This is a genomic window from Edaphobacter sp. FHG110511_03, from assembly GCF_059115365.1.
Genome location: NZ_JBZYWL010000002.1, coordinates 692,058 through 807,400 on the forward strand (window position 1 = coordinate 692,058; position 115,343 = coordinate 807,400).

General features: G+C 56.6%; 81 protein-coding genes and 1 pseudogene (2 of these 82 cut by a window edge). 29 read left to right on the forward strand and 53 right to left on the reverse strand.

All coding sequences use genetic code 11. The annotated features are described in order from the left end of the window. A protein-coding gene (locus AC5S26_RS12180) for an NmrA family NAD(P)-binding protein (protein WP_494185160.1) crosses the window boundary here: on the reverse strand, positions 1-394 show its beginning. The gene continues 479 nt to the left of window position 1, outside the view; 394 of the gene's 873 nt are visible here — the first part of the coding sequence; it begins with the start codon at positions 392-394; its stop codon lies off the left edge, out of view. Positions 395-605: 211 nt separating this feature from the next. On the opposite strand from AC5S26_RS12180, the gene AC5S26_RS12185 reads away from it, so the two are divergent. Beyond that, the gene (locus tag AC5S26_RS12185; RefSeq protein ID WP_494185161.1) at positions 606-1,241 is read left to right on the forward strand and encodes a TetR/AcrR family transcriptional regulator; all 636 of its coding nucleotides are present in this window, start codon (positions 606-608) and stop codon (positions 1,239-1,241) included. 181 nt (positions 1,242-1,422) lie between these two features. Here the strand turns inward: AC5S26_RS12185 and AC5S26_RS12190 are convergent, their stop codons facing one another. Next, the gene (locus tag AC5S26_RS12190) at positions 1,423-2,190 is read right to left on the reverse strand and encodes an SDR family NAD(P)-dependent oxidoreductase (RefSeq protein ID WP_494185162.1); all 768 of its coding nucleotides are present in this window, start codon (positions 2,188-2,190) and stop codon (positions 1,423-1,425) included. Between the two features lie 273 nt (positions 2,191-2,463). Between AC5S26_RS12190 and pdxT the strand changes: the two genes are divergently transcribed. Next, positions 2,464-3,084, forward strand: a complete 621-nt coding sequence (gene pdxT, locus AC5S26_RS12195; RefSeq protein ID WP_494185163.1) for a pyridoxal 5'-phosphate synthase glutaminase subunit PdxT — start codon at positions 2,464-2,466, stop codon at positions 3,082-3,084. Here pdxT and AC5S26_RS12200 read toward each other — a convergent pair. Both AC5S26_RS12200 and AC5S26_RS12205 read right to left on the reverse strand, forming a co-directional pair. Further along, positions 3,081-3,434 (reverse strand): hypothetical protein, encoded by a 354-nt coding sequence (locus AC5S26_RS12200; RefSeq protein ID WP_494185164.1) that lies wholly within the window; start codon positions 3,432-3,434, stop codon positions 3,081-3,083. The two genes, pdxT and AC5S26_RS12200, sit on opposite strands and share 4 nt — an antisense overlap. After that, positions 3,416-3,976: an RNA polymerase sigma factor gene (locus AC5S26_RS12205; RefSeq protein ID WP_494185416.1), complete on the reverse strand. Its 561-nt coding sequence runs from the start codon at positions 3,974-3,976 to the stop codon at positions 3,416-3,418. The genes AC5S26_RS12200 and AC5S26_RS12205 overlap by 19 nt, the downstream gene beginning before the upstream one ends. Before the next feature lie 99 nt (positions 3,977-4,075). Between AC5S26_RS12205 and AC5S26_RS12210 the strand changes: the two genes are divergently transcribed. Beyond that, a complete protein-coding gene (locus AC5S26_RS12210; protein WP_494185165.1) occupies positions 4,076-4,522 on the forward strand; it encodes a DUF6249 domain-containing protein in 447 nt (148 codons plus the stop codon). 108 nt (positions 4,523-4,630) lie between these two features. On the opposite strand, the gene AC5S26_RS12215 is transcribed toward AC5S26_RS12210, so the two are convergent. Next, positions 4,631-5,362 carry an SDR family NAD(P)-dependent oxidoreductase gene (locus tag AC5S26_RS12215; RefSeq protein ID WP_494185166.1) on the reverse strand — a complete coding sequence of 244 codons (732 nt, stop codon included), beginning with the start codon at positions 5,360-5,362 and terminating at the stop codon, positions 4,631-4,633. A gap of 4 nt (positions 5,363-5,366) precedes the next feature. Continuing rightward, entirely contained in the window at positions 5,367-5,966 is a 600-nt protein-coding gene (locus tag AC5S26_RS12220) for a hypothetical protein (protein WP_494185167.1), read from the reverse strand. Between the two features lie 408 nt (positions 5,967-6,374). On the opposite strand from AC5S26_RS12220, the gene AC5S26_RS12225 reads away from it, so the two are divergent. The 4 genes and pseudogenes from AC5S26_RS12225 to AC5S26_RS12240 all read left to right on the forward strand — a co-directional run bounded on the left by AC5S26_RS12225 (position 6,375) and on the right by AC5S26_RS12240 (position 13,610). Beyond that, entirely contained in the window at positions 6,375-6,668 is a 294-nt protein-coding gene (locus tag AC5S26_RS12225; protein ID WP_494185168.1) for a co-chaperone GroES, read from the forward strand. 196 nt (positions 6,669-6,864) lie between these two features. Next, the gene (gene groL, locus AC5S26_RS12230; protein WP_494185169.1) at positions 6,865-8,535 is read left to right on the forward strand and encodes a chaperonin GroEL; all 1,671 of its coding nucleotides are present in this window, start codon (positions 6,865-6,867) and stop codon (positions 8,533-8,535) included. Positions 8,536-8,832: 297 nt separating this feature from the next. Further along, positions 8,833-12,413 (forward strand): annotated as a pseudogene (locus tag AC5S26_RS12235) (carboxypeptidase-like regulatory domain-containing protein). Positions 12,414-12,515: 102 nt separating this feature from the next. Continuing rightward, positions 12,516-13,610 carry a Gfo/Idh/MocA family protein gene (locus AC5S26_RS12240; protein ID WP_494185170.1) on the forward strand — a complete coding sequence of 365 codons (1,095 nt, stop codon included), beginning with the start codon at positions 12,516-12,518 and terminating at the stop codon, positions 13,608-13,610. Here AC5S26_RS12240 and AC5S26_RS12245 read toward each other — a convergent pair. Then, entirely contained in the window at positions 13,597-14,496 is a 900-nt protein-coding gene (locus tag AC5S26_RS12245) for a vWA domain-containing protein (RefSeq protein ID WP_494185171.1), read from the reverse strand. The genes AC5S26_RS12240 and AC5S26_RS12245 overlap by 14 nt on opposite strands. A 385-nt stretch (positions 14,497-14,881) precedes the next feature. On the opposite strand from AC5S26_RS12245, the gene AC5S26_RS12250 reads away from it, so the two are divergent. Further along, positions 14,882-15,370, forward strand: a complete 489-nt coding sequence (locus AC5S26_RS12250) for a hypothetical protein (RefSeq protein WP_494185172.1) — start codon at positions 14,882-14,884, stop codon at positions 15,368-15,370. Here AC5S26_RS12250 and AC5S26_RS12255 read toward each other — a convergent pair. The 8 genes from AC5S26_RS12255 to coxB are packed head-to-tail and all read right to left on the reverse strand — an operon-like array spanning position 15,354 to position 23,317. Then, positions 15,354-16,178, reverse strand: a complete 825-nt coding sequence (locus tag AC5S26_RS12255) for a cytochrome c oxidase assembly protein (protein ID WP_494185173.1) — start codon at positions 16,176-16,178, stop codon at positions 15,354-15,356. The two genes, AC5S26_RS12250 and AC5S26_RS12255, sit on opposite strands and share 17 nt — an antisense overlap. Before the next feature lie 3 nt (positions 16,179-16,181). Next, a complete protein-coding gene (locus AC5S26_RS12260; RefSeq protein WP_494185174.1) occupies positions 16,182-17,708 on the reverse strand; it encodes a cytochrome b N-terminal domain-containing protein in 1,527 nt (508 codons plus the stop codon). Continuing rightward, complete coding sequence (locus AC5S26_RS12265) at positions 17,696-18,328, reverse strand: QcrA and Rieske domain-containing protein (protein ID WP_494185175.1); 633 nt, start codon at positions 18,326-18,328, stop codon at positions 17,696-17,698. The genes AC5S26_RS12260 and AC5S26_RS12265 overlap by 13 nt, the downstream gene beginning before the upstream one ends. A gap of 26 nt (positions 18,329-18,354) precedes the next feature. Beyond that, positions 18,355-19,083: a c-type cytochrome gene (locus AC5S26_RS12270; protein ID WP_494185176.1), complete on the reverse strand. Its 729-nt coding sequence runs from the start codon at positions 19,081-19,083 to the stop codon at positions 18,355-18,357. After that, complete coding sequence (locus AC5S26_RS12275; RefSeq protein ID WP_494185177.1) at positions 19,080-19,952, reverse strand: hypothetical protein; 873 nt, start codon at positions 19,950-19,952, stop codon at positions 19,080-19,082. Before AC5S26_RS12275 ends, AC5S26_RS12270 begins: the two co-directional genes overlap by 4 nt. 30 nt (positions 19,953-19,982) lie before the next feature. After that, on the reverse strand, positions 19,983-20,579 hold the full coding sequence (locus AC5S26_RS12280; RefSeq protein ID WP_494185178.1) for a cytochrome c oxidase subunit 3: 597 nt from the start codon (positions 20,577-20,579) through the stop codon (positions 19,983-19,985). A 13-nt stretch (positions 20,580-20,592) separates the two neighbouring features. Next, complete coding sequence (ctaD, locus tag AC5S26_RS12285) at positions 20,593-22,281, reverse strand: cytochrome c oxidase subunit I (protein ID WP_494185179.1); 1,689 nt, start codon at positions 22,279-22,281, stop codon at positions 20,593-20,595. Between the two features lie 19 nt (positions 22,282-22,300). Continuing rightward, complete coding sequence (gene coxB / locus AC5S26_RS12290; protein ID WP_494185180.1) at positions 22,301-23,317, reverse strand: cytochrome c oxidase subunit II; 1,017 nt, start codon at positions 23,315-23,317, stop codon at positions 22,301-22,303. A 308-nt stretch (positions 23,318-23,625) separates the two neighbouring features. On the opposite strand from coxB, the gene AC5S26_RS12295 reads away from it, so the two are divergent. The 8 genes from AC5S26_RS12295 to AC5S26_RS12330 all read left to right on the forward strand — a co-directional run bounded on the left by AC5S26_RS12295 (position 23,626) and on the right by AC5S26_RS12330 (position 33,447). Beyond that, on the forward strand, positions 23,626-25,461 hold the full coding sequence (locus AC5S26_RS12295) for an alpha-amylase family glycosyl hydrolase (protein ID WP_494185181.1): 1,836 nt from the start codon (positions 23,626-23,628) through the stop codon (positions 25,459-25,461). 623 nt (positions 25,462-26,084) lie between these two features. Next, on the forward strand, positions 26,085-26,438 hold the full coding sequence (locus AC5S26_RS12300) for a helix-turn-helix domain-containing protein (RefSeq protein ID WP_494185182.1): 354 nt from the start codon (positions 26,085-26,087) through the stop codon (positions 26,436-26,438). Positions 26,439-26,600: 162 nt separating this feature from the next. Then, entirely contained in the window at positions 26,601-27,113 is a 513-nt protein-coding gene (locus tag AC5S26_RS12305) for a PaaI family thioesterase (RefSeq protein WP_494185183.1), read from the forward strand. Between the two features lie 125 nt (positions 27,114-27,238). Further along, complete coding sequence (locus tag AC5S26_RS12310; protein WP_494185184.1) at positions 27,239-27,664, forward strand: styrene oxide isomerase; 426 nt, start codon at positions 27,239-27,241, stop codon at positions 27,662-27,664. 650 nt (positions 27,665-28,314) lie between these two features. Next, the gene (locus AC5S26_RS12315; protein WP_494185185.1) at positions 28,315-29,688 is read left to right on the forward strand and encodes a TolC family protein; all 1,374 of its coding nucleotides are present in this window, start codon (positions 28,315-28,317) and stop codon (positions 29,686-29,688) included. Positions 29,689-29,764: 76 nt separating this feature from the next. Further along, positions 29,765-29,986 (forward strand): YtcA family lipoprotein, encoded by a 222-nt coding sequence (locus AC5S26_RS12320; RefSeq protein WP_494185417.1) that lies wholly within the window; start codon positions 29,765-29,767, stop codon positions 29,984-29,986. Positions 29,987-30,003: 17 nt separating this feature from the next. Then, on the forward strand, positions 30,004-31,230 hold the full coding sequence (locus AC5S26_RS12325) for an HlyD family secretion protein (RefSeq protein WP_494185186.1): 1,227 nt from the start codon (positions 30,004-30,006) through the stop codon (positions 31,228-31,230). Further along, on the forward strand, positions 31,231-33,447 hold the full coding sequence (locus AC5S26_RS12330) for a hypothetical protein (protein WP_494185187.1): 2,217 nt from the start codon (positions 31,231-31,233) through the stop codon (positions 33,445-33,447). A 218-nt stretch (positions 33,448-33,665) separates the two neighbouring features. Here the strand turns inward: AC5S26_RS12330 and AC5S26_RS12335 are convergent, their stop codons facing one another. Continuing rightward, complete coding sequence (locus AC5S26_RS12335; RefSeq protein WP_494185188.1) at positions 33,666-34,808, reverse strand: hypothetical protein; 1,143 nt, start codon at positions 34,806-34,808, stop codon at positions 33,666-33,668. 587 nt (positions 34,809-35,395) lie between these two features. Here AC5S26_RS12335 and AC5S26_RS12340 point away from each other — a divergent pair. After that, positions 35,396-36,337 (forward strand): SphA family protein, encoded by a 942-nt coding sequence (locus tag AC5S26_RS12340; RefSeq protein WP_494185189.1) that lies wholly within the window; start codon positions 35,396-35,398, stop codon positions 36,335-36,337. A 93-nt stretch (positions 36,338-36,430) separates the two neighbouring features. Further along, on the forward strand, positions 36,431-38,800 hold the full coding sequence (locus tag AC5S26_RS12345) for a hypothetical protein (protein WP_494185190.1): 2,370 nt from the start codon (positions 36,431-36,433) through the stop codon (positions 38,798-38,800). 124 nt (positions 38,801-38,924) lie between these two features. On the opposite strand, the gene AC5S26_RS12350 is transcribed toward AC5S26_RS12345, so the two are convergent. The 4 genes from AC5S26_RS12350 to AC5S26_RS12365 form a co-directional block, all read right to left on the reverse strand. Then, the gene (locus AC5S26_RS12350) at positions 38,925-40,394 is read right to left on the reverse strand and encodes an LssY C-terminal domain-containing protein (RefSeq protein ID WP_494185191.1); all 1,470 of its coding nucleotides are present in this window, start codon (positions 40,392-40,394) and stop codon (positions 38,925-38,927) included. Between the two features lie 341 nt (positions 40,395-40,735). Further along, a complete protein-coding gene (locus AC5S26_RS12355) occupies positions 40,736-42,805 on the reverse strand; it encodes a CehA/McbA family metallohydrolase domain-containing protein (protein WP_494185192.1) in 2,070 nt (689 codons plus the stop codon). A 669-nt stretch (positions 42,806-43,474) separates the two neighbouring features. Beyond that, positions 43,475-46,726, reverse strand: coding sequence for a TonB-dependent receptor (locus AC5S26_RS12360; protein ID WP_494185193.1), 3,252 nt, complete (start codon positions 46,724-46,726; stop codon positions 43,475-43,477). Between the two features lie 138 nt (positions 46,727-46,864). Further along, a complete protein-coding gene (locus AC5S26_RS12365) occupies positions 46,865-48,406 on the reverse strand; it encodes an alkaline phosphatase D family protein (protein ID WP_494185194.1) in 1,542 nt (513 codons plus the stop codon). A 110-nt stretch (positions 48,407-48,516) separates the two neighbouring features. Here AC5S26_RS12365 and AC5S26_RS12370 point away from each other — a divergent pair, with 110 nt between their 5' ends. Then, positions 48,517-49,029, forward strand: coding sequence for a histidine phosphatase family protein (locus AC5S26_RS12370; protein ID WP_494185195.1), 513 nt, complete (start codon positions 48,517-48,519; stop codon positions 49,027-49,029). Between the two features lie 256 nt (positions 49,030-49,285). Here the strand turns inward: AC5S26_RS12370 and AC5S26_RS12375 are convergent, their stop codons facing one another. The 9 genes from AC5S26_RS12375 to AC5S26_RS12415 form a co-directional block, all read right to left on the reverse strand. Next, positions 49,286-50,305 carry an HAD family hydrolase gene (locus AC5S26_RS12375; protein ID WP_494185196.1) on the reverse strand — a complete coding sequence of 340 codons (1,020 nt, stop codon included), beginning with the start codon at positions 50,303-50,305 and terminating at the stop codon, positions 49,286-49,288. 108 nt (positions 50,306-50,413) lie between these two features. Beyond that, positions 50,414-53,002: a fused MFS/spermidine synthase gene (locus AC5S26_RS12380; RefSeq protein WP_494185197.1), complete on the reverse strand. Its 2,589-nt coding sequence runs from the start codon at positions 53,000-53,002 to the stop codon at positions 50,414-50,416. Positions 53,003-53,059: 57 nt separating this feature from the next. Continuing rightward, a complete protein-coding gene (locus AC5S26_RS12385; RefSeq protein ID WP_494185198.1) occupies positions 53,060-53,884 on the reverse strand; it encodes a hypothetical protein in 825 nt (274 codons plus the stop codon). Between the two features lie 100 nt (positions 53,885-53,984). Continuing rightward, complete coding sequence (locus AC5S26_RS12390) at positions 53,985-55,595, reverse strand: arylsulfatase (RefSeq protein ID WP_494185199.1); 1,611 nt, start codon at positions 55,593-55,595, stop codon at positions 53,985-53,987. A 589-nt stretch (positions 55,596-56,184) separates the two neighbouring features. Next, positions 56,185-57,750 (reverse strand): DUF8769 domain-containing protein, encoded by a 1,566-nt coding sequence (locus AC5S26_RS12395; RefSeq protein WP_494185200.1) that lies wholly within the window; start codon positions 57,748-57,750, stop codon positions 56,185-56,187. Positions 57,751-57,787: 37 nt separating this feature from the next. After that, a complete protein-coding gene (locus AC5S26_RS12400) occupies positions 57,788-61,042 on the reverse strand; it encodes a TonB-dependent receptor (RefSeq protein WP_494185201.1) in 3,255 nt (1,084 codons plus the stop codon). 341 nt (positions 61,043-61,383) lie between these two features. Further along, positions 61,384-61,782: a nuclear transport factor 2 family protein gene (locus AC5S26_RS12405; protein WP_494185202.1), complete on the reverse strand. Its 399-nt coding sequence runs from the start codon at positions 61,780-61,782 to the stop codon at positions 61,384-61,386. Between the two features lie 81 nt (positions 61,783-61,863). Next, complete coding sequence (locus tag AC5S26_RS12410; RefSeq protein WP_494185203.1) at positions 61,864-63,534, reverse strand: CorA family divalent cation transporter; 1,671 nt, start codon at positions 63,532-63,534, stop codon at positions 61,864-61,866. 164 nt (positions 63,535-63,698) lie between these two features. Beyond that, positions 63,699-65,057, reverse strand: a complete 1,359-nt coding sequence (locus AC5S26_RS12415; RefSeq protein ID WP_494185204.1) for a hypothetical protein — start codon at positions 65,055-65,057, stop codon at positions 63,699-63,701. 442 nt (positions 65,058-65,499) lie between these two features. Here AC5S26_RS12415 and AC5S26_RS12420 point away from each other — a divergent pair, with 442 nt between their 5' ends. After that, positions 65,500-68,691, forward strand: a complete 3,192-nt coding sequence (locus AC5S26_RS12420; protein WP_494185205.1) for a carboxypeptidase-like regulatory domain-containing protein — start codon at positions 65,500-65,502, stop codon at positions 68,689-68,691. Between the two features lie 106 nt (positions 68,692-68,797). Here the strand turns inward: AC5S26_RS12420 and AC5S26_RS12425 are convergent, their stop codons facing one another. Continuing rightward, positions 68,798-69,268, reverse strand: coding sequence for a hypothetical protein (locus AC5S26_RS12425; RefSeq protein WP_494185206.1), 471 nt, complete (start codon positions 69,266-69,268; stop codon positions 68,798-68,800). 357 nt (positions 69,269-69,625) lie between these two features. Between AC5S26_RS12425 and AC5S26_RS12430 the strand changes: the two genes are divergently transcribed. After that, positions 69,626-71,980: a winged helix-turn-helix domain-containing protein gene (locus AC5S26_RS12430; protein WP_494185207.1), complete on the forward strand. Its 2,355-nt coding sequence runs from the start codon at positions 69,626-69,628 to the stop codon at positions 71,978-71,980. Between the two features lie 104 nt (positions 71,981-72,084). Here the strand turns inward: AC5S26_RS12430 and AC5S26_RS12435 are convergent, their stop codons facing one another. From AC5S26_RS12435 to AC5S26_RS12470, 8 genes are all read right to left on the reverse strand, one after another. Beyond that, positions 72,085-75,924, reverse strand: a complete 3,840-nt coding sequence (locus tag AC5S26_RS12435; protein WP_494185208.1) for a hypothetical protein — start codon at positions 75,922-75,924, stop codon at positions 72,085-72,087. After that, positions 75,921-77,960: a vWA domain-containing protein gene (locus AC5S26_RS12440; protein WP_494185209.1), complete on the reverse strand. Its 2,040-nt coding sequence runs from the start codon at positions 77,958-77,960 to the stop codon at positions 75,921-75,923. The genes AC5S26_RS12435 and AC5S26_RS12440 overlap by 4 nt, the downstream gene beginning before the upstream one ends. Beyond that, positions 77,960-78,847, reverse strand: a complete 888-nt coding sequence (locus tag AC5S26_RS12445; protein ID WP_494185210.1) for a DUF58 domain-containing protein — start codon at positions 78,845-78,847, stop codon at positions 77,960-77,962. The genes AC5S26_RS12440 and AC5S26_RS12445 overlap by 1 nt, the downstream gene beginning before the upstream one ends. After that, the gene (locus AC5S26_RS12450; protein ID WP_494185211.1) at positions 78,847-79,875 is read right to left on the reverse strand and encodes an AAA family ATPase; all 1,029 of its coding nucleotides are present in this window, start codon (positions 79,873-79,875) and stop codon (positions 78,847-78,849) included. Before AC5S26_RS12450 ends, AC5S26_RS12445 begins: the two co-directional genes overlap by 1 nt. A gap of 20 nt (positions 79,876-79,895) precedes the next feature. Continuing rightward, entirely contained in the window at positions 79,896-82,094 is a 2,199-nt protein-coding gene (locus AC5S26_RS12455) for a tetratricopeptide repeat protein (protein WP_494185212.1), read from the reverse strand. Next, on the reverse strand, positions 82,091-83,035 hold the full coding sequence (locus tag AC5S26_RS12460; protein ID WP_494185213.1) for a hypothetical protein: 945 nt from the start codon (positions 83,033-83,035) through the stop codon (positions 82,091-82,093). The genes AC5S26_RS12455 and AC5S26_RS12460 overlap by 4 nt, the downstream gene beginning before the upstream one ends. Continuing rightward, the gene (locus AC5S26_RS12465) at positions 83,032-85,317 is read right to left on the reverse strand and encodes a glutamine amidotransferase (protein ID WP_494185214.1); all 2,286 of its coding nucleotides are present in this window, start codon (positions 85,315-85,317) and stop codon (positions 83,032-83,034) included. Before AC5S26_RS12465 ends, AC5S26_RS12460 begins: the two co-directional genes overlap by 4 nt. A 70-nt stretch (positions 85,318-85,387) precedes the next feature. Further along, a complete protein-coding gene (locus AC5S26_RS12470) occupies positions 85,388-86,191 on the reverse strand; it encodes a DUF4159 domain-containing protein (protein ID WP_494185215.1) in 804 nt (267 codons plus the stop codon). 170 nt (positions 86,192-86,361) lie between these two features. Here AC5S26_RS12470 and AC5S26_RS12475 point away from each other — a divergent pair, with 170 nt between their 5' ends. Further along, on the forward strand, positions 86,362-87,804 hold the full coding sequence (locus AC5S26_RS12475; protein WP_494185216.1) for a multicopper oxidase family protein: 1,443 nt from the start codon (positions 86,362-86,364) through the stop codon (positions 87,802-87,804). A 47-nt stretch (positions 87,805-87,851) separates the two neighbouring features. Here AC5S26_RS12475 and AC5S26_RS12480 read toward each other — a convergent pair whose 3' ends face one another. Next, positions 87,852-89,660: a glycoside hydrolase family 15 protein gene (locus AC5S26_RS12480; protein ID WP_494185217.1), complete on the reverse strand. Its 1,809-nt coding sequence runs from the start codon at positions 89,658-89,660 to the stop codon at positions 87,852-87,854. Between the two features lie 235 nt (positions 89,661-89,895). Here AC5S26_RS12480 and AC5S26_RS12485 point away from each other — a divergent pair, with 235 nt between their 5' ends. Beyond that, positions 89,896-90,087, forward strand: coding sequence for a hypothetical protein (locus AC5S26_RS12485; protein ID WP_494185218.1), 192 nt, complete (start codon positions 89,896-89,898; stop codon positions 90,085-90,087). 24 nt (positions 90,088-90,111) lie between these two features. Then, positions 90,112-90,846, forward strand: a complete 735-nt coding sequence (locus AC5S26_RS12490) for a carbohydrate-binding family 9-like protein (RefSeq protein ID WP_494185219.1) — start codon at positions 90,112-90,114, stop codon at positions 90,844-90,846. Positions 90,847-90,969: 123 nt separating this feature from the next. Here the strand turns inward: AC5S26_RS12490 and AC5S26_RS12495 are convergent, their stop codons facing one another. Continuing rightward, positions 90,970-92,703 (reverse strand): carboxypeptidase-like regulatory domain-containing protein, encoded by a 1,734-nt coding sequence (locus tag AC5S26_RS12495; protein WP_494185220.1) that lies wholly within the window; start codon positions 92,701-92,703, stop codon positions 90,970-90,972. Between the two features lie 161 nt (positions 92,704-92,864). Beyond that, positions 92,865-94,592 carry a GWxTD domain-containing protein gene (locus AC5S26_RS12500; RefSeq protein WP_494185221.1) on the reverse strand — a complete coding sequence of 576 codons (1,728 nt, stop codon included), beginning with the start codon at positions 94,590-94,592 and terminating at the stop codon, positions 92,865-92,867. Between the two features lie 282 nt (positions 94,593-94,874). Between AC5S26_RS12500 and AC5S26_RS12505 the strand changes: the two genes are divergently transcribed. The 3 genes from AC5S26_RS12505 to AC5S26_RS12515 all read left to right on the forward strand — a co-directional run bounded on the left by AC5S26_RS12505 (position 94,875) and on the right by AC5S26_RS12515 (position 99,929). Next, positions 94,875-96,275 carry an efflux RND transporter periplasmic adaptor subunit gene (locus tag AC5S26_RS12505; RefSeq protein ID WP_494185222.1) on the forward strand — a complete coding sequence of 467 codons (1,401 nt, stop codon included), beginning with the start codon at positions 94,875-94,877 and terminating at the stop codon, positions 96,273-96,275. A gap of 126 nt (positions 96,276-96,401) precedes the next feature. Next, positions 96,402-97,154 carry an ABC transporter ATP-binding protein gene (locus AC5S26_RS12510; RefSeq protein ID WP_494185223.1) on the forward strand — a complete coding sequence of 251 codons (753 nt, stop codon included), beginning with the start codon at positions 96,402-96,404 and terminating at the stop codon, positions 97,152-97,154. A 93-nt stretch (positions 97,155-97,247) separates the two neighbouring features. Next, entirely contained in the window at positions 97,248-99,929 is a 2,682-nt protein-coding gene (locus AC5S26_RS12515; RefSeq protein ID WP_494185224.1) for a hypothetical protein, read from the forward strand. Between the two features lie 505 nt (positions 99,930-100,434). On the opposite strand, the gene AC5S26_RS12520 is transcribed toward AC5S26_RS12515, so the two are convergent. From AC5S26_RS12520 to AC5S26_RS12550, 7 genes are all read right to left on the reverse strand, one after another. Beyond that, positions 100,435-102,039 carry an amino acid permease gene (locus AC5S26_RS12520; RefSeq protein WP_494185225.1) on the reverse strand — a complete coding sequence of 535 codons (1,605 nt, stop codon included), beginning with the start codon at positions 102,037-102,039 and terminating at the stop codon, positions 100,435-100,437. Between the two features lie 23 nt (positions 102,040-102,062). Beyond that, complete coding sequence (locus AC5S26_RS12525) at positions 102,063-103,574, reverse strand: APC family permease (RefSeq protein ID WP_494185418.1); 1,512 nt, start codon at positions 103,572-103,574, stop codon at positions 102,063-102,065. 126 nt (positions 103,575-103,700) lie between these two features. Continuing rightward, a complete protein-coding gene (locus AC5S26_RS12530) occupies positions 103,701-104,612 on the reverse strand; it encodes a glycosyltransferase family 2 protein (RefSeq protein WP_494185226.1) in 912 nt (303 codons plus the stop codon). Between the two features lie 61 nt (positions 104,613-104,673). Beyond that, positions 104,674-105,309, reverse strand: a complete 636-nt coding sequence (gene thiE / locus AC5S26_RS12535) for a thiamine phosphate synthase (protein WP_494185227.1) — start codon at positions 105,307-105,309, stop codon at positions 104,674-104,676. Positions 105,310-105,314: 5 nt separating this feature from the next. Beyond that, positions 105,315-106,676 (reverse strand): acetyl-CoA carboxylase biotin carboxylase subunit, encoded by a 1,362-nt coding sequence (accC, locus tag AC5S26_RS12540; protein WP_494185228.1) that lies wholly within the window; start codon positions 106,674-106,676, stop codon positions 105,315-105,317. A gap of 79 nt (positions 106,677-106,755) precedes the next feature. Beyond that, complete coding sequence (gene accB, locus AC5S26_RS12545; RefSeq protein ID WP_494185229.1) at positions 106,756-107,268, reverse strand: acetyl-CoA carboxylase biotin carboxyl carrier protein; 513 nt, start codon at positions 107,266-107,268, stop codon at positions 106,756-106,758. A 33-nt stretch (positions 107,269-107,301) separates the two neighbouring features. After that, on the reverse strand, positions 107,302-108,387 hold the full coding sequence (locus AC5S26_RS12550; RefSeq protein ID WP_494185230.1) for a M24 family metallopeptidase: 1,086 nt from the start codon (positions 108,385-108,387) through the stop codon (positions 107,302-107,304). Between the two features lie 127 nt (positions 108,388-108,514). On the opposite strand from AC5S26_RS12550, the gene AC5S26_RS12555 reads away from it, so the two are divergent. Next, positions 108,515-109,336, forward strand: coding sequence for a metallophosphoesterase (locus tag AC5S26_RS12555; protein WP_494185231.1), 822 nt, complete (start codon positions 108,515-108,517; stop codon positions 109,334-109,336). An 8-nt stretch (positions 109,337-109,344) separates the two neighbouring features. Here AC5S26_RS12555 and AC5S26_RS12560 read toward each other — a convergent pair whose 3' ends face one another. The 5 genes from AC5S26_RS12560 to AC5S26_RS12580 all read right to left on the reverse strand — a co-directional run bounded on the left by AC5S26_RS12560 (position 109,345) and on the right by AC5S26_RS12580 (position 113,308). Then, complete coding sequence (locus tag AC5S26_RS12560; protein WP_494185232.1) at positions 109,345-109,899, reverse strand: DNA-3-methyladenine glycosylase I; 555 nt, start codon at positions 109,897-109,899, stop codon at positions 109,345-109,347. Between the two features lie 53 nt (positions 109,900-109,952). Further along, entirely contained in the window at positions 109,953-110,204 is a 252-nt protein-coding gene (locus AC5S26_RS12565; protein ID WP_494185233.1) for a helix-turn-helix domain-containing protein, read from the reverse strand. A gap of 144 nt (positions 110,205-110,348) precedes the next feature. Further along, positions 110,349-111,392, reverse strand: coding sequence for a 6-phosphofructokinase (locus AC5S26_RS12570; protein WP_494185234.1), 1,044 nt, complete (start codon positions 111,390-111,392; stop codon positions 110,349-110,351). Between the two features lie 41 nt (positions 111,393-111,433). Next, positions 111,434-112,468, reverse strand: a complete 1,035-nt coding sequence (locus tag AC5S26_RS12575) for an MBL fold metallo-hydrolase (RefSeq protein ID WP_494185235.1) — start codon at positions 112,466-112,468, stop codon at positions 111,434-111,436. Between the two features lie 15 nt (positions 112,469-112,483). Beyond that, entirely contained in the window at positions 112,484-113,308 is an 825-nt protein-coding gene (locus AC5S26_RS12580) for an HAD family acid phosphatase (RefSeq protein WP_494185236.1), read from the reverse strand. A 235-nt stretch (positions 113,309-113,543) separates the two neighbouring features. On the opposite strand from AC5S26_RS12580, the gene aceE reads away from it, so the two are divergent. Further along, positions 113,544-115,343, forward strand: partial view of a pyruvate dehydrogenase (acetyl-transferring), homodimeric type gene (gene aceE / locus AC5S26_RS12585; RefSeq protein ID WP_494185237.1) — the 5' portion only. 885 nt of this gene lie beyond the right edge of the window; the window shows 1,800 of its 2,685 coding nt (coding positions 1-1,800); the start codon lies at positions 113,544-113,546; its stop codon lies beyond the right edge, outside the window.

The window sequence follows — 115,343 nt, forward strand, 5'->3', positions numbered from 1 at the left end:
TGAGGAGACCCTGCTCCAAGAGTGATAAGGCCGTGATCATTCCCACCCCGCTTGTTCTATTCGCGCCCATCGACGAGAGCGCAACCACCCGCGAAGGCACTACCTTGGTCAACGCCTCGACATAGTTTGCAGTCACGCCCTTTGCTTCTCTGTAATCAGGCGAGGGTGCCCATACAGACGGCAACATAACAAATGCGCCATCAATACCTTTGAGCGCGGCCGCTATGGCTGTCGCATCGTTCCAGTCTCCATCCATCAACTCAACGCCTTGATCTGCCCATTTCGCCGCTTTCTCGCGATCGCGTACAAGTGCTCGTACCTGCTTGCCCTGCTTCAGCAGATGCCGTGCCGTGGCGCCGCCAACTTTACCCGTAATACCCATGACTAAATACATGCTCGTTTTCTCCTTTTGCCTCGTATTTTGCCGTCCATCCAATGAACGACCTGACGATTAGAGGCCCATAATAACCGTTGGTTACAAATTAATCATTGGTTATTAACCAATGGTGATAAATAAACGATTGGTCGCAAAAGGCTGTCAAAAAGGCTAAACTATTGAAGTGACCTCCACATCACCAAGTCGTCGGGTAGAGCGCAAAGAGAAGTTGCGGGGCGAAATCCTTGCGGCTGCAAGCCAAATGTTTGCCGAGCGCGGCTACGAAGCTGTGACGCTTCGCGAGATCGCAAAAGCGATCGGCTATACACACGCCATGATCTATCAACATTTTCCCGACAAATGGCATATTCTTGCTGAGCTGAGCAGCGCGACGGTCGGGCTGCTGATTCAGGACTTCGACGCGATTGCCGCTAAACATTCTGCCCCGAAAGAGCGCCTCTTTGCGACTTCACGCGGCTTGATTCAGTTCTGCACTGCTCATCCACAGCAGTTTCGGAACGTCTTCTTCGGACCGGAGAACCGCAATGGCATCCGCGCCGGACAATATATCGACGACATTGGCAGGCCGTTGTTCCAACGTTTCGTACAGCTCTTTTTCAATGTTGCCAAGGATGAAGGCTTGCCAAGCAGAAATGACATCGTGGTAGCCCACACCTGGTGGTACACGATCTTCGGCCTCGCCACGCTCATGGTCATCCAGGGGGTTGTGCCTGACTTGCCTGACCAGACCCTCGTGGTCGAACAAACGATCGCAACGCTTTGGGCGGGCGTCCAGGCTGTTCCGCGATTGCCAAAGAGCGCAATTCCTAAGCGATCCGGCCGGTCCCGCGCCTCAAAGCAATAAAGTTCTCGCTTTATGCGAAATCGCCAATGCGCTCATCAAGGCCGGATTAATAATGGGAAGTCGGCATATGGGAAGTGACCTGCCGGGTGGCCCATTCATGACGCAGTCTCATCGCGGCGTGAGTGGGAAACATTCGAGCGAAGCTCGAACCCCTCTCCACGAACTTTCTCTCAAAAATTGCTTACACCCATCCCCCATCGATCACATAGCTTTGATTCGTAATCGCCGAGCTATCCTCCGAAGCCAGAAATAAGATGAGCCGCGCCACCTCTTCCGGCTCGATCAGCCTCTTCAGAGCCTGGCGCTTCAGGATCTCTGCCTTGTACTCCTCCGTAAGCCACAGCCGCTTCTGCCGCTCTGTGACGATCGCCCCCGGCATCACGCAGTTCACACGAATATTGTCTGGGCCCAGCTCATGGGCCAGCGTCCGCGTCATTCCCACAATGGCGGCCTTCGCTGTCACGTACACCGGCACATTCGTCGATGGGATCACCCAGCTGATCGATCCCATGTTGATGATCGCCCCCCGCCTCGCCTTCCGCATCACCGGAACGAACGCCTGCGTCATAAAGAACTGATGCTTCAGGTTTACGGCAATCGTAGCGTCCCAGCTCTCCGACGTGACCTCATCGATACTGTGTCGCGCGTCGTTTCCGGCATTATTCACCAGCACATCGACCGTCCCGAACTGCGCCACAATGGACGATGCCACCCCCTGCAACTCTTCGATCTTTGTCAGGTCGCATCGGTAGTAGACCGGGGCTCTCAGGCCTGTCCCTTCGATATTCCCGATCAGCCTCTTCGCCGCCTCATCCTGAAGATCGAGAAACACGACCCTGGCCCCCTGACCCGCAAATCCCTCAACGATCGCCCCACCAATGCCGCTTGCCCCGCCCGTAACCACCACCACTTGATTCTCAAGACTCGGATAAACCGCCATCCCGCTCATATCGTCCACCGACCTCCTCTATGCCGCGCCTCATAAGGTCGCGAAGACCGACCAAAAATCTCTGTCAAGCTCACATTCGTCTAACTCTAAGCAAAAGAATCGCTTTTAGTTGCCGATTCCATTCGGCAAATTCTCTATACTTTAAACAAGACCTCCAAAGAAACCAGCTGGAACTTCAGCCCGACACAGTCGGCAACGATGGAGATCAATCGGCAAGCACCAAGCTAAGTCTAACTTTTTGAAGACTTTGCACAAATAAGTATGGGGGGGGGCGTGACGGAAAGCAGCAGAAAGACGGGCATCGATCCAAAGGCCCTGACCATCGGCGTTCTGGCGCTCCAGGGAGCCTACGAAGCGCACGCTCAGACTCTCCGTCACCTGGGCGCGACCCCAAAACTCGTCCGCCTGCCCTCGGATCTCAACGGAATCGACGGCCTCATCATGCCCGGCGGAGAATCCACCACGATGCTCAAGTTTCTCGAGCAGCGCGGCTTCTTCGACGTACTGAGGGACTTCGTCCACACCACTCCCACCTTCGGTACCTGCGCGGGAGTGATTCTTCTGGCAAAGGACGTCACTCATCCTGCCCAGAAGTCCCTCGGAGCTCTCGACGTCACGGTGGAGCGCAACGCCTATGGACGCCAGATTGACTCGTCGATTCTTCACGCCGAATCCAAACTACCCGGCGAGCCCCTCGAGATGGTCTTCATCCGCGCCCCGCGCATTATCCGCACCGGCGAAGGGGTCGAAACGCTGGCTCGGCGCGACGATCATCCCGTCCTGGTTCGCGAAGGCCACCTGCTCGCCGCCACCTTCCACCCGGAGCTCGGCCACGACACCCGTGTTCATCAGCTCTTCCTCGATATGGTGATTCGGACCAAAAAGAGCAGCTAGTTCGACTGCCTGCTTTGCGTCCCCATCCACACCGCAATGGCAAGAAACTGGATGCATAGAGTCCATTCGATCGCCTGCCCGAGAGGAGAGCCCCCAAAGCCGCGCGCCGCCAGTACAACCAGAGCGACAAACAGAACCACCAAACTCGCTGCCATCAACAGGCGGCCATAGTGACTCGTCCTTATCGCCACTGGCTGCCGAACCGGAACCTTCGCCGCCACCCGCGCCGCAAAATCCTGCGGAATCGTCGCGGAGATCTCTGGACTGCGTTCCAGCTCTCGCAGGATCCGCTCGTCGAGCTCACGCGCCTCCTGCGCGAATGCTTCAAGCTTCATCTCGTCACCGAACATGCGGTTCCCCTCTCCCCTGCGGTCTGCTGCTGCAAACGCTCGCGAAGTTTCTTCCTCCCGCGATGCAGATGCGTCCTGATGGTTCCGATCGGCATTCCCAACGCCACCGCGATCTGCTCATAGCTTCGCTCCTCCTGATGGTAGAGCACAAGCACGGTTCGCTCGACGTTGCTCAACTCCTGCAGTTGCTCCTCGACACGGAGACGGAACTCCCGCTCCTCCATCTGTTGCTCGGCGTTGCGCTCCGGATGCTCCAACCGATCTTCCCATCCACTCAGCTCCTCGGAGATCGAGATCAGCGGACGATCCGTGCGGCGTCTGCGCTTCCACTCGTTCTGTGCCACGTTCACGGCAATGCGATAGATGTAAGTCGAGACCAGCGACTCACCCCGGAAGCTCGGCAGAGCCCGGTAAAGCCGGAGAAAGACCTCCTGCGCCAAATCCTCCAGGTGCTCCCGGCTCCCCGTCAGTCGGTACAGCGTGCGGAAGACCATCGCCTGATGCTCCCGCACCACCTGCTCGAAGCTGAGATCGGCACTCACCGGCAACGTTAGACCTCGGTGCTCTGCGAAAGTTTCAATACGAAGAATGAAACTTAATCATCGCTCCTTTGTCTAACGCTGGCAGAAAGGAAGAACCTCATGGAAGCTTTCAATAGCCCTTTTATCGTTCCCATCGGAGCCTTTGCCGTTGCTATCGTCGCCATCGCCGGCGGCATCTGGTCCGATATCCACAATAAGCGCATCCGCGCCGATCAGCGCATGGCCATGCTAGCCCGCGGGATGTCCAGCGAAGAGATTGAAAAGATTCTTGGCAAGGCCAACGATGTTGACCGTGCGCCAAAGGACCCCCTCCGTAGCCTGAGCAACGCCCGGCGCGCCGGCATCGTCCTTGTCTCTTCCGGCATTGGGCTGATGCTCTTTTTCGTCAGCCTCTGCTATATTGTGCGCGAACGCGACGTCCTCGCCGGAGCTGCCGCCGGCTTCATCCCTCTCGCCATCGGCATCGGCTTCTTCGTCGACTATCACCTGCAGAAGCGCGAGCTATCGCGCTTCGGCATGGAGATCGAACCCGAACAACTCCGTTAGAGCAGTTTTCCTGCCGCTTTGTAACGGAAGTAGAGAAACAATTCGTTTTCGTGGATAGAAAACGGCGCGAACATTTTTGCCTCACCCTGCATTTTCAGGAAAACTGTTCTAGCTCAATCCCAGCCCGCCGTCGACCGTCAGGAGCTGCCCTGTAATAAACGTCGGCGCTGTTGCAAAGAACACGACCGCAGCCGCGACATCCGCAGCCGATCCGTTCCGCAGCATAGGCGTCTTCTGGGCGAAGTGCTCATAAGCCTCTTCGATCTCTCCCTGAACAATCATTCCCGGCGCCACGCAGTTCACGCTGACCTCCGGAGCCCACGCCTTCGCCATCGTCTTCGACAGCATGTGCAGCGCTGCCTTCGAGGTGCAATAGTGCCCATGCGTCGCCCAGGGATGTTGCCCTCCCAGGGAGCCGATGTTCACAATCCTTCCCTGCACGGCGCGGAGATGAGGAAGCGCGGCCCGCGCGACTAAAAACGGTGCTCGCGTGTTGGTGGCGAACATCCTGTCCCACTGTTCCAAAGAAATCTCTTCCAACGCAACCGACTCGAACATCCCTGCATTGTTCACGACAAGGTCGAGCCGCCCAAACTGATCGACAGCCTCGGCGACTGCATTGTCGATGTCTTCGGGATTACGAAGGTCGCATCGGACAGCAAGGGCATCGACGTCCTGGGCGGCCAGATCCCGCACCGTCTGCTCAGCCTCTGCGTGCGAATCCAGATAGGTAATCGCAACGTCTGCGCCCTGCTCAGCCAGAGCGAGGGCAATCCCGCGACCGATACGCTTCGCAGCACCGGTAACAAGCGCAGTCTTTCCTGCGAGAGGCTTCATCATCAGGTTACTGCTGCGGTGCCGACTGCGAAGGCGGGGTCGACGAAGGCGTAGTCGACTCGATCTCTGCCGGAGGCTGTGAGGCCTGGGGCGCGGACTTCGAATCGGGCTTCTGCTCGGCAGGCTTCGGCCGGATGGGCTCCTGCACGCCCCATTTTCTGCTGGAGGCATCCCCTTTATTGTCCTTGTAAGAGGAGACCTGTTCACGCGGCCGCAGCATCTCGATAGCAATGTCCTTACTTGGCTCGTCGACCTGATACTCCTCGGCGAAGGTTGCGTAGCCATTCGCAATGACCTGAACACGCACCAGGGATCCGGTAGGGATGATGTCGATCGTGGCCTTGCCCTCAGGGTCGGTCTTTACCTCGAGATTGCCGATATCCTTGCCATCCTTGTAAGGATTGAAAATGACTGCGGCATTCATGATGGGTTTACCGTTGAATTTTTTTGTGACCTGTACGCTGATTTTCGAGGTCTCGGGTGGCGGCTTGTACTTGCGACCGCGTTTTACGGGAGAATCCTGCGCAAGCAGACTGGAAGCAGTAAGCACGGCCATGGCACAGAGAAGAACAGTACGGAACAGAAGATTATGACGCGACGACACCATGCCAGATATTTTACGCCTTCGAAGTGGAGATGGGCACAAGGTCAGAATCTGCGATGCATTCTCCGATCTGCCTGGTGCCGCGGAGCAGGATCACCCTGCCCCCTGAAAGTCCCCAGCTTCCTCTGAATTAGCGGAAGCTGAATCCGCGCTTGCGTGCCTTTCACTCAGATTTCATCTTCCCTGGGTTGACATTCTGTAGAGCCCTGCCCTATCGTTAGCAATCGGAAGCATTGAGTGCTAACCGACTGCAAGGCCCCCTCCTGAATCGCTTTGGGGAGGCGCCGTTTAGCAATTCCAAAAGCTTGCATCGGACCAGGGGCGGAATTGGCCTCGAAGATCTCGGTGCGCGTTTCAACCCGGACAGAGGTTCTCTGCCGGAATACAAAATGCAACAAGGAGACGTTAGCAATGGCGAAGACATTTACACCGCTGCACGATCGCATTCTGGTCCGCCGCGTGGAAGAGAACGAAACCGTTCGTGGTGGCATCATCATTCCCGATAGCGCCAAGGAAAAGCCGCAGCAGGGCGCGGTAATCTCGGTCGGCAAAGGCAAGTCGAACGACGAAGGCAAGGTCTTCCCGCTCGACGTCAAGGCTGGCGATCAGATCCTCTTCGGCAAGTACTCCGGCACCGAGATCAAGCTCGACGGCGAAGAGCTGCTGATCATGCGCGAAGAAGAAGTCCTCGGCATCCTCAAGTAGTCCTTCGCGGACGGCGAAAGGCGGCTTCGCCGCGTTCATCGTCTGGGATGAGGGATTACCTCAATGAAGTGAAGCTGAGCTTCGGTATTAAGCACACGGTTTCAGCCGTGTGAGTCAGCAGATTCCCCAACGGGGCTTTAGCTCCTGAGGTCAAAATTCAACGCTGCCGCTTGAGTGCGGCGCGAGGAGAAAAGAAATGGCAAAGCAGATCCTGCATGGAGAAGATTCGCGTCAGGCGATCCTGCGTGGCGTCAACACGCTCGCGGACGCAGTCAAGGTAACGCTCGGTCCCAAGGGCCGCAACGTCGTTATCGAGAAGAAGTTCGGTTCGCCCACCATCACCAAGGACGGCGTCACTGTCGCTAAAGAGATTGAACTCGGCAACGCGCTTGAGAACATGGGCGCGCAGATGGTCCGCGAGGTTGCCTCCAAGACCTCCGACGTCGCCGGTGACGGAACCACCACCGCGACCGTTCTGGCTCAGGCCATCTACCGTGAGGGCGTCAAGACTGTCGCCGCCGGTGCAAACCCGATGGCGCTGAAGCGTGGCATCGATAAGGCTGTTGAGGCCATCATCGGGAAGCGCGATGAGAACGGCGCCGTCATCGGCGGATCGCTCTCGAAGCTCTCCAAGCCTGTCTCGGGCGACATGATCGCCCAGGTCGGAACCATCTCGGCCAACAGCGACGCGCAGATCGGCACCATCATCGCGGAAGCGATGAAGAAGGTCGGTAAGGACGGCGTCATCACCGTCGAAGAGTCGCGCACGATGGAGACCCAGCTGGACGTGGTCGAGGGCATGCAGTTCGACCGTGGCTACCTGTCGCCCTACTTCGTGACTGATGCGGAGCGCATGGAAGTTGCCCTTGAGAACCCCTATATCCTCATCTACGAAAAGAAGATCTCCTCGATGAAGGACCTGCTGCCGCTGCTCGAGCAGATCGCCCGCACCGCCAAGCCCCTCATCATCATCGCTGAGGACGTGGACGGCGAAGCTCTGGCGACCCTGGTCGTCAACAAGCTGCGTGGCACGCTGAACGTCGCTGCCGTCAAGGCTCCCGGCTTCGGCGACCGCCGCAAGGCGATGCTGCAAGACATCGCAATCCTCACCGGCGGCAAGGCGATCACCGAAGACCTCGGCATCAAGCTCGAGGGCGTCAAGATCGAAGACCTAGGCACTGCGAAGCGCGTCACCATCGACAAGGACAACACCACCCTCGTAGATGGCGGTGGTAAGGGCTCCGAGATCGAGGGTCGCGTGAAGGAGATTCGCGCTCAGATCGACAAGACCACCTCCGACTACGATCGCGAGAAGCTGCAGGAGCGCCTCGCCAAGCTGGTTGGCGGCGTTGCCGTCATCAAGGTCGGAGCTGCGACCGAGACCGAGATGAAGGAGAAGAAGGCTCGCGTTGAGGATGCAATGCACGCAACCCGCGCGGCTGTCGAAGAAGGCATTGTCCCCGGCGGCGGCGTAGCGCTGGTTCGCGCTTCCTCCGCAGTCGACGAGGTCATCAAGTCGCTCGAGGGTGACGAGAAGATCGGTGCGTCGATCATCCGTCGCGCACTCGAGGAGCCGTTGCGCATGATCGTCTCGAACGCAGGCGAAGAGGGCGCAGTGGTCATCGGTAAGATCCACGAATCGAAGGAGCCCAACTTCGGCTACAACGCCGGAACCGGCGTCTACGAGGACCTGGTGAAGGCCGGTGTCATCGACCCGACCAAGGTCACGCGCACTGCCCTGCAGAACGCGGCCTCGATTGCTGGTCTGATGCTCACCACCGAAGCCATGATCTCCGAGATCCCGGAGAAGAAGGAAGCTCCGGCTGGCGGACACAACCACGGCGGCGGCATGGACGGCATGTACTAATCCGATCCAAAGAAAACCGCGCAAAGGCCTCCGGTAACCCCGGAGGCCTTTGGCTTTAAGTGAGCCAGAATCACGCTAAGAAATAATTCATATACTGAAAATAATTTTCATACTTGACAGGCATGGGCGGATTTGCCTAACGTTCCCGCGGGAAGGATGTGAAAACACCGGCGCGATCCCCAAAAGGTAATTCGAACAGAGCAGAGCTGTTCGCGCCTAACACCAAAGTTTCATTTTAGGAGGCGCAATATGCGCTATTACGGAATTCTCTGTAACAGACTTTCTCACTTGTTCCTCATGTTGCTGGTTTCGACGCTGCCGGTGCTGGCACAGCGGACGACAGGCGTGATCAACGGCACGGTTACCGACCCGGAAGCGCGTGTGATTGAGGGCGTGGCCGTCACCCTGACAAATCAGGACACGAATATCACCAATCGCACAACGACCAATGGCAGTGGGTCCTTTGTGTTTCTGAACATTAATCCAGGGCCTTATGCCCTGAGATTTGAGAAGCAGGGTTTTCGAAGCATCACGGTGCCTTCGTTCAGTCTTACTGTGAACCAGACTCTGACTGAGAACGAGACGATGAGTGTTGGAGCAGCGACCGACACCATCGAAGTGACTTCGGACCAGCTAGGAGTGATGCTACAGAAGAGCAACTCAGAGCTTGGAACCGTAATCCAGGCAAAGGAGATTCAGCAGCTCCCGCTGAACGGAAGAAACTTCACTTCCCTGCTGGTGCTCTCGCCCGGCGTCAATCCGGTATCGACTGCTCAGGGTTCAGGCATCAGCACTACGGATGCAGGCATCAGTGCGATTCCCGGCACTCAGTTCTACAAGGTCTCCTTCTTCGGGCAGCAGAACCGCGAAACACTCTATCTGATGGATGGAATCGTTAATACAGATCTGCGAGGTGCCATCTACGGATTCCTGCCCATTATCGATGCGATGAGCGAGTTCAAGGTGCAGTCCCATATCGATAGCGCGGAGTATGGAGTCGTCACCGGCGGCATCGTCAACATGCTCTCTCGTTCAGGAACGAACAAGTTTCATGGTTCCGTCTGGGAATTTGTACGCAATAACATGTTCGACGCGCGCAACAGCTTCACTGATTTCTGCTCGGTTGGCCGTTGCGCGATGGGAACGCCGACAACAACAGCTGCCAAGCCGGGTCATTACACGCAGAATCAATTTGGCGCAGCGCTGGGGGGCCCATCTTCAAGGACCGGATCTTCTTTCAGGGAGCCTATGAGGGCTGGAGATACAGCAAGCCAACGCTGACGACCACGCTTGTACCCAGTCAACAGGAGTTGGCGGGAGACTTTTCGAGCAATGCCTTCTCTTACTATCAGCACAAGTTCTACAACCCGTACTCGACCGCCTGCTCTGGTGGTAGATGCACGGTGCAGCAGTTCCAGTGCGATACGGCAGGCAATGCACTTACACCCGTGAACAATGTTCAGCCCGCCGGCGTGCCCTGCCTGAAGGTCCCGGCTTCCATGCTGAATCAAACGATGCTGAAGTATCTGCAGTCGTACTATCAACAGCCCAATTCACCTGGGACTGAGCCCTCCGGGTACAACTTCATCGAGAACCGCCCGCAGATCGACAATAACAACTCCTATCAGGTCCGTATCGATTTTCACCTGAGCGACAAGAACTTCGGCTTTGGCCGCATCAGCCAGATGTGGGTCGATGACTCGCAGCCGGTCGCCGGAACCATCTCCTCAAACATCTCGCATTATCACGCTTATAACTTCGGCGGAGGCTTCACACACGTCTTCACGCAAAACCTCCTGCTGGATGTTCGCGGGGGTGCGATGCTGAAGCCCTACGTCTTCAACCCTGTGGTCTCCGACCTGGGAGCACAAGGTGCGACCGATGCCGGATTTCAAAATGTAAGTCAGTATGGCGGCATGTACATAAACCTGGCGAGTCCGTATATCAATGCGGGTGGAAGCAACGGAAACAATATTGGAAGCTCAGGCGACTCACAGCGCGGAAATCCCGTCGTAAACGGGGGTGGCAGCGTCTCCTGGATTCATGGACGCCATACCTTCAAAGGTGGTGTCGACTACATCTATCAGAACAGGCTTCAACGCAATCTTTCCCAGCAGTTCGCCTTCACCGATGCGGTCACCAGCAACATTAACCAGACCGATCCGGCGACCAAACTTGCTACAGGCAACTCCCTGGTGTCGGCTCTGCTGGGCTCACCGGCAACATTTACTGCCCAAACGCCCAGCAACGCCGAAGTGTATTTCAATATGCAATTGTGGTCGGGCTATCTTCAGGACTCATGGAAGGCCACGCCCAACCTCACTCTCAACTTTGGAATTCGCTACGAATATCTTCCAAACATCCAGATGCTCGATAAGCGCCTGGCCAATGTGCTCGATATTCCGAATCAGACATACACCATCTCGGCTTCCTCGGTTCCCGCTTGTTCGTCAACCTTCGCGAATCCGTGCATTCCTGGCGGAATCAATTCAGTACCGTTCAACGACCATATTAAGTTCGGAAATGGCTCCCCGCTCGCCGGCCCCTCCATCAGCGACAACATCGGCCCACGCCTTGGATTTGCCTATGCCTGGGGCGAGAAGACTGTGATCAATGGCGGAGTCGGTATCTTCTACGACACCATCACCGCACGCAGTCAGTGGGTCCAGAACAACATCGAAGGCCCGACGTGGCCATGGACCATTGGAATCTCGAACCAGCAGACGAACATTCAGACGGGCGGCTTCTGGCCCGGGAGTCCACAGAATCCTGTCACACTCATTACCAGCCTTGAGGGCAACTTTCCGAATCCGGTTGTAGCTTCCAGCCCCTGGCTCACCATTGGAGGTGGCTATACTTCGCAGCCAAACTATAAGGATCAGCGCGCCGTCGAGTGGAACCTTCAGGTACAGCAGCAGCTCGCTCCCACAACAATCTTCACACTCGGCTACGCAGGCTCGAAGAGCACACGGCTGAACTACACCGGCTTTGCCAATGCAGCTCAGCGCGCCACTAATTCGACCACGACCACAGCCGCGCAGGTGGATGCGTCGAAGTACATGCCCTGGATGGCGCCGACGTGGCACTATTCCATCGATACAGGCTATGCCAACTACCACGCTCTGCTTGTGAGCCTGCAGAAACGGTACTCGAACTCGTTGAACAGCATCCTCTCCTATACCTGGTCCAAGTCGCTGGACAACAGCAGCGGCTGGTTTGAGGCTGAGAATGGAACCGGAGGCGGATCGGTGGTTCAAAACTACTTCGATCCACGCAACGCTTACGGAATCTCGTCTTACGACCTCCGCCATTACCTGTCGTGGAGCGTGATCTATTCCCTGCCCTTTGGAAAAGGACAGCGATGGCTGCAGAGAGGTTTCGCTTCTTACGCGCTGGGCGGCTGGAAAGCAAACTATCTCTTCCAGATTCGTTCAGGACAACCTTTCAACCTGAACGTCGGTGGCGATCCTGCGAATATCTCGGGCAACAATGGGACGGTGAGTGGTTACTCGCGGCCCAACGTCGTTGGCAATCCACTCTCGGGCAGTTGCGGCGCGACGCCGGTGGGCAAACGCGGACCCAACGGATTCTGCATGATCAATCCGTCTGCGTTTGCGGTTCCCGTTGGATCCTACGGAAATATGGGCAAGATGCCTTTCCGCGTGCCTCCTACCAACAACCTCGATTTCTCATTGGTGAAGGAGACTCCAATCTGGGAGAACCTGAATCTGGAGCTTCGTGCCGAATCCTTCAACATCTATAACGTCGTCATTCCTGGGAATCCAGGAAGCACAATAGGCAATGCCTCTGCAGGGCTGGCAACGACGCAGGGAAATAATCCAAGGCAGTTTCAGTTCGGCGCAAAGATTCTTTTTTAATCCATCCTGCAATTAAATCAAGGCTCCGGCTGTGCGGCTGGAGCCTTCTGCTCTATGCTGGTCGGGAGAAGTTCTATCCATTTTTCACGAGGTGCAATGGGAATGATGACCCGCAGAGAGTTTTCGCGGCTTGGAGCCTTTGGGTTAGCAGCGCGAGCAGTTCCTTTGGTTGGACAGACTTCCCCGCGTAAGGTCGGATACTGCGTCATCGGGCTCGGCCGCATTGCGGATCATCATATGCGGGGCATCGCACAGGGTTCTTCGGGGACTATCACCGGGCTCGTCAGCGGCCATCGTGACAAGGCAGAAAAGATAGCCTCGCAGTATGGCGTGCCGAAGGAGTCGATCTACAGCTACGAGGATATGGATCGCATCCGCGACAATAAGGCAATCGACGCGGTAGTCATCTGCCTTCCCAACAGCATGCACGCCGAGTACACCATCCGCTCTGCCAAGGCGGGCAAGCATGTGCTGTGCGAGAAGCCCATGTGCGTCTCGGTGCCTGAAGCCGAGCAAATGATTTCCGCCTGCAAGGCCGCGAGTGTAAAGCTGATGATCGCTTACCGGCTGCATTTCGAGCCGATCAATCTGAAGGCGATCAAGTTGGTCCGCGATGGCGCGATCGGAAAGGTCGAGGGCTTCGAAAGCGCGAACGGATTCAATATCGCAAAGGGTGAATGGCGTTCGACTCGCACCCTGGCAGGGGGCGGACCGCTGATGGACGTGGGAATTTATTCGCTGAATGCGGCACGCTACATTACCGGCGAAGAACCGGAGGCTTTCACCGCGGTCGCGACGACTCCCGATCAGGACGGCCGCTTCCAGGGGGTCGAGGAAAACCTGGCCTGGACGATGAAGTTTCCTTCGGGCGCGGTGGCAAGCTGCACTACATCCTACGGCGCGGGAATGCAAGGCTATTACAAAGTCTTCGGATCGAAGGGGTGGCTCGAAGTCGCACCCTTTCACTACGACGGCCAGCGGCTGCAGGCGAATTATCGCAGCGGGCCGGGCGCGCAGCCGATAAAGATCGACGAGACGAACCCGGAGCCCGATCCGATGCACTTCGTCCGGCAGGCGGATCACTTCAGCCGGTGCATCGTGGAGAATCGAACTCCCGACACACCGGGCGAAGAGGGGCTAAAGGATATGCAGCATATCCAGTCGATTTACAAGGCTGCAGGCATCACTCTGGGGTAGCCGATGGCTGGCCGGAGTCTGAGATGATGCGGGTTCCCGGGCGCACGGCGCGGGGAGCCTGCAGCCTGGTCGATTTCAGGGATGAGGAGAACTTCAACTCGACCAGATCGTTATGCTTTGCTGTAGCAGGGAAAGTTGCAACAAAGCTCTCGGCGATGGAGTTCCGGAATCTATCCAGGAAAGGCGTAAGCGAAACCGGGTTCCCCAGGCCTTGAAAATAGGCCTGCCCCCCAGTCTCGTCGGCGACTTTGGCGAGATAGCTCTGCCCGCTGAAGCTGGCCGCTCCTCCACGCACTCCAGCGTCCCCGTAGTAGACCGAGTAGACCGGTACCCCGGCGCGCTGCGCGTCGCGGATTGCGTTATCGACATAAGGACTGTTCTGGTTCGTGGGGCTGACGCTGCCGTTGTAAGGATCGACTCCGTTGGTCAGCATGATGACGAAGCGAGCCTTCGCAGGGAGCACCACACCTTCGGCGCTGGAGCCTTCAGCCCCCCCGGGCCAGTTCTTCACAAAATCCGAGAGGCAGAAGTAGGGGCTGGCATTGAGACCCGGCGATCCCATGGGGATGCGAAGTCTCGCCGCGGCGGCCTGGTGGTCGGTGGTAAAGGGCTGCTGGGGAACGACGCGGCCGTTCTGCATATAGCCGACGAAGATCTCCGTACCCGCTGGCAGGGCCTTGATAAATCCCTGGATATCCTGAAACTGGCGGCCCACAGAGGTGCGAAGGCCATCGTCAATCAGAAAGGCAACCTGGGTACCGTTTGGCTTGACGGGAACGACCGCCGAGATTTCGGCGTCACGATTATTGACCTTCGCCTTAAGATTCTGTGTGGTGAGTGGCTGAGGCGATTTGGAATCGATAGTGACAATAGCCTGAGTAGGCATCTGACCCTCCTGAGCAAAGAGGAGGGGTGAAGCAAGAAGTGCAGTCGCAAATAGAAAATTCCGGATGGTCATTGGGTCTAGTCCTTTCCCTGTGGATTAGACGTTCGGATACTTGCGGCGATGCAACCTCCGCTCGCACTTTTTTGCGCAAAGTCTTGGAAAAAATAAACTTAGGTCCGAACCTCGATTTTGGCATCGACGTTTGTTCCTCGGAAAAGTGCGGCTCGATGAGCGGAATACAGGGATTCTTCGCCTTCGCTGTCCACTGAGAATGACGCATGGGGCTGCGAGCGTTATGGGGAGCCGACTATAGACAGCTGACGGTATGCCCTTTCATGCGAATGCCCTCAAGCAGAGGCTCTGGAAATGAGCCATTTACCCTAGGATGATGTTCAAAGAATCGGATCAGAACAAGTCGGGAAAGACGTTGAGAGAAGGTTACGTCTCGTTCGGTCACCCATCAGTCATGCTGAAACTGGGTTCGGGCGAATCAGTCGAGGTCGACGAAGGTGTCATCGATCTCATCAAGTTGATGAACGGTATCCCAGGTATCGTAACCCGGGGCTCCTGCCAAGGGGAGGATCCAAATTACGGCTATGTCCAGTTCGCGCCGGACGAAACCGAAGGCAAAGCTCACGCTTCCATCTATTTCATGTATCACATGATGAAGAACATGCACGCCGCGTGGGTGAAGCATAGGCATGGGATGTGGGAGTATGAGCAATCGACCGGCTCAGAACATCCAGATGCCTACAAGTTCAAGTTCACCACTGAGCTTGGTAATGGATATGTATTGAAATGGTCTCCCCACACCTATCCTGCGGTCTTGGCTGCTGCACGGAAGGCAGCTGAGGAAACTAAGCTAAGCGACTAGGGCGCAATGTGCGCATCGTGATTACAACTGCCGGCGTGAGAAAAGCTAGCGATCCAATGACCCACATGATAGAGGCCCCCAAAACCTGGTCCTCGAGAGGAGACAGATTGAATGCATTGGGATGGTCGACATAGAAGCTATAGACTGGACGGCCGCAGAATGCGAGAAAGGCCGAGATTAACGAGTTAACAATATCTGCCGTGATCAGGAAGATCAGAATTCCCCACCGTTCCCTAACTCTGTTGGCGGGCCAGGGCCTCAGGATGCACCACCAGAACAAAATGGATGTGCCGAGAAAGCAGAGATGTTCTATGTCGTGCCAGGTCTCGTTCTCCAGCGCGAAGTCATAGGCTGCCGGAACGTGCCAGGCCAGGTATGTAACATTCATTGCCAGCCATGCGAAAAGAGGCATGACAATCCATCGTCCCAGCGAACGAAGGATCGGCAACTTCCATAGTGGCCCAACCACGTAACGGCGAAACGGCTTCGGCAGACCACGCAGCAGCGGAACAATTGGCAAGCCCCACAACAGAAGTGGCGGCACAACGGACATTAGGAGCAGATGCTCCACCATATGTGCGCTTAGCAGGGCGTCGGCGAAACCGTCCATCGGCGACCCGATCGCCAGCCACAGAATCATCAGGCCAGAAACAAAGGATGCGATCCGTAATGTCGTGAATTGCTCTGGTCGCGTTCTGCGTATGGCTACCCACCCGCGCGAATAGATCATTGCAGTCAGGGCGATAGATAGAGTCAACCATATAGGAAGTGACCATTCATTGATGATGTCCCGCGCCGCATCCGACATGCTCTAAGGGGTCTTCCTTTTGGAGGGTACGGTTCCCGTGTTCGGCGTCGTTAGTTCGCTTGAGGTAGTGAGGCTCCGGGATGCATCGATTGCAGGGGATCCACTGGTTCGTATAGAAATCAGGAAACGCACGAGGGCCTTCGTCTCTGAAGGTGTAAGCGCGTTCCCATATGCAGGCATGTTGCCTCCGCCTTGTAGAACCTGACGGATGATCTGATCCTCCGTCATCTGAGAAGCGATCGAATCGAGGGTCGGTCCGCGCTGCCCACCCGTTCCATCGAGCATGTGACAGTTACGGCACTGCTTATTCTGCAGCACGAGAGCGCCCTGTCGTTCGAGAGGTGTTCGATTGTGCAGGTACTTCAGAGGGACCGGATCGCTTGTCCAAGCATCCATAACCGGGCTCCAGGGCGTATATGTGCCAAGGTGGGTGAAGATTCCGAGTGTCACGGCGATCACGGAGACGGTTAGGACGGCCACCGGACGTCGTGCCCAATGACGTTCCCCTTCGCTCGCCAGAAGAGGCAGTAGAAGCATGCCCGCGATAATGAGCACGGGAACGACAAGCATTATCGGGGTTTCAATCGATGGAGGAAGGAACGCAAGAACGGCGTAGATCCAAAGGAACGCGAAGTCTGGCTTTGGGGACGTTTGAATGATCGTTGGATCGGGAGGACCGCTTGGGCCGAAGGGACCGAAGAAGAATGCGCATGCCATCACGGAGAACATGATGGCTGCGGCGAAGACTGCGTCCTTCCAGGCTGCATCGGGTACGAAAGGCATCCCCTTTTCGGCAAGCGCATGGTATTCGCGTTCATAGGTTGCTTTGCTGACAATACGTCCTGGCATAGGCCAATCACTTACACCATGCAGGAGCGTCATCCAGATGTGAACACCAGCACCGGCAAGTAACAGACCTGGAATCACGAAGACATGCAAAGTAAAGAAACGTGAAAGCGTCGCCCCCCCAATGATCGGCCCACCGAGCATCATGTGGACCAAGGGAGCGCCGATGAAGGGTACGCGGCTGAGGATCGATGCTCCAATCCCGAGTCCCCAGTAGGCATCCTGATCGAAGCGCAAAACCTGGCCGGTGAAGGCCATGCCGAGGGTCAGTAGAAGAAGCAATACTCCGATGATCCAGGTCAGTTCGCGCGGAAACTTGAAGGCTCCGAAGAGGAATACCTGCACCATGTGGATAAGCACGATGGCGACCATGAAGTCCGAACCCCAGCCATGCAACGCTCGCAGGTACCAGCCAAGTGCAACGTTGTGATTGAGGAATTGCAGACTTCCCCACGCCTCATTGGCGGAGGGACTGTAGACAAGTGCGAGCAGAATCCCTGTCATCACCTGCATCACGAGCAAAACCGTCGCGGCGCTCCCAAAGACATACATCCAGCTCGCACTGTTAGAAGGCGTTGAATGTACAGCGGCCTTGCTCAAGGGCTCGATCAAGCCTAGCCTGTGTTCGAGCCATCGGTAGGCCTTCAGCCCGGCGACGATACCGCGTTTCTTTAGGCTTGCCATGGAACTGACCTCGTGGCATCTGCTTTCGGCTCGATCTGGATCAACGGCTTTTTGCCGCACGACGCCTGCGTGGAAAGCGTGGGCATATTGCCTGCGTGAATCAAGAGTGCATTGCCGTCCACCTTCGTCTGATATTCGAAGAGTCCGCGTTCGGGGGGCCCGGCTGCACGTGATCCATCCTCATAGTAGGCGCCGCCATGACACGGACACATGAAGAGCTTTGACTGCGCGAACCAGCGTACTGGACATCCAAGGTGAGCACAATTTACCGCGAAGACCTGGAACTGTTTGGCGGAGACGCGGCTCACCCAGCACGCGACCTTCGCAGTCTCTCCATCTCCCAGGCTGTTCACCGGACTTTGAAAGTCAACGAGCCGGATCTCTCCCAAGGGAAAGCTATCGGCGGCGCCAAGGCTGACCCATGAGCCGACATCAGAGTCTTTTTTGACCGGCCCAAGCAGGTAACCCACCAGAGGCACCGCGAGCACCGAACCCACTACCGCGTTCAGTGCCAGAGAAAGTTTGAACAGGAATGTTCTGCGTGAGTGTGCTGCCACCTTTTCTGCCGGCGGAAGCTGGTCATTGCGGGACTCTCCAGGGTACTTGAGGAATCGGCTCATACGTGTCTCCGCTCGTAATCTGAGGATTACTTTTGCTGCTGGTAAGGCTGTCCGGGTGTTGCAGTGCGATGTGAGGCTAACCACCCCACCACGTTCGTAACATCTTCGTTTGTCATTGCACGCGACTCCGGTGCAGAGAGGTCAGATCGCCAGTCAGGCATTTCAAGCTCAGGCCGTCCGGCAACGATCGTGCTTCTCAAATACTGATCGCTGACTAGTGCAAGGTAAGCCGGGTCGACGATCGAGCCAGTATGGATTCCGTTGCCTTTTATCCCAGTTCCATCTGCACCGTGGCAGTGTGCGCAAAATGTCGAATATGAGGCCCCTCCCTTTGCGACATCCGGTGGTCCCGCGCTGGCATACGGCAACGGTGCTGTCGTAACGGGACCTCCCCATGTGCGCATCATTCCGTTGGCGATGGCCGCAATCTGCTGATCCGTCAACATGCCGCCGGCGCTCTTGCCGAATGGCGGCATGGATGTGCCGGGTACGCCCGACGCTGTAATTCGCTGGATGGTGTCGACGCCCGCGAAGGTAAGATAGACGGGATCTGCGAGCGATATCGTCGCGCCATTCTTTCCATTTTCGCCATGGCAAGCCGCGCAGTTCTCCCTGTAAAGGGTCTTGAAATCGAGCACCTGGTCTGGCCGGATTGATTCGGCCCGTATCGTTGGCTTTCCAGGCGCATGGCAGCCTCCTGCCAGAAGGCCTGCGCCACTGATTAACAGCGCGAATGCAAGGGAGCGTGCGTTCATTGTGGAGGCTCTCTCTTGTCCAGATCCACCTGCGATTCATGGAGTCGTCCCCCCTCATCGCTGTGGATGCCTGCGCGAACAGAAAATGGAAGCGATCGAAATTGAGCAGTTCGTACACGAGTGTGCAGGTTCACGACGAAGCCGCATACCAATCCGTAGGTAATGAGTGAGACAAAGAACCAGAGCCAGTGGATACGGTCATTCAGTATCGGACTAACGACGCCTAAAGCAGAATGCAATATGCCGGTAAACATCAGCGGAGCAACTAACCCCGCTGTAACGATGGGATATCTCGGATACATCGGCAGCATCGCTCCGTAGAGAAGTCCGACAAGAATTGACGTAAGACCGTGGATAGCTATAGCAGCAAGAAGACCTTGCATATGAAATGCGCCAAGAAAGGCATCGCTCGCACCAATCCACTGCACGAATCCACCAGCGGCAAGCAGGTTTGCCGGGTACCAGATACTGTGATAGCGAAGTAAACCGAAGATAGCCGCAGGTATTACCATCGCGACTCCTCCGGCAATTCCCCCCTTGATTCCGGTACTGATTCGAAACGTCTCGATCGGAAGAAATTTCCTATGCAGATCGCTCGTCGGCAAACGCTCTATAAGCTTGCGCGAGCTAAAGATACGGACCTCCTCCGTAACAACTTTAACGCTCGAATGCTGTTCCTGCGGAAGCACCTGGAAGAACCATCCGATACCTCCCCAGAGCGCAAGCAGAAGCCCGAGCAGTCCGACCACGACATTCGTCACCAACCCCGTAAGGATGAGCGCAACCCCAAAGGACAGGATCATCGGCATCGCTGTCGGCGATGGAAGCTCGACGGTGCCGACCTCAACATGATCTGTGTGTTCGTGCATCTTTACTCCTGATCACTACGACATCTGGAATTACCGGCCGAGAACATAAACGACAAGAAAGACAACAACCCACACCGCATCGACAAAGTGCCAGTAAAGAGAGAGCACATGCAATCGCTCCGCATCTTTCTCGGCCGCAGGTCTGCGCAACGAAAAAACCAGCGCAATTGTGAGCATAAATAGTCCCACAATCACATGAGTCGCATGAAGACCAACCAGCGAATAAAACGTCGTACCAAACAGATTTGTCTTGATGGAGAGCCCATCGATATAGATCAGGTGATGCCACTCCAGAGCTGTTCCTCCAAGGAAGATGCCACCCAAGAGTAGCGTCGCCGCCAGCCAGAGTGAGCAAAGGCCCTGCTTTGCCGCCTGCGCTGCTGAGACGGCAAAGTGGACGGTAACACTGCTTGAGAGAAGGCAGATCGTGGCGAAGATGGGGAGGGTAAGCACCTCGCGTGGTGTTGGCCCACTCAGGCTCTTACCGATGTAGAAGACATACGCCACAACAAAAATCAGAAAGATCGCAGACTCGGCCAGAATGAGGCAAGTCATCCCGACTACGCCACGCGAGGGAAGCTTCCACTCCGAGTCCATGCTGTGCGGAATAATGGCTATTTCGCTCACGTATCCTGCTCTCCTATTCGTAGGTGCTATCCGGATCTTCCGGATGCTTAAGGTCCCAAAGAGGTCGACGGCTTTCCACGCTAGGAATTACGGCAAAATTGTAAACAGGCGGAGGCGACTGTGTGGACCACTCCAACGTCCATGCATCCCATGGATCCGGTCCCGCAATCGGTCCTTTGAAGTACGACCAAATCAGGTTGTACACAAAGATAAGTGTGCCAATCATCTGGAAAACTGCGCCGCTCGAAGTAATCATGTTCCATATCATCCAGCCACGATCGGCTTCATAGGTGTATATGCGGCGGGGCATGCCCAGAATGCCGGGGATGTGCATGAAGTCGAAGGTTAGATGGAAGCCGATAAGAAAAAGCCAGAAGTGCCACTTGCCCAGCCTCTCGCTCAACATGCGGCCGGTCATCTTCGGATACCAGTAATAGAACGCAGAGAAGATCATGAACAGGATTGCGCCCACCAGAACGTAGTGAAAGTGCGCGACCACAAAGTACGATCCGCTCAACTGCCAGTCGAACGGAGCCGAGCCCAGCATGATTCCAGTCAGCCCTGCCACTAGAAACTGAAACAGAAATCCTACTGCGAACATCATCGACGCCGTGAAGTGGACTTTGCCTCCCCAGATCGTCGCAAGCCAGTTGAAGATCTTGATCCCGGTCGGCACAGAGATCGCCATCGTTGAAAGTACGAAAAACGTATTTGCCCCAGGTCCCATGCCAACGGTAAACATGTGATGCGCCCACACACTCAGGCTTACGAAGCCGATCCCAACGGATGCCGCAACCATAGCTGGATAGCCGAAGATCGCCTTCCGTGAGAAAACAGGAATGATCTCGTTGGCAAACGCGAAGGCCGGCAAGACAAGGATGTAGACCTCAGGATGTCCGAAGATCCAGAAGAAATGCATCCACAACACTGCAGAGCCGCCTGCTTGCGTATCGAAGAAATGCGATCCGACGTAACGATCCAGCATCAGCATGACCTGCGCCGCCGTGAGGGGACTGATCGTAACGAACACCATGAGAGACATCACCAAATACAGCCACACCAGTAACGGCATGCGACTCAGCTTCATGCCGGGGCATCGCATACAGATCGCCGTAGCGACTATGTTCGCCGCGGTCCCGATACTTCCAATTCCGCCAAGCAGAATTGCAAGTGTCCAGTAGTCCGTACTATGGCCAGGCGAAAATGCTTGTGCCGTCAGAGGAGCATAAGCCCACCAACCTACATCGGGCGCAGTTCCCGCGCCATATAGACCGCTGCCGCCGACGTAGCTGAAGTAAAGGAGGAAGCCGCCAAACGCAGCCACCCAGAAGCTGAATGCATTCAGGCGTGGAAACGCCATGTCCCTCGCACCAACCATCAGGGGGACCAGATAATTTCCGAAGCCAAACAGAATCGGCATACCGACAAAGAAGACCATCGTAGTGCCGTGCATCGTGAAGAGGCGGTTGAATACCTGCGGCGATACGAAGGTGTTGTTCGGAATCATCAGCTGAATTCGCATGAGGATGGCCTCGACTCCGCCGATCACGAGAAACAGCAGCGCATAACCGATGTACATCAGGCCGATTTTTTTGTGATCAACCGTCGTCACCCAATCATGCAGTATTTGAAGCGCCGTCTGTCGAGGCGCAACGGTGGTGGTCTCGTCAAGAACTACTGTGACCTGAGTGTTTGTAGCCATGGTGAGCTTCCTTCAGGTTTTACTTCAGCGTCATGAGATATGCAGTTACGGCGTCAAGGTCATGATTGTTGAGGTGCATGGGTGGCATCAGCGCACCCGGCTTGAAGTGCGCGGGGTCGTCGACAAATTTACGAATGTTGATCTCGGTGTTCGGTACAGCGCCAGAGGCGATGGTCTCGCGGCTCGCCAGATGGGTGAGGTCAGGACCAAAGCGTCCAGTGGCGACAGTACCGGTTATCGTGTGACAACTGATACATGCATTGTGTTCAAAAACCGATCTGCCTTCTGTGGCAGCGGAGTTTTGAGCCGCAGGTTGTTGCTGGTGAGAAACCCATGTAGCGAACTCAGCGGGAGTGTCCGCATAAACGCGCAGCAGCATCTTGGCGTGCTGCGTCCCGCAGTACTGCGCACATTGTCCCAGGTAAAGACCTGGAGTAGCGGGATCGATCCACATCGTGTTTACCTTATTGGGTATCACGTCCATCTTCCCCGCCAATTGAGGAATCCAGAAATTGTGATTCGTATCCGCCGAAGACATCGTGAGGTAGGTTGGCATGGAATGTTTAGGGTCGCTTACGGGTATATGCAGTTCGTTCGCCGTAACAATTCCAAGCTTCGGATATCGGTATTCCCACCAAAATTGATGGCCAATGACGACGACATCTAAGGCCGAAGATGGTTTCGTCGCACGCTCTGTTGAATAAATAACCCTTGCCGTGGCAAGAAACAGCATCAAAACGATCAAAACCGGAACAACAGTCCAAGACAGCTCGATTTGGGTGCTGCCATAAATCTGCGCCGGTTCCCGAGCTACATCAGCCTCTGATGGGCGGTCCCGGAAGCGTATCAGGGAATAGAGAAGAAGCCCCCCAACAACCAGAAAGATCCCGAGCGTGAAGCTAAGGACGAGTGTTGATAGACCATAGATCAGATGAGCAGGAGTACCTTGTGGCGAAAAGATGCTTGTTCGCCCATGTACAACGTCGGGAGACATGTAGATCGCTATGGATTTCAACATCGCGATTATGAACATCATTCACCGAGATCTCAGTACATGGAAAACTTGCAACCATAGTACTCTATGTTTTTGGAGGCAATGAAGCCTCTTGAACACACACCGAGAAATTTGCGGCCGGAAGTGAATAGGCGTGCGAATGCGGGCAGGGTCGCCGTATAGGCCAGCAGATAGCGCCTATCGCGACCCAGCTGACAGCAGCCAAAATTACGTGAAAGTCTCGCTCCAAAGCCAGTTCCATCAGTTGGAAGATGCTTGCATCAAGCTGTCCGAAACTCTTGTTAGTATTTTCACATCACGTTTCCAAAGAGGCCCCCTAGGAGACGCACATGACCGCACCGTCCCAAAAGCAAGACGGCATGGGTAGCCTTCATTATCCCGACAACACTGCCCGGTTTCGTGTCTGGGCCCCATTTGCGTCGGGTGTCAACGTCGTCCTCTTCGATTCCGGACCGGGTACCACCACCGTCGCGTTGGCCAATGAGCCAGGTACGCCGAACTGGTCAGCAGATGGCATTCCGGCTGTCGTCAACACGCGTTACCAGTACGTCATCACCACCGCCCCTGGGCAAGACAACGATACCTCCGTGCTCCACTGGCGCACCGACGCCCGTGCGCTCCAGGTCGAAGGCTCCGCCGGCACCGCGCGGGGTTATGTCGTGGACCCCACCCTGTTCACCGCTAATCGCGCTCCGTTCACGACGCCGCCCTTCGAGGATTTTCTCATCTACCAACTCCACGTCGGATCCTTCACGGGCCGCAATGACGGCCTCAACCGGATCGTCCCAACGTCCAACTTTGTCGAACTCAAGAATCGCCTTTCTTATATACGGAATCTAAACTTCAACGCCATCGAGTTGCTTCCTATCTCGAACTTTCAGGCCGACACGGCAGGCGGAGCCGGGGAAGGATATGGACCCTCCGACATGTTTGCGTCGGAAAACCTGTACGCCACCAGCCCTGACCAGGCGGTAGCACAGCTCATCGAACTCATCGATGGGGCTCACAGCATCGGCCTAGCCGTCATTCTGGATGTCATCTACAACCACGCCGCCCAGAACGACAACCGTTACTGGCAGTACGACGGCAACTGCTCCGGCGACAACGGAATCCCGGGGGGCATCTACCACGTCCACGGCCACCACACCCCGTGGGGCGAGGGCTTCGCCACCTGGCAACGCGAGGTTAAGGACTTCCTTCTCGACAACGCCCGCATGTACCTGCGGGACTATCGTGTCGACGGACTTCGCTTCGACGCCGTGCAAGCCATCGACCCCGGCGCCGTTTCCGAGATCATCTGGTCTCTGCGCAACGACTTCCCGAGCAAATACCTTATCGCCGAGTACAACCCGAACGACCCCGGAACTTCTGTTGCCCCGTGGCACGATCCCTATGGAAGTCTGGGATTTTGCGCCACTTGGGACATGGATAGTCCCTGGCGGGCGTTTGACATCCTCAACGGCGTCAACGTCATCGACTACCTCTGCACGCGAATCGGCAACTTTTCCGATCCCAACCCCTGGCACCTCGTCAGCTACCTGACCGGCTCCCATGACCAGATCTACAACGACCCCAATAACACCAACGGCTTTTACCTGACCCAGCGCTTTGGGGGTCGCTTGAATGGCCACGCTCTAGCGAAGAGCCGACTCGCCTGGGCCCTTAACGTGACTCTTGCCGGCACTCCCATGCTCTTTATGGGCACGGAAGGGCACATCGACGGCTTCTGGAATCCATGGGTCGGCCCAGGTATTGACAATCGCCTCGACTGGCTCCGCATCGGGGACAATCTCGGCGCGCCCATGCAGCGCATGGTCGCCGACGTGAACAACCTTCGCTGGAACCACCCGGCGCTGCGCTCGCCTGCAGGCCAGATCACGCATACCGACCGCACGAACAACGTCGTCGCGTTCAAACGCTGGAACAACGCTGGCGACGTCCTCTTGATCGTCGTCCATGCCGGCGACGGGCAATGGGACAACAACCAGTACGCCGTTGGCCTCGACGGGGACTCCGGCTCCTGGCAAGAGATTTTCAATTCCCAGGCGCCGGTTTATGGCGGAGTGAACACGGTCGGCAACGCCAGCTACGTCCTCGATTCCAGCAACGGCCAGTTGTCTATCTGCCTCGCGAGCTGGTCCGTGCATATATTCGCCAAAACGTAATCTCGGCTCCTCCAACGTGCTAACCACGAACATCAACAGAGTTGGGCTAACCGGGAGGGTGGAGGACCAGTTTGCTTAAACGATGTTCTTCCGCCTCTGAGTGCGATTTATCCTAATCACGACGCATGCCTCATTCCGATCCATCACCGCAGATATTGGCTCATCGAGTTTCCACTCAGGGCATAGCCTTTCAACTGCGCAAAGATCCCCGAAGCGTCGAAGTTCCAGGACGCGACAATACTGTGATCGCCATACACGTTGGCCCGTCTGCTAAGATCGCTTGTCGCCGGGGCGGTAGATGGTTCAGAGGGACTGCCGTCCACGGCGATATCGACATTATCCCTGCGAACACGCCAGCACGCTGGGAGATGTTTGATAAGAATGACACGGCTGAACTGCTTGTCAGCCTACCGCCGTTACTTCTCGATAGCATCCTTGTGGATACAAGGAGCTCGGCATTCCCGATAGAGCTGAGAAACCGGCATCAAATTCGCGATTCGGAGCTGGAAACACTCTGTTGGGCGATCCAGCGAGAGATACAGGCCGACTATCCCTCAGGTCGCCTTTATCTAGATGGGATTGGATTAGCTGTTGCGTCTCGGCTGGTGACGCGCCATAGTTCAATGGAGAACGTGCTCGAGGTACCGAACGGAGTTTTGAGCGGGCACCGCCTAAAACAGGTGCTTGCGTTTATAGAAGATCAACTTGCAGAAGATCTCTCACTCGACCAAGTTGCGTCTGTGGCCGGTCTGAGTCCTTCATACACCCGAACGCTGTTTCGACGTGCCACGGGTGTGCCGCTCCATCAGTTCATTATTCAGCGCCGGGTCGAACGTGGACGATCCTTGCTGTTGCACAGCAGCTTGTCCATTGCCGAGATCGCGCAGACGGCTGGTTTCGCACACCAAAGCCACATGGCGCGGCATATGCGTAGAATTCTCGGTGTTACACCTCGCGATCTCCGGCATACGTCCTAGCCGCTCCCCATTTCTCCATCAGAATGTGCGCAGGTTCATCAGATCGTGCGCGAAAGAACGCTTCCAATTTATCCATACTAGGGAATGGAATTTTTTCAACATAAAACTTGCCGGATCGATCTCAGCGAGAGAGACCTGTACAACTCACGCACACAGGGACTATTGGAATCTGAGACGAAAGAAGACGATCTTCAAAACGAGATTCGCCAGGTTGGCGTAGTTTCACGTGAGGTGTTCTTAGCTGAGGACGGCAGGTCCTTCTTGACCGGTATGTTGAGTGGACGCCATCCAAGTCCACCTTATTCCGACGCGATGGATATTCACCTTATTGAGATTGAGGACGGTCGCGTCGTCTTTGGTGGCACCCCGTCGGCACGTTACCTCAATCCAATCGGCACGATCCATGGCGGTTGGATGGCGACGATTTTAGATGGGGCAATGGCGTATTGCGTTCATTCGACACTGAAGGCAGGTGAAGAATACACAACCCTCGAAATGAAGATTAACTATATCCGTCCTGTATTCCCATCCATCGGAGTCGTACATTGCGAGAGCAAGCTCATCCATCGTGGCACCAGGACGGCTACAAGTGAGGGCCGGCTCTTCGACCAGCGCGGAAAGTTGCTCGCTCACGGCAGCGAAACCTGCATGATTTTCCCCTCAGAGGCGAAGTGAGAGTGCCTATCACGCTTGGATCTTGTCCGCACCGGATAAATGCCCGAAAGGATATTGGATTGCATCGTGGCGGACGAACAGACGAATCCATAACCATGATCCTAAATAACGTGCGAAGAGAGCCCATGAACCCGATTCCGCAGCAATTCTTGATTTCTGGCACCGTGCTATTTCTCCTCAGTCTATTGAGCGGATTCGCTATGCCATTCTTGGCTAATCCGCGTATGGGTGTCTCAGCGCACGTTGCCGGATTAGAGAGCGGAATGGCGCTATGGGCGCTGGGACTAATGTGGCAGCATGTTGCGCTGCCTGCTGGAGCGGAGAGGGCTGCGCAGATCGTCGCCGTGGCAGGACTCTATGCGATTTTTATTAGCCTGTTTCTTGCCGCACTATGGGGCACCAGCCGCGCGACGCCCATCGCCGGCGCAGGTCACCAAGCGAGCTCGATGCGTGAAACCACGGTCACTGTACTACTTACGGGCGGCTCAGTTGCCTCCGTGGTTGCTGTGTCCTTGGTGTTGTGGGGACTATGTGCCTGGAAGGTACTGTGATTCTGGGAGACGGGATCCGACACCATCGCTCAACTCGTCCGGCTCAGTAAGCGATTTCGGATCGGCAACATTCACGTTTCCCTCCTGGGAGATCCTAATTTATTCCTTCGCGAAAATATTAGTTCGTTGGTACGGCGCCAAGTAGCTTTAGAGATTGAATAGCTTCGATACTGCATCTCACTATCAGATGGGCCGTGTCGCTAAGCGCTCGTCCGTTGATCGACAATTACCGGAACTTTGCGTAGTCACTGCGAGCCTGCTTCCTCACTTCAATCCCCGAGTCTGCACCTTGCCAAGGCGCAAAGAAAACGTGATAAGTACCTTTTACCCCCACCTTATCTCCTGATAAGGTATACGCTCAACCCAGCTTTTTTTTAGGGCGTTCGAGCACTACCACATTCTGATTCTCAGACGTATATGGCTATAAAGCAATGCGACTCGGTTTGGAACGGCTGACGCCTGCCTCGACTGAACAAACCTGTTGACTGCCTAGGGAAGATCTTCTAGCGAATATAGAATGGGCTTCCTCGATAGATATGGAAAACCAACGGTCCATCCGAGTACAGTGCGTCGAAAACAGATGGAGACGCAGTTCGCTACAGCCTGAACCTTCCAGGTCGCTGATGATCTTGGTTTTCTTGAGCTTGCACATGTCTTCTGCCGCCCAGAAAGTTCCGAGTACTTCGGATAGACCGTGGTCCCCGCCTCCAGGCACATCTCTGAACTCCCTGGAAAAGGGAGCCAACGGAAAGGTACTTGATTCAGCAAAGGTTTACACGCTTCCGGAGCTTATTAATGTGGCAGAGGCCAACAATCCTGAAACGAAGGCTGCATGGCAGGCTGCAAAGGTGCGAGCTGCTGAGGTAGGCATCGCTGAAGCAGAGCTATATCCTACGCTCGCTGCAGCGGCCATCGCCCAATCGGCTCGCTACAATGTCTTCTTTGCCCCGACCTACATTCGGCAAACCACGGAGACCTTCTCTCCCACACTTTCCCTCGATTATGTTCTTTTTGATTTTGGAAGACGATCGCAGAGAATCTCAATCAGTAAGAAAAACCTGCTAGCGGCAAACTTTCTTTTCAACGATACCCATCGCAGAGTCATCTTCCAGGTTATGCAGGCCTACTATCGTTTTTTGAACAGCAAGGGCCAGGAAGAAGCCGCCGATGCGACTCTGAAGAACGCCCAGACTGTACAGGAGGCCGCCGAGGCGCGTCTGCAAGCGGGTTTGGCGACATTGCCCGATGTACTGGAGGCTCGGAGCGCCACCGCGCAGGCTGACTACGATCTCCAGGCGGCGGTCGGCGCTACCGAGATTGCGCATGGCGATCTTGCCACCTCGATGGGTATTTCGCCTACGGTATCGTTCGAAGTCGAGAGCATTCAGAACCTGACAATTCCACAAGACTTGACTGAGACGGTTGAGACTTCGATCGACAAGGCATTGGTACAACGGCCTGATTTGATGCAAAGGGTCCAGAATCTGCGAGCGGCTGAATCTGAAGTCAAACTGGCAAAGAGAGATTACTTTCCTAGCCTGAAGATCGGTGGCGTTGCGGGCCTGGCAAAGACATATGGCGAACAGAACCAGCTGCCGGGCGTTTACTCGAAGAATCAGGAGCTATGGAATGCAAGGCTGAGCCTAACCTGGAATCTCTTCGACGGCTTCGCGCGCGAAAGTCGTCTGGCTCGTGCAAAGGCCGATGAGAGTCAGGCTGCGGCGGAATTGAAGATACTTCAGGATCGGGTGGAAAACCAGGTCTGGGCCGCCTACTCAACCGCGCGCACAGCGCTAAGGCAACAGAAGGCTGCAGCTGCGTTACTGGCTGCCTCGACGGAATCCTATAATGCAGCGATTCAGTCCTATTCTTACGGTGTACGAAATCAGATCGATGTTGTTTCGGCCCAGCGCACCCTTGCAGTGGCACGAACCGCCGACGTCAACGCTCGCACGCAGCTGTTGATCGGTGTTGCCGACCTCGCTTTTGAAACAGGAAATCTACTTTACGCCAAAGGTCCGTAGCATGTTGAAACGATACTATGCTGTTGACAATCTTCCCGTGAAAAGGCTCTTGAGCCTCTACGCCCTTGCGCCACTCATGGCCATTATCGGATGTTCCCGCGCGCCCTCGTTCAATCTGCTCGGGTCTTATTTCCCGTCATGGATGCTATGCGGTGTCATTGGGATATTTCTTACCGTCGCTGCCCGACTGTTTTTTTTGAAGATTGGTTTTGAACAGCATCTCTCTCCTCTGATTCTTGTTTATCCCTGTCTTACTGCATTTTTCATGTTTAGCCTCTGGCTTTTATTTTTCAGTTGACGGTAAAGGAGTAGCGAATGACCACAAGCGAATCCACAGACCCCCGTAAGCGTCTGGGAAAAATTGTCAGGGCCGTGATTATCGCAAGTGCTCTGACTACAGGTCTGCTAGTCATCAATCAAACCAATAGGTTTCCTCGCACCGACGACGCAGAAGTCTTTGCTAACTTCATTGGTATTGCTCCGCAGGTTGATGGTCCTATTGTGCAACTGCCAGTCAAGGACAACAGCTTCGTAAAAGTGGGGGGGCTTCTCTTTGAGATTGATCCGCGTCCCTACCAGTACGCTTTAGAAAAGACGAAGTCCGACCTGAATACGCTTGAGGGGCAGATCATCGACCAACGCAGGACGATCGCCTCACAGGTGAGCGCCGTCGACGCGGCGCATGCCAGCGTTGAAAGCGCTCGAGCCAACGTTGACCGCGCAGCCGCTGCTATTAATGAAGCTAAGGCTAACGTCGCCAACGCAAGGGCGGCATTGGATCGAGCCAACGCTGAGCTTCTCTATCAAAGCAATAATTTTCATCGCATCGAGCCACTTCTGGCCAAGCAATTTGTGACCGTCGATCAAATTGATCAGGCAAGAACAGCAGTAACGGCGCGGGAACAGGCGGTACAGCAGCAACGATCTCAGCTTGCACTTGCCGAAGCGCAGGTGCAGTCCGCTCAGGCGCAATACGAACAAACCCTGGCTGCGATGCAGCAGAGCCATGCGCAGCTGGGGCAGTCGCGACATAGCGTATTAACTAATGATCCTCTTACAGCTCAGAGGGAAGGGCGAGCGTCCTCTATTCGAACCGCTGAATACAACCTCAATAACTGTAAGATCTATGCCCCCTTCGATGCTAGAGTGACTAATCTCACGATCTCGCAAGGAGCGTATGCGCACACGGGGCAGCAGGTCTTCACGCTCATCGACACTCGTACCTGGTGGGCTATCGCAAACTTCCGAGAGACCCAGCTTCGACACATTCACCCCGGAATGCATGCCGATGTTTATGTACTCTCTCGACCTTCGGTCCGATATGACGGCATCGTAGATAGTGTTGGGTTTGGTGTCCAACCGGATACGACGCTCGTGGGATCTTTTGCCTCGGGTTTACCCAACATTCAACGTTCTCTAAATTGGGTACATTTAGCGACTCGTTTCCCCGTGCGCGTGCGGATCCACGCCAGTGAATCGGAGCCGTTTCGCCTCAGCGAATCTGCTGTGGTGGTCATTCGCGGTGACAAAAAGGAGAACTGAATGGCAACGTCCGCAAACGTTCTGCCAGGTACTCCGAAGGCTGCTAGCACGGGGCAGTCATTCTGGCAGTTGATTCGTAAGGAACTCACTCCTTACCCAGGCCGAGTTTGGGTGGTTGGTCGCGTCACGATTGCGTCGACCATCGTCATGATTCTGGTCATGACCTTCCGGCTTCCAGGAGGTTTTCTTGGCGCGATCTTTACTCTTTTTCTGACGCGTGAAAATCCGATGGCGACATTCCGGGCCGGATTTAGAGCCGTAGCCGCATTTCTTATAGCGACTGCCTACAGCATCGTTACGGTCGCCTTGCTCATCGACGAGCCTCTGACACATTTCCTTTGGATCACAGTTAGCTTATTTATCGCCTTTTATCTGATTCGTATCCTGGAGGACTATGGCACTGCTGTCGCGTTTGGCTTTATGATTGCCGGCGTTATTCCTCTTTGGGATGAGACTGCGCTCAATGTAAATGATCGCTTGGAAAATACCCTATGGATTACGTTCAGTGTTGCCGTCGGGGTGGCTGTAACGATTGTTGTCGAGTATGTCTTTCGCAGTGTCCATCCCACCTCCGATCTGACGGAAGGCATTGATGCGCGACTTGAAACCGTAGAAAATATCCTGTACGCAACGGCTGTTGGCCAAACTGTCGATCCCAAAATCGACGCCCGGCTTCAGCTTTATACCTCAGTCGGGGTATCGCGTCTCCGGCGGCTTATCCTTCGCTCAGAGTACAGTGCGCAGTTCAAGGCGCAGACGTCGGCCGCGGTCTCTCTTGTCGGCCGACTGATCGACATTGCCGAAAGCTTCAAACAGGCATTGACTGTACGGAGAGAGAAGATAGCACCGGCGGATGCAGAGCGTTGCAATCAACTTGCAGACCAGATTGTCAGACTTCGACAGGCTCTTTCGCAGCGAAGGCTACCGGAAGACAGCAGGATACCGTCCCATACCGAGGTGTCCTCCCTCAACTTTCTTTCGGAGATGGAGAGGACGGTTGCCTTTATTCCCAAAGCATATATGGGAACAGGCGCTGTGGACAGCTATGTCCCTACGCCTCTCGATCAGATTTCCAGAGAACGAATCTTCGTAACCGATGCTCTGACGAACCCTGTGCACCTGCAGTTCGCTCTACGTGGGACCCTGGCGGCCATGGCGTGCTATATCGCTTATAACGCAATGGATTGGAGAGGTTTGAGTACTTCGCTTGCCACCTGTTTTATCACCGCTCTTTCGACCATAGGATCTTCGAGGCAAAAGCAGATTCTTCGGCTTGGAGGCGCAATTCTAGGTGGCGTGATCTTCGGTATGGGAGCGCAGATATTCATTCTTCCTTACCTTGACTCCATTGCCGGCTTTACAGTTTTGTTCGCCTTTGTGACGGCAATCTCCGCGTGGATTTCGACTTCTTCAGCCCGCTTATCTTACCTTGGAGTTCAACTAGCGCTTGCTTATTATCTGATCAACCTGCAGGAGTTCACGATTCAAACCTCGCTCGCCATCGCCCGAGATCGTGTCTTCGGAGTCCTGCTCGGTCTGTTCTCCATGTGGCTGCTATTCGACCGTCTGTGGGTCAGAAATGCACTCGATGAGATGAGGGACGCATTCACGAAGAATCTTGAGCTGTCGGCTGAATTTTCGGAGCAGATTATTCGACGAGACCTCACGAAGGCGATCCTTCGAGTTCGGCAGCTTCGCGATCAGATCAACGCGGGTTTCACCGCTGTCACCGCGCAGGCGGATGCGATTGTCTTTGAATTTGGTCCGGACCGCGAGAGAAAGCTACGGATCCGAGATCACTTCCGTCGCTGGCAACCCTCCATCCGCACACTCCTGCAACTTCAAATCACCTTCTCTCAATATCGAGTGAAGCGTTCTTTTCGTCAGATTCCTACGGACGTTGCCCAGGCAGCGATTCTCTTCGAAGAGAATATTGCGGCGATCCTGCGAGCGATATCGAGTTACGTATCGGATAAGGCTCCGAAGCCTGTCCCGGATCTTCAGACTTCTGCGGCGAATTTTGAGCGCGCTATCCGCAAGTACCACCAGGACCTCGCGATTCCACTTTCTTCCGAGGCCTCCGACATTATCGTCCTTATAGAGAACATTGTTTCAGTCGTTGTGCCGTTTTATGACGATGTCCAATCTGTTTCGACATTGCATGGAGAGCGATTTGTTCTACCTTCAGGTGCCGCTCGTCTTCTCGATCAAGAGTAAGAGGCGCGTTAAGTCGCAATGACAAGCGCCACGGCAAAACTCTTGGCTGGAGGACAACACCATCAGGAATGACAGATCGAAGGAGCTGTTTGACGCGATGAGATTTGGGCAATCGCTCGACGATCTCGCAGACATCTTCTCTAGACGAGAATAGCTTCTTCGCTCGGAATGGGTGATCGTGGGATCCGTTGGCGAAGTGGGCAGGCCCGCAGACAGGATTACACGACGAGCTTCATCAATAGCTTAACGAGCTCCTTAAGGGACATGACGGTAAGCAACAGGGTGGACATTGGCAACAGTGCGAGAATGACGAGTTGGAGCAGGGCCTTGGGATCGATGGGTAAGGGTTTCATGCGCTCGATGATCTCGTAGCTGCCGCCGAGGTCGGCTAGGGACTGGATGTCGCCGGTGCCGAGGAGAGGCTCCTGCTCGGGGTTGCCGCCTTCGATCCACTTGCGATGGAAGGAGCCGGTGTAGGCGGTGGCGAGAGCGCCATATTCGTGAAGACCGCGGCGCTTGATGGCGAGAAGCTTCGGGGTGAAGACGAGCAGCGGTAGGGCGGCGAGCAGAAGGCAGAAGACAGCATAGATGGCAATGGCAGGCCCGAAGTGTTGGAGCGGGACACCACCGTAGAGGATCTGGTTGGCGACGACGCCGGTAACAACGCAGGAGTACGAGAAGAAGAGCATTCCGAAGAAACGTTGGGCCTCGCCGACGAAGCCGAGCCCCCCGGAGGAGTCAGGGTGCGTGGGGAAGAGGCGTAGATCGAAGTTGCTGACGATGCCGAGGAAGCGAAACCAGAGAAAGATACGCCAGCACCAGCGCAGGATGAGGAACTGCAGCAATGGAACGCAAATAAGGAATTGCCACCAGCCGGCGCCGGTGAGTTGGAAGCTACCGTCTGGCATCGCCCTGGAGTACCAGGTGGAGGCATGCACGGAGAGGGTACGGTAAGTGAGGAAGGTGCCGAAATAGGCAAGGATGGCGATGACGGTCTCGGCGAGAGTCGAGTCCCGGAGGCGAAGGCCATTTTCAATCGCGGCCTGGAATCGTTGGTAGTCCTTGGTCTGGACGACGCCGGTGAGTAGGAACTCACTTGCGGCCTCGGCGATGCGCGGGGCGAGGATGAGCTCGGTGAGGAGCAGAAGGGGAATGCCGAGAAGGAAGCGGCTGTAAGCGCTAAAGTCGTGTAAAAACGGGATGCGGACGGTGCCGAGAGCGGTGCCGCTCAAAAGGGTGAAGATAAGCAGAGGCAGCCAGGTGATGCAGGCGGCAAAGACGGCGCGACGCTTTGTGAGCGGTGCGTTTTCGTGGATGAGACCGAGGCGACACTCGATTCGATATAAGAGGCCACCTTCCACGAGGAGGAAAGGACGGGTCGGGTACGGCGTTCAGGTCTGGAACGGTGTTGTTGGGTGCTGTCACGGCTCCTCCTTGTCTTACTCCGGCTTAATGCCAATCATGTCCTGTACCGCGCGCTTGTTCTCGGCGGCCTGTCCCGGAATGGCGCAATCGGGGGATCGTCTGGTCGCCGTAAGACTCCGCTAAGGTGAAGGGCGTCGTCGATGACGCCGGAGTTGCAAAACAATATCCCGCGACGAAAGCGATGTTGGTTTGGCGGCCATGGGCTCGCGCTAAGATGGCGCCGCAGGCAGACGAATTGTGGAAGGCGTAGGCGAGCCGTTGCTGGAAGGAGCGTGCATACGCCTGGCATCATGAGACTCCCTGGTTCCTCCGAAACTACTGAAGCAAACGGGTAAAGCCTTCGTGCTATAGTTACACACCAAGCAGGCGGCAAAGTCTTTCTGCTGAAAACTGAGCCATTGCTGCAATCCCAGCGTCTTGTCCTAAAGGACGAGTATAAAGAGGATCTCCCCGGGCCCTTTTTGTTTTGCCTGGCGATGCACGAAACGTCAGAAAGTCCACAAGCTGTTTTCGGGGTGGGGTTATGCCGTTTGGCGGTTTCAGGCGTCTGCAGACGCTTCCCATAGCATTGGTTGCGTTGATCTCTTTTGGTGCCCGCATCCAGGCGCAGCAGACCGGGCACTACATTCAAGGGATTACCGGGCTGGACAATGGAACCGGCGCTCCTCCGGGTGTGTATGTCGCGTACCTGCCTTATGTGAACGCGATCCACTCCTTCAAGGGGCCGAGCGGCCAGACGCTGGCGAGCGTGGACCTGAACGTTGTGGCGCACAATGTGGTGTATCAGGTAACGACGCACAAGAAGATCCTCGGCGCCGATTTTGGCATCGCGGTGATCATTCCGATCGTCAATACGCGCGTCGTGTTCAATCGTTTTAACACGAATCAGCAAGAGGCGGGCGTTTCGGACATTTACTTCGCGCCGGTGGTCCTTGGGTGGACCCAGGGTAAGGCGAATTATGTATTGAACTATGGGTTTTATGCGCCGACGGGCAATTTTGACCCGAGTAAGGCGCTGAACCCGGGTCTCGGCTTCTGGGAACACCAGATCCAAGCCGGCATGAGCTACTCGTTCGACAAGAAGAAGCTGTGGAACGCGTCGGCGCTTTCGACGTGGGAGATTAATCAGAGTAAGGAGGGGCTCGATTTGAAGCCCGGGCCGATGCTGAATGTGGAGTACAGCGCGGGACGCCGGTTGGACCAGTACAAGATCAACCTCGGTGCGGCGGGGTATATATACCAGAAGCTCTCGGCCGATTCGGGAAGCGACAGCACGCTGATTGGGACCCATTCGCTCGACCGCTCGTTCGGTATCGGACCGGAGTTCAAGTACACCAACCCGATGAAGCACTTCGGCTTTAGCTTCCGCTATGAGAGGCAGTTCGCGGTGCAGTCGAAGACGCAGGGCGATGTGTACGCCTTCGGACTGACGTGGCTGAACATCGCTCTTCCACCGCATCCCTGAGACAGCGAGATCATGCGGAGCAAGATAGGGAGAGTATCAATTGCCCGCGATGAGCGGGGCGCGTAGTGGGACTGAAAAATCGGAGGGCTGGTGATGATGCTCGGGGTGTTGCGCAGGTTGGTTGCAGGGCTTTCCCTTGTGTCGCTGGTGGGATCATCGACAGCGATGCCGGCGCAGACGACGCCTTCTGCGCCGGCATCTGTTGCGGGGCAACCGGGCGATCCGGGGTGGCCGCGGCAGATCGTAAAGAACGGCGCGACACTGGTGTACTACCAACCCCAGGTCGATAGCTGGGACAGCTACCGGCTGATCAAGGCGCGGATGGCGTTCTCGCTTACGCCTTCGGCAGGCGCGAAGCCGGTGCTAGGTGTGGTGTCGATGGAGTCAGGAACGACCGTGGACAAGGATACCCGCACGGTCTACCTGCATGACCTGAAGTTCACCAGCGTGCGCTTCTCGGGCGTAGAAACCTCGCAGCAGGCGCAGTTGGAGCAGACGTTTCGGGCGATGGCGCCCAGCGATCCGGAGCCGATCTCGTTGGACCGGCTGATGGCGGATGTGACGGCGGGGCAGACGCCGTACAAGACGGTAGCGAATCTCAAGAACGATCCGCCGCAGATCTTCTATAGCGATGTGCCGGCAATCCTGTTGATGGTCGAGGGCAAGCCGGTGATGAGCCCGATCGAAAAGACTGATCTGCAGTTCGTGGTGAACACGAACTGGGATCTCTTCTTCGACAAGCCGAAGGGCGACTACTATCTTCTGAACAACACGATGTGGCTGACGTCGAAGAACCTGGGCGGACCGTGGGTGATGACGAAGTCGCTGCCGAAGGACATGACGAAGCTGCCGGCGGGCGAGAACTTCGACGATGTAAAGCATGCGGTGCCTCCGCCACCGGTCGCAGGCTCGGCACCGAAGGTCTTCTACAGCCAACAGCCGGCGGAACTGCTGCTGGTGCGTGGGACGCCTGTCTACTCGCGGATCGCAGGGACGCAGCTTTTGTATGTGACGAACACGGACAACGATCTTTTCTTGAATAACGCGGAGAATCAATACTACGCGCTGCTGTCAGGGCGGTGGTTCCGGGCGCCCTCGTTCACCGGGCCGTGGACGTATGCGAGTGACAAGCTACCGCAGGATTTCACCAAGATTCCCGAAAACTCGGAGAAGGGTCGCGTGCTGGCGTCGGTGCCGGGAACGATCGAGGCTGCGGACGCGGTGATGCTGGCGCAGATTCCGACGACCGTGACGGTGAATCGTGCCGAGGCCGAAGCCAAGGCGAAGGTGACGTACGACGGCGATCCGCAGTTCAAGCCGATCGAGAAGACGAACCTGCAGTACGCGACGAATACTCAGGACAAGGTGATCAAGGACGGCGACCTCTACTACCTTTGCTTCCAAGGCGTGTGGTTCATGTCGAAGTCGGCGAACGGGCCGTGGAAGACGGCGGGCTCAGTCCCACCAGAGATTTACACCATTCCGCCGAGTTCGCCAGTGTACAACGTGACGTACGTAACTCAGACGAACCCGACGGCTACGACGGTTGAGTCGAGCACGACGGCGGGCTACTTTGGCATGTTCATCTTGGGTGCGGCGGTGGGAGCGGCGATCGTGTATGGATCGGGATGGTACTACCCGCCGTATGTGTACTGGGGCGGGCCGTATCCGATCTATCGTCCTTGGCCAATGACGTATGGGGCCGGCTATGCGTACAACCCATGGACGGGGGGATGGGCCGGTGGCCGCGCGGTCTATGGACCATATGCCGCGGCAGGGTCGTCGGCTTGGTTCAACCCGGCGACGGGACGTTATGGACGCTCGGCAAGTGTGCAGGGGTTGTATGGCGGACGCACCGTCGCCTCCGCATATAACCCGTGGACGGGGGGTTATGGCGCGACTTCGCAAGGACACAACGCATACTCGCAGTGGGGCAGCTCGGTTGTGGGGCGCAACGGCAACTGGGCGCAGACGGGGCACGTGTCGACGGCAAATGGCACGGCCTTCGGCTACAGGACGTCGAACGGGCAGAGGGGCGGCGGGATTAGTGGCCAGAATGGCACAGTGGTGCGCGGCGCGAACAACACGTATGCGGGCAATGACGGTAACGTCTACCGCAAGGACGGGAACGGCAGTTGGAGCAAGTACGACAACGGAGATTGGAATTCTGTCGATACAGCTGCGGCAAAACACCAAGCGCAGCAGAGCTTCAACGCCAATCACCCGAACGCGCAGCAGAACCAGCAGACGTTTCAGCAGAACCATCCCAACGCCCAGCAGAACGCAGCGAACGCGCGACAGAGCGCTAGCGGCAACCTCGGCGGAGCGACGCGGAGCCCTTCGCTCAACAGCGGTACGATGCAGGGGCTTGATCGCTCGAGTTGGGCGCGGCAGCGGGGTCAGATGCAGACCGGCCGATTCCAGAACATGCATCGCGGTGGCGGGGGAAGGTTCCACCGTTAGGTTGCGAAGAGTTGCAATATGGCAAAAAGAAAAGCGGTGCGAGAAAAGACTTCCGAAGCCAAGTTCGACCTGGACGGGCTTCACATTGCTGAGCTCATAATATTCCCACCGTGGTCTAAACGATTTAGGGCGTCACCCCGCCCGACCGTTTGCGTAGGGCACCCACCAGCATTCGCCCGCCATCGTAAGCGCCATAGATGATGTTGGCGCGGAAAATGTCGTTCTTGAAGGTGAGAATCTGGCGGCGGAAAAAGCGGAAGGTATGGTTGCCAGCTTTGAAGTCGATCTGTGACCTGGAATCAGCCTGCGTAACCGTCGCACGGCATTCCTGCAGGCGCACGACAGCGACTGAGCCATCAGTACGCATCACATCGCCCGTTGCATTGTGTGTCGAGAGAGGCATATCCGAGCGCGAGATGTAGCTGACGGACCTCACACAACCCGCGAAATTGAGATCGCGAATAACAGTTGCACGCTCGTCGTCAATGTCTGGCGCAATGTGGTGCACGAAGCCCTTGTATTTCACCGCGAGCACGGCGCTGGTGTCGTGGGTTGAGGAGCTGACCCACACAGATTGGGTTGAGCCATTGGGCGTCCATCGCCAGATGCGCAGATGGTCGCGGCGATCATAGCTGTTCAGGCTTTTCTGCCAGCTCATATCCTGCGGTTTGCCATCCAGTAGAAATGTCATCATGGGCTGCCGGTGGTAACCGCTGTTATTCAGCAGAGCATACATGCTCTTCATTGCACTCCATTTCGATGCGGGATCTGCACTGTTCCAACCGGCGTGTCGAAATGCAGAGTTCACATCTTCCTTTGATCCTAGGAAGACGACGTTGAGCAGATCCGCTTCGATGTCTTTGGTTGTTGTCACTCGGAGAGGCATCTGGTCAACCAGCTGATCGAGCTGCTCAGGCTGAATCGCAGAATCCAGAGAGACTTCGCGCATCGGGAACATTGGCATCGGCAGTGAGGCAATCTCCGCCACCGGTTCAGCAGAGTCAGTCTCGGTGTTCGCAGAAGGCAGAAGCTCGGACTTCATACGTAGGCGAATATCTGTTCCGGCCGGATAGTAGATCTCTGGCTCAGGAAAGATCGGAAAGACGGCTTTGTAGATGACAAGCACCGGATCGGAGTACGGATTCCAGGTAGGCAGGTGGATCAGACGGCTGTTGATGCGCCCCTGAAAAGTGTTGGAGCTGCGGATACCTTGAATCACACCGTTGCGCACAGTCTCACGCGCATTAGCCACCTCTTCCACGCGCGCGACTAAAGGAATGATCTCGCCCGACTTGCCGGATGCGCTGCGAAACTCCAGATCGAGCGCTGCCGTCTCATGCCTTATTCCCCATCCGACCTTGCGTCTGCTTCGTACGACGCCGTCGACTGCCGCTCCCATCGGCAGCACAACTTCTTCGTCACAGACAAGGTCCTGCGTGAGAACGGCGTGAACGGGATCTCCTGGCTTTGCAGTGTACGTAGAAATGGGATTGGAGAGACGAATCCAAAGGGGTAGTTCTGCAGGAGACTGATCGCACGCGAAGGTTATCCGGGCAGCACAGAAGAAGAACAGCGATACGAGCCTGCGATCCACATGAAACTGAGCTCTCATCGTGCGGGTGACCCCACATATCAACCATAGCAAACCACAACCCGGGGGATGCCAACACATATTGTCATTGCTGACTATTTTCGACAGATTCAGCTGTCGTGGAACCGATCTGGCCGAAATGACGATGCGACGGCCGGCGAAAATCTGCTAAAAAGATCCATTTGCAAAGAAATTAGAGATTCGAGCAGGTCGCTTGACGCAAACTTTCGCAAGGCCGTTTTCGGTTGTACAACAAGGAAACGAGATATTGCCAGAGTCCGATGCGGCCGTGTTATGGTCCCAATCCATAAAAAGAGACGCGGACTTAGCCAAATTTACCGCAACTATCTCTCCCTCCAAATTGGATTTGTAAACGCGCCGTCACCCGCAACATCCCAGACCGCAACTCGTGCCCACTTCCATCCCGGAGCCTTTACATCCCATGCGAAATCCCTCTTCTCGAACTCATGCGTCTTGTCCAGCTCGAATCGCTCGTGATGCGTGCTCGTACCGTCACCCCACACCACCTCTCCAACACGCAGCGGGAACGTGGATGAGGTCGCGATCGCCACGTGAACAGTATCTCCCTTCACCGTGATCGCTGATCTCTCCAGCAGCACCTCGCCGGTTGAGATGAAATCCTCTCCACGCGCCGCCGCCTCCACCACGGAGATGTAGTGATCGAAGTCAGGCAGCTGCTTCATCCGTACATAGTTCACGTTCATATGCGCGTACAGCTCATCATCGGCGCTCAACTGGAAGACATCCACCTCGCCCATCATGAACTTGTGCAGGCCCAGATTGTTCAGGTCGTCCACCGTCTTGAAGCCTCTCTCTCCCAATCCAGGCAGCGACAGATCCGATGGCATCGCCTTCCAACCCGTGCCAAAGTAGAGCGGATCGCGAAAATAGAACGTGTCCTTGATTTTGTCCGGGTATCCAGTCGATCCCTTCGTTCGTGGGTGCGTCTGGTAGACATACCCGTGCTCCTCCTTGACCAGCTTCCACATATCTGCCGCGTCGTGGGCTCGGTACACGGTGCCATACTTCGCATCCGGCGTGGCAAACGCGTCCCCCGGTTTGCGATCCATCATCCAGTAAACAGGGTGGGGAAAGGTCAGTGACCAATGTCCGCCCAGGATCACGTCGGCCTCTTCCGCCGGAATCAGCAGAAACTTGCTATCGCTCACATTCCGGCACGATTTGTAATATTGGTCCAGTTCGCGCAGCCGCAGCTCCGTTAAGTCTTGCGGATGACCGTCGATATGAAAATCCATCAGCATCGCCGCATCTACGCCAATCTTCTCAAGCGCCGTCTTGAACGGCGGCACCCATTTCGGCCCGTTCGCTACCGCCTGCTCCGTATAAGCGAAGTGCCAGTGCGGCGCAAAGGTGACGTAGCCGTCCATATGCGGATATACGTCCTTGTGCGTATAGGCCAACACATGGTCCAGCGTCTCCTGCGCTGCACCGGCTCCCAGCAGGAAGAAGATACCCATCTCCTGCTTCGTCCCCGAAGGTGCATTCATCCAGGGATAGATCAGCGTGTTGTCGTCCGGCCACTGCTGAATTCCTAGTCCCACCTTGCCTCGCCACGCGCTGTACCAGGCATACCCCATGTTCGTCGTGTAGTCGCGTGCGAACAGATATCGATGAGGAGCCGGAAACGCGACGATACTCCCGACACCCATCTTCGCGGCTACGGCGCGATAATGAACCCGAAGCGCATGACGCTCAGACCCGTATGGCGATGTAATCGACTGCAGCTTCCCATCGGCGTCATAGTAGACAATGTTCGAGCCCATGTTCAGCCCAGGCCTGCGATCCGCCTCTGACATCATCATCAGGCCGGCATCGTACGTATACGCCACATCCGGCTCGTTCGTCGTTAACACCGCCACTTGCTGTATTAATGAGCTCTGCGGATAGAAGTCGTACCGCATCGTCCCCGAGAAGATCCCCATCTGCACGCCATCAAAGGAGACCTCTACACGATCGCCAATCGTTGTCGCCTTTACCGACGTCGGGTGAAAGCTCTGCACAAAGGTCCGCGTACCCTCAGGACGCATAGGAGGGAAATCAAAGAACGCATCCCATCCACCCGTCCGAACTCCCGCGCTCACACGGTAGTACGGCTGGGCGCGATCTACAATCAGAGCCCCATCTGACGAGATCGAAGTAATCAGTGGCAGCTTACTCTCAAGCGCAAACACCGCCCTCCATTGATGATTGCTTCCGTCGCGCCACGCAATCGAAAGCTCGCTCCCCGCCGCGGTGACCGCAATCGGCCCAGGCTTCACGCCTGAGAGGTCCGCTGCGATCGGTGCCCCATAACACGCCTTCGCAGCACACAGAGACGCTGTAAGCCATAGAAGCACAATCAAGTTACGACGATGAGCTAGCAAAAGAAACAAGGCCTTCTCCTCAACCACCATTCATCTTCGGTGTCGCACGCGCTTTAGGGGGTCGACCTTTCTCGGCACTCACCTCGCCCATCAATTTGCCTGATGCTAAGGTGCACGCTGCACCAACAACAAAATCACGACGGCTAAAGATCATGGAAATGACGCCTTACCTTATTTTGCTTTCAATCGAACCAGTGGATCGAAGATCGCATCCGATGCTACGCGACGATTCGCTATCGCTCAATACTTCTAGCTAACTATTTTCTGCTGGTTCGTTTGAGCCATTCCCCAAGCGTGTTGGATTATAGACAGAAGCCGAAATTCCGCAGAAATACCGGACGTGTGGAAACGGGACAAAGCCTCTATAGCCTGGCTAACCGCTAGCACCCCAAATGCGCCGCGATGATCGGCAATCCAGCTTTGTTCGGTACGATCAATCAATGACGGAAAAGGTCGTCGTCGACATTATTGACTTCGCCGACGGGCTCTCCCTCTACGCGTCAGATGGAAATATCATTGACGGTCTCGGCTCGAGTGCAGGCATCCTACACCGATCACGTTATTGCCCGGAAACTACGGCACGAACTAATCTCATCCAACATGGATCTCTTTACAAAAAGGCCAGAAGCAGGCCTAAAGTACTGCCCGCTTCTCTGGCCTTTTGCAAACTAGTTTGCTCTAAAAGGTAAAGCGTCCGACGATCTGCATAAGTCTTGGATCTCCTCCCAGGCTGCGGATGGTATTGAAGCCAGAAGATCCCAGTGTTGCCGATGGATTTCCAAAGTTGGGATGATTCAGAAAATTCTCTGCCTCAGCCCGCAGCGTTGCATGGTACCGCTCCATAACGGAAAAGGTCTTTTGCATCGCAAGGTCAACCTGCGAAAATCCCGGTCCGCGCAGGATGTTAATTCCGGAGTTACCATACGTGTAATCCGCAGGAGTGGTAAACGCATTGGCATTGAACCAGTTGTTGATAGAACGCCTTCCGACGGACGTGTTCGGATCGCCGCCAGCATAGCTGACGTTGGCGCGGCTAGCGTTCAGGTCATCGTTCATGATCTGGGACGATGCTACGGAGAAAGGTAGCCCGCCGCGGAGTTGAACGATGCCCGACGCCTGCCAACCATTGGCAAAGAATCTGGCAGCGAGGGGAAGGTCTCCGAATGAGGGTAGGTCATAAATGACTGCCGTTACCCACTGTTTCCCGTAGTCAGAAGCAAGACGGCCGTAGCTGTAGTCGTAGTTATAGGGATTGGTGATTCCGTTTTGACCGTAGCTGTGCTCTATGGTCAGACTGCTCTGAACGGAGAGCCCATGGAAGCCTCGTTGACGAACGGTTGCTTCAAAGGCGTTGAAGTAAGACGATCCGTTATAGATGGTTCCAGTTCCTTCCGCAAGATTCGGGTAGGGACGCCGAGCATTGATGTCCCCCGGGGCTGGAGTGGGAAAGTTCAGCTGATAGCTCTCATCCAGGCCGTGAGAATGATTGCCTTCATATCCCATCTCGACGACGGTATTCTTGAAGGGCAGTAGCTGAAGGTTGGCACCGAACTTGTCGACGATTGGCGTATCGTAGTGATTCTGATAATAGACGGGGGCGATGTCGCTGGAGCCAAGTTCATCGAATGCGCCGCCGGTGGGAAAGCCTTTGGTGATCTTAACCGGGTGTGCCGTGTCTCCGATGACCTGCAACTGGTAGCTGAACGGAGCTCCCGTCATATTGTTCATCGAGAGCGCTACGGAAGGAGCATAGAAGAGTCCGTAGTTGGCCCGGAAGACAATGCTCGGCCTAATGGAATAGGCAAAGCCGACTCGGGGTGCAAGATCGATGTGGTCGTTGTGGGGATAGACGCCGGACGGGGATACATACTGATAGTTCGCAGGCAGTACCGCTTGTGGAAGCCCCACGACGTTTTGTACGTAAGCCTTCGTTGTGTCGGGCACCAGAATCCTGCCGGAAGGGAGGTCGAAGTTTGAAGTTAGATCGCCCTCGTTCAGCCAATTCGGCGAAAACTCATAGCGGATTCCGAGGGTGACATTGAGCTTTCGGGTCACGCGCCACTCGTCGGCGATAAAGGCAGACCATGCATTCTGATGGAGCCTGGTCTTATCGCCATAGTTGTAGGTGGTCAACGTGCTCACATAGCCCAGCAAACCCTCTGCGGTTCCCGTCAAGTTAGTAGGCCGCTTCGTAGTAACGGACGCAACGGTCGCGTAACCGTCCACAGAGAACTTGAAGCCTCCCGGAGGCGCGCCACCGCCCACACTGTTGCGCTGGTGAGTGAAATCGCCGCCGATTTTGATGGCATGTTTTCCTTTATGCCAACTCAGATTCTCCATATATTGCGTGGAGTTTTGCCACACAACATAGGGATTGGGCAGCGTGGTCAGCGGTCGAACCGCTTTGGTCGAACCGATGTTATTAAAGGACACGGTCGGGAAGCCGGCTGTCATATAGCCCCCCGGAATCTCCCCCAACTCTGCGATCGGAGTCGTGTTGAGCGGGCTATTGCCATCATTGATGTAGTTCCAGCCGATCCGGATCTCATTGACAAGGTTCGGAGTAAAGACATGGGTCTCATTGAGACCTACGTTGTTGCCATTCAGAAGCCCCTTGCCACCGATCCAGCTATCCGGGATCCACCCACTCCGGTCCTTCTCCGAAAGCTGCTTCGAATAGCGGAGAGTTAGAATATCTTTCTGGGTAATGTTGATGTCGCCCTTAACGTTGTAGGTGTTTCGCGTATCAACATTTCGGTCCACGGCTAGGAAGTTATTGAGGACCTTCGGACTCGGATCCTTATAGTTGGGGAGTGGGAAGATGTTGGCCAGGCGTGACATCAGCGGGTCAATGCGCGACTTCGGAATCACATTCCCCTTGAATTGCGTGCGATTTCCCATGGCGTCAGTAGTCTCAGGGTCATACACGGGCCAGCCGCTCTGGCTGAAGTCGCCATTTCTCTCGAGCGCAGTAGGGACGGTGTCGTATTCGATGACTCCCTGAGGCTGGCGCAGACCCTCATAGCTGAAGAAGATGAAGATCTTGTTTCGTTTGATAGGACCGCCGCCGCCAGCACCAAAGAGGTTGCGCCGGAGAGCAGGCCTTGCCGGGTTCGTTCCGGTGAAGTCATAAGCCCGTGCGTTGAAAATATCGTTCTGGATGTAGTCGTAGGCGTAGCCGTGGATCTCATTCGTACCGCTGCGAAGCGCCACGTTGACGATGCCGCCACCAGCTCTTCCAAATTCCGCGGAGTAGCCGTTGGTCTGGATCGCAAATTCCTGGATGGCATCCATGGGAGGCACGGAATTCATTCCGCCCGTGAGGGCGACGTTGTTCGAAATGCCGTCGAGGATGAAGTTATTTTGTCCAGCATTGACTCCGTTGACCTGCATGGACTCACCGCCCGAAAAGTCACCGATGCGGTCGCCACCGGCATTGGGCCAGGTACGAAGCGTTCCGGGAGTCAGCACCTGGAGACTGAGAAAGTTCCGGTCCAGGGAAGGAAGCGCCTCAAGCTCTTTCCGGGTAATCAAGGTGCTCACTTCCGTAGTGTCAGTCTTCAACAAAGGTGCGCTGCTGGTGACTTCAACGGATTGATTCACAACTCCCGTCTGCATCTTGACGTCGACACGGACGCGTGCCTTCAAGGTCAGTTCGATGGGGCTCTCGATGTTGGTTCTAAAACCTGTCATTTCGGAAGTCACGCTGTAGATGCCGATGGGCAGGTTAGATACAACATACTCACCTGTGCCATTGGTTACCGTTGTTCTAGGAAAATTTGTTTGGATGTTTGTTACGGTGATTTGGGCCCCCACCAGCGCGCTACCGGATGGATCGGTTACAGCGCCAAGAATGCTACCCTCGGTGGCCTGAGCTATGAGAGACACAGGAATCAACAAGAAAGCAAGAACGAAGAGTATGTGCTTCAACGAATGTCCCCCTTTGAGACAGCACAGATCAGTTTTCTGGGATGATGTGGAGACAATAAGAAATGTTGGTCAAATGAAGATGACGTAGATGTTTCGGGGACTTTAAAAAATGAGCCGGTTTCACTTGCCGGGAATGCGCTACGCCTTTTGCGCTCCTGCGCGCCCGGCCTCTACGACAAAGCTTGCGCGCGTCTGAATTGGAGCACCCGGTTTGCTGACATAGGGAACGATGCGATAGTCACTCGTCCACTGCTTTGGAGTAACTGTGCAGCGCACGTAGCCGCGTTGAGAGTTGTGGAACTTGACCTGAGGGTTTTTTGCGAGGATGGGTGCAAACTCGGGAGCGATATCGGTGCCGTCCCCTCCCGAGGTGAGCGAAGTACCAGCAAATTCGGATGCAAGGACGGGAGACTTTTCGTCGTCCGGATTCGTCTTCACGTCAAACACCCAGTTGTTATGGTTGTCTCCGCTGAGGATCACAACGTTGTTCAGACCAGTGTCCACAATGTTGTCGACGAGGCGTTTACGCGCCTGTGGGTATCCGTCCCACTTGTCCATCATGTATTCAGCTTGGTCGCCGCGGCCGACATTGATCTGAGAGAAGATGATCTGTTGTGCGAGGACATTCCAGCGCTCGTGCGAGTCTTTCCCTCTCTTAAGCTGCCCCTGCAACCACTTTTCCTGGACGTCGCCCATCATGGTCGAAGGGCCTTCCCGCTCAGGACATGAGGGCTTGGTCCCGTCTCCACAGGGTTGGTCGGTACGGAACTGGCGGGTATCGAGCATGTGAATGTCAGCCAGACCTCCGATGCGCAGGGTGCGATACATCGTCATGTATGCATCGTGCGGTTGCACCGCCATACGGAAGGGCATGTGCTCGTAGTACGCGCGATAGGCAGCGGCGCGCCGCTCTTTAAAGCCGGCCAGCTGCGACTCTTTCTCAGGAATAAAGCCGGCGTAGTTGTTCGCTACCTCATGGTCATCCGAAACGGCAGCGAAGGGAAACTGCGCATGCAGGCGCTTGAGCGAGGGATCCATCTTGTAACAGGCATATCTATTTCTGTAGCTCTCGAGAGAGACGGAGGTCGTTACGGGCATATCACGGACGCCGCGGACAGGCCCTTTTTCGTAGATGTAGTCGCCGAGATGGATGACGAGGGAGATATCTTCCTCGCATAGGTGGTCGATCGCGGTGTAGAAACCCGCTTCATACTTCTGGCACGACACGAACGCGAATGGAAAGCGATCGAGCTGGCTGGATGCTGAGGGAGCCGTCTTTGTACGCCCAATAGGGCTGCTGATGCGGCCGACGCCTGTGCCGACATCGAACTGGTACCAGTACCAGCGATCGGGCTGCAATCCCTGGACTTCAACATGAACACTGTGTGCCCACTCAGGATTGGCGGCGACAGTGCCTTCCCTCACAATCTTGGACATATGCTCGTCGCCAGCGACACGCCAATGAACAAGTACATCTTCATTAGACATGCCACCGCCGTTCAGGGGATCTGGCGCGAGACGAGTCCAAAGAACAACGCTGTCGGGCCAGGGATCCCCCGAGGCGACTCCAAGTTGAAAGGGATCTGTCTTGAACTGCGGAGCGGCCCACAGACGGGGTTGATGAAAGAAAGCGGCACCGGCAGTGATAAGGCCAGCCTTCAAAAGCTCTCGACGATCCATATATGGTGATTCTGCCTTGAGAAAGGTGTGTGGAAAGGGGCCTACGAACTATAAGCTTGGGATTTTTATGAAATATTCAATCACCGCCTTGATGATGGAAGGACGTGCGCATGAGAGCTAAAACAATACTGACGCTGCTGGGCCTTCTTGTCTCCTACGGTTCATTCCACCCTGCGAATGCCCAGTCAACGATTTTCGTTACCAGACATGCGGACCGCTATGGCACAGAGCCTGATCCTGCACTGACTCCGAAAGGAGAGGAGCAGGCGCGGTCACTTGCTCAGCTGCTCTCAGATGCAAATGTAAAACACATCTTTACGACCGAGTTGATCCGGACGCAGGAGACTGCTGCCCCGCTTGCGCACAAAGTTAACGTAATCCCCGTTGTGGTGCCGCAGGATAACTTCGATGAACTGACCGCGAAGGTTCGCAGCTCACTGAAGCCAAACGAGTCGATTCTCGTTGTAGGTCACAGGGCGACGGTCCCAAAGATCGTGCATGCTCTTACGGGAAAGGACATCGATCCGTTGAGAAGTGATGAGTATGGTCGCCTGATCGCGATCACACTAATGCCCGACGGCGGCGTGAGCGTAGTTACATTGAGATACGCATCATTCCCTTAGATCGAACCTCGACCGTTCCAGGAATCCCAGGACCATTGCATTCCCTCGTTGAAGAAGCCGCGAAGCGACTCGGCTTGCTTTGCGCCATAGTCTCTGCGAGGAAGTCAATTAGCGATAACAGAGCTTACCGCTCATTGGGGCGGTCGATTCCCTGCCCTGGCACTAGGAGGCAAGAAAGCCGGCAGGCATCGCGTCGGCGCGAATCTACTTTTCTGGAAATACGTCAGCCTCTGTTCCAACGGCTTGTACCGAATTGTTATGGTGTGCCAGCGGGTGGAAATACTTCCTTCCAATCCGTCTTCATATCCACGACAACCCAGTGCTTCTCCTGGGCCTCATCCAAAGCCTTATCCAGCCTTCCTACCTTCGATTCACGGTCGTAGCTGTATTCCCGTTGCGCATCGGTGTGATGGACCAGCACTTCCAGCGTCGGCCCATGCCCTGCCGCAGTGTACTCGAGCATCTGCTGATCGCCATCCGAATTTCCAAAGGCAGCGATCGGTCTTTTCCCGATAAACTTTCCAATGTTTACTGGTTTACCAGGTCCGTCATCGATCGAATCCACTTGCGAAACACGCATCAACGCCCCATCCTTTAGTTCCGTCTTGATCTGAGTCCCGATCACCTGCTCTCGCGGAATTCCATAAACTTTCTCCGTCCACGGCCGCATAAACTCCTGTTCTCCGCCAGAGACAATGTAGGTCTTGAATCCGTTTTGACGTAGATACGTCAGCACCTCCAGCATTGGTTGATAGACGCACTGAGTAAATCGCCGCTTGAAGCGTGGATGCTGCGTATGGTCGATCCACTCGGATACGATCCGATCGAACTCCTCAGTGGTCATGCCCGTGTGCGTCACCATTAGCAGTTGTGCCACACCTTTCTGACCACTTGCGGCTAAAGCCTTCGTGTCATGGTTTAGAACTGCTGCAAACGGCTGCTTTCTTTTCCAATCAGGATGCGCGCTAGCGAGTTGCTCAATACGATCGTTGGTAAAGATCGCCTCGGTGTAGATAGGCTGTTCTACCCACAAGGTTCCATCATTGTCGAAAGTGGCAATCCGCTCCGAAACCGGTACAAAATCCGGACCACTTGGTTTGGTAACTCGTGCTACAAAATCTGTGATCGAACGTTTAGTGGGACCATCGTTCCACGATGGAAGAGGATCTGCATGAACTTCCTGAACCGCCCTCGTATCAGAAGCACGTTGACATCCTGGAATCAGCAATCCTGAAACAACGAGCAAAACCGTCCAATAAGACAATTTCAATCGCATTCTTCACCTTCCTTACTGAAGATCCACTCATAGACTTGGTTTAATTTCTTCATCGTTAACCTGCAAGAAAGGCGAAGCCTTCAGTCGCAGACCCCCTGCGTGGTTAGTTCAGTCCCTTCCAGCAATCCAGGAATAATAGGCATTCTTCGGTTCTGCGACCTGTACCTTCGCAATCGTCTTAGCCCATGTCTCGCGATCCCCCTCATACGCCGCTAACCCTGCGATATAGAAGTTCATCAACGTTCCGTGCCGCATCGCGATCTCCGACTGCAGCGCACTATCGGAACCTTCTACTGGAACGGGCGTCTGTAATGCCATCAGCTGCGGCAGTATTCGAGTAATCTCATTCGGCCTGACCCACGATCCATACTCAACTCGCGGTCTGTCATCCGTAACTGCCTTCGCTGCCCCAGCAAACTTCTCCAGCCCTTCGCGCCCCATCATCCAGGTAGCCAGTACCGCTCCCGGCGAACCCACCCCAACCGCCTTCATGCTTGCAACCACCGTTTCCGAAGCGAATCTCCGCGCCATCGCACTTGCATCCAGCCGAATCGGCGTCTCCGAGCCCACCAGCAGCATCTCGTGCAACTCCGTCGTCCACAGCGTCGCATAGGGGAACGCGTCCAGAAAGCTCCTCACCAGCTCCCGTGTTTCCGTCTCGTTTTGCGTTGCAATCGGTAACCATTGCGCGAACAAACCATTTTCCCCAAGTCTCTTTTTTGCCAGTTCATAAAACTCCGTGGAGTACAAATTCGCGACTCCTTGCGCCGACGGAGGAGGAGGCTCAAGCGTGATCACATCATATCGTTCCTCGCTCCGCATCAACTCCTGCCTTCCATCTCGCACTCTTATCTCCATCCGCGAATCCTTCCATGCTCCGTAATTCTCCGGAAACATCTGTCCCGACCGGATCACCGCCGGCAGCAGCTCCGCGCAAACTCTCTTTTCGAGGCCGGGATATCTCAGCGTTTCTCCCGCCGTAATTCCGGTCCCAAATCCCACAACCATCACTCGCCTGGGCTCGCCCTGATGGATCAGCAGAGGCAGCATGGCTTGCAAGCGCATATACCGCATCGAGGGCATCGCATCGCCCGAGTTTGATACGCCTTGGATAAACAGCCGCCGGAACACATTATCCTTCGATCGTTGTTGCGCCACCGCGACCGTTGCGCCTCGTCCCTCTTCGTAAAACACCAGCGCGCCACCGCCACGCGTCGCCAGCAGCAGCTTTGCCAATTGATCCGCGGGCGTCAAGATTCCAGCTACGGCAATCGCCACAGCTGCCATTCCCGCACACCATTTCATCGTGCGGCTTACTCCTGTACCCAGCAGCACAGAGACCAGTCCCACCGCGGCTGCCGCAATTGCCAACAAACTAAGCGAACGCACCAGGCCCAGCGCAGGCACCAAAACAAAACCTGTAAGCAGTGTGCCTAAGATTCCGCCCGCTGTATTTACAGCCACAATCTCACCAATATCGCGCCCCACGCTCTTCGCGCCCACCGTCAGTCGCAGCGCTATGGGAAACGCAGCCCCTAGCAAAACCGTTGGCACAAATACCATTCCCAGGCTCGCCACCGCGAAGCTCGCATACATCCGCATCGCCTGACTTCCCGTCGCTGCCCCTGCTGCACTGGCCAACACCGTCTGTAGCTTCACCATCCACGGTCCCATCACCGCAAACTCCAATGTCGCCACCAGTCCCGCAGCGACGATGAGCATGCCGAACATCCCCCACAAATCCCTCACCCTGCCCAGCGTCCGCGCTGCCGTCCAGCTTCCCAACGCCAACCCCGCAAGATACACCGCCAGCACAATCGAAAACGCAAACGATCTCGTGCTCACAAACTGCCCTATCGCCTGCGTCCACACCACCTCATAGCCCAGCGCGATGCCGCCTGCCACCGCATACAGCGTCAGCGGTGCCCACGCAATCGCTTCGCTATCACAGGCATCATTCGCGGTTTTCGCGGTGAAAATACCGTTTGTGTCGGAAGTAGTTACATTTTGCTCGCGTGCCGCACGCATCCATACCAGAGCACCCGCCGCAAGGTTCAGCACCGCCGCCGCCATCCCTGAACCGCGCAAACCAAACCACGGAATGAGCGCGAAGCTCGCCGCCAGCGCGCCCGCAATCCCGCCCATCGTGTTTGCGGCATACAGCAGACCGCCCTCCGCAGCCGCGGCCTCGCCACCAGCACGCAGAGCACGTACCGCCAGCGGCAGCGTGCCTCCCATGGCAAAAGCAGGCACACCAACCAGCACAAACGGTAACAGCCACGCCAGTAAGTTCATATGCTCGCGCAACCATACAAACGGCATCGACGCATGAGGCAGCAACAGCGTCACCCCAACCCCCAGCACCGCAATCGCCGCCTCCAGAGCCGCATACAGCTTCGCTGGCGACCCGACCCGGTCCGCCACGCGGCCAAACACAGCAGCTCCGCCCGCCAGCCCGGCAAAAAACGCACTCACCGCAATCGTGATCGAGTACACCTCCAGGCCCACCACCAGGGAGAGCTGCCTCACCCACAACACCTGGTACACCAGCGCCGCGACGCCAGAGAGAGCCAATGCCAGCACAAAGACTTCCCTGCTCCCGTTCGCACGCGCAGCAGAAAGAGAGTCCGCCGCAACGTCCGGCTTCCGGGCCTTTGACGCCGACCGCAAAGAAGATGACACAGTACCAGAGGTCATAGGAGTTACCGCCCCTTCGAAACTGAACAATGCTTCCAATATCTAGCCTGCGGCCTCTCAGTGCGGTCGCTGGGGATAGATCAAAGCAAAGACAAACCGCACAGTGGTGGCGTTCGCATTATCCGGCCGCACCGAATTGTAGTAGTACTGAAAGCCCAGCGTCATCGGTTGACGGTTGAAGATCAGCGTCCGGCTGATGCCGCCGCCCACCGGAATCGTCCACCTCTGTCCCTCGACCGCGTCCCAGTTCGCGGTGATGCTCGGCGCCGTCGTCAGCGCCCACCCCTGGCCAAAGTTATAGTTCACGAAGTACTGCCACAGAAAGAAGTTCGTCTTCGGCGCACCGCCCGAATCCGACATCGGCCACAGCTGCTGAAACAGCGACCCCAGGACGAAAGGCCCCGGCTGCGCCAGCAGCACTCCCGAAATGCCGCCGGCCCAGGTTCCTGTCTTGGCCGGAGAGGCCGTCGCCGTAGGAAATGAGAACGAGGGCCCAACTCCAACGATGATTTTGTGCGGCCGCGCTGGCGTGAAGAAAGTCTGCTCCTGGATGTCGCCCACGCCGCTCGAACTCGTGCCGTTGCCCGTTGGAATGCTGTCGATCGGCACGATCGTCCGGCTGATCAGTGTCAGTTCGTGGTTTAGATGGATCGGAATTACTGGCTGAAAGTTCAGGTTGAAGAACGTCTGGTCCTGATACGCACCGCCGCCGTTGAAGTTGAACTGGAACGGAACCGAGACGATATCGCCCACCGGATTCTGTGTCGTCTTCGCCAGGTCCGTCGCCGAAGGTTCTGCCGCAGGCGGCGCCTGTCCGTAAACGTGTCCCCCCATACCGAGGAATGCCGCAAAGACTACTCCACGAAGCAAAAGACTTCCCATTAACGCCCCTCTTAGGAGGAGACCGGATTCATCCCTTGGAAGAAATGAATCCGGTCCGGTTTCGTTCAGGTTGATCAAGCAACGCTTACTTCGCCTGCGGCTACTTGTGCTGTGCCTTGAATGCAGCCTCGCCCTGTTTGAGCGCTCCCTCAGGATCGATCGTGAAGCTTTGCGGTAGCTGGCTCGGCGGGAAGTCCTTGAACGTATCCATAAACTGCGTCGCATAGATACCAGCGCCAAAGATGAGATAGGCGTTGTGAACGACCCAGTCCTGATATTGGTCAGACGTAATCGGTGCCCTCTCATAAGGATCGAGCCGCAAATTGAAGAGGCGCGGTGTTCTCAGGCAGGTAAACGGATTCTGCCAGATATCCATATTGCCAGGAGCACGTTGTTCGCAGAAGACCACCTTCCAGTTATCATGACGAGTCGCCACAAGCTGGCCGTCATCATCGAAGTAGAAGAAGTCTCTGCGCGGTGAATGCTGCTCTTGTCCCGTCAGGTAGGGAAGGATGTTGTAGCCGTCCAGATGGACCTTGTGAGCCATGCCTCCAGGACCGGTGCCCTTCAGCAGTTGCTCCTTGATGTTCGTATTGCCCGCCGCCGCCAGAAAGGTCGGAAACCAGTCAAGACCGGAGACAATCTCGTTTGACCACGTGTTCGCCTTGATGTGTCCCGGCCAACGAATCACCGCGGGCACACGGAACGCTCCTTCCCAGTTCGAATCCTTCTCGCTGCGGAAAGGCGTCATCGCCGCATCCGGCCACGTAAACATGTTCGGGCCGTTATCGGTCGTGAATAGAATGATCGTGTCGTCCTTGATGCCGAGATCGTCCACCTTCTTCAGCAGCTTGCCGACATTCTGGTCCATCTCCCACATGCCATCGGCGTATTCGTAGCCCTTGCCCAGCCCCGCCTTGCCGATATAGTCAGGTCGCACGTGCGTGAAAATGTGCATGCGCGTGAAGTTCATCCAGGTAAAGAACGGCTTGCCCGCCTTCACCTGCTTGTCCATAAAATCCATGGCGGCGGTCGTCGTCTCGTCGTCGATTGTCTCCATGCGCTTGATGTTCAGCGGCCCCGAGTCCTCGATCTTGCCATCCGCAAAGCTGTGGATGACGCCGCGCGGGTTGTAGACCTTGATGAAGACCGGATCGTCCTTCGGCCAGTACGGCATCTCCGGCTCCTGCTCCGCATTCAGGTGGTACAGGTTGCCGAAAAATTCGTCGAAGCCATGGTTCGTGGGCAGAAACTCGTCCCGGTCGCCGAGGTGGTTCTTACCGAACTGCCCCGTCGCGTAGCCAAGCGGTTTTAATGCCTCCGCGATCGTGATGTCGCGCTTCTGGAGACCCACCGTAGCTCCCGGAACACCGACTTTGGAAAGCCCGGTACGAATCGGAGACTGCCCCGTAATAAAGGAAGACCGTCCCGCCGTACAGCTGTTTTCGGCGTAGTAGTCGGTGAAGGTCATACCTTCTTCACCAATCTTGTCGATATTTGGCGTGTCGTATCCCATCAGGCCATGCGTATAACGGCTGATATTTGCCTGTCCCACGTCATCTCCAAAGATGACCAGGAAATTTACTTTTTTTGCTTGGGCGTCTGCACTTGGAGCGGCTAAGGCACTCACCAATCCCACGCAGAGGGAAAAAATCGCATACCGCATCGAAAATCTCCGACGCAGGGGTGACTTCTGCAACCTGGAAACCATGGAGAACTCCTCTCTCGCTTCAACTTCCAATACGGGTCGTATCGAGGAACCGAAGATAGGCAGCCCTGTTATGCTGGCGGCTCATTTTTTACTGAAGGCCGAGGTCTCTGCATCAGCGGACATTCACAGGGAGACTTGCGCTGAATGAACCCGATGATTTAGTTCGCAAAATTCGCAATAAGGTCCGGGGAGATAACTTCAAACGTCAGAAAACAAGGGGGAACCAGAAGCCATTTGCGCAGCAAGTCTGCACTGCTTCCTCTAGCATGTCAAGAAGAGTCGGTTGACAAAAACCTTGTCAACACGTGATCGAGGCTAAACGAAACGATTGATTGAGTTTAGAGCTTGCCGATTAGAATCCTTCAACTCGCTAGAATAAAAAGAGAGCGAAAACTCCCTCCGCGAAGTTCCTGCCCATGAATTTTTCGGATGAAAAGTTGCTCTGCTATTGACCAGGAAGTCCAAAGCTAAGCTCTTTTATCCCAAGACTTTGCGCAAAAATGTATGGGGGTACCCAACGCATCTGGGTACCTATCTCTCACAAAACTGACCGAGTCGGGCACCTATGCGACGGAAGGTGCCCCTCTGCTCAATTCGGTTGAACGGTCAGGGTCAACTGGCGCATACCGGTGTAAGTGATCTCGAAGGAGTCGTTGGGCTGGTAGTAAGTAGCGTCCTTTATAGAAAAATCCTTCTGGTCGCCTTGAATCATGACGTTGAGGCCCGGCAGGGTCCATTTATTGGCGGTGATGTCTTCGCGTTTGGCTCCGGCAGCTTTCAGGCGGAAGATGACGTTGCCGTCAGCGACGATCTCCATGCTGGTCTTGTCGACAATGGCGTCGATCTTTGGAGCCTGCAAGACGTAGAACCAGCCGATGCTCTTTGCTGGCGTGCGCCACTGCACGGTGGCAGGGTGGAACTGGGTGGGATTGGGGGCGTCCTTGGTGAGGTTGGTGAACTCGCCGCCGAGGATGACCTTGTCGCCGATCCATGCGGTGGCGCGGCGGTCATCAGTGATCTGCCGTTTCACGGCATGCTCGCCGGAGAAGGTGCGGATCATTGCGAGCGCTTTGTCGGGTGGATTGGCGCCCAGGATAACGACCTGCGGGGCGAACCAGACGTCGGCGAGGTGGTCAGTGTGCGGAGCGGGGATGGGGAGCGGGGCTTTTGCCGCAGGAAGGAGTGTGCGCATCCAGACGCCGGTGAAGGCGACGTAGGTCTCCATGTCCATGCCGTAGGAACGGTCGTAGGGGCCGGCGATGTTGCGGAGGTTGGGCTGATAGAAGTCGGCGATGTCGCTCCAGAGAGTAGCTTCCATGCTGGTGCCGAGATCGCGAATCTCACTGGTGGAACCGTAGGAGCGCCAGAGTGCGAGGCCGTAGATATCGACCCCATAGTAAGTGGGCGAGTTGTATTCGTTGAAAGAGTTGTGTTCGTGAAAGTAGTTGCCGACGGTGGTGATCCAGAGGGCAGATTGTTTTTTCCAGTCGACGCTGTTGTCATGGGTGGCCGCGAAATCCCACAGGGCACCGTACATGAGGGCAATGTTGGAGTAGGTGGGGAGGAGGCGCCCCTGCTTCATCTCGCCGAGGATGGAGCGATCGATGGCGCCGAACATGCGAATGGCGAGGTCGCGAGAGATGCGGTCAGGATACTCGATCAGGATCATCTGAAAGGTGGTTCCGATGAACTCGCGCCAGTTGGGGTCGTAGTTGCGCCACATGGTGGTGTTGTCGCCGGAGGGGTCGGGCTCCTCGGGGGTGCGGCGGAAGGTACCGTACCAGGGTTTGTCCCGATCGAGGAACTGTTCTTTGAGAACGGCTTCGAGACCCTCGGCGGCGCGAGCGCGATCGCCTTTGGCGTCACGCATCAGGAGGCCGAGCGCATAACAGCTGGTCTCGCGGACCATGTACTTCGCGCGCGGATTGTTGTTGTGTTCAATGGGGGAGTCAGGAGTCCGAACCAGGTGGGCCTGTGGGTCCCATGCGGCGTCCATGGACTTCATGGCAGCGTTGAAGAGTTCGCGCGCGTTAGGGTTGAGCTTTGCAGGCGTGATGTTGCGGGGTGCGGTGGATTGGGCAATGGAGAATGAAGCGGGGAAAAGTGAAGCAAGGGCCATCGTAAGTGCGATGGTCTTGGAGAGCTGAAGGAGCATGCGAGGGTCCTCTTCCTGAATGCGCGCGATGCGTTGTCTAGAAGGTTAGTTTGCCACCGAGTTGCAGTGTACGACTGGTTCCGTTGGTAGAGGTGATGGTGCCGACGGTCCTGGTGTTGGTAATCGCTGCGGCGGGATTGGCGAAGGCGGGATGGTTGAAGACGTTGAAGGCGTCGACGCGAATCTGGAGGTTGACATTTTCATGAAGCCTGGTGGTCTTGCCGACGGCGGTGTCCCAGTTTTGGTAGCGCGGTCCCCAGAGCATGTTGTAGGCGGAGTTGCCGTACTGGAAGTCGGTGGCGAAGAAGGCGGCGGGATTAAACCACTGGCTGAGGGTTTTGCTGCCGGGGTAGATTGCGACACCGGGCCTGCGGTTGGCGCGGCACGTTGAGCCCGCACAGGAGACGCCTCCCTGCAGGCTCGAGACTTGAGTGACAGAGAAGGGTGAGCCGGATTGGAAGGTAGTGATTCCGGAGATAGCCCAGCCACTGATCAGTGCATTGGTAAATCCGGTGGCGGCGCCGAAGAAGGCTTTGTTCTTGCCGAAGGGGAGATCGTAGGCGTAGCTGACGATGAACTGGTGAGGTCGAATGACGCCGATGTTGCCGTAGGAGTCGTTGGTATGAAGCGAATCCTGGAAGTTTTCGTTGCCGAGCACGCGAATGTACTGGTATTCGCCGTTTAAGGTAAGGCCGTTGGAATACTGCTTGTGAATGCCTACCTGCGCGGCGTTAGAGCTCGTGCTGAAGATGGGGGCGTCGTACCAGAAGATGTTGGAGAAGGGCTGGTTGGGACGACGGGGCTGGATGTTGCCGGGCGCCGGTGGAACGGCGTTGAGGTCAGGGTTAACGTTGCCGCCGCCATGGTAGTTGTTCTGCTTGAGCGAACGCGAGCCGACGTAGCCGATGCGGAGGCCGAAGTTCAAGGGGAGCTGGCGCTCGACGGCGAGGTTCCACTGCTCCTGGTAGGGCGTGACAGGGGATTTCTCGGTGTTGGCGACGGGGTTAGTCGCGATGGTCCCGGACCCGGGGAAAGGGTTGCTCATGGTGATAGACGGCACCTTACCGGTGGGTTGCGAGTAGGTCTGGACGGAGTAGAAGGGCAGACCGGTGAAGACGGGGTTGGCGGTGTCGAGCGTGGGGAAGAGATTGAAGAAGATGCCAAAGGCTCCGCGTACGACAGTCTTCGGTGTTGGCTGATAGGCGAAGCCGAAGCGGGGCGCGACGTTGTTGGTGTCCTGGCCGAGGTAGCTCCAGATGTTCGAAGGTAGGCCGACGTCGTTTGCAAGCACGACAGGCACGGCGGCAGCGACAGAGGGCAGGGTGGCTGCGGGGAACTGCTTGTTGAAGACGACGATCTGCTTGAGTGAGGGGACGTACATCGAGTTCAGGCCGTAGGGGTTCTCCTGCTGCCATTGCAGATCGTAGCGAATACCGATGTTGAGAGTGAGGGTTGGTGTTACGCGCCAGTCGTCCTGGATGAACATCGCATACTGCGGCTGCAGAATTCGGATCGTTGAAGCGGGAGGGTTGGCCTTCTGGGTCTGGGTGGGATAGCCGAGGAGGAAGTCCGCGTATGCGTTGCCGGAGTACTGGCCGTTGAAGTTGAAAGAGCCGCGCTGCGGTGCAAGTACGGCCTGGTTCCAGTGGTTGGAGCGAAGGAAGGCGAAGCCGGTCTTGATGCTGTGATTGTGCAGCACCTTAGTGAGGATGAAGGAGAGCTGGAAGGTCTGATCGAGGTCTTTGGAGCCCTGTTCGGCCACGGAGGTGATGTTGGTGATCGTGAGCTGCGGTGCGCCTTCGAGGGGCTGAGGGCCGAGGCCGGGGATGATGGAGGCGAAGTCGGTGTCGACGTTCTGTGGGGTGCGGAAGATAGGCACGTGGTTGTAGGAGCCGATGAACTGGCTGAGCAGCGTGGGGGAGAAGATGTGCGTCCAGCCGACGATGGTGTTCATGTTCCGTTCCCCGATGCCGGCCATGCCGCCGAACTTGCTGGTGGTTCCAATGGAGGGGTTGGGACCGAAGAGGCCGGCGATGTACGTGGCAAAGAGGGTGTCCTTGGACGAGAGGCGATGGTCGAGACGGAAGCTATAGCGGTCGACGTCTTCGGCGAGGCCGACATTTTCGATGAGGTTGACGCCGGTGCCGGGGCGACTGGGAAGCGGATAGAGGGCGTTCTGGAGCGCTACGGTTGTGGCATTGAGGCGCCCGGCGGGAATTTTGTTGTTCAGAAAGGGTGTCTGAGTGAGTGGGTCGATGATGGGCGTGCTGAACTCGGAGAAGTCGCCGGTGCGCTCGAGGTTTGTCGGCATCTGGCTGGAGAGCGTAGAAGCCTGACGGCGGCGGAAACCCTCGTAGTTGAAGAAGAAGAAGGAACGGTCGCGGCCGTTATAGAGGTGCGGAAGGATGATGGGGCCGGAGAAGTTTCCGCCGAACTCGTTGCGGTTGTACTTGGGAAGCGGGCTGGCTCCAGCGAAGTAGTTCTTTGCGGCAGTGACGCGGTTGCGATTGAACTCAAGCAGCATCCCGTGGAAGGCGTTGGCGCCTCCGCGGGAGACGACGATGACCTGTGTGGGCTGAGCGAATTCAGCGGGAGCTCCGGTGGTGATGGTCTTGAACTCGCGAATACCGTCGAGTGGGGGATATTCGCCGTAACCGCGCTGAAGGAACGCGCTGGTGTTGGTGGCGCCATCGATGGTGAAGCCGGAGGAGCCGTAAGCGGAGGCGCCACCGACAGAGGGAGTGATGCCGAAGACCGGAATGGAATCCTGCGCGCCGGGATTCTGAATGCCCGGTGCAAGGGCCATCAATCCAGTGATATTGAGGCGTCCGTTGAGCGGCGTGGTTACGATGGTCGCGCTATCAATGACCAAACCGACGGAGGAGTCTTCTGTCTGGATCGGCGGAGCCTCTGCGGTTACCGTGACCTTATCGTTCTGCGAGCCGACCTGGAGGGTCGCGTGGATCTCGACCTTCTGGTTAATCTCGAGCGTCAACTCCTGTTGATAGGTCTTGAACGAGGCCATCTCCACCGTGACGCGATATCGCCCGGGCTGCAACAACGGGATGATGAACTCACCGGTATTCGTAGTTGTAGCGATGCGATCTTCGTTCGTATCGAGCCGGGTGGCGGTAACCTGCGCTCCAGCGGCAACGCCGCCAGTCGCGTCCGAGACAACCCCGGCGATGGTCGCGGTAATTCCCTGTGCATCAGCAGGCGTAGAAGGCAATCCAATCATCAGGATGAGGGCGGCGACCAGGGCAAGGAATATGGCGTTACGAAAGCGCATCATGATCCTCCAGAGCAAAGCGAAGGTCTACCCTCAAGATGAACGCAGACCTCGCATGGAATGTTGACGTAGAGACGGCCCTAGAACTCTAGGCTCGAAAAAAATACTTGTCAACGCTCGGACGAGTTGAGATGAACTCACAATCGCAGGCGTGGAATAACACACATGTCTGTGTGCAATGAGATGGATATTTCCGCCGAACTAACCGCCATACGGTAGTCACAGGTTCATTTTGTGAACTGATTACGGAGAGCACCGAGAGCATGTGAGGAGTTGAGCTCCTCCTCACGCAGTCTCAAAACAACCTCATGAATAGAAGCAATCCATCCATGCGGAAGCAACCGTCATGAGTGGCTCGAGAATGCGGCGGACGGGGCTGCCGCTGAGCTCCCATCACTTTCCTTGAGGTCCATACGATCGATCAGACCGTTCGAAATGGTGTAAGTGTGCCAGACCTCGCTATCTGAAAGAACATCCCCGTCAAGACTCTTAACGAGCTGATGAACCCTGACATCAGTCTTGCCTTCGCCATGGTCGATCACCTCAATCGGCTCGACATGAGGGTCGAATTGGTCCCACTGGCGAGTCCAGTAGGCACGGATCTCGTCTTTCCCTACCACCTGGCCACCTTCCGAAGCCTTAGGCCAGCTGACATGCTCACTCATCAACACAAACACACCGTCGATGTCCCTCTTGTTGAAGGCTGCATAAGCCCTTGCTATCAACGTCTGAGTGTCCGCCATAGTTCCTCCGCTGTTCTATGTGAGGTTTTGATGTGTGTGGCAGGATGAAGACCCAAATTTGTCCTGTCTCCCTATCCGTATTCAGTTTTGCCCACCCTCGTTATCGTAACGCCGCAAACGGCGCAGACTTTTTGGTGCGAGTGGCTTTCGATATCGGTGGGGCAAGATGCTGGCCCGGTAGTCCAGCCAGTTCGAGGCGACGATGTATACGATAAACCATAGCGAAGCGAAAGCCATCAAGGTCGTCAACAAGAGAGCCCCGGCAGAACCTAACTTGGTGTCCAAAAAGCCCAAGAGATGCCGAATGTTCATGCCGAAATAACCGGTAACCAGCGCGCCGATGCCAAGTATGACGCTCATCATCGCCAGTCTGTTGACCGCATCGTTGTTCCGGAGCGCGTAGAGTCTATCGACATAGCCGGCGAGCTTATCAATCTGGTTTTCGATGTTTTCTTTCGTAGGGGCGAGTTGATACGCGTCTCTTAGCAGAGCAAAATGTTCGAGTTCCTCGTCCTTGTTCGTTGGTTCCAAATGAAACCAATAGTTGTTGAAGTAGTGGAAGTCAGCCATCAATCGAGTCGCCAATTGAATATGTCGATGGCGCACTGTCTGTCCTGAAAACACCGGGAACAGCTGACGAGAGACAAGGGCCGATTCTTTTGCGAAGTCGAGGAGACTGGTCTTGTAGAACAAAGCTATGACTGCGAGAAGAAGGTACTTGGTACTAAACATCCTATGAACAACGTGGTCCGCGCTTACGGCTTCTGCAGTGGAGAGAGTACATGTGACATTAGAGTAGGCTGTCGTTCCGTAAAGCGTTCCTTCGTGCTGCCATCTCCTGTAGACCTGCTTCTTCATCTGCTCGGGAAGAAACTGCGGGTTGTAGCGATAGTTTGAACTATCGCGATCGACATAGAGCAAATGGCTAAAAGCGACCTCATACTCTTCAGAGAATTCAAACCGAGGAACGAGACGCGTCCGATCGAGGCTGACAAAGCTGTTTACGATCATGCGCTCATCCAGAGCGACCTCGAACTCCTCACGATCATAGTTGGCGAAGTGAAGCAGGCTTAGCACTATCGATGATAGTTGGGGACGATAACCGACCCCGCGACCAGTCTCCCAACGCTCTTCCGCTATGATCCGGCGCTCCGTGAGCGTCTCCTGTACGAGTGCCATGCGATTTGGAATTCGCGCGGTCTGGATCTGATGTCCGCTGGACGGATAAACCTTTCGCATCATCTCGTTGATCCAAAGAGCCTGTGAGTACGGGATGTTGTGGGCTTCGACGCCGATCGTTAGAATCCCCACTCCATTAGCAAACATCAGCAGCCGCAAGTCCGTGACCTCGATTTTGACAGACTCGCCCACACCGTCCTCGGCCTCATAGAAGATCCGGGAATCTGTCCCTACATTAATGACATAACGATGGACAAGCGCCTCGTCTTGTTGATCGAAGACTCCGGTATCAAAGAACACCCTACGAATAAAAGGATGGAAAAACATCATCTCCTGATAGGTGGGAGAGTTGAAATCGAGACCGTTCTCGGGGTGTCGGTGCCACCCGCCCAGGAAAGTCGCTGCCGAGCGGTATTCGGGAACCACATGTGTGGTCACCCAATGATCGAGTCTTTCGAACCACGGCTGCCGTCCCCGCCAGATTTCGGGGTGTTCCTCCATCACTGCGCTCTGGTCAATCGATATCGGAAATAGAAAATACGTGTGGAGATGAAGTACCTCAGGCTGCTCCAAAGCAAGATAACCTCCACGGAAAGGCTACGGCAGGGACAGTACCCTCATGTCAATGCGAAGTGAATGCATGGAATCAAGCAGATCGCTCACATTTGCTTCTTCCCGACGAAGGAGGACTGTCGCCGATCGCAATCAATGCAGTTGTTGTGCCGAGCTTGCTTATCTCAATAGACACGATAGGTAAGGATATTGCATGAACCGGGAGTCCCATCGATTTCATGCGACTCTAGAACGACTTCGAAAAATGGCAACGTTCCGTCAGGCTTGCGAATCCTCTTAAGAAAAGGAAGGAAGGCATCATCGTTCAGAAGATAATCCTGAACGGCTTCGCTGGCTGCGAGTGAACTTCCCTGGACGATAAGAACTACCCCTTTCCTGTCAAGGCCGGGAAGAAACGCTACGGAGCCAAGCAGAGGTCGTTTGGGGTCGTTCCAGCGTAGGGAATATACAGATGATTCGTTCGGCCCGGGGTGTTTGTTCTCGAAGTGAAATCCCCGGTTTTCGGAGACGGTTCCTCGATGCTCGAAGTCCAACTTGCCGACGAAGTTCATCTCGGGTTCATACATCTCGACCCAGGGATTCGCAAACGGAGCACCGTGCAGGATCACGTTTCCCTGCCTGAGGTCGTTCACGCGCACATCTCTGGCGAACTTGACTAGAAAATTACTTCGGTTAGTTGGCGTCAAGGTGTCAAAGCGATGCACCATCTCAACTTCGACAAAGTCTGTGTAACGCCGGTACGCCAAAGTAAGAGCCTCACTGGCTTGCTCCGGTGCAAGACCTTTTATCTGTCGGCTAAAATCTCTCTTGATGTACTCTTCGAGGGACACATCGTTTCGGACTGCAATTGACATCAAAACAAGACCGGAGTCAAGCGAGACCCAGGTGGTTGTGACGTTCGGCTCAAAAATCCGGCTCCAGAGCGGATGCGTGTTCTTTGGCGCGGCGCGGTTTTCTTTCCAAGAGGGATGCAGCACGAGGAAAAGCAGAACGGTGACGAGTACTGCGAGCACCAGACACGATATCGACAAAATATGGTGGATGGAACCCGCGTTGGAGGAAGTACTCTCCCGGTTCGGTTCGAACCGAATCTGAGTCGTGGCGTCGCGCTCTTCCGCTCCAATCTCCGAGGTCTCCAGATCCAGATCCTTGTCGACGCAAGCAAGCGCGCTCGCGCGGGGCGTGAAGACGGGAATGTATCCGCCCTTTGGGAAGGTGATCCGAACACTATCCTCAATGCCCTCCGTTGCGTAATATTCCTCAAGCCGCTTGCGCAACTGCCGGGCATAGTTTCTGACGATGTTGTCCTCGCGGGGATCGTAGTCTGCATCGCGGTGGAAGACATCAATCCCAATATCCCGCTCGGAGATCCGGACGGCTCCCTCCTCGAAGACACGCCGAGATGTATAGCTGAGAAACGCTGAAAGAAGCGGAGCCTTGCTGAAATGCTTGCTGGCCAGTACTTGATCGACGAGTTGTGCCGGTTCAACAGACGTTTCAGCCGATTCAGCAATGTTGATCATCGTCTCTTCGTCGTGGCACCCGTGCTAAATGGCCTATCTGTACTGAAACATTAGCATTCACTGCGGGTATACCCCCTGATTGCCATCAAATTTTAATAATTCCAGTAGTCCTTATTCCTCGTGGTGGCGAGGTTTAAATCTTTAAGATTTCAGGGGTATTCACCGCCTATACCCTTGATGAGCCTTTCGAGACAAATCACTATCAGTGATGTCCGCCCCCCCGAATCACGCGACATCTTCGCAGTCCCTTGAAGGGGTCCGATTGATCTGGCGCCGGACACAAGTCGATTTGTGACGATTGATTCTCCTCGAGGTTGTGTTTATGTACGGCATCCACTTTAAAGATATGAAGAACGAGAGTAACGTCCTGTTTACAAAGATAAGATACGTCGTTATTACGATCTTTCTCGTCGCTTGTTTATCAGCCTCTGCCCAGATCAATATGGCGACGCTCCGAGGCTCAGTTAAGGATGCCTCGGGTGCCGGTGTTCCCGGCGCGACGGTAAGCGTTGTTGAGATTGGCACGAATGTCCTGGCGCGCCGTGTGACGACGGACAGCGATGGAAACTACGAAATTCCCGATCTTAGGCCGAGCACCTACAGCGTCTCGGCGGAGAAAGTAGGCTTTCAGCGATTCGTCGCCAGTTCTGTGCTGCTAGACCCGCAGCAGGTCCGGCGTGTGGATATGAATCTGTCGATGGGAACGATCTCTGAGACAGTGACGGTCGAGGCGGGCGCCCAGTTGATCGAAACGGAGAACGGCACGATCAGCCGACAGATCGACGCCACGAAGTACACGACGAGCGCGGTCGTCGATCGATCGGCCACGCCTCTCTCCATGCTGGTGACCACACCCGGGATGCAGGGTAATGGATGGAACATGGTGATGTCAGGAATTCCCTCAGGCAACGCGCAGGCGTGGTCCATGGACGGCGTAGATGGAACGACAGGCACAGGTGGAGGCGGAAGTGATACAGCGCAGATGAACAACCCGGAATTCTTCGAGACCATTGAAGCGACGACGGTGAACGCCGCGGCGGATGCCGCGAAGGCCGTCGGATTCAATATGGCCTCCAAACATGGAACAAATGACTTTCACGGCTCCGTGTTGTGGAAGGAGGCGAACTCGGCCCTGGGTGCGCGCAAGTACTTCGACCCAACGAATACTCCGTTCATCCTGCATGCGGGAGCGGCCGAAGCAGGCGGACATATCATTTCAAACCGCACCTTTTTCTATGGAGGATGGTGGCATCAGGTAGTTCCGCTGGGGTCATGGTATTTGGCGAGCGTGCCCACCGCGCAGATGAGGAATGGCGACTTCAGCCAGTTTCTAGATCCTGCGACCGCGCCGAACGGGAAGGTGACGGCGCTTAAGGACCCGAAGACCGGTAAGCCCTTTCCGAATAACCAGATTCCTGCGGATCGCTTCAACGATGTTTCGCAGAAGCTGTTGGGATACTGGCCGTTGCCGAACGTGGGAGGACCGAACCTGTTCCAGCAGAACAACGGGCGAAACGATCCATATCCCGCATACAAGGTGGATTACATCTTTGCCCGTGTGGATCATCAGCTCACAAAGAACAACAGCATCTTTGTGCGGTGGCTGGGTAAGTACAACCCAGGCGCATTGGTTGCAGGTCCAAGCTCGCAATTCGATTATGCGCAGCAGAAAATTGACGCCCAGTGGGTGGGCTCAGATACCTGGGTCATCTCCGAGAACCTCGTCAACAACTTTACCTATGGATATACCTCGGAGCACCTGAAGTACGGCAACTCCTGGCCTGGTGTTCCTACGCCGCTTCTGGGAGATCAAGTGGTGAACCAGACAGGGTTGCGGGGGGTAAATCCGCAGGGCTTCAGTTCCATCGGATTTCCGAACACCTCGGTCGGCGGTGTAGGAAATGTGACCGCCCTAAGCAATACCAGCGGTTGTCTCGGAGGACTGGGGGGTCTTTGCGCCAGCAACTCCCTCAATACCTTCAAAGATGCGGTTACGTGGTCGAAGGGGAGACATGTGTTGAACTTCGGCGGCGAGTTCGAGCGCTACGGAGAGCATCAAGGCAGCATTCCCACGGCGGTCTATGGAGGCTTCAGCTTCAACGGAACCTATACAGGCATCGGCTTTGCTGACTTTTTGCTGGGACTTCCGAACAACAGCTCCCGGCTTACTGATCCTGTAGTGAACCGCTACCTGCACCAGTCCATGGCCGGTCTGTTTGTAAACGATACCTTCAAGGTCACGTCGCGGATCACACTTGATTACGGCCTCCGCTGGGACTTCTATGGAACTCCGTCTTATGAAGACGGCCTGAGCTACAATTTTGATCCCGCGAGTGGGAACGTCATCGTTCCGCAGGGAACGATGGCGAGGGTAAGTCCCCTATTCCTTGCCACCAAAATTCCGGTGATGGAGGGAGATGTAACTGCTTCGGCAAAGCTCTCGAACTTCAGGCCCCGCATCTCTGCAGCGTATAGGATCTCGGACAAGATGGTGGTTCGCGGCGGTTATGGCGAGTTCACGGAGACGTGGGGGTACGGATCCAGCGGCCGCGTAAACAGTCCGATGCCCTTCCAATTGAACGAGTCGTATAACAACCCATCGGGGTCACCGCTGTTCAGCTTCCCCAATCCATTTCCTTCGAACATCTCGAACTCGGTTGTGCCCAGCCAGAGTGTGACCTATATTCCGAAGCACACCAACGAAGGGGCGCTGCGCCAGTACAACCTCACGGTGGAGCGGCAGATGGGAACCTTCGGCTTGCGCGCCTCCTTCATCGGCATGAACGGGGCAGGCATGAACTATAGCCTGAACGTCAACAAGCCGCGCGCCAGTAACATTCCTTTTACGACATCGCGCAGACCATGGTCGCAGTTCAACTCGGTAACGGAGTCTCGCAATGATGGATCATGGCGCAGACAGGCGATGCAGGTTGAGGTGCAAAAGAGAAAAGGAATCCTCACGCTGGATTCGAACTTTACCTGGGCCAATAACCTGGAGAACTACTACAACACCCAGGACCCGTATAACGTAACCAACGAATGGGCTCGCGATGGGAATGAGCGGCGGTTGTACTTCTCGAACATGGTGTCGCTCGAGCTTCCCTTCGGTCGTGGAAAGCGTTATATGAGCTCGATCAACCGGCTTACGGACGCTGCGATCGGGGGCTGGACAGTGCAGGCGATTGTTACCTTCGCCTCAGGCCAATACACCTCTCCATCTTTCACGGGGCCTGACCCTGCGAACGCGAGTCCAGGCAATGTGACGCAACTTCCGGACTGTGTTGGCGATGCCGTTGCCGGTCCGCGCACTTATGCAAAGTGGTGGGATGTGAATGCATTTGCTCCGCCGCCGGCCAATGCAGGACGTTACGGCAACTGTCGGATCAATACACTCGAGCTCTATCCGATCCACAACGCGAATATGAGCGTCAGCAAACGGTGGACGCTGACCGATCGCCTGAAGATGATGTTCGCTCTGCAAGCGGCCAACGTAACGAATACACCTACCTTCGCCACTGCCAATACGAGTATCTCTCAGGCGAACTTCGGTGCGTTTACCTCGGTATACAACTACAACCAGCCTGAGCAGGATGGATATCGTCAAATGGACGCTACTCTTCGTATTTCCTGGTGAGACGATAGATGAAAATGAAAGGCCCTTAAACTTACGCCGCCATGAGGGAGGGATTGCGCGGCCATCTTTGTCTACTGTTGCAGTTCAACAAAGATGGCCACGCCACTCAGTCTCCAAAGTGATCGTTCATTCCTGCCCCTACCTTGGTGAAGTGAATCGTGATCACCTGGGAATTATCGTTATTCATCAGGTCCATCTGCCTTCCGCCGTCAATAAGGACGAACGAGTGAGGACCGGTCCCAACAACGTCCGCGATGCCGGTGCAATCTCGATTCACAGTATAGGTTCCGGTCAGGTGCGCTTGAACGAAATTGCCGCTGAGATTGACCGCCTGATCCGCAAGAAAGTGACCTTTACCGTCGAACGTCGATACCCCGACCGCTGCGATAGGCCCCACATTCAGAACCTGTCCTGTAAGCACCTGTCCATAAGCTCCGTTTAGGGTAGCTACGGAGCAGCCTTCGCTCCTCTCATGCGCCTGCACTCTCAGCAAAACGTTTTGATTCGAGAAGGCGAGCAGAATCAGGACGCCTGTAAAGGCGATTGCGCCAAGCTTGAAGGAAGAAGGAATATTCATAAGGAACTCCTCATAGTGCGACCTGCGGTGGAAGTGCATGGAGCACGCAAGCGGTCGACGCCTTACTGCGTGCGCTGTCGGAGCGCTAAAAACTCGTCCGAGATCAGGGAGACGACAGGAGGGCTCTTTATCGGGCCGGCAAGCCTCCTGTGAGATAAGCGTTGACCAAGGGCAATCAACCGGGTTCACAGGGGCATCAAAACGCACCCGGCTATGAAGGTCAACGGAACTCGCCGTGAAGTCTTTGTTAACTGCTAACTTCAGGCCTCTCAGACGAGTAGGGATGCCCTGTGAACCGCGGTAACGGGTGATAGACTCAACTCCTCATCGAGGCTCTACGGTTTGAGGTGCCCAGGTGTGCAAACTCATACAGGAACCGTTTATCAATTCGGCCCGTTTGAGGTAAATGTCGCCTCAGGCGAACTTCTGAAGAACGGGAGACCCGTAAGGTTGCAGGAGCAACCCTATCGGCTTCTCCTCGTCCTCCTCGAAAACCCCGGAGAAATTGTCAGCCGCGAGGAACTTCGCAGCCGCCTCTGGCCTGGTGATACTTTCGTCGACTTCGACGGTAGCCTAAGGGTGGCGGTTCGCAAACTCAGGGAGGCGTTGGACGATAACGCCGAAGATCCCCGGTACATCGAAACCATTCCGAAGCGTGGATATCGCTTCCTTGTTCCGGAGGTCCGAAAAACGGATACCGCTTCGGAAATTGTGGAGCCGAATGATCTGGCCCATTTGCAAACCAACACGAGTCCGGTCGCCCCCCGCCAAAGTCACAAACCTCTGTTGCGGTACGGACTCGCTGTCGCCGTACTCCTTCTTACTGCTGGCGGCGTCTTCCTCTGGCAACATCGCACGCGAACAAGGTTGCTCACCGACAAAGATGTGTTGGTCCTCGCCGACTTCGCCAACACCACAGGCGATCCAGTCTTCGATGGCACACTGCGTCAGGGACTCGCCGTACAACTGGAACAGTCACCCTTCCTCAGCATCATCCCTGACGAGAAAATTCAGCAGACCCTCGGTCTGATGGGACAGCCCGCCGATGCAAAACTGATGCCGGCAATTGCACGAGAGATCTGCCAAAGGACGGAGAGCGCCGCGGCGCTCGAGGGTTCCATTGCCAAAATTGGCGCCCAGTACCTTTTGACGCTCAAGGCAGTCGACTGCGAGAGCGGAAAGACACTGGCGAGCGCGGAGGCACAGGCGAGCGATCAGAACCATGTGCTCGATGCACTCGGAAAAGTGTCCATCGAGATTCGGAATAAGCTGGGCGAGTCTCTCAGCACGATCCAGAAATTTGATACTCCCTTGGAGCAGGCGACGACACCCTCGCTCAAGGCCCTGAAAGCCTACAGCTCTGGCATGCAAGCTCTCAGGACAAAAGGACCGGACACAGCGACGCCGTTTTTCAAACATGCGGTCGAACTCGACCCGAACTTTGCGGTGGCGTACGCCTACCTCGGCGTCATGGCAAGCACTACGCTTGAACCTAGCCTCTCCGTGGACTACCGCACAAAGGCATATGAACTGCGCGACCGAGCCAGTGAGCCTGAGAAGTATTGGATTACCGCCACCTACCATAAAGGAGTCACCGGCAACATCCCTAAGGCCGTAGAAGCCTGCGAGCTTTGGATCCAGGATTATCCGCGCTCAGAGCTGCCGCATCTCTACCTGGGAGCAGCAGTGTTGCCGGTCGTCGGACAAAATGAGAGATCCGCGGAAGAATCCATCGCGGGAGTTCGTTTGCGTCCTGACTTTCCCCTCGCCCACGCCTTCGCCATTCGTGCGTACACCGCTCTTAATCGCTTCGATGACGCGAAGGCCACCTACGCGCAGGCTCTTGAACGCAAATTGCACACTCCCTATATCGATATCGTCATGTATTACCTTGCATTCGCGCAGAACGACAAGGCGGCGATGACCCAACACCTTGCAAAGGTGGAGTCTCTACCGAAGTGGGAGCATTTGATGTTGAATATGGAAGGCGATACTGCCGCCTATTCAGGGCGCCTTAAAGACGCCCGCGTGCTCAGCGGCCGCGCAATGGATAACGCCAAACAGGCCGGAGAGAAAGACGCACCCGCCCTCTACTCTGGCACTTCCGCATTGAGGGAAGTCTGGTTCGGTAACACCGACGAAGCACGACGACGCGCCGCTTTGGCATTGAAGCTCTCGACCGGCCGCGATCTGCAGTATTTTGCGACGCTCGCGTTTGCCTACGCCAGGGATGATGCGCGAGCGAAGGCGCTGGCCGACGATCTGGACAAGAAGTTTCCGGAAGACACGATTGTGCAGTTCAATTATCTGCCGAGCGTGCGTGGACGGCTTGCGCTGAACAGAGGAGACGCCTCCGGCGCCATTGAGAGTCTTGGGGTCGCCGCAACGTATGGGTTGGGGGCAACGAGAGCCATTGAGCTGTATTGGACCGCCATGTTTCCGGTCTTTGTCCGTGGCGAAGCCTATCTGGCTGCGCATCAGGGTAGAGAGGCCGCCATCGAGTTCCAGAAGATACTCGACCATCGCGGCCTCGTTCTCAACCAACCCATAGGAGCGCTTGCCCATCTTGGCCTCGGTCGCGCCTATGCGTTGCAGGGCGATATCCCCATGGCCAAGGCGGCCTATCATGATTTTCTTACGCTATGGAAGGACGCCGACCCGGATATTCCCGTTCTGCGACAGGCCAAAGCGGAGTACGCAAAGTTGCCATAGCAACGAGAATCCCGCATCAAACGCCTCAGCCCGTACCCACCGATGAATTTAAAAACCTACCTATCGCTCACCAAGGGAACAGAGACTCCCGAGCTGGGGTTAAATTAAGGATTCTTACTCAGCCGTTTGTAATATTCGGCAGCGATGTCGCGATACCCCTCGGGGACCACGGAGGGCTTGCCGGTTCGTACTGCCTCGGCATCACCGTTGCGTTGCAACTGAAGCTCGATACGATCGAGCGAGCCAAGCAGCTCCCGCTGCATCTGATCGACGATTGCGGGATTGCCAGGGAACCGGGCTGGATCGAGCTGTTGCATCTGTCGAGCCAGATCGCGCACCTCTTTGGCCGCCTGCGGATCTCCCTGGATCATCTGGCTGAGTTGGTTGAGTTCGCGCATTCCCTGCCGGTAGGTGCGCTCGACATCGGCGGGATTGCCGGAGGCATCTTTCGGAACTGGTTGCTGTCGAACCTGCCCGTAACGATTGTTGCCTGTATTGATGTTGTCCCATACAGCACCGTCGGCACCTCCACCACCATTGCGTACGGCGCCGCTCTGCATTCCGCCCCGATACCCACCATCTCCCTGCTGACCAAAACGGTCTCCCGGTTGACCGGCCTGTAACCCGCCACCCTGCTGCCCCGCCGGCTGACCTCGGCCGGATTGCTGTCCTCCGCCGCCCTGTTGACTCTGCCCCGGCTGTTGTCCACCAGCTTGCTGATTCCGGCCCGACTGTTGTCCGCTACTTCCCTGCTGGTTATCGCCTGACTGCTGACCGCGTGTCAGTTGGGAGTTGCCAGGCTGCTGTCCGCCTCTGGAATCGCGAGAACCGTTCTGACCTGCCGTACCCTGCTGTTGACCATTTCCGCGGCCTGCCGTCATCGCCTCCAGTTGCCTACGTAACCGCTCGACCTGTCCAAGAGTCGCAGTCTCATCGCCTTGCGATCTTGTCTGCTCACCCGGCTTGCCCTGGCCAACTGCCTGTTGGGCCTGGCGAAGTTGTTGACTCAACTTGTCCAGCCCCTGTGCAATCTCCTTCTCGGTGCCGTTGGAGTTCGGGTTGATTCCACTGCGAAGCCAGTCCGCGCTTCGCTGGACATGGTTGTCCAGATCGGACTCATCCATCTGGGTCAACGCATCGCGGAGCTTTTTCGAGACGTCAGGTTGGTTGGAAGCCATATCGTGCGCAGTCTCACGAATACTCCTCTGCAACTTCGACAGATCATTCGAAAGCTCCTGTCGGTCGCTCGACAAACGGCCACGCTCGCGCAGCCGCTCCATCATGGCGTCCCGATCCATCGCGTCAGCCGTATTCTGCCGGTTCGAAAACTGGTTAATCCGGTCGGCCTGAGTACGTTCCTCCTGGGAGAGCCGATCCGCCTCGTGAGAGAGCGAGCCTAGCTTGCCGCTAGCAAGCTGTTGCTGCGCACCTCCCATCAGGTTTGTGGCCTCGCGAAGCCGGTCCGCAGCCTTACGTGCAGTCTCGGTGTTCTGTTGCGGAGTTCCGCTGCGTTTCATCACCTCACCGGCCTGACGCAGACGACTCAAAGCTTGTTCGATGCGCTGATCGGAGTTCTGAGCAGAAGACGGAGACGAGGACGACGAAGAAGAAGATTGGCCGCCCGCCTGCTGCTGCGACGAAGACTGCGATCCGCCCTGCGAAGATCCCCCCTGCTGACCGGACTGTTTCGAGGAGGAGCTGCGTGCCCCCTGCTGTCCGCCTTGTTGCTGTCCCTGTCCGTTCTTTGCGAGTTGCTCCATCTGCTGCTGTAACTGCTCGGCCTCGCGCCGCAGCATCTCCTGCTGCCAGCGCTCCTGGAAGCTCTGTTGCGGATCGGGTTGTTTGTTCGCCAGTTCTTCTTGCCGCTTCGCCAAGGCATCGAGTTTGGCCAGTGCATCCTCGACTTCCTTTTCGTGCTGCTCCGCAGAAGAGGCGGTCTGTGCCGTCTCATACTGATTCTTTTCAGTGTCTAATTCAAGATCGAAGAGACTCGCCAGATCGCGTCCGGCGCTATTGGCACCACCGCCACCGCCTCCCTGTTGCTGACCGAAAGCGACCTGTATCTTGCGAAACGTCGCTTCCGCTCGCAACAGTGCTTGAAGCGCCTTCTGCTCCAGTGGCAAAGCATCCTTCCATTGCATGCCCTTCAGTTTGTCGGCAGAAGGAGCCATCGCAGACGCCGCAGTCTGCATATCTTTTTCGAAGCCGTTGAACTCTTCGTTTGCTTCAGTGAGATCGCGGCTCTGCATACGAGCCGAGAGCGCCATCACCTGATCGCGCAGCTTCTGCTGCGCGTCAGAGAGAAACTTCCCTGTCGCTGCCGCATCTTTCGGAGTCGCCGTCTTGTCGTTCTGCTGCTTCCACGTCGCAGCAATCAACTCCTTCTCCCGGCGGGAGATCTCCATCTGGTTGCTCTGTCCGCCACCGCCTCCACCGCCGCCACCACCACTTTGCTGCGATTGCGAAAACTCACGCTCGAAAGGATCGACCTGGATGAAGCTGATGTCAGTACGCGCTTCGGAGTGCCCATCCTTCGCCGTAGCATAGAGGCTCACGAGATCGCCCGGCACGAGCTTGAACTCCTCAAGCCTCAGCGTGTAGGAACCATCGGCATCCTTCGCTCTGGGCGCTTTGAGCATGTCGATGTCACGCTGTGCACCGCCGTTGACCGAGTAATGCAAGCGCACATCATTGAGCCCGAACTGATCCGCCGCTTTTACCCCGACGGTCACCTCTTCAATCGGGCTCGCGCGATAGTCTCCTCCGGGACGGTTGATCGAGACCTCAGGCGGCTGGGCCTTATCGGTCGCGATGAAGTAATCCTCAGAGAGTCGCACAGGCTGTCCTTCGTCGATCGCAGCCACGTGATAGGCTCCATCCTTCTCCATATGAATGGTGCCTTGATACTTGTTGGCGTCGCCACCCGACAGGTGAATGGTTTTCCCACCGTCCAGAATCAGCCGCCCGTCTTTCAGGGGTCGATCCATCTGGATCTCGATAGCAGCGTTGGTTCCTTCAATGGCGCGCAGATCGCCGGTGTGCTCCTCCGTTACCGGCTTCATCCCGGTCCACGCTGGATACTTATAGGCCACGCGAATCTCTTTTACGGATGGAAGATCGACGACACGCACCTTGTAATGAGGCGAAACCAGCGGACCAGCGGCCACGTAGTACTCGACATTTTCCGGCAGCCCGGCGAAGACAAACTGATAGGTCGCCGCGTTTCCCGAGTCAGGTTGGGGCTGCATCATGACCGGTTCCCAAGATCCAGAGCTCTGGTAATGAGCGTAGATCTGCACCTTTTCCGGATGCATGCCCGTAATGTGTGCCGTAACAAGTTGATCGCTGTTGCGACGCACGGCTACATCTCCGGGAGCAACGGTGATCATATAAAGTGGCATGGCGTTTTTCTTCGGGCCAGTCCACAACAAGGAAGCACCGTAACCAAGGTAGCCTGGCCCGGCGGCGATCATCCATACAAGCACGCCAAAGCAAGCGAGTCCGACCCCACCAAGCGCAAAAAGCCGATTGTCGGGAACCAGCGACGAGGGTGTCGCATATTGCGCTCTCGCCAGCGTATCGGCGGCTAACAACTCCAGGAAAGGATCTTCGTCATCGCGCTGGCGCTCGTGAAAGGTAGTCAGGCGTTCTTCAAGCTCGACATGCGTGGCCTCTGCTTCGCGAACAGCGCGTGCTCTGGTAAGGCGGAAGAGCGGTAGAGCAATGCCGACGGCAGCGACCGCGGCCAACGCAAACAGCAACAGAAGACGCGCGCCTCTTACTCCGTTGGAGGGAAATGCATAGTGATTGAGTAAGAGAACCAGTGTTATGGTGACGAGAAGCGCGGTGCCGACAAAGATCGCTGCTCCGCGCAGCCCTATTCCAAGTTGCAACCTGCGTTGCAGCTTCGCTATGTAGGAGTTGAGCTCGTCCCGCCTGCTCATATTTCCTCCCGCTGCGTACCCATGTAGCCACTGGCAAACACGAACTCCGCCAGCGCCACCACCAGTGCTAGAAGCATAACGTACCACCACAGGCTTACGGGCTGATATTTCTCATCTTTCGCGGAGGCTGCCGCTTGCAGGGGGGTGGAGGAGCTGCTCCCGCTCCAGAGTTGCTGAACATCCTTGGGTATTGGAGTCAGATCCGATTCTCGACGATCCGGGTTAACCCCAATAACTGCATCACGTCCATTTGCAAATCGAATCTTATAGAAGCCCGAGCGGTTGAGGCGGACACTCTGCACGGTGCGAGCCTCGTTCAACGAGAGTGGCCTGTGTCCGTCGGGATCGATAACTTCTACATTCGCGACTTCACCAACAGGAGCCGCTGCCGAGCGTAGTTGCACGAAGGCGTCCACCAGCCGTGAGCCGCTTAGTCTCTCATTTCCAGAGAGATATCGTGCGGCTTTGTCGATGAACGCGACGAAGACAGGATGAAGAGGCAGATCGTTGGTAAGGTTATCCAGTCCTGACGTCAGGAGCAGCACATGGCCCTCCGCGATCTGTTTGTCGAGTAAAAGCGGCGTGCCGTCGCTTAGCCGAGCAGCGATACGTGCCTGTTTCGGATCAACCACCGCAGCATAAAAAATCTTTGCCTCGGCCCAACCTCCGTTGCCGGAAACCGGTTGCGATTGCTCGAGAGCAGGATGGGTGAAATCCACCTGTCCAAGAGTGACGGCCCCTCCCAAGTGAACGTAGGAATGGACATCGGTGACATTACTTCCCCACAGGGGGATATGAGCACTGCGGCCTGCTCCTGTTCCTAATGCGATCAGGACGCTGCCCCCCTTCGCGACGTACTGCTCGAGTGTGTGTTCGAAGATCGAAGGAAGAACTCCAACGTCAGAGAGAACGACAAACGCATACTTTGTTGGATCAAGATCCCGGGTTTGTTCTGCCGTTACCGATTGCGGAACGAACGAACTCTGGCTTGCTGCTCCCAAAGCGGCACCGAAATAAAGCTGGGAGCGCGTTTCATTTGCGGAATGAACAAACAGTACACGCTCGGGATCCGCTCGCCGAACGACAAAAAAACTGGCGTCGTCTGGAGGAAAGGCGTCGCCGCCGTCTATTTTTATAGCGCAACGATTGAATCCATATCCGATATCGAGTGGCGCAAACTCAACAGTAGCTCGCCCATTCGCCGCTATCTTTACCGTACGACTCGCGATCACCTTGTCGTTCGAGATGAGTGATACCGACTTTTCCGCTTCGGGCGTATTGAATCCTGCCACAACAGCCTGTACACGGGACCTCTTCGTATCTTTCGGATCTGAAAGTTCGGCGGGAGCGTTTACGCTCGCCACCGTCCAGTTAGGCTGCGCAGAATTCCTGGCCACGCTGTGGAGGACCAACGTTGCACCCTCCGGTAGCGTCATGTCGGCAAAGGCAGCAGGCATTGCCGTATGCTGCATGTCGCTGAAGAGATGAACATCAATTGGTTCGTGAATCGCTTCGGCCATCGTGCGAACGCTTCTTCCCAGTTCACCGTAGTTACCGTATCCATCTCCCGGCTGGATGCTCTCGAGAGCCGCGCGCAATTGGGCCCCATCTGCGATGGGCTGCGTCAGCACACTCAGTTGCCCTCCAAGAGCGAGTATCTGTGCTCTCTGGGTGCGTGGCTTCGCAGCCAGCGTCGTCAGCGCCTGTTGCTTTGCATCCGCGAAGGATGTTCCTGCGCGCATGCTGAAAGAATTGTCCAACACGATGAGCAGCAAATGGCCGCTGGCGATGACGGGTCGGCGCAAAAATGGATTGGCAAATGCCAACACCAACAGCAAAAGAAACGCAAATCGGAGCGCAAAGAGCAGCAAGTGACGCAAGCGATGGTGCCGTGTGGAACTTTGGATGCCGCGTTCGAAGAACATCAGTGAACTGACGGGACGGGGAATGGTTACGTGCTTTCGCAACAGATGCACGAAGATCGGAATGCCCAGTGCCGCGAGACCCGTCAGGAACCATGGCGCAAGAAATCCCATCAGTTCCCTACCTGCCGTAGCGAGAGGTACTCACGAAGTGCGTGATCGAGAGGCTGATCGGTCACGAGCAGCCGATAATCCATCCCGGCGGCTCTTGTCTGTGAACGAAGCCGCTCAATGTGAGCGGCCATTTTCTCGCGATAAGTCGTCTTCACATATTCAGGTACCACTTCGATCTTCTGATCGGTCTCAAGATCGACAAGGATGGCTGGGCCGCTAAGAATGGGATGAATCTCCTGCGGATCGAGGATATGAAACAACACGACGTCGTTACCATGAAATCGAAGGGGCTCGATGGAATGGACGATTGCCGCTGGATCCTCAAAGAAATCGGAGATGACGATCACAATGCCTCGCCGATGAAGAAGCTGCTGAAAGTGCTGCAAAGGTTTACCGAAATCTGTCCTCGCGCGCGGTTCGGCCTGCTCCAGAGCAGCAAAGAGACGAACAAGCTGTCCTTGCCGGGTCGAGGGCCTCACATACTCTCGAACCTCGTCATCAAAGACAATCAAGCCGGCAGCATCGCGCTGGTTATGAATTGCCAGGTAAAAGAGCGAGGCTGCAATGAACCGCGCATAGTCCATTTTTTTGACGGCTGCCGATGTGTATAGCATCGAGTTGCTCGCATCGAGCAAAACAGCAAGCTGGCTGTTCGTCTCTCCACGGTATCGCTTCAGGTAGCAGCGCTCCGTGCGGGCAAACAGATTCCAGTCCACATGACGCAAATCGTCTCCGGGAGTATAGGCGCGATATTCAGCAAACTCCTGACTGAACCCAAAATCCGGCGATCGATGGAGACCGGCTACAAAGCCGTCCACCACCGTCTTAGCCACCAAGTCCAACGAGGAGATGCTGGCTAGTACCCCGGGATCGAGGAAGCGTTGCATCAAACCTCCTTCGGCTTCGGCACATGCGTTATGAGCCGTGTAAGGATCTCGTCGGCATCGATTCTTTCGGATTCGGCGTGGAAATTAAGCAGAATACGATGTCGTAACACGGGTACGGCAAGAGATGTGATGTCGTCATACGTAACGTGATATCGCTCTCGCGAGAGGGCCCTGGCCTTTGCCGCTAGTACGATGTATTGGGCGGCGCGAATGCTTCCACCGTAATTAACATATTTCTTTACGAAGTCCGGAGCGTTTTCATTGTTCGGCCGCGTCGCTCGGACGAGACTGATCACGTATCGAGCGAGCGATTCCGCGATCGGTACTCGCCGGACCAGCTGTTGAAAGTCAAGTAGCTCTTCGGACGATGTGACTACGCTGACCTCAGGGCTGCGGGTCGTTGTCGTCATGTCGATCACCTTCAGCTCATCTTCGGCGCTCAGGTAGCCCAAAACGGAGTTGAAGAGGAATCGATCTAACTGCGCCTCGGGTAGAGCATAAGTGCCCTCAAGCTCAATAGGATTCTGTGTTGCCAGAACGAAGAATGGCTCAGGAAGTCGATAGATGTTTCCGCGCACCGTGCAGGAACGTTCCTGCATCGCTTCAAGTAGCGCTGCCTGCGTTTTGGGCGGCGTACGATTGATCTCGTCCGCCAGCAGTATATTGCCAAAAATTGGTCCTTTGACGAAGGTCCATTTGCGATGACCGCTGGCGAGATCTTCCTCAATGATATCCGTGCCGGTGATGTCGGAGGGCATGAGATCCGGTGTGAACTGGATTCGCCGGAACTCTAATCCCAACGCGTCGGCAATCGTCCGGACCATCAAAGTCTTCGCAGTGCCAGGCAGCCCTGTCATCAGACAGTGGCCACCGACAAAGAGCGCGATGAGGACCTGATCCAAGACCTCATCTTGCCCTACGATAACCTCTCGCACTTGTTTAAGAATGCCTTCACGAACTTCGTGAAAACGCTCAACGCGTTGCTGGAGTTGTGCGGCATCCTGATTCAAATCGGCAAAAGTAGCCATAAGCTTCCATCCTTATCGAATTACTTTGCAGCGGATTGGTTCAACTCCAACAGCATCTTCTGCGCAGGTCTGTAGCCAGGCGCAGCTTCAAGAGCTGCCAGCACACTCTCTTCGGCCTTATCTTTTTGTCCTGCGGCAAGATAAGCCTGAGCCAGATGAAACTGGGCACCTGCCTTATCCAATGGATTAGACGCAATCACAGCGCCGTACTCTCGAATAGCCCCGTCATACTGTTTTTGTGCATACAGCAAATCCCCCAGCTTGCGATGAAGCTCCTCATCCTTGACGGGATAGATGTAGTTCACACGTTGAAGCGTGGAAATGGCTTCAACCGGTTGGCCAGCCGTCTCTTGAAGCTCTGCGAGGTGTTTCAAGATGATAGGAGACTGCCCCCCTGCATGCACATAGGCCAGCAGAATCGTCGCTTCCGCTCGAGTGTTACCCCTGGCTCTGTCCGCCTCCGCAATTAACTCGTAGGCGTTAGCATCGCCCACGTACTCCGGATACATTGAAAGAATCGCAGGGCCTTGAGTCAGCACCAAGTCGTACTGCTTCTTTTGCGAAAGAGCCACAAGCAGTTTCAGCTTTTCACGCCAATCATCGAAGTGAGCGGCCTTTGCGCCATACTTCTGGTCGATCCACGCGAGATACTGCTTGTCGAACTCTTCGGGCGGAAGACCAAGCACTTGTTGAACCACCTGGGGCGTCGTCTGGGATCCGGCGTACGCATGGACAATATCGAGAAGCTTACCCTCACCCCATTTCTCCTTTATGAAATCGCAGATGCTTCCGGCCTGGAAGTAGGAGACCACCACCTGTGAGGGATACTCGGGATAGACAAATCCGCGATCCAATCGGGCAACGGGCAATAACTTTTTATCTCGTATCGCAATCAAAACCTCTGGCGTTATCCGATCACGCCAATCCGGTGAGCGCTCTCCTTCTTCATGGACCGCTAAGCCTTCGGTAAACCAACGCGGCACACGATGGTTGGTCGCAGTAAGGATGTAGACGTGACTCATCTCATGCCATAATGTCGCACCCCAGTTGAAGTCCCCTGGCTTGCGCGCAGAGGGACTATCCATCGCCACAACCTCTCCGAAGGTCACCCCGAGTGCGCCAAGGCCCGGCATTCCCATCGTGCGAACCGCGAAATCTTCATGATCGGCGTAAACCTCCACCTGCACTGGCTTCGGAAGCTTCATCTGATACTTCTTTTCATAGACGGCGAGAATGGTATGCAGCTCTGCCTGCATATAGGGCTGCAGTAAATTAGCCTCTGTTTTTTTCACCTTCAAAATGGTCGTATCGTCACGAAAAATCTGAAAGTTCTTATAACTATCCAACAGACGGAGGCTATTCACGGTAGCGGCATTGCGATAGCCATTGTTGTAGCTCAGTTCCAGTTCCTTCAACGGCTCTTCTTCCTGGCCCATACGCATAAGATCGATACCGAGCGCCGAATGTGCTGCCCAGAGGCGTGGATCAAGCTCAATCGCTTTGCGGTAGTAGGTCAAGGCATCTTCATAGCGATAGTGCATTTCGAGTTGATGCGCCACCTGTGCATAAGCTTCCCCGTAGGTAGGATTGATCGCGGTGATCTTTGCCAACCAGGCATCGGGAGAACGACCAGCGATCAGTTCCACCGCTGCATGAACCGCCATTGCGTTCAATGCATCGCTTTTCACAGCAATAGCTTTATCTGCCTCCGCTACGGCAAGATCTGAATCATCATTTTCAAGAGCAAGATTTGCCATAAGCTCGTGCGCTTCCGCGAGCTTCGGATCGAGAGTGATCGCCTTCGCTGCATACTCTACCGCTTTGCCATCAAAACCATCGGCAGAGATGATCGCCAGTCCCAAATAGGCTTCGGCATTCGATGGTTCCTTGACCAGAACCTCGCGAAAGAGGTCGGCCGCCTCAGGGTTATTGAATCGCTCGTGCAACAGCATTCCCCAACGCACTTTGTAAGAACTCTTGCTGTCGGCGGCTTGGGTCGCGAGACGAAACTGTGCATTCGCCTGGTCCCATTCTTCAAGCCCCCAAAAGCCTTCAGCGCGCATGTAAGCATCATTGCTGCGAGTCAAACCTTCGAAGCAAGACCGTGCTTCTGCACGATGTCCGTGCTTATTCAGCGACCAGCAGTCCGTGGGGACAGCTGCCCTGGCTACCGAGACGCACAGGAGCAGGAGAACCGAGCATGAGATGGCCTGTCTCATTTATCCAGTCCCTCCTGCACCTTTGCCAACTCGAGGAGCGCCTCTGTCAGCTGTTTCTTATAGTCCGCAGGGTCCATCGCGGCCTTTTGATACTTCAACGTATCGATCTTCTGTTCGAGATCTTCTTTCCTGACCAGCAACTCCCTTTTCGCCGGATCATTTGCCGCCTGTTGGCTCGCACCTAATCTCAACAGCGTAAAGCTCGAGAGAAGAGCGCCTTGTCCATTCGAGGCTTCGCGCACCGGCTCACCATGACCTACATCATCAAAGCTCGCATGTTCGGTCGCGAGTCGCTTTTGAGAATCATAAAATGCACCGGTCTTCTTCGTCGCATAGGTCAAGGCTTCCATCGCGCTGATGGAATCACTTTTATTCGTGTCGGCGGCAGGATCCTGCAGAGCTTCCACCCAATAACGCGCGAAGACAGTTGCATTCTTCTCTGTGCCCGACTTCGTCGCCACGACGACTCCGCGTCCAGAACGCTCGAGAGCTTGAACCGCTCCTCCGCTGGCCGAAGTTGTATTGACGATGAGTTGTCTGCGCGCCGGAATTCTGTTGCACAGCGTCGCGATCTCGTTGGCTGTAATATCCGGACCCACGAGATTGAATTTGTATTCGGCGCCATCGAAAGAACCATGCCCGATCAGAATGAGGACAAAGTCATCGTTCGGCTTGGCATCACGGGAGACTGCATTCAGGGTCTCCTTCATTTGCGCGGCCGTCGCCTGATTCCCTGTCAAGGTGAAGACGTGGGCTGTGCTGTCGGTCTTGAAGACCTTGTCCAAATCCTTCGCCGAAGCGGTAAAACGTTGTTCATAGTCGGGTTCACCGCCAAGTCCTGCCACCGTGACGTAGAAGGTGGCGGCGTGTGCCTGCACGGCGACGAACAATGCAATCGCTGTGAGCAACTGAAGTCGGAATTGAACCAAAGAACGGCTCACACCACACCCCACTTCCGCCGCAGCAGCCACTCGGCGACCGGAAGTCCAAGCAAAAAAAGAAAGACGATAGGCATGTTCCACAACTCTTCTGTGCTGCGGACAGAGATCCCGGCCTCGGAGTAGGAGATGTCGCGAGGTAGATCCTTCAACTCAGATGGATTCCAATAACGTCCGCCAGTCTGCGAGGCCAGTTGCTGCAGTAATGACCGGTTTTGTTCCGTATGAAAATTTTCGGCAACACCGTCTTCACGTTGGAAGGTAATGACATCACGGCCTAACTCCTGCGAATGCGCCTCATTGGAGGTAGCAATCACTTCTGCAAGGTACGTGCCAGGTTTTTCGGCGATCCATTCGGCCTGGTATTGGCCAGTCGTATTCGGCAAGGGGTTGAGATCCAGAAGAGCGTTCGTATCTCCTGGCCCTGTGATGTGTGCCGTAACGTGCGCCTCTCCAGCTGGCTGAAACTGTTGGTCACGTACCTGAGCCGTAAGCTGAACCCGTCCCTCGTCCATCATCGTGCGCGAGGGCATCGTCGCCCCTACCGGACTGGGCGAATTGGCCACAAGCCAGCGCAAGAGCTGCTGCCAGAAGAGATCATGGGACGGATCACCGAGAGACTCGCTCATCTGCCAGCGCCATGTTCCGCCCGTTGCCATAATGGCCGTTCGACCATGGCCATAGCTTTGGGTGATCAGCAGAGGCAGTTTGCGTCGACCTGCATTCATCTGCGCCAACACGGTTGCTCCAGGTTTTGGGGAACCCGATTCTTCATAGTCAGCCAGATAAGTCAGTTTCTTCCAACGCTCGGCGTTCTTCGTCGGATCATCGAGCAATCGCGTGACTGGGGAATCCAGCCCTTCTGCAGTGAGTTCCACGGTGGCAGAGTTGCGGTGAAAGCTGCTGCGACCGGCAGGGAGAAAAGTTGGGAAGAGTTCGTTCAGACTGGATGCTCCCCATCCTCCATCGCTCAGCGAAGAGCGTCCACCGAGGAACAGCAGGCCACCACCACGCCGGTCAACGTATTCGCGAAGCAGCTCCTGTTGGAGCGGGGTAAAGTAGCCTGCGTCAATGGATCCGATGATGATGCCCGAATAGCCGAACAGAGATTCCGGGCGAACGGGAAAGCCGTCGGCCAATTCATCGGGATTGCTGATGCCTTGGCGGTAGATCTTGTTTTCGCTTGTGCGCAACATGGAGACAAGCTGCACAGTCGGATCGTCCTCTTCGGCACGCCGGATGAACTTAAACTCCCACCGCGGCTCTCCCTCGACATACAGAATTCGCCGCTTCGTATCGCTTACAAGGACTGGCCTTGTCTTGGCATTGTTGGAGAGGTTTTCTTCACCGGCAAGTGGTTCGATTCCAAACCGAAGAATCTTGGCACCGGCAAGGCCGGACGGAAAAAAGAAGGATTCCGTTTGAAGGACTCCGTTTGGCGCCAATGTAATGTCCCGCGTCGCGACCATTCTGTTTCCATCGCGAACAGTTAGGGTAGCTTTCTCTCCGGCATACCCATGCTGTATCCAGCTGACCGTCGTAGCAAGACGCGCATTCATGACGGAGTTCGCAGCGACGTCCACATTCTCCAACTCCACATCATGGGTCCGTTCAGCATTGCCAAAGCCGATCGTGTGCACTGGCAGGCGGCGATTTTTCAGTGCCTGAAGAGCATCCAGACCGATGGCAGAGTTGCTCATTCCATCGGTGTTTTCGCCGCCATCGGTCAGCAGCAGGACCGCTCCTATGGGCAGATCCGAGGTTTCGGCCGAGAACTGTTTTAGTCCTTGTCCGATGTTGGTTGCAGCTTCTGTTGGTGAGATGCCATTCAGTCCTTCTACCTGCGTGACCTTGTTTCCCAACCGATAGATTCTAGTCTGAAAGCGTTTCTGCAGCCCCGAGAGCAGGCCATTTTGAAGCGTCGACAGCGCAGCCGTTTCGCGCGGTTTTCCATCGCTATCATTGATCGCCATACTGCGGGAATCGTCCACGATAACCGCGATGATGTTTTTCTGCGAGCTCAGGGCGGCCACTGTGATTGCCGGTCGCCATAACAGGAGTAACAGGATCGAGACCAATAGCGACTGCAGGCCCCACACCACCCACGCTCGCCAATTCCGCAACTGCGGGGCCGCGCTTCGCATCCTCCAGCCGATCAAGAGCGCAAGGCCGCCCGCAGAAAGAAAGATCAGCAGCGGCAGCAGCCACACTGGCCACGGGGAGAGCAGAACAAACTTCCCCTTGGTAAAGACCGGACTCGGATACTTGAAGAGGAACTGAAACATGCCTATGAGCCCTGCAGTGAACTCTTATGACTATCTTTTGTAACCACTTTGTTCGCTTGCGAATAAAAACCTAATGGGTCATACCGTAAAGGATGTAATCCAGTCCCACTCGAAAAGCCATTGAGGCGAACGGCTCCGGATAATTCGGATCGTCCGCCCATTCCCACGCGTCACCAAGGTGCATGTTATGGCAGATGGCGACGATGATGCGCCCCTTGTCGTCTCGGATTGCACGCCACTTGGGTTGATAACCGTCCTTTTCATAAGTACGTCCGGTTCGGATCCATTGCTCCCCCGGAATCTGCATCTTGTCGTCCACGTCATAGAGAGTATGAAAGATTTCGTCACCACTCTGAAGATCTTCGACCGGGCGATCAGGCAACACCTGCCTCATACCATTCATGAAGTTCTCCCAATCCTCCGTTCCGTGGAAGTCGTCTACCATCAAAAAACCTCCCTTTAGCAAGTACTCCCGCAGTCGTTTCGCTTGTGCGTCCGTGAACGACCACATCTGCACCTGTACCGCATAGATCCAGGGATAATTTAAAATCTCGTCGGAATCGAGGGTAACTACCTGCTCGGTAGGACGGCCGTCGATGCGTGTCAGCCGGTGCATGGCAATTAGGAACTGGCGGTCGGCCTTAGGATAGTCTCGTGTCCAGGCGAAACGGCCCCAATAGCTGCCATGACCATAGAATCCGAAGTTCGCCGTGTTCGGGGTGTATGCCAGCCGCGACCAGTAGAACTCCGACTTAATATTGGTTGGGGAGTCATCGTTGCCGAAACCGAAGTCGGCAACCCGCTGGTAGGCTCTCAAGCCTACGCAGCAGCCGGCAATTGCCACCGAGACCAGTGCAACTTGCGAAACCTTCATCCGACCCTCCGCGGAGAAAGCTATGCGGGCGAGAGTACTGGAAATACCTGATGCTCTGCCTAATAGACGAAGCAACCATACAGGTCGTTGCACCCGCAACGCTTGTCTGACTTCTTTTCGGCGTGAGACTATGCAGGCACGGCCCCCGTCGGCAGAACACCCCTGACCCTATGAAACGTCGTGACTTACTCAAATTGGGCGGTATGGCGATGGCACAGGCTGCCGTAACGCACCCAGCGTTGCTGGCCCAGGCGGGTTCCCGTACTGAACTTACGGAGCGTGCCGAAGGCAACGCCGACTATACACTCAATATCTCTCCGGTAACGGTCGAGATCGATCGATCGCACATCCTTTCAACCATCGGCTACAACGGAACAGCCCCCGGGCCCGTTTTACGAATGCGCGAGGGCAAAACCGTCACGGTAGACGTGATCAACGACACCGATACGTCCGAGTTCGTGCACTGGCATGGCATGCTTATACCGCCGGAGCTCGATGGCACGGAAGAAGAGGGCTCGCCGCCCGTGCCGGCGCATGGCCGACGCCGTTTTAAGCTTACGCCTGGTCCTGCAGGAAGCCGGTGGTATCACTCCCATGCCATGGCGATGGACGATCTGCACAAAGGCTCCTATACAGGCCAGTTCGGTTTTGTCTATGTTGACGGTGGTAACGACCCGGGCCAGTACGATCAGGAGCTTTTTCTCGCGTTGCGCGATTGGGAGCCCTTCTTTTCCAGCACCATGGAAGATAACGATGATGACACGCACACCGCTCCGACCTTCGAAAAGCCAGCCACGCTGAATACGGATCCCAACGGTCTTGAGGTCAATTCCATGACCTACTCGATCAACGATAAGGCTCTCGGCTCCGGGGATCCTATCCGCGTCCGCCAGGGTCAGCGGCTTCTGATTCACTTTCTGAACGCCAGCGCGATTGAGAATCGTCGTATCGCTCTCGCCGGGCACAAGATGAAAGTGATCGCGCTCGACGGCAATCCCGTTCCGACGGCCCAGATGGTCGATTCGATCTTCCTCGGCACCGGAGAACGTATCGATGTCGTTATCGAGATGAACCATCCCGGAATCTGGATCCTGGGATCGACCGAGCAGATGGTCCGCGAAGCAGGACTCGGTGTCATCGTTGAATATGCGGGTCAACATCGGCAGCCGCAATGGATCGACCCTCCGAGGGGCCTATGGGACTACACCATCTTTGGAACGGCGACCTCCAGCTCACCGGCACCGCAGCAGACAATCGAGACCATCTTCGAAAAGATTCCCCGTGGCATGGGTAAGTTCAACTCCTGGCTGATCAACGGTAAGCCTTACCCCCACGAAAAGGAGTTCGTTTTACAGCAGGGTACCCGTTACCGCCTGGTGATGCGCAATCGTACCGACGACGCTCACCCGATGCATCTACATCGTCATCTCTGGGAACTTGTGGAGATTAATGGGAAGAAAACTGCCGGGATCGTAAAAGATACCGTCGTCGTTCCTTACTATGGACGAGCCATCGTTGATTTCACCGCCAATCAACCTGGCCTATCCCTGTTTCATTGCCACATCCAACAACATATGGATTATGGATTTAAGGCACTTTTCCGCTACGCATGACCTTTTCGCTACCGACAAGAGTCTTTCCGTTGCAAAGGGGGGTCTCATCAACCCCACGCCTGCTTCTCTCCTCCCGACAAGGCGCGGTCAAGATAGGTTGCTGCGCTGATGAGCGCTAGGTGTGTCAGCGCCTGGGGAAAGTTGCCAAGATGCTGTCCGCTCCCGCCCAGTTCCTCGGCGTACAGTCCAAGATGATTCGCATAGCCCATCATCTTCTCGAACAGTAAGCGCGCCTTTGCCGTCTGATGCGACCGGGCCAGTGCCTCGATAAACCAGAAGCAGCAGGCGGTAAAGGCGCCCTCATCTCCCGAGAGTCCGTCGAAGCCGTCAACATACCGATAGCGATACACAAAGGTATCCACCGTCAGATCGCGCTCGATTGCTGCCAGGGTGGAAAGCCACTTCGGATCCGAAGGGCTTATGAAGCGGACCAGGGGCATCAGAAGAATGGCCGCATCGAGAGCCTTCGAGCCCTTGTACTGCACGAAGGATTGAAGTTCCTCATCCCAGAAATTCGTATAAATATCGTTTGCGATAGCGTCGCGGGTCTCTTCCATCCACCCAAACGGGCCCGATAGAGATCGTTTGGCTCCCAGGCGAATCGCCCGATCAAACGCCACCCAGCACATCATGCGAGAGTGCAGGAAGTTTTTGCGGCCTCCGCGAACCTCCCAGATTCCGTCGTCTTCCCGGTGCCAGTTATCTGCAAGCCACCTCAGGATCCGTTTCATATTCTCCCAGTCGTCAATACTGATGCCATCCCCGTATTTGGCCGCCAGGTAGATCGAATCGAAGAGCTCGCCATAAATATCCAATTGCAGCTGTTGATAGGCGGCGTTTCCTATGCGAACCGGCTTTGAATCCATATATCCGCGCAGATGTTCCAGAACGATCTCAGGAGTCTCCTGGCCTCCATCCGTTGCGTACAGAACCTGCAACGGCCCCTGCGGCGAGTCATAATTTAGCCGGTCATGAATCCAACGCTGAAACTGCGCCGCCTCATCGAAAAATCCCAGTCGCATCATCGCGTACAACGAGAACGACGAGTCGCGGAGCCACGTATAGCGGTAATCCCAATTCCGCACGCCGCCAATCTTTTCGGGAAGACCGAAGGTCGGCGCTGCCACAATCGAGCCGTACTCGCGATCGGTCAGAAGCTTCAGCAGCAGGGCAGAGCGGTTGACCATCTCTCTCCACCTGCCCGTATAGTTCGACTTCTCAACCCAGTCGCGCCAGAACTGTGCGGTTTTTTCAAACTCATCCACGAGGTCCTCGACCACCAGGGCCTTTCGGGACTCCGGGGAGTCTTCCGTAAAGACAAACCATGCAACCTCTCCAGCCTTCAGGCGAAAGGTCTGCGCCACTCCACCCTCTGATATTTCAAGCGGTATCGTCGACCGCAGGACGAACGATAGCTGGCCGTCAGAGCGAAAAACGACCGACTCTCCATCGCGCTCCGTAATGTGCGAGGCCCGCGCATAGTCAAAACGCGGCTGACACTGCAGCTTGAAATTGATCTCGCCCTGGATCACCGTAACCCGGCGAAGAATCCGGCTCGGCTTTTCCTCCGCAAAGATCGGCATAAAGTCCGTAGTCTCCGCAATGCCATCATCGGAGAGAAATCGGGTCAGAAGGATGTTCGTGTCCGGCAGGTAGAGCTGCTTCGTCCCGCTATGCTGAAAGTCCGCCTGAATACAGAAGAAGCCTGCCTTTTGCGGATCCAGGATGGCAGCGAAAAGGCTCGGGGAATCGAACCGGGGATAACAGAAAAAATCAATGGACCCGGTTGTGCTCACAAGGGCGAGCGTTCGCAAATCCCCGATGACGCCATAGTTCTCTATCGGTAAAAAGTCCATTGCCGCTCCAGTGCTCAGACTTCATGGCATCAGCGAAGCAGCCAAGGCAGCCTTGTTCTTCACGCTAGAATAACCCTTCGCGTGTTGCCGTTTACTAGGATGCCAATCCAGCGTTAAAACGAAAAATGAGATAAGGCCAAACGGGTCCTGCAACGTTCAACGGCTTCACAAGCACAAAGGTCTCCATACTTTGGAGACGTGGAACACTTCCGATTCGCCTGATACGTTTACATCCATGCATCAAGGACACTCGCCTAATCCAAGGATGATGGCGATGATTCTGGCCCTCCCCTGGCTGGTCATCTGGGCCGCGGCGCTTATCGTTCTCGGCCAGCGGCGCGCTCCGGACATCCCGTTCGAGCATCCCCTCGCGTGGATCCTCGCCGTCATATCTCCAATCATCGCCTGGATCCAGTTCCGCGGGTGAGATGCGGATGAGAAGATAGATGGCATGCCTGCCCTGCTCCGTCTGCCTCTTGTCTTTGCACCGCTCATGGCCATGGCCTTCGCGCAAAACCTCCCGATGCCCTCGCCCACGTCGACCATTACGGCATTCCAGGCGGATCACGACGTTCCCCTCACTCCAGATCCCTCTGACGCCTTCTGGCAACACGCGCAGCCCGTCTTCATTACTGGCGACACGTATGGCACCCCCGTTCCCTCTCATCGCACCGAGGTCCGTTCCCGTTGGACCCAGGACAGCCTCTATCTCCTCTTCACTGCGCCCTACGAAGAGCTCAATCTGAAACCCTCTCCCGACACAGCGTCGGAGACCAATCGGCTCTGGAACTGGGACGTCGCCGAGGCCTTCATCGGCTCCGACTTCCAGAACATCCACCGCTATAAAGAATTCGAACTCTCTCCGCAGGGCGAATGGGTCGACCTCGACATCGATCTCGACAAGCAGGGAGATAAGGACGCGTGGAAGTGGAACTCCGGCTTCAAAGTCAGCGCCCGGATCGACCCCGAGCACAAAACCTGGTACGGAGCCATGCGAATCCCCTTCTCTGCTCTTAGCTCCCGTCCTGCCGCGCCGGGCGAGACCTTCCGCATCAATCTCTTCCGCTGCCAGGGGCCAACCGCAACCCGCCACTACCTCTCCTGGCAGCCCACCATGGGCAAAAGCTTCCACGTCCCCGAACGTTTCGGCACGCTCGTCCTCGTCGCCTCAAAGCCTTCGCATTAAACTCAGCCGTCGGTCGGGTGTCCCATCTTCGCGACTGCTTTATCGTCGCTAAGGTGGGAATTCGAGCGGAGCTCGATCCACGATGCCTGTCAATCTTTAGTGAGAATGAGGGAGTAGAAGAAACTAGAAGTTGAAGGCCAGCCCAGCCTGAATCATCCGCGGAGTCTGCGCCAGGAACAGTGTCCGTCCATCCTGTGAGAGAACCGGCCTGTATCCCTGCTCCAGCAGGTTGGTGATATCGACCGTGGCTTCGAGGCCGTTCGGAAGAATCGAGCCACAGCGAATCGGCTGACGGACGAAAAAGCTCAGATAAGCCTGATCGCTGAATGCGGCAAAGGAGTTGACTGCGGTCACCAGTGTCTCCGGCTGCCAACGATACGACGCCCGAACCTGGGTTCCGCTGTGGATCACGCGCCCCTTCAATGCGACCGTGGCCGATTGCCCCGCCTTCGGCTTCAGCTCCGCCGACACTGAGCTAAGATGCATGGGCTGCTTATCGGCAGGGGCTGCCAACGCATTGCCGGTGCTGTATTCCACTGCCACCCACAGGCCCGGGGTAATCGGCTCCGTCATCAGTAGATTCACACCCTGCGACCGGTACCCCGCACCCAGCATCCGAAAGGAATCCGTCGCGGTATCGGCAAGAATGCCATTCGCCGTCGAGCCCGGAACTGCCGCGGCCAGATCCTCTACCGCCAACTCACCGCCGCCCGCCAGCCTTACCCTCTGCAGATTGTCCTTGTAATAGGAGACCTGCACCATTCCGCGACCAGCCTTATGCCCCAGTGAGAGCTCCTGGTGCACACCACTCTCGGTTCGCATCCGGCCCTGCTCCATCACGCCGACCGGGAGCTCCAGCTCCACAGTATCGAGTCCGTTGAATGACTGTAGATCGCGCGAAGTAGCCATGCGGTATCCTGCGTTCCACTTGGACGTCGGATGCGCCGTAATCTTTAGGAAGGGACGCGAGGCCATCGCATAGCCTGCGCCGCGCAGGACATACACGGTTCCACCCAGTTCCATGTCAACCGAATCGCCGAGCGTGGTCTTCTGGGAAGAGGCCATCTGGATCGCCTCAAGCCCTTTCGTCCCTCCGGTCCCGATCATCTCCGGATGAGACTGGTAGCTCGTAACCAGCCGGGCCGCGCCGGAAAACCCCAGCCTTCGTTGGTATCCAGCCTGCAGCGTGGTCGAAGGGGCACGTAGATACGGGCCCATCTGTGCTCCCAGATCCGCTCGTACCTCTACATTCGAGCCGTCCGGCATCGAGCGATCGATCTGCAGGATATGGTGGACGCCACCCGCTCCGAAGCCGCCGTCTCCCGAGGACACGCCCACGCGAGCCTTGTCGGCCGGCTTTGCGCGTTCGGCAGCGCTCGACGACATCATCACCACATCGCCGTCTTCGTCGAAGACCCTCAGAATTGGCTTGTTCGCCACCGACCGCAGAGTCCAGGTCCAGTCATCCTTCGGCTCGTCCGCCTTGCGCCGCTCAGCTGGAAGCCACGCCGCCGCATCGAAGATCGCGTTCATCGTCAGATTCACGATCGCTCGAGTTCCGGGTGTCAACTGCAGGTTGGCTCGCATGGCAGGGACGAAGAGAGCCGCCGAGGCGCGAACTTCATATTTTCCAGGAAGGAGATTTGCAATCAGGTAACGGCCGTGAAGATCCGTAAACGCCGTTCCCATCAGGGCCGAATTGGCGCCAACGACCTGCACCAAAGCCCCCATCTGCACCACGCCCTGTGTGTCGCGCACCACGCCAGAGACAGCAGCTGGCGTAGCTGCCCATCCACGCAGGGATACGGTCAGCATGATCACTGCCAGCATCGCGATCTTCACTTGGGTACGTTCCACAGTCTTGGCACCTGGGCGTCGACCACTGCTCCAAATAACGGCGTCCGCAAAAATAGGGGAATCGCCTGAAGAGGTAGTGCCAAAGACCGATTACGCCAGATGAAATCCACGCAACCGTGTCGTTTCCAGCACACACACCCGAAAGTCAAACCCAAAGTGAATCAATCCACAACAAACGGCGCAGACTCTGCGATCTGCTGCTTGGAAATTCCATCATCAACCTTGATCGTGATCTTATACTTCCCTGGCTCAAGGCTCTCCAACGGCATCGACCTTTCCAGTGTCACCTGGTCCGAATTCGGATTGGTCTTTGAAGTCAGCTCCTCGGTATTCAGAAGGACCTGATTCGTTGCCGTGTTCATAATCTCGTACTCGATCTTGGCTCCATTATGCTTGCTCTTCTCGTCGATTCCGAGGTTATACACCTGCATCCAGAAGTTCAAGTTCTGGTTTCGGTGGAAGGTCACCGGCTGCGTCCCTCCCGAAGAGACCCTGGGACGGATTCGAGTATTGCCGATCACAAAGTTTCCGTCACCGATTTCCTTCGATGGAACCCGCTCCATCTGGTCGGCGAGAATGAGCGACGAAGCCGCCAGCCGGTCGTCATCGTACTTTGGAGCATTGACGCTGCGCTGCCACCGTCCGATGTGATCCGGATTATTCACGTCCTTGATCACGATATCGACCTTGTATAGCCCCGGACGCAGCGGAATCGACTTCCAGTAAACCGAAGCATTGTTCTGCGTACGACCCAGCAGCTCGCTCGGAACCTGGACGGTCACCGTCTCCTCGAAGGACTGGATGATCCGGTGATTCAGATTCGTAACCCGGCCCAGAATATTCACCGTTCCTGTCGCAACCCCATCCTTGTTCTGGAAAGTGATGTCCTTATTGCGAATCTGGAGCGTGATCGGTACCAGGATCGTGTCGCTGGTCACCTTTACATAATCCGTGCGGACGTCGAACAGGAAAGGAGGCCCGGTGAGAATTTTCGAGCTCACCATATACGCTTCCAAATCCTTGAACTTGATCTCGGGAGCCGCCATCAATTTGGCGTAGGTATTAAGACGATCGAACTGCTTGCTCTGGTTCATCGTCGACATCGGCCCGGTTCCCAGCTGTTCCAGTCCTCCACCGGAGAACCGGTCGGCCTTCGAAGCCTGCCCCATCTGCTCGTACATCGTCGCACCGGCCCCCGGCACGTACTTCAACGCGTCTTTCTCAGAGCGGTCAATCGTCATGTGGTAATCACCGCACATGCACGTGTCCACAAATTCGATGTCGATGTTGTCGCCGACGCCCTGCAGATAGCGGTAGTGCCACGTCTCGAACGGATAGGTCGACGTGCTTCCGCCACCCTCTTCCATCGGCCGCTGGTAGTTGCCGCCGCTCGGGTGCGAATCGATCGAGTCCGGCTTGCCGAACGAAATATAGATGTGTCCGCGATCCGTCTTCCAGCCCGGCTTGCCCGCCGCGAAGTGCTCGTTGGCATAGGCGATTCTGCGGTAGTGTTCGTCGCGATACTCGTTGTCCGGGGAATCGGGATTCGGATTGCGGCGCAGCCAGAACTGCTCGATGAAGCTGTCACGCTCCTCATCGTTGCTCAGGTGCTTGAATGCCTGCATCTCCTGGTCGGTGATGATCCAGCGAACGTCCTCATCCAGCCACTTCTTGTAGACGCCCTTCAACTCCTGCCTCAGCGCCCTTTGTTGCGCGAACTTCTCCTTGTCGCTGGGCTGGCGCTTCAATGGATCAGGCTTTTCCTCGACGGGAGTTCCCTGCTTCACGTCATCCTGCGCACTCTGCGCCCGTGCCGGCAAAGTCCACGATCCAGCCAGAGCAAGAGAGAGAAAGGCCGTACTGCAGACCAAGTGCCGCGAGGTTTTCATAGTGCTGGGAACGCTCCTGATACCAACCTGTATTGTAGAGCGGTTTACACCCCCGTTACAAGCTGTGGAACCACTCTTTGGACCCTGATATCATCGGGCCCACATAAGACATTTCTGGTTGGACGTTCCCAATGGCATTCCGGCTCAATTCTCAATCCGGCAAGCTACAAAAAAAGCACCCGGAAAGCCGGGAACGAGATGGGTCCGAGTCGCGTATCTGCAGATAGAACACCAAATCCAAAGCGCCACCCCGGTCGACCGGAGAAACGCAGAGAAAGCACGATGAGCCTCAAAAAAATTGTCTTGATCGCGGTTGCCGTCTTGGTCTTTGCAGGAATCGTCATCGGCAGCATCCTGCACAACCAGGGCGCCGTCACTAAGGTGGCCACCGGCCACGCCGTCCGCCAGGACCTCGTCTCCATCGTCAATGGCACCGGCCAGATCAAGCCCAAAACCTATGTTAACGTCGGAGCCACCGCCTTCGGACGCATCACCCACCTCTATGTCAAAGAAGGTGATCGCGTAAAGGCCGGCCAGCTCGTCGCCACGGTCGAAAGCGAACAGCCCGCCTCCGCCGTCCAGGCGCAGAACGCCACCATCGCCGCCTCCAGAACCGACGTCGAGTCCTACGCCGCCGCCGAGCGCACCGCAGAAGCCAACGTCGTCCAGGCCAAGGCCGACCTCGAGCAGAAGCGCTTCGACTACGACCGCGCTAAGGCCCTCTACGAGGCCAAGCTGATCGCCAAACAGGACTACGACGCCAAAAAAGCCGCCTTCGACGTCTCCGAAGCGACCCTGCAACAGCGCCAGGCCGCCGTCGCCCAGGCCAAAGCTCAGACCGCATCCGCTCACGGCCACGTCGACCAGGCTGTCGCCACCCTGCGCGGCAGCAACTACTCCCTCGGCCTCACCCAGAGTCGCGCCCCCTTCGACGCCCTCGTCACGAACGTTCCCGTCCGCGAGGGCGAGACCGTCGTCCTCGGCATCCAGAACGCCGAAGGCTCCACCCTGATGACCCTCGCCGATATGTCCGTCATTACCGCGGAAGTCAAGGTCGACGAGACCGACATCGTCAACGTCGCCCTCGGCCAGCCCGCCGACGTCACCATCGACGCCCTCCCTGGCCGCATCTTCAAAGGCAAAGTGACCCAGGTTGGAGACCAGGCCCTGCTCCGCACCACCGGCATCGCCACCAGCCAGAGCACCACCGGGACCGAGGAGGCTAAGGACTTCAAGGTCGTCGTCACCCTGGAAGTTCCCTCCGAAGAGCTGCGTCCCGGCCTCTCCGCCACCGCCAAGATCACGACCGCGCATCGTTCTGATGCCCTCACCATCCCCATTCAGGCGCTGGTCCAACGCAATCCGGCCACCGAGAAGGCTCTCGAGCAGAACAGCGGCAAGACTCCCGGAGCCGCGGGCGTGGCTGCCAGCACGACTCCTCCCCCGGGCAAGGCCCAGAACGTACAGGGCGTCTATATCCTTCGCAACGATCGCAAAAAATTGCGCGTCATCTTCGTCCCCGTTACCACTGGAGTCACCGGTGCTACCGAGATTGAGGTGCTCAATGGCCTGAAGCAGGGGGATGAAATCGTTACCGGGCGCTACAAAATTCTTCGCGCCCTCAAGAGCGGGACCATCGTCAAACGGGATAACACACCCGAGACCGCGACGGAAAAGTCCTGACCTGCTCAACGGCCCCGGAACCTAAACCCGCAGCATGCTGTCAACGGAACCATAAGGTCTCCGCAGACGTATTGCTTTGAGAAACGTACTATTCTAGTTAGGACAGTCGTAACACCGGAGAACCGGATGGCTATCGAAACCGCAGTCGAAACTACCATCAGTAACGCCGCCGGTCCCCGTCCTGGGGACGTCATCGTCACCGACAATCTCTGGAAGACCTACGAGATGGGCGATCAGGAGGTCCACGCGCTCCGCGGCGTCAATCTCCGCATCCGCCACAACGAGTACGTCGCCATCATGGGTCCTTCAGGCTCCGGCAAATCCACCCTGATGAACCTCATCGGATGCCTCGATTCCCCATCGCAGGGCAAGTACTGGCTCAACGGACACGACGTCTCCGAGCTCAGCGACGACGAGCTCGCCCGCATCCGCAATAAGGAGATCGGCTTCGTCTTCCAGACCTTCAACCTGCTCGCCCGCGCCACCTCGCTCCACAATGTAGAGCTCCCTCTCATCTACAACGGCACCCCTGCTCATGAGCGCGAACAGCGCGCCAAAGCCGCCCTCGAGAGCGTCAACCTTAGCTCCCGCATGATGCACAAGCCCAACGAGCTCTCCGGAGGCCAGCGGCAGCGTGTCGCCATCGCCCGCGCCCTCGTCAATCACCCCTCCATCATCCTCGCCGACGAACCCACCGGAAACCTCGACTCCAAAACCGGCGACGAGATCATGGCCCTCTTTGATGAGCTTCACGCCAAAGGCAATACCATCATCGTCGTTACCCACGAGCCCGATATCGCAGAGTTTGCCCACCGCATCATCACCATCCGCGACGGTGTCATCGCCGGCGACCAGGCCTCCGGCAGAGTCCGGAGCTAAGCGGTACGGGCCTATCTGTAACCAATAGAGCACATACGCCAATCCACAGGGCTTGCACCCGGTTCTAGGCCTTCAGCCGTCTAAAATGGAACTATGGCTATCCCCTCCGGTCGCCTGCGCGCGGCCGCTGTTGGACTCGTTGTCTTTTTTCTCTGCTGCCAGCTCTCTTACGCTCAGGCAGCCGCACGTTTTGATCTCACCGGCCCGCGCATCGACGTCCGCGTTACCCGGGGAGACAAGACCCTCCCTATCGCCGCAGTCCCCAACCTGAAAGCGGGCGACAAGCTGTGGCTCTTTGCGGATCTTCCCCGCACCCAGTCTGTCCATTACCTGCTGGTGGCGGTCTTCCTTCGCGGAACCACCAATCCACCCCCCGAGAAGTGGTTCTTCAAAATCGAGACCTGGAACAAGAAGGTCCGCGAAGAAGGCGCAACCATCACTGTTCCCGACGACGCCCAGCAGGCCATCCTCTTCCTCGCACCTGAGACAGGCGGCGACTTCGCCACCCTTCGCTCAGCCGTTCAGGGCCGTCCCGGCATCTTCGTCCGAGCCTCCCAGGATCTCTCCGAAGCCGGATTCGAACAGGCCCGCATCGAAAAATATCTCGCCGCCATCAAAACTGTTCCTGCGGGAGACCCCAAGGCGCTTCAGGAACACTCCACCCTTCTGGCCCGCACCCTCAACCTCAAGCCCAATCAGGATTGCTTCAACAAGCCCGTCGACCAGCAGTACACCTGCCTCACCCAGACCGGAACCCAGACACTGCTCGACGACGGCCATGGGCAGACCGTGGCCTCCATGCTCACCAACGGTTCCAGTTCAGATTTCATTACAGCCGCCTCCGCCACATCCATGGCAGGCGGCGGGCTCTATAGTGCATATGTCGGCGCCATCGTGGATCTGGTGCGCCTCACCAGTAACCTCCACACCGCGCAGTACCAGTACATCCCCGCCATTGCCTTTCCCCAGGCCGAAGCGCTCAACCTTCGTCTTAACGCCGCACCTTCCTTTCACAATCCCAAATCCGTCATCGTCATCGGTCTTCCCTCCATCCAGACTGCCGTTCCTCCACCACTCCGGGCCTCCGATCCCAAACACGTTACCTGCCTGCTTCAGCCCGGCGTTACTCTTCCCGTGGAAGGGGCCCCGCTGGTCTTCTCCACAAGCTTCGCTCACGACCTCGTTCTGCACGTGAATGGCGGCGTCTCCCGCTCCGATATTCCTCTGACGGCCGACTCCTTCAAGGGCGGCCTCGTCCTCAGCTCCGAACCGGAGCGCAAGCCGCTACCCATGTCCCCCGAGGAGGAGAAGCCCTCGAAGAAGAAAACCGATGAGACCAAAACTCAGGCCACCGGTCCCAAACAACCCACCGATCCCGGTGCCCCAAACACTCCAGTGACTGGAACCATCACCGGCTTCTGGGGATTCGACCCTTTTACTGGTCCAACTCTTCCCCTTCAGGACATTCCCGGTACGGGCTGGAAACTGGCAACCGACTCCGTCCTGATCGCCGGACGCGATAACCACCTCACCCTCAGCTCCACCGGTACCGCATGCATCGATTCCATCACCTTCGAGCGCGGAACCGGAAGACAGGCCGAAGCTCAGTGGAAGCACTCCGATAAGCCAACTGTCGTCGACGTTACTCTCTCGCTGAAATCAATCGACCCCGGCAACATCCATCTGGATGTCCACCAGTACGGTGGGGCCCAGACCGCGGCTGTTACCGCCCAAACCTTCTCCGAGCCGGCCCAGCTGGATGGTTTAACCCTTCACGCAGGGGACACTGCGGCGATCCTGACCGGAACCAGCCTCAGTCAGGTCCGTCAGCTGGTGATGAACGACCTGACCTTCACTCCTCTGGCAGAACCAACCGCGGTGACACCGCAGACCGGCTCCAACCAGCACACCCAGAATCTCACTCTCTCGCTCCCTGAGTCCGCTCAGGCCCCCAACGTTCACCCCGGCGATCACCTGACGGCTCACGTCTCCCTGCGCGACGGACGCACCTTGAGCCTTCCTGTCACCGTAGATGCTGCAAGACCGTCCGTCACCCTGCTGAATAAAACCATCTCGCAGCCCTCGTCCCCGTTCATCCATCTGGCGAACCCCGATGACCTTCCCGTCACCGAGAAGCTCACCTTTTCTCTCCATTCTTCCTCTCCATTTCCCCGTGACGGTCAGATCGAAATTGCCAGCGCGGACGAGAGCCTGCACACGAATATGACCGTCTCTTCCGGTCTTGTGCTCCAGAACTCCCATACGCTCTTGGGAACCTTTAATCCCCTCAAGACCTTCGGAACCTCCGCCTTTGGACCCATTCGTCTGCGCCCTGTCGCGCACGACGGAACGCCAGGCGACTGGATTCCCCTCGCAACCCTGGTTCGGCTTCCCGCGTTTCAGGATCTCCACTGCCCCAGTGATCCCTCGGCTCCTTGCAACCTCAACGGCTCCGACCTCTATCTCGTGGAATCCGTCGCACCCGATCCGGGTTTTGCGAATCCGGTACAGGTTCCCGAAGGCTTCGTCGGCAACACCCTTTCGGTCCCGCGTCCTCCGCGATCAGGTTTTTATCTGAAGCTTCGTGACGAACCGGACTCGGCCAACCTGGTCAACATGCCGGTCCAGATCCAACGCGGTCTTCCGGCCCCGCAACCTGCCGCAGTGGCCCCGCCACCAGCCCCGGCTCCGGCCGAATCCCCCGAACCCGCTCACCCCGATCCCGCAGCAGCAAGTCCGGCGCCGAACCCCCAACCGGATCACCAGGCGCACTAGCCGTAAGACTGCCCTCCTGGTGATCCATCAGCGCTCGTCACACCTTTCCTTCCTTCCCTTCTCTTCCCGTCTCCGTCATCCTCTTTCCCGTCCCCGTCATTCTGAGCGGAACTCCCGCCCCGTCATTCCCGTCCCGATCATTCTGCGCGGAGTCGAAGAATCCCTGTCCGACCCACGTCATTCTGAGTAGAGTCGAAGAATTCCCGTCCCACCCACGTCATTCTGAGCGGAGCGCAGCGGAGTCGAAGAATCCCTGTATTAACAATGCCCGTACCGCCACACCCTCCAAGAAGTCAAGTCATCCATTTAGCTAAGCCTCATAAAATCAATAAGTTTAGGGCCAAATTTATCTGCCAATCAGTTACGTGCAATCCGCTAAACTGGTTACACAAAAGGAAATCCCCGGCCTGTACGCCGGGGATTTCTTTTTTAAAGTTGAATCTGACTATGGAGGTCCGGACCTATCTTCAATAGATTGAATACTTTGAACAAAAAGTAGGGGGGGTTACCCCTTCACTCTCACGGAGTTCAGCCGCTCTCGAACCTTGCTGTGCTTCACGCTGTAGGTGAAATACACCACCAGCCCAATGATCAGCCAGACGATCAACCGGGCCCAGTTCAGCCAGCCCAGCTTGATCATCATGTAACCGTTGAAGATGATTCCCATCACCGGCACAAACGGAACCCAGGGTGTACGGAAGGGCCTCTCCTTGTCCGGTTCGGTCCTGCGTAGCACCATGATCGCGATGCAGACGATGACGAAGGCCAGCAGCGTGCCGATATTCACCATCTTGCCGATGTCATCGATCGGAGTCACCGCCCCAACCAAGCCAGCCAGCGTTCCCACGAGGAAGGTATTGCGGAAGGGTGTACGAAACCGGGGATGCACCTCTGCGAAGAACTTCCTCGGCAGCAAACCATCGCTCGCCATCGCATAAAGAACGCGCGTCTGTCCCAGCAGCATCACCAGCATCACCGAGGTGAGCCCGGCCAGCGCGCCGACGACGATGATGTCGCTCGCCCACGTCAGGCCGCGGTCCAGAAACGCCCGCGCAATCGGAGCCTCGATATTCACCGACTGCCAGGGAACCATACCCGTCAGCACCGCCGCGACACCGATGTACAACACCGTGCAGACCACCAGCGAAGCGATCATTCCAATCGGAAGATCGCGCTGTGGGTTCTTCGCCTCCTGCGCCGTGGTCGAGACCGCGTCGAATCCGATATACGCGAAGAAGATATATGCCGCGCCGGCGCCGATGCCGCTTAGACCGTAGGGTGCGAACGAGTGCCAGTTGCCGCCCCAGTTGCCGGGATGCACATACTTCGCGCCTAGGCCGAGTACAAACAGGACAACCGCCACCTTCACCACGACGATCGCCGAATTGAACTTGGCCGATTCTTTAATGCCGATCGCAAGGATGGTCGTGATAATCAACGCGATCAACAGAGCCGGAAGATTGATCCCGATCTCGTGGCCAAACAGCACCGGCGCTCCGAGCAGGGCATGCGCTCGAGCCGCCATATCGGCCGTCGGCTGAGCTACCAGGTCGGCCATCTGCTTGATGTAGTCCTGCGAGCCTGGAATAAGCGAGGAGTAATTGGTCGACATCACCTGCCGCGCCACCTGCTCCATCGCCTTTCTGAGGCCGGTCCAGTGATCGTAGGCAAGCCAGAGCGGAAAGTTGATGTGAAACACGTCCAGCAGCTCGACGAAGTTGTTCGACCAGCCCGAGCTCACTGTGCTCGCGCCCATCGCGTACTCGAGCGTCAGATCCCAGCCGATGATCCACGCGATCAACTCGCCCAGGGTCGCGTAGGCGTAGGTATAAGCCGATCCTGCCAGCGGGATCATCGCCGCAAACTCCGCGTAGCAGAGCCCTGCAAAGGCGCATCCCAGCCCGCTCAGCACAAACGAGAGCATCAGCCCGGGACCGGCATAATGAGCGCCAAGACCGGCGAGAACAAAGATTCCCGCGCCGATCACGGCTCCCACACCGAGCGCTGTCAGCTGGAACGGGCCCAGGGCGCGCTCCAGCGTATGCTCGCCCTCGGCATGAGCCTCGGCCATCAGGACATCCATCGACTTCTTCGCAAACAGCATCGACATAATCGTTCTTCGGTTCTCCTTCTTTACGTCCCGGTCGTTCTCAACTCAGCGGCCTCGGCATCCACTCGAGCGCTTTGCCGCCTCCATACCAGATACACCGGAACACCAAGCAGAACGATGATCAAACCCGGCCAGGTATATTGAGGTTTGTAACGCAATAGTACAAGACAAATCCACGCCGCCATGACGATATAAAGCCCCGGCAGCACGGGATACCCGAAGGCCCGGTATGGTCGTGGCGCGTCCGGACGGGTCCGCCGCAGAACAAACAGACCCACAATCGTAAGGATATAGAAGATCAGAACCGCGAAGATCACATAGTCAAGCAGCTGCCCGTAGCTGCCCGAAAGGCAGAGCAGGCACGTCCAGAAGCACTGCACCCAGAGCGAATTCACCGGCGTCTTCGACTTCTCGCTCAGCTTGCCCACCGACTTGAAGAACAGGCCATCCCTGCTCATCGCATAGTAAACGCGAGCTCCAGCCAGCAGCATCCCGTTCGCGCAGCCAAAGGTGGAGATCAAAATCGCCGCTGCCATCAGCTTCGCACCGTAGCCGGCGAAGGCACGCTCCATCACCGCCGTTGCCACGCGATCTTCGGTCGCAAACTGGATTCCCCGCCCCGTGATCGTCGCCGCGTGCGGGTCGCCCACCAGCGGAAGCACGCTTATGAAGACGAAGTTGCAGAGCACATACAGCAGCAGAACCACTCCCGTTCCGACCGCCAGCGAGAGCGGAAGATTGCGCTTCGGGTTGCGTATCTCGCCTGCCGTAAAGGTCACATTGTTCCACGCATCGGCGCTAAACAGCGACCCCACCTGTACGATCGCGAGAATCGTCAAAACTCCGACATACTCGCTTCCTCCCAGCTGCGAGGCGTGTAGTGAATGCCATCCCGCGCCCGCCCAGAAGTTCCTCCAGCCTTCTCCGAAGTTGGCCGCAATCGCCGCCGAATCCCGAAGAACCAAACCCACCAGAACCACGGCTGCCAAAGCCAGGACCTTCGCCGAGGTAAACAGGTTTTGTACTGCAGCGCCCATCTTCACGCCCCGGGTGTTGAGAAAGGTCAGCAGCACGATGATGATGATGGCGGCAAGGTTGGCGGTGTTCAGTCCCAGATCCATATTGCCCAACACCATCGGCCCCACATGCCACGAGGGGACATGCCCGATATGCCAGAGCCAATGGCTGGTATTGACTGCCGGGAAGAAGACCCCCAGGAACTTACCGAAGGCTACTCCTACAGCCGCAATCGTTCCCGTCTGGATGACCAAGAACAAGGTCCACCCATAAAGGAATCCCCACAACGGACCCAGCGCCTCGCGCAGATAGACGTACTGTCCTCCAGCCTTCGGCATCATAGCGGCAAGTTCGCCGTAGCTCAGTGCGCCGATGATGGTCATCAGCGCCGTCACCAGCCATGCCGCAATCAAAAGCGCCGGCGACCCCAGAAGTCGGGACATATCCGCCGGCACGATGAAGATGCCCGATCCAATCATCGAGCCCATCACGATGGCCGTGGCCGAAAACAGGCCCATCCCCTGCACAAACTGCGGTTGCGGCGCGGAGGTTCCTTCAGGTTGCTTCTCAGAAATCTTCACGTTGCAGTCTGTTCTATCCCAAATGACGAAGAAAGTCTTGTCAAACTCTTGTCACGCCTTGCGCTAGGTCCGCATCAATGTCACTGCGAAGAAGCGGAACCGCTCCGGAGCCCAGAACGGCGAGGGCCATTCGAGCACCGATTTTTTCATGTATTCGCGTTCGGTTACCTTGTCTCCTGCTGCACGAGCCGTCAGACAGGCCTTGAAAGCCTGGTAGCTGATGATCCTGCGTCGCCACAACGAGCGGCGCAGCCCCGTCATATCGGCCAGCAGCGTATCGTCGAGCATCTTCATGAAGTCGTTGTACATGTGATCGGCATTTCCGCTTAACCCCCCGGGGGCGGAACGATAGTCCGTTAATGGCTCCGGGCACACGCAGAAAGGGCCCTTCGTAATCAGGCGAAACCACAGGTTCCAGTCTTCACTGCCAAGCTGGCGCTCGTTGAATCCGCCATCCAGCTCTTGCAGCATCGATCTTCGCAGAAGAACGGAAGAGGGCGGCACTCCAGGATTGCACCAGCGCAGGGTCGGCCACAGAGTGGTGTGATCCACCGGCTTCAGATCGATGAGATGCTCGCCCTGATCGCTCATTACACGAAGGCCGGTATAGTTCCCTACTGCCTTGGGATTCTCTCGGAGTACCTTCATCTGCGTGGCGATCTTTTCCGGCTCCCACCAGTCATCGGCATCGAGAAAGGCGATGAATTCTCCGGTTGCGATCCGCAGCCCCGCGTTTCTGGCCTTCGCTGGGCCGCCATTCTGCTGGCGCAGCAGCGTCAGCTGGTCCCGATACTCGGTTTCCAGGATCTTACAGGTCGCGTCTTTCGATCCGTCGTCCACTACGAGGATCTGGGTCACGGGAAAGGTCTGCTTCAGGATGCTGTCGACTGCCCGGCGAATGAATCTCTCCCCGTTGTAGACCGGGACGACTACCGTGACCGTCCCTTCGACCGCCTGCTCCGTATTGAAGCCCATCGTTCCTGCTCCCCATATTGATTCCGCTTCAGTCGAAGCATAGCAAACCGCCTTTGCAACACTACGATTGGGCGGGAGGCATGGAGGCGAAAAACTCCTTCGCAGCCACACCAGTGCCTGATGACTGAAGAAGAGCTCCAATCACTGCTATGGAGTCGGCTCCAGCGTCTATCACGCTGGCCGCGTTTTCGAGCGTGATCCCTCCAATCGCAACCAGAGGCCTAGTTGTAAGCGCACGTGCTCGCCGCACACCTTCCAGTCCAACGACTGGCTCTGCATTTCGTTTGGTTGCCGTGGCGAAGACGGGGCCGATTGCGATGTAATCTGCGCCAGCAGCATCAGCTGCCGCCACCTGCTGCTCCGTATGAGTCGAGCAGCCTACAAGGGCAGGCTGTAACAACGCCATGCGCGCCGCGGCAATCGCCGCATCGCTCTGTCCAACATGGACAGCATTCCAACCCGCCAAGTGCGCCAGCCGAGGCGAGTCATTCATCACCAGGGTAGCTTCGCTTCCCCGAAAGATCTCCGTGATGATCTCCGCATTGCGGAGAATCGCCTCTTCGCTTCCAAGCTTGTCGCGATACTGCAGCAACATTACGCCCGCATCGCGCAGGGCTTCTACAAAGCCGGATAGCTCGATGCGTCTGCTCGCCAGCATCTCCGCATCGACGATGGCATAGAGACGAGGAAATCGCACGGAGATCAGCCCTGCTCTTCCTTCTGCCGCTCCAGAAAACGCTCCATGAACTTCGTATCGAACTTGCCAGCGCGAAACTCTGCATCGGCGAAGATGCGTTGGTGGAGCGGAATGGTCGTATGGATTCCCTGCACCACGAACTGGCTCAGAGCGCGCTGCATCTTGTTCATCGCCTCTTCGCGGTCTTTACCATGACAGATCAGCTTTGCGATCATCGAGTCGTAGTAAGGCGGCACGACTCCTTCGGCATATTGCGCGGTATCGACGCGAACGCCGTTGCCTCCGGGAACATTGAACGCCGTAATCTTGCCGGCGCTTGGCGTGAATTTCTCCGGATGCTCCGCGTTGATGCGGCATTCGATGGCATGGCCGCGAATCTCGACGGGGCCCGGCACGATCGAATTCAGTTTCTCTCCCGCGGCAATTCTAAGCTGAGCTTTCACCAGGTCTATGCCGGTGACCATCTCGGTCACGCAATGCTCCACCTGAATTCGGGTGTTCATCTCAATGAAGTAGATCTTGCCGTCCTCGTCCATCAGGAACTCGATGGTTCCGGCGTTCCAGTAGCCGATATTCTCGAGCGAACGCTTGATGGTCTTGCCAAGCTCTTCGCGCAGCTTCGGCGTTATCTGCAGGCTCGGAGCCTCTTCGATCAGCTTCTGGTGGCGGCGCTGAATGGAGCATTCGCGCTCGCCCAGGCTCATCACATTACCGTGTTCGTCGGCGAGCACCTGAAATTCGATGTGGCGTGGGCGCTCGATGAACTTCTCCATGTAGAGGTCGCCGTTGCCAAAGGCGTTGGCCGCTTCAGTCGAAGCCTGGTTGTAGAGACCGGGTAGTTCCTCCGGGTTGCGGCAGATACGCATGCCTCGGCCGCCTCCACCTGCCACCGCCTTCAGGATAACCGGGTAGCCGACGCTCTTTGCCCACTCTAGAGCCTCGCCCTCGCTCGCAATGACGCCGTCCGAGCCGGGAAGGATCGGAACCTTTGCCTTCTTCATCGTCTGCCGCGCCGTGGACTTCTCGCCCATCATGCGTGTGACTTCCGGCGGAGGCCCGATGAACTTGATGTTCGAGGCCCGGCACACCTCAGCGAAGTTGGCGTTCTCGCTCAGAAGGCCGTAACCAGGATGAATCGCATCGACGTCCGTAATCTCCGCCGCCGAGATCACTGCCGGAACATTCAGATAACTCTCCGCTGAGCGAGGCGGCCCGATGCAGATGGCCTCATCGGCGAACTTCACATGCAGCGAGTTCCTGTCGGCCTCGCTGTACACCGCAACCGTGCGGATGCCGAGTTCCTTGCACGCGCTAATCACACGCAGTGCGATCTCCCCACGATTTGCAATCAATACCTTCCGAAACATAAATCCAGATGCCTTCCGTTGGGCTCCATCTCGTTATAAGCCGTCTGCACTTTCGTGAACCTGAACCTGCAGGCTGACTCTACCGCGGCCGAATCTCAAACAGCGGTTGGCCATACTCCACCGGCTGCCCACTGCTGGCGATCCTTCGGATCACCTCACCGGCCATATCGGACTCGATCTCGTTCATCAGCTTCATCGCCTCGACGATGCAAAGCACCTGGCCTACCTCGACCTGGTCTCCTACCTGCACGAACGACGGCGCGCCTGGAGCAGGCGATTCATAGAACGTTCCTACGATGGGCGACTTCACCTCATGCAACTTCTCCGTCGTATCTGCAGCAGAAGAGGTAGCTGCGCCGGAGCCGGCCGCGGGGACCGGAGCAACCGGCGCTCCCGAAGCGGGAGCCGAAGCTACGAGACGACTCAATTGTGCAAGGTCGATACCGCCGGAGGCCGCTGCCGGGGCGGGTTCGCCCGCGAACTTGATCCGCACCTTCAAATCCGCCTGTTCCATGTCGAACTCGGCGATTTCGTTCGCCTTCAGAAATTCGACCAGTTCGCGAAGCTCCTGCAACTTTGTTCCGTCCATCATCTCTCCTGTGCCTGTTCACGGCACTCTCGTTGTTTACAGCTCGATCCAGGCTTTCACGCTCGGCGTCAAAACTTCGTGTCCTCCAGCCGTCACCAGAACCATATCTTCAATCCTGAGACCGAATCGGCCTGGCATGTACACTCCCGGTTCAATTGTGATCACCATTCCGGCTTCCAACGTCTGCGTCTGCTTCGCCGCCAGTCTCGGCCCCTCATGAATCTCCAGTCCAACTCCATGTCCGGTCGAGTGGGTGAAAAACTTGTCCAGCCCAACCCTCCGCAGTACGCTCCGCGCCGCCTCGTCCACATGGCCCGCAGTAACTCCCGGGGCAACCGCCGATATCGCGGCCTCCTGCGCTTCCAGAACCGCATCATACACGTCTCGCTCTTCTTGCCGCGCCTTTCCAAGGTGCACGGTGCGAGTCATATCGCTCATATAGCCGTCCAGAACCACGCCAAAGTCCATGCTTACAAAGCCTCGCTTCGGCAGTTTCGCAGTACTGGCTCTCCCATGGGGAAGCGCGCTGCGCTCGCCGCTGGCAACAATTGTCTCGAAGGACATCGCCTCGGCCCCGGCCTTTCGCGCCGCATGCTCGAGCTTGGACGCAACCTCGATCTCCGTCAGACCCGGCCGCATGTAATCCAGCATTCGATCGAACAGTTTGCAACCGAGGTTCGCCGACGCGCGTATCTTTTCAATCTCATCCGCATCCTTCACCTGGCGCAGCTTCGCGACCAGGGGATCGACGGCAACAAACATTCTCGGGCGCAGCTTCGCGGGAACAGCCTTGCGCAGCAATTCCAGCGTTGCCACCGTCGTCTGGGTTGCATCGAAGCCGCATCGCTTCACCTTTGTCTCAACCATCCACTCACAGGCTGCGGCAAGCGCCGGCTTGGCGGCTATCACGACTCGTGTCCCGACGGCCTCGGCCTTCGCCTGAGCGATATACCGCCCATCGGTAAATAAAACGGCCTTCCCGCCTGCCAGCACCAGAGCCGCATTCGACCCCGTGAAACCCGACAGATAGCGTACGTCCGGCAGATGGGTCACCAGAAGACCATCGACCCCGGCCGCCTTCGCGGCGCGAGCAGCCGCTGTCTTTCGCGTCTTTAAATTCATCCTTTTGATTCTACTCAATCAAACGTGATTGCAGCGTGTGTCTCACGGCCATGAACCGTTATCATGAACTATGCCCGTTCAACCAGGTGATCCTTCGTCGTCACTCTTGTCACGTCGCAAATTCATCATGGGATCCGGCGTTGCCGCCGCCGGACTGGCGCTCTACTCCGGTGAGGTCGCTCGCCACGAGATCGATGTGGTCAACACCACCATCCGTGTTGCCAATCTTTCGCCTGCCTTCCACGGCTTCCGCATCCTGCAGATCTCCGACATCCACCTCGACGAGTTCACCGAACCCTTTTTTCTGGAATACGTTGTTCATCGCATCAACGCGCTGGCACCTGACCTTGTCCTTGTGACCGGTGATTTCGTCACCCGCGGCGCGCTAACCTTCATCGACAGCCGGCATGCGGCCTATCGTTGCGCCGAGATCCTGAGCACTCTGAAGTGTCCCCAGGTTTATACCGTCCTTGGCAATCACGATGTGGGCGTCAGCGCTCCACTCGTCATCGGCGCACTCCGGTCGGCGAAGATACCCGTCATGATTAATGAGCACGTTCCCATCGAACGCGGGGGCTCGCGTATCTGGCTCTGCGGCACAGACGATGCGGGAACACGCCATCCGGACCTCGACCTCACCATCCCCGAAAAACCGGATGGCCCGGTCATTCTTATGGTTCACGAACCCGACTATGCCGATGTCGTCGTCAAGCATCCAAAGGGGAAGTTCGTCGACCTGATGCTCTCCGGCCATTCCCATGGCGGCCAGGTTCGCCTTCCCTTCTACGGCCCGCTGATCCTGCCGCCCATGGGGCAGAAGTATGTGATGGGCCACTTCCAGCTCGGCCCTATGCAGCTTTATGTGAATCGCGGCCTCGGAGCCGTCGGACTTCCCTTCCGCTTCGACTGCCCGCCCGAACTCACAATGCTGACGCTGCAGCCGGCATAAGGGCCCCTCTATCTCTTCCGACGAAAGCATGTCGGGGCATGGTCGTCTACAACACCCGTGGCTTGTAACCATGCGTAGACGATGACCGGCCCAACAAATTTGAATCCGCGCTTCTTCAGCGCCTTCGACATCTCTTCTGAGAACTCCGTCTTTGCTGGCACTTTTCCGGTGGTATTTCGAATGGGTTTGCCTCCGGCCATTCCCCAGACAAACTTCGAGAAGTCCTCGCCCTCATCGCGCATCTTCAGATACGCCTTCGCCCCTCCAATCGTCGCCTCGATCTTCGCACGGGAGCGGATGATGCCCGGGTTTTCCAGCAGACGCTTCACGTCAGCTTCCTTCATCCGCGCCACCTTCTCAGGGTCGAAGCTGTAGAAGGCCTTGCGGAACGCATCGCGCTTGCGCAGGACTGTCAGCCAGGACAGCCCCGCCTGAAAGCCATCCAGCATCAGCTTCTCCCAGAGAGCGCGGCTATCATGCTCCGGGACGCCCCACTCCTCGTCGTGATACACCTGCATCAAGGGGTCGCTTTGCGCCCAACTGCAACGAACAATCTCTTTCATGGAAGCATTGGATTCCTGGACGACCGTGTAGGCGTCAGGAAATTCGTCAGGGTCTAGCGTGCCCGGCCAACGGGTTTTTTCTGTTTGGGGGCGACTTCGACTGGAGTCTGTAGCTTCACGCCGCTCTTCTCATCCATCCACGCATCCAGAAGCGTCTTCTTAAACCGCCAGCGGTTGCCAAGCTTGAACGCAGGAATGAATCCCTCCGACGCGTAGCGATACAGGGTGTCTCCGCTGATGCCGAGATACTCCGACGCCTGCCGGATGTCCATCACTTCGCGCGGTGCCATCTGTACCTGTGCCATCGGGAAAAGCCTCCCTGATTCCTGAATGAACGGGCGAAAAACCGGAAAGAGCCCGGCAAACCCGGCACACTCTTTGTATCCCCTTTTCTCCGCCCATTCAATCTATTTTTCAGCTATTGCCAGCAAGTTGCTGATAACTAATCACTAAACAGCTCCAACCGGCGGCTGCAGACTCTTCATCACATCCAGAAGATCCTGGCCGACTGTGCGGGTCTTTGCAATCGCATCCGCCAGAGGAATATCGGAGATCTGCGTCCCCTTCAGAACGACCAGCCTGCCGAACTTGCCGGCATGAACCAGGTCGATTGCTGCCACGCCATAGCGCGTCGCCAGCATCCGGTCGTAAGCCGTCGGGGTTCCCCCACGCTGCGTATGCCCCAGGTTCACGCTGCGAGTCTCGTACTTGGTGCGCTTCTCGATCTCTTCTGCCAGTGCCTGACCTATACCGCTCAGCCGCACATGTCCGAATGAATCCACCGAAGCCCCATGCGTAGCCTGCCCACTCTCAGGAAACTGCGCTCCCTCCGCGGCCACCACAATCGAAAATTTCTTCCCATGATCGTGCCGGTACTTCAACAGGCGGCATACCTCTTCGATATCGATCGGAACCTCCGGTACCAGGATCGCGTCTGCCCCACCTGCGATCCCTGAGGTAATCGCGATCCAACCTGCATCGCGTCCCATGACCTCAACCACCAGGACGCGATTGTGCGCCTCCGCGGTCGAGTGCAGCCGGTCCACGGCTTCCGTGGCAATGCTCACCGCCGTGTCAAAGCCGAAGCAGGCATCGGTACCGCTCAGGTCATTGTCGATCGTCTTGGGAACCCCCACGCACTTCACTCCGCGTTCGCTCAGCGCCAGGGAGATGGACTGCGTATCGTCGCCGCCCAACGCAATCAAGGCGTCCAGCTTGTTCTTCTGAATGACCTCCACGCACTTCTCGAATCCGCCGGGAATCTTGTTCACGTTGGTCCGCGATGAGCGCAGAATCGTGCCACCCTTGTGCAGAATCCCCGATGTGGTCTGGAGCGTCAGCGGCATGGTTACGTCGTCCAGCACGCCGCGCCAGCCCTCCATGAAGCCTACAAATTCATCCCCATGGTGAAGAATTCCCTTTCTCACCGCCGCACGGATCACGGCATTCAGTCCTGGGCAATCTCCACCACCGGTTAACATTCCAACGCGCATCGAATCTCCTTTTTTACGACGGCAGAATCATATCGCAGCTTTCATCGCCACCATTCCGACCGAACCGACTCTCCACTGGCAACTTCCGTCGGAAGCCCGGGCTCAGGAACCCACAGTGGAATACCCTTTCTGTCGGCGATCTCGCAGATCTGCTGAATAGGCTGCCGCCATCCATGCAACGCCAGATCGAACAATCCCCAGTGAATCGGCATGAGCAGCCCCTTGCCGCCTAACGCCTCGAAGGCGAGGACTGCGCCTTCCGGGCCAAGGTGGATGTCCTTCCACAAATCGTTGTAGGCACCGATTTCGAGCATGGTGATGTCGAAGGGCCCATAAGCTTTGCCAATCTCCTCAAAACCGGACCACCATCCCGAGTCCGCCCCGTAGTACACGTTATGCTTTGGACCCTTCAGCGCAAACGATGACCATAACGTTCCGAAACGGTTGAACATGCTGCGCCCGGAAAAATGTCTCGACGGAAGAGCTGTGATCTCCAGTGACGCATCGCCGATGCTCTGGGTCCAGTCAAGCTCCGTGATCCGCCGGCATTTTACGCCGTATTCCTCCAGGATCTCGCCTACGCCAAGGGACGTCACCCACTCGGTATCGCGCATCGTTGGCAGGACGGCCAGCTTCCTGATCGTCGACTCTCCCAAATGGTCATAGTGATCGTGCGAGACCACCACCACGTCCAGTCGTGGCATGTCCTTTAACTCAAGAGGAGCGGGAAAGAATCTCTTCGGCCCTGCCCAACGCAGGGGTGAAGCTCGCTCATCCCATACCGGGTCCAAAAGCACTCGCATGCCGTCGATCTCGACCAGGGTCGAGGAGTGCCCCATCCAGGTGAGCCGCAGTCCGCTTGCGGGTGGCGTGGCATAGAGACTTGCATCTGTTCGGAAGGGACCCAGCGGCTTCCGCGGAGACTTCTCTTCCTTATTGGCCAAATAAAGAGGAAGCGCCTTGCGCAACGTCTCCCATCCGCCAACGGATGTCGGCAAAGGATTCAGAAACCGCCTCTGCTCGAACACGGCCCTTCGAAGCAGCTTCTTTGCCTGCTCCGCCTCTGCTGACTCCATCTTCCACCTCCGCGATCACGGCAGATAATAGAACGGATTCGGTAGCTTCACACTCGTCTCGCCCCGAGCCTGCCCGTCCAGATCGCTCCACTGGTCGCCCATGTTCAATACGATGCGGTACCCCGCGTCGACGATCTTCTGTCGCTCCTGCCCCTTATACTCCACCGTCGCCATCTGCTTCTGCGGTCCAGTCCGGAGCGCCAGTCCCTTCCAACCATGAAAGCCAGAGAGTTCCAGGTTTTTTGCCGTCGCTTCCCGCAGGTCATCCGATCGGCCCGTGATGAAGAACACATCCAGCTCCGCTGCACGCGCCTTATTGAAGAGTTCGACCGTCCCTGGAATCGGAACCGCTGACTCCGACGACATCATCCAGCGATTCATCTGCGCGATGAGGAACCCATAGTCCTCGCGGCGCATCTCGCAGAAATTCGACATCGATGTCTCATCGATATCGAGCACAACGGCCAGTTTCTCACCTGCCTTCTTCTGCGCGATCGCCCGTTCCAGCACGGCCTCAGCCCGCTTCGTCTGCGCATCCAGATCGGCCCAGTAACATCCTCCGCCTCCCACGCACTCCGCATAGTCGGCAAGGCGGTATCGCTCAACGCCGAAGTTTCCGATCGGCTCCGCCGAGACGAGCACCGTCGGGTCGGCGGCGGCCTGCTCTGCCGTCTGCTGGATCTGCTCAGACGACGGCCTTTTCGTCGGGCTCGCCGGCCTTCCACCCGGATCGACCGGGCAACTCGGGGGACCGATCTGCGACGTAGGCGCTGCTGTCTGGCTTATCCCCACGGCTCCCGATAGAACCGCAATCCCAAGCAACCGAAAGATTCCGTTCATCGATCCTCCTGCAGTTTCATTGCAAATCCTGGCTGTAGCTAGGTCCGATGCTAAACCACGCCGATCACTCTCCGTAGAGAGCACATTCAGGACTGCGAACCTCCTGCGATCCGGTTTTCGCACAGGAATTCATCCCATGGGTGACGGTTGTGGTCTTTGGCGATTATCTTAGATACGGGTTAGTTTTCCCACGGGTCAGTATGATCGTGGAGAGATGGGGATATAAGGACCGCTTATGACGACAAAGCTTGAGACTCCCGCACAGGTTGACTTTGCTGCCGAGGTATCGGAGTGGATTGAAGCCTTCGACGAAGTGGTGGCCAGTGACTGGGAACAGGGCGCCGAGCTGCTGGAGCAGCTGCGTACCCGCGCTCGCGAAGCCGGGGTTCCTGTTGCCAGCGAACTGACTACCCCCTATCTGAACACCATTCCCAAGCACGACGAGATCCCCTACCCTGGCGACCGTAAGCTCGAGCGCAGGATCGAGGCGTTGATCCGCTGGAACGCCATGGCAATGGTCCATGGCCAGAACAAGAAGGATCCCGGCATCGGCGGCCACATCTCGACTTACTCTTCGCTGGCAACGCTATTGGAAGTGGGCTTCAACCACTTTTTCCACGCCAAGTATCCAAGCGCATCGGGCGCAGGCGAGCTTCCCGGCGACTTCATCTACTTCCAGGGTCATGCTTCTCCGGGCGTCTATGCACGCGCGTACGTCGAAGGCCGATTCGACGACAAGCGTCTCAAGAACTTCCGCCACGAGCTCCGCGGCGAACCCGGCCTTTCGAGCTATCCTCACCCCTGGTTGATGCCGGACTTCTGGCGCTTCCCAACGGTTTCGATGGGAATCGGTCCGCTTAATGCGATCTACCAGGCACGATTCATGCGCTATCTCGAGAATCGTGGGCTGATCGAGAAGACCGAGCGCAAAGTGTGGGCCTTCGTCGGTGACGGCGAGACGGACGAAGTCGACACGCTGGGAGCGATCTCGCTCGGCCCGCGCGAGAAGCTCGACAACCTGATCTTCGTGGTGAACTGCAACCTGCAGCGGCTCGACGGCCCGGTACGCGGCAACAAGCGCATCATCGACGAGCTCGAGGGCATGTTCCGCGGCGCAGGATGGAACGTCATCAAGGTGGTGTGGGGTTCGGACTGGGACGAGCTGTTCGAGCGCGATCACCAGGGCCTGCTGCTGAAGCGCATGGAAGAGTGCGTAGACGGCGACTATCAGGCCTTCAAGGCCAAGGGCGGAGCCTACCTGCGCAAGGAGTTCTTCGGCAAGTACCCGGAGCTGCTTAAGCTCGTGGAAGACAAGACGGATGAGGACCTGGCTCGGCTGCATCGAGGCGGCCATGATCCGCACAAGATCTACAACGCCTACAAGCGGGCTCTCGATCACAAGGGCGGACCGACCGTCATTCTGGCGAAGACGGTCAAGGGCTACGGACTTGGCTCGACCGAAGCACGCAATGCGTCGCATCAGGAGAAGAAACTTACCGACGAGTCGATGAAGTATTTCATCGAGCGGTTCGAGATTCCGGTAACCGAGGCTGCGGCCAAGGAAGGAGCCTTCTTCCGTCCGGAAGAATCTGCCCCTGAGATCAAGTACCTGCACGAGCGACGTCAGGCGCTGGGCGGATATCTGCCGAAGCGCGAGGTCCCGAAAATCGACTTCAAGACGCCTGCACTTGAAACCCTGAAGGAGTGGACGGGCGGCTCGAACAACCGCGCTGTCTCGACGACGATGGGCTTTGTCAGCCTGCTCCGGCATTTGCTGAAGGATCCGGTGATCGGAAAGCTGGTGGTTCCGATTGTGCCGGATGAAGGCCGCACCTTCGGCCTGGAGTCGGCGATCCGGCAGGTCGGCATCTACGCGCCGGAGGGACAGAAGTACGTTCCGCACGACTCCGACATGCTGCTGAGCTACCGCGAGGAGAAGGAAGGTCAGATCCTCGAGGAGGGCATCACCGAGGCGGGATCGATGGCTTCATTCACCGCGGCGGGCACGGCGTATGCGAACTATAAAGTTCCGACG

Coding starts and splice junctions, on each gene's coding strand:
- AC5S26_RS12245 (WP_494185171.1), bottom strand. CDS start 14,496: ATGCCTACTCAGGCTATTGTCACTATCGATTCCAAATCGCCTCAGCCA.
- AC5S26_RS12490 (WP_494185219.1), top strand. CDS start 90,112: ATGCCTGCCCTGCTCCGTCTGCCTCTTGTCTTTGCACCGCTCATGGCC.
- AC5S26_RS12395 (WP_494185200.1), bottom strand. CDS start 57,750: ATGCTCCTTCAGCTCTCCAAGACCATCGCACTTACGATGGCCCTTGCT.
- AC5S26_RS12385 (WP_494185198.1), bottom strand. CDS start 53,884: ATGGGAAGTCTTTTGCTTCGTGGAGTAGTCTTTGCGGCATTCCTCGGT.
- AC5S26_RS12505 (WP_494185222.1), top strand. CDS start 94,875: ATGAGCCTCAAAAAAATTGTCTTGATCGCGGTTGCCGTCTTGGTCTTT.
- AC5S26_RS12580 (WP_494185236.1), bottom strand. CDS start 113,308: ATGAACGGAATCTTTCGGTTGCTTGGGATTGCGGTTCTATCGGGAGCC.
- AC5S26_RS12575 (WP_494185235.1), bottom strand. CDS start 112,468: ATGGAGTCAGCAGAGGCGGAGCAGGCAAAGAAGCTGCTTCGAAGGGCC.
- AC5S26_RS12405 (WP_494185202.1), bottom strand. CDS start 61,782: ATGGCGGACACTCAGACGTTGATAGCAAGGGCTTATGCAGCCTTCAAC.
- AC5S26_RS12190 (WP_494185162.1), bottom strand. CDS start 2,190: ATGAGCGGGATGGCGGTTTATCCGAGTCTTGAGAATCAAGTGGTGGTG.
- groL (WP_494185169.1), top strand. CDS start 6,865: ATGGCAAAGCAGATCCTGCATGGAGAAGATTCGCGTCAGGCGATCCTG.
- AC5S26_RS12320 (WP_494185417.1), top strand. CDS start 29,765: ATGGCCATTATCGGATGTTCCCGCGCGCCCTCGTTCAATCTGCTCGGG.
- AC5S26_RS12515 (WP_494185224.1), top strand. CDS start 97,248: ATGGCTATCCCCTCCGGTCGCCTGCGCGCGGCCGCTGTTGGACTCGTT.
- AC5S26_RS12295 (WP_494185181.1), top strand. CDS start 23,626: ATGACCGCACCGTCCCAAAAGCAAGACGGCATGGGTAGCCTTCATTAT.
- AC5S26_RS12315 (WP_494185185.1), top strand. CDS start 28,315: ATGTCTTCTGCCGCCCAGAAAGTTCCGAGTACTTCGGATAGACCGTGG.
- AC5S26_RS12215 (WP_494185166.1), bottom strand. CDS start 5,362: ATGATGAAGCCTCTCGCAGGAAAGACTGCGCTTGTTACCGGTGCTGCG.
- AC5S26_RS12465 (WP_494185214.1), bottom strand. CDS start 85,317: ATGTTTCAGTTCCTCTTCAAGTATCCGAGTCCGGTCTTTACCAAGGGG.
- AC5S26_RS12440 (WP_494185209.1), bottom strand. CDS start 77,960: ATGGGATTTCTTGCGCCATGGTTCCTGACGGGTCTCGCGGCACTGGGC.
- AC5S26_RS12425 (WP_494185206.1), bottom strand. CDS start 69,268: ATGAATATTCCTTCTTCCTTCAAGCTTGGCGCAATCGCCTTTACAGGC.
- AC5S26_RS12265 (WP_494185175.1), bottom strand. CDS start 18,328: ATGAGCCGATTCCTCAAGTACCCTGGAGAGTCCCGCAATGACCAGCTT.
- AC5S26_RS12255 (WP_494185173.1), bottom strand. CDS start 16,178: ATGTCGGATGCGGCGCGGGACATCATCAATGAATGGTCACTTCCTATA.
- AC5S26_RS12435 (WP_494185208.1), bottom strand. CDS start 75,924: ATGAGCAGGCGGGACGAGCTCAACTCCTACATAGCGAAGCTGCAACGC.
- AC5S26_RS12260 (WP_494185174.1), bottom strand. CDS start 17,708: ATGGCAAGCCTAAAGAAACGCGGTATCGTCGCCGGGCTGAAGGCCTAC.
- AC5S26_RS12250 (WP_494185172.1), top strand. CDS start 14,882: ATGATGTTCAAAGAATCGGATCAGAACAAGTCGGGAAAGACGTTGAGA.
- AC5S26_RS12560 (WP_494185232.1), bottom strand. CDS start 109,899: ATGAAAGAGATTGTTCGTTGCAGTTGGGCGCAAAGCGACCCCTTGATG.
- accC (WP_494185228.1), bottom strand. CDS start 106,676: ATGTTTCGGAAGGTATTGATTGCAAATCGTGGGGAGATCGCACTGCGT.
- AC5S26_RS12375 (WP_494185196.1), bottom strand. CDS start 50,305: ATGCGATTGAAATTGTCTTATTGGACGGTTTTGCTCGTTGTTTCAGGA.
- accB (WP_494185229.1), bottom strand. CDS start 107,268: ATGATGGACGGAACAAAGTTGCAGGAGCTTCGCGAACTGGTCGAATTT.
- AC5S26_RS12455 (WP_494185212.1), bottom strand. CDS start 82,094: ATGAGACAGGCCATCTCATGCTCGGTTCTCCTGCTCCTGTGCGTCTCG.
- AC5S26_RS12530 (WP_494185226.1), bottom strand. CDS start 104,612: ATGGGCTTCAATACGGAGCAGGCGGTCGAAGGGACGGTCACGGTAGTC.
- AC5S26_RS12500 (WP_494185221.1), bottom strand. CDS start 94,592: ATGAAAACCTCGCGGCACTTGGTCTGCAGTACGGCCTTTCTCTCTCTT.
- AC5S26_RS12485 (WP_494185218.1), top strand. CDS start 89,896: ATGCATCAAGGACACTCGCCTAATCCAAGGATGATGGCGATGATTCTG.
- coxB (WP_494185180.1), bottom strand. CDS start 23,317: ATGATGTTCATAATCGCGATGTTGAAATCCATAGCGATCTACATGTCT.
- AC5S26_RS12550 (WP_494185230.1), bottom strand. CDS start 108,387: ATGAATTTAAAGACGCGAAAGACAGCGGCTGCTCGCGCCGCGAAGGCG.
- AC5S26_RS12380 (WP_494185197.1), bottom strand. CDS start 53,002: ATGACCTCTGGTACTGTGTCATCTTCTTTGCGGTCGGCGTCAAAGGCC.
- AC5S26_RS12370 (WP_494185195.1), top strand. CDS start 48,517: ATGAGAGCTAAAACAATACTGACGCTGCTGGGCCTTCTTGTCTCCTAC.
- AC5S26_RS12415 (WP_494185204.1), bottom strand. CDS start 65,057: ATGATCAACATTGCTGAATCGGCTGAAACGTCTGTTGAACCGGCACAA.
- AC5S26_RS12310 (WP_494185184.1), top strand. CDS start 27,239: ATGAACCCGATTCCGCAGCAATTCTTGATTTCTGGCACCGTGCTATTT.
- AC5S26_RS12240 (WP_494185170.1), top strand. CDS start 12,516: ATGATGACCCGCAGAGAGTTTTCGCGGCTTGGAGCCTTTGGGTTAGCA.
- AC5S26_RS12330 (WP_494185187.1), top strand. CDS start 31,231: ATGGCAACGTCCGCAAACGTTCTGCCAGGTACTCCGAAGGCTGCTAGC.
- AC5S26_RS12270 (WP_494185176.1), bottom strand. CDS start 19,083: ATGAACGCACGCTCCCTTGCATTCGCGCTGTTAATCAGTGGCGCAGGC.
- AC5S26_RS12340 (WP_494185189.1), top strand. CDS start 35,396: ATGCCGTTTGGCGGTTTCAGGCGTCTGCAGACGCTTCCCATAGCATTG.
- AC5S26_RS12275 (WP_494185177.1), bottom strand. CDS start 19,952: ATGCACGAACACACAGATCATGTTGAGGTCGGCACCGTCGAGCTTCCA.
- AC5S26_RS12520 (WP_494185225.1), bottom strand. CDS start 102,039: ATGTCGATGCTGTTTGCGAAGAAGTCGATGGATGTCCTGATGGCCGAG.
- AC5S26_RS12475 (WP_494185216.1), top strand. CDS start 86,362: ATGAAACGTCGTGACTTACTCAAATTGGGCGGTATGGCGATGGCACAG.
- AC5S26_RS12345 (WP_494185190.1), top strand. CDS start 36,431: ATGATGCTCGGGGTGTTGCGCAGGTTGGTTGCAGGGCTTTCCCTTGTG.
- AC5S26_RS12325 (WP_494185186.1), top strand. CDS start 30,004: ATGACCACAAGCGAATCCACAGACCCCCGTAAGCGTCTGGGAAAAATT.
- AC5S26_RS12210 (WP_494185165.1), top strand. CDS start 4,076: ATGGAAGCTTTCAATAGCCCTTTTATCGTTCCCATCGGAGCCTTTGCC.
- AC5S26_RS12445 (WP_494185210.1), bottom strand. CDS start 78,847: ATGCAACGCTTCCTCGATCCCGGGGTACTAGCCAGCATCTCCTCGTTG.
- AC5S26_RS12400 (WP_494185201.1), bottom strand. CDS start 61,042: ATGATGCGCTTTCGTAACGCCATATTCCTTGCCCTGGTCGCCGCCCTC.
- AC5S26_RS12200 (WP_494185164.1), bottom strand. CDS start 3,434: ATGTTCGGTGACGAGATGAAGCTTGAAGCATTCGCGCAGGAGGCGCGT.
- AC5S26_RS12390 (WP_494185199.1), bottom strand. CDS start 55,595: ATGGTTTCCAGGTTGCAGAAGTCACCCCTGCGTCGGAGATTTTCGATG.
- AC5S26_RS12300 (WP_494185182.1), top strand. CDS start 26,085: ATGGAGAACGTGCTCGAGGTACCGAACGGAGTTTTGAGCGGGCACCGC.
- AC5S26_RS12525 (WP_494185418.1), bottom strand. CDS start 103,574: ATGGGCCTGTTTTCGGCCACGGCCATCGTGATGGGCTCGATGATTGGA.
- AC5S26_RS12420 (WP_494185205.1), top strand. CDS start 65,500: ATGGCGACGCTCCGAGGCTCAGTTAAGGATGCCTCGGGTGCCGGTGTT.
- AC5S26_RS12565 (WP_494185233.1), bottom strand. CDS start 110,204: ATGGCACAGGTACAGATGGCACCGCGCGAAGTGATGGACATCCGGCAG.
- AC5S26_RS12450 (WP_494185211.1), bottom strand. CDS start 79,875: ATGGCTACTTTTGCCGATTTGAATCAGGATGCCGCACAACTCCAGCAA.
- AC5S26_RS12365 (WP_494185194.1), bottom strand. CDS start 48,406: ATGGATCGTCGAGAGCTTTTGAAGGCTGGCCTTATCACTGCCGGTGCC.
- AC5S26_RS12225 (WP_494185168.1), top strand. CDS start 6,375: ATGGCGAAGACATTTACACCGCTGCACGATCGCATTCTGGTCCGCCGC.
- AC5S26_RS12480 (WP_494185217.1), bottom strand. CDS start 89,660: ATGGACTTTTTACCGATAGAGAACTATGGCGTCATCGGGGATTTGCGA.
- AC5S26_RS12570 (WP_494185234.1), bottom strand. CDS start 111,392: ATGCGCGTTGGAATGTTAACCGGTGGTGGAGATTGCCCAGGACTGAAT.
- AC5S26_RS12470 (WP_494185215.1), bottom strand. CDS start 86,191: ATGAAGGTTTCGCAAGTTGCACTGGTCTCGGTGGCAATTGCCGGCTGC.
- AC5S26_RS12220 (WP_494185167.1), bottom strand. CDS start 5,966: ATGGTGTCGTCGCGTCATAATCTTCTGTTCCGTACTGTTCTTCTCTGT.
- AC5S26_RS12510 (WP_494185223.1), top strand. CDS start 96,402: ATGGCTATCGAAACCGCAGTCGAAACTACCATCAGTAACGCCGCCGGT.
- ctaD (WP_494185179.1), bottom strand. CDS start 22,281: ATGGCTACAAACACTCAGGTCACAGTAGTTCTTGACGAGACCACCACC.
- AC5S26_RS12555 (WP_494185231.1), top strand. CDS start 108,515: ATGGGATCCGGCGTTGCCGCCGCCGGACTGGCGCTCTACTCCGGTGAG.